This is a genomic window from Humibacter albus DSM 18994, from assembly GCF_000421825.1.
Classification (GTDB): Bacteria; Actinomycetota; Actinomycetes; order Actinomycetales; family Microbacteriaceae; genus Humibacter; species Humibacter albus.
This window is the reverse complement of record NZ_ATXT01000020.1, coordinates 1-114912: the sequence shown is the minus strand read 5'-3', so window position 1 is coordinate 114912 and position 114912 is coordinate 1. Positions and strand designations below refer to the sequence as shown.

Genomic DNA, 114912 nt, shown 5'->3' with positions numbered 1-114912 from the left:
ATGAGGGGGAAGGGCAGGAAGGCGATGCCCGAGCTCACGGTGATGAAGGTGCCCGCACCTCGTGCGAGCAGATGCGGCGTGAAGGCATCGATGACTCGGATCGTGCCGAGCAGATTGATGTCGATCGTCGTCTCGGCGGTCGCGAAGTGCGCGGGGTCGCGCAGATCCTCGACGAGCATGACGCCCGCCATGGTGACGACCGTGTCGAGGCCGGGATGTCGGTCGAGTACGGCATCGCGAGCGCGTGCGACGGAATCGGCATCGGTGACGTCGATCTCGACGACCTCGAGGCCGTCGATCGGGTCGGTGCGACGGCCGCCGACGATTACTGTGCTTCCGGCCGTGGCGAAGCGGCGGGCCAGCCCGAGACCGATGCCCGAGGTGGCGCCGATGATGAAGATGGTGCGGTTGCTGATATCCATGCCTCGACTGTGCGACTGGCGAGTCAAGCCAGCCAGAACCCCGCTTTTCCTGGGACTGGCGGGGCCAGCCTGAACACAGCGTCACAATCACGCTCATTCGAAACGCCCGGCACGTGCGGCCCTGTTACTGGAACAGGTTGTCAGCGCACGACGCGGATGTTGAACGGCTGCCCGTGCAGGCTCTGCATCATGGCGACGAAGAGCAGGAAGTAGTGCTCGGCGGCCCGGGCTGTGGCGATGCCGCCCAGGTCGATCAGCTGCGACCGCTCCCAACCGAGGTCCACGATGAGCGAGGCCACCAACGCTTTCGCGCCCGAATCTTCTCCAGAGAGGAACAGCGATGTCGGCTCGGCGAGCGAGGCCGGATCGACCGTGATGGTGCCGGGTAGCGTGTTCAGCGACTTGACGACCCGCGTGTCAGGAAGGGCAGCCTGCAACAGTTCTCCGAGACTCGCCTCCGGGTACAGCAGGTCGAACTCGGGGGTCACCGCGTTCCCGATGTCGAGCAGGACTCGACCGGCCAGCTCGCTTGCCAGCGGCCTGAGCACATCGAGGGAGAAGGCCGCTTGGAGCGCATTGACCACCAGGTCCGCATCGCGCAACGCCTCGGCCGTGGCGACGACGGGTGCCGATAGATCGGCATGCCTTTCGGGGTCGCGCGACCCGAACGTGACGGTGTCGCCGGCGGCGAGGAACCCACCGGCCAGCGTGGTGGCCATGTGGCCGGTGCCAAGAACTGCAATGTGCATGAGATGCTCCAGTCGGATTAGAATGTTGTTTGAACTCGAACTAGATTGACCGTACAACTAGTTCGAATTGGAATCAAGTCTTGGGGAGCCGTGTGACTGACGAGTTGGATGAGGACGAGCTCGGTGCGTACTTCGGCCTCATCGCGGCTGGCGACCTCCTCCAACGCGCTGTGGCTGCCCAGCTCGCCGAGCACGGCATGACGCCTCTGCAGTTCACGATTCTTGCCACGCTGCTCAACTCGAGCGCCGGCCTGCGAATGAGCGAGCTCGCAGACGTCCTCGTGCTTTCCCGGAGCGGCTTGACGTACCAGGTCACTCAGCTCGAGAAGGCCGGACTCGTGCGGCGTGCCGCGACGTCCGACGACGAGCGGGGTGTCCTCGCCATGCTCACGCCTATGGGTCGCGATCGCGCATTGGAAGCTTTCCCTGGCCACGTCGGGCTCGTCAGGGCGAAGTTCCTCGACCTCCTGCAGCCCAGCGAAATCGACACCATCCGAGAGGCTCTCGACCGGGTCGTGACCGCGTTGCGACGCTCGAAGGCTTGAATCGGCTCAGAAGCCGCAGCCGTGCTCGACTTCCGCGAAAGATGGCGAATTCCTACACCTAGCGCGGCTCACAAGCTATGCAGGGTGCTGGAGACCGAGAAGGACACGCCGGCCGAGCTCTGCCCGTGCAGAACCGGGAGTCGTGCGGATGATTGCGGCGAATTGCTCAGCCAATCGCTTCGTCGTCGTCGACTGAGCTTCCAGTGCGCTCGCGCAGACCATCCGCTGCTCCCTGCGCCATTTCGAGCGCTGGGCGGTACAGGAATGGAACCCAATACGTGCGCTCTGCGATCGCTCCGCCGGGCTCGAAGAAGCCGACGTCAACCAGACGTTTGATCCGCTCCGCTGTCTCAGCACGTGGCGTCTTCCATATCGCTTCGAGACTCTCTAGGTCCTGCTGAGTTCGTTGGCCTCGTAGCGCCTCTAGCCAGTCCTTCAGCCATGGGTACTCGGGACAGATCGTCGTCTGGAGTCGGATGCTCGAGACCTCAGGGTGCGCATCGCGGAATGATTGTGACTCAAAGAAGACATCGTCTGCGATCGCAGCTTGCCCGGTATCGAATCGACCCAATTGCCGATCACGAACCGTGGTGAAGAGGTGGATTAGCTCGCGGGGCGCTGCGACCTTCTTGCCGTCTGCCAAACCTTCCGCCACTGCTCCGTCTCGACGCAATAGCGAGACAAATGCTCAGACTCTTCTTCAGCGGTTCGGCCGCCGAGCTTGATGTCCTCGACGACTGAGCGTTTATCAAGTTTGGCCATGCGATCCAGATTAGAAGATTCATGGATGCGTCGGCGAAGGGCTGCCTGAGTTGGGTTGTTCCCCTCTCATAGACATGCTGTGACGCAGCCCAGCTGCCCATAGCGCATCGCGAAACCGGCCGCCCACGCTGACGGATCGGGTTGCGCATGAGGGTGGTGGGTTAGCTGACCGCCTGGTCCAATTCTTCGCGGAGTGCGGATACCCCTTCGAGGACTACTGGCAGTCCAAGGTGAGCGGTGTGTTCAGCCCGGACTTCGAGCCAGCGATCGCGGGGCATCCGATACCGGTTATGTAGAACAGGCACGCCCTCGCGATCTTTTTCCTCTGTGCCGTCGTCGTAGTAACCGATCTTGCGTGAGGCTGCGTTGGAGGCCGGGTTGTCCGCGAAAGCACCTGTCGTGGCTTCGGCCGCGCCGAGCCCTTCGAAAAGCAGCTGGAGTATGAGCATCCTCATTCGGGTGCCGATACCGTGGCCCTGGAATTCTCGGCCGAGCCACGAGCCGGTGCTGGCGCTTCGGCGGGTATGCCAATCTTTGGAGTTTGCCCCTTGCGACCCCACGACGACGCCGTCGGCGAGCACGGCGAAGTTGAGCCGGAACTCTCCTGGAGCGACCGCGAGCCTCGTGGCCCACTGATACGTCAGCACGCTACGCATGACTTGCTCGGCAGTCCCGCGGGTCCACGGCCTAGCGAACGGCATTCGTTCCGGGTCATGCACCCCGCGGGCGGCCAGGTGAGCGAGTTCGACGATCAATTCGTCATCCATCCAGCGCAAATCGACGTTTCCCGAACTCACGACGACCCCAGCTGCAGGCCACAACTCGACAAGCCCGTTCGATGTCTTCATGGCTCAAGGCTGGCAGACAGACCGGTACCTATGTGCACGACCCATAATGGCGCACCCGAACGAGAACGGGGCCATGACATCGAGCCGACTTCGACCTGATCGCCTCGACATCGAGACCGCGAAGTTCCGCGCTAAATGTCGAATCCGACATCCAACTTGGAACCTACAAAACGACTCCTACACCGGCGCCATGTCCGCAAACCGCGAGAAGTGGCCCTGGAAGGCGACGGTCACCGTGCGGGTCGGACCGTTCCTGTGCTTGGCGACGATCAGGTCGGCCTCGCCGGCACGGGGGTTGTCCTTGTCGTAGGCGGACTCGCGGTGCAGGAGGATGACGACGTCGGCATCCTGCTCGATCGAACCCGACTCGCGCAGATCCGACAGGGCGGGGAGCTTGTCGGAACGTTGCTCGGGCCCACGGTTCAACTGCGACAGCGCGACGACCGGAACCTGCAACTCCTTCGCGAGCAGCTTGAGCGCTCGCGAGAACTCGCTGACCTCCTGCTGGCGGCTCTCGACGCGCTTGCCGCTCGTCATCAGCTGCAGGTAGTCGATCACGACCATCTTGAGGCCGACGCGCTGCTTGAGCCGACGGCACTTGGCGCGGATCTCCACCAGTGTCATGTTCGGGCTGTCGTCGATGTAGAGCGGGGCATCGTTGATACGCCCGCGCGTGGCGGCGATGGTCGTCCAGTCGCGCTGATCGACCGTGCCCTTGCGCATGTTCTGCAGCGGAACGGATGCTTCGGCCGACAGCAGACGCATCGCGATCTCGCTGCGCCCCATCTCGAGCGAGAAGAAGATGGTCGGCAGATCGTGGTGGATGGCGGCCGAACGCGCGAAGTCGAGCGCGAGCGTCGACTTGCCGAGTGCGGGGCGCGCGGCCACGATGACCATCTGGCCCGGGTGCAGGCCATTGGTCAGCTCGTCCAGATCCGCGAACCCGGTCGGGACTCCGGTCATGCTGCCGTCTTTGTGCTTGGCAGCCTCGATCTCATCGATCGCGGCCGTGACGGCATCCGTGAGCGGAATGTAGTCCTCACTCTCGGTCGAGCCCGTCACCGAGTAGATCTCGGCCTGCGCCTCGTTGACGAGCTCGAGCACTTCGCCCTCGCCGGCGTAGCCCATCTGCGTGATGCGGGTGCCCGCCTGCACGAGGCGACGCAGCAACGCGCGCTCGGCGACGATCTCGGAGTAGTAGCCGGCGTTGGCCGCCGTCGGCACGAGGCTCGTGAGCGTGTGCAGGTACTCGGGGCCGCCGGCTCGGCTGAGATCGCCGGTCTTCGTCAGCTCGTCGGTGACCGCGATCACATCGGTCGGCTCGCCGCGCGAGTACAGCGACAGGATCGCCTCGTAGATGACCTCGTGCTTCGGAATGTAGAAGTCAGTGGAGCGCACCGTCTCGACGACGTCGGCGACGGCATCCTTGCTCAGAAGCATCCCGCCGAGGGCACTCTGCTCCGCGAGCAGGTCGTGCGGAGGGGTGCGCTCCGGCGATCGGCCTTCGGATGCGGGTCGGCCGTCAGCCAGACCCAGGTGAGCGATCGACACCCAGACCTCCTGATCCCCCTGCCGGCGCGGCCGGCGGTTGTGCTGTTGTTGTGGTGATGCTGCGCCGCGCCGAGCGCTCCCCGATCGCGTCATCGTCGCGGGCACGACGCGATCGCGGTGACGTTCGGCCGTGCCCCTCCACGGTCTCAGTCACCACTGACAAAGACCGCCTGCGACCCGCTGTTGTCACCGCTACCGGGAACGAACACTCACCCTAGGGAGTGGCCATCGCACGGCACAACTTGTCCTGTGGATAACTCTGTGCACAATCTGGGCGAAACGCCGAGGCCCGTGTGCACAAGGTGTGGGTACTTCTGGGGATAACCAGAATTCTTTCCCTCGGTTATCCGCTCTGACCAGCCATTAGAAGTTCCCACAGCTGTGTGTAAAAACTCGTTGGATGCCTGTGGTCGACGCCGTCCGCGACACTCCCGACATGTGGACAAAGCTTGCGCGAGAGCACTGCTCGGTGCTAGCGCAAACGGTGAACGCGAAGTGAACGGATGCCCTCCCGCGACACGCCGCTCAGGTCTCCGCAGACAGCCCCGCTTCACCGCCGGCGCGAGCGCGCACCCCGCGACAACGGGTCCGCCTCCCGTTCGCGCGCGACTCGATCCGACCGAGAAGCTGCGACGCCCGACGTTGCCGGCGGTCGTCGTGAAAACGGGCCGGCCTCGGCGTTGTCGCGAAAACAGCAAGGATCGCGGGTTTGCTGCGAGAACAGCAGAATTGCTGCTGTTCTCGGCGAATATTGCTGTCCCGGCGGCAGTTGGCCCCGACGCCGTACCGGAAACGCCACGGGCCGCACCCCCGAAGGGATGCGGCCCGGATACGGCGTGCGAGCGACTACTTCGCGGCGACCACCTGGAGGGTGATCGTGGCGTTGATGTCGTCGCGCAGCTTGATGGTCGCCTCGTGCGTGCCGACCGACTTGATCGGTGCGCCGATCTCGATCTTGCGCTTGTCGACGGAACCGATGCCGGCGGCCTCGACCGCCGCGGCGATGTCGGCCGTCTTCACGGAACCGAACAGACGGCCCTCGGCGCCGGCCTTGACCGACAGCTTGACCTTGTTGGCCTCGAGCTTCAGCTTGAGGTCCTGCGCCTCTTCGATGGTCGCGTGCTCGCGAGCGGCACGTGCGGACTTGATCTGCTCAACCTGCTTCTCGCCGCCGCGGGTCCACGCGATCGCGAAGCCCTGCGGAATGAGGAAGTTGCGGGCGTAGCCGTTCTTGACCTCGACGACGTCACCGGCCGAACCGAGGCCGGAGACCTCGTGCGTCAGAATGAGTTTCGACATGGGTGACTCCTAACGGCCCGAGCCCGCGTACGGCAGCAGAGCCATCTCGCGGGCGTTCTTGACGGCCTTCGCGATGAGACGCTGCTCCTGCACGGAGACACCGGTGATGCGGCGAGCGCGGATCTTGCCGCGCTCCGAGACGAACTTGCGCAGGGTGGCGACATCCTTGTAATCGATGACGCCCACGTGGACGGTCTTCGCCGGAGCGGCGTTCTTTCCGTCCTTGCCCTTGCGGATCGGCTTGCGGCGGTCGCCGCTCGACTTTCCAGCCATGGTTTTTCCTTAGAGGTAATCGGTGGGGGAGGAGGGCACATGGCCCGGCTCCGGACGCACCGGGAGAACTGTTCTTAGAACGGGGTCTCGTCGTTGTAGCTGCCCGGCGCGTTCCACACGTCGGCGCTGTTGGAGGAGGACCCGGTGGACGGCGCCCACTGGTCGTCGCTCGGCGCACCGCCGACGCGGCCGCCTCCCGAGGACTGCGCGCGCGTGACGGATGCGGTGGCGTAACGCAGCGACGGCCCGATCTCATCGATCTCGAGCTCGATCGAGGTGCGCTTCTCGCCCTCCTTCGTCTCGTACGAACGCTGCTTGAGCCGCCCGGAAGCGATGACCCTTGAGCCCTTGGTCAGCGAACCCGCCACGTGCTCGGCGAAGTCACGCCAGACGCTCGCGCGCAGGAACAGAGCTTCGCCATCTTTCCACTCGCCCGAGGCACGGTCGAACGTGCGGGGCGTGGATGCGATGGTGAAGTTGGCAACGGCCAGTCCGTTCTGCGTGTACCGCAGCTCCGGGTCGGCGGTGAGGTTGCCCACCACGGTGATGATGGTCTCGCCTGCCATCGGATTAGGCGCTCGCCTTGTCGGCCTTGCGGGCCGCCTTCTCGTCCGCGCGCTTCTGCGCGGCGGCGACCTGGGCGATGGCTTCCTCGGCACGCAGCACCTTCGTGCGCATGACTGCCTCGGAAAGGTTCAGCTGTCGGTCGAGCTCCTTCGTGGCATCCGAGTTCGCCGTGAAGTCGACGACGGCATAGATGCCTTCGCCCTTCTTGTTGATCTCGTAGGCCAGGCGACGCTTGCCCCACACGTCGACGTTGTCGATCGTGCCGCCATCCGTACGGATCACGTTGAGGAACTTGTCAAGGCTGGGAGCAACGGTGCGCTCATCGATCTCGGGATCGAGGATGACCATCAACTCGTACTGATGCATGACTAACCCACCTCCTCTGGACTAGAACGACTGCAGGATCTCTGCAGCAGGAGGGTATGTGCATCGTTGTCCACGCGCGAGCGGGCGCCCGCAGGGACAACCCTCCAAGAGTACCGGATGCCTTCCCCATCAGCGAATTCACTGCATTCGTTCCCGGTATGGGGCATCCGTCAGGTCGAGATCCGGCCGCGAAGCGCACGACGGGCCGCCGCGAAAACAGCAGGTCGTGCCGAGAACAGCAGAGAACTCGCTGTTCTCGGCGCGAGAGCGCGATCGTTGCTGTTTTCGCCGCCGCCCGTCCCACCGCGCGCTCCCGCTGCGCCCACCCGCCTCCGCTGCAGCCGCCCGCTCCCGCCACCGCCGCAGCCGCCCGCTCCCGCCACAGCTGCAGCCACCCGCTCCCGCCACGGCTGCAGCCACCCGCTCCCGCCACGGCCGGCCGCTCCCGCCGCCGCGGCCGCCTGCTCCCGACCCCAGGCCCGCCGCCGTCCTGGGAGGGCGCATGCGTCGATGGGACCGCCTCGCGGTGAGGTCCGTAGTCTGGTGACATGGACGGCACACCCCTGCGCATCGCGATGGTGGCGCTGCACACGTCGCCGTTCGCCGCCCCGGGATCGGGCGACGTGGGCGGCATGAACGTGCTCGTGCGCGCGACCGCGGAGCGAATGGCGGCAGAAGGCCACCACGTGGAGGTGACGACGCGCCGATTCTCTCCCGACCTGCCCGCCGTGAGCACCAGGCCGTCCGGGGTCGTGCTTCGGCTCATCGACGCCGGCCCTGCGCAGCTGCGACCGAAGGCCGAGCAGGAGGACTTCATCGCGGCATTCCGCGCCGGGCTGGATGCCGTCGGTCCCGTCGACCTCGTGCACTCCCATCACTGGCTGGCCGGCATGGCGGGGCTCTCGTTCGCCCGGGAGCGCTGCGTTCCGCACCTGCAGAGTTTCCACAGCATCGCCGCTGATCCGGCCACCGACCTCAGCCAGGGGGAGCGGCCGGAGTCTGCGGGAAGGCTGGCCGGCGAGGAATGGCTGGCACGGGCATCCGATGCCGTCATCGCAGTCAGCCACGCGGAGGAGCGGACCGTCGTCGAGCGTCTGCACGCCGATCCTTCCCTGGTGCACGTCGTGCTGCCCGGAGTGGATGCCACGCTCTTCCACCGCGCGTCGCGTACCGTCGATCCGCGCCCCTACGTGGTCACCGCCGCGCGCCTCGAGCCGCTCAAGGGCCTCGATCTCGCCATCGCGACGATCGCCGCCATGCCCGACGATCTGCGGCCGGATCTCGTCATCGCCGGCGGGCCGACCGACGGCTACGAATGGCACCTCGGCGAACTGCAGCGCCTCGCCGTCGACCTGGGCGTGGCGGACCGCGTGCGCTTCGCCGGGCCCCTTTCGCGCGAGGCACTGGCCGAGCTGTTCGCACACGCGTCGGCCGTGCTGGTGCCCTCGCATTCCGAGACATACGGGCTCGTCGCGCTGGAAGCCGCCGCGAGCGGCGTCCCCGTTCTCGCGGCCGACTCCGGAGGACTTCGCGAAGCCGTCAACGGCCGAGCAGCTGCGCTGATGCAGACACGCGACCCGCGAGCCTGGGCAGCGCGGCTGACGACGCTCCTGCAGGATCACGAGCACTGGCGCGCGCTGTCGGAGTCCGCCCTGCGACTGGCGCGCGAGCGCACCTGGGAACGATCGGCCAGGGAGACGGTGGCCGTCTATCGGCACCTGCTGCACCACGCCGACGACCACCACGCGGTTCCCGTCGGCGAACCGTGGCGGGACTGCGCGTGAGCCGTTCCGCCGGCGGTTCCCCGCTCGACGGCGACCCGTACCACAACGTGCGTTCCGTGCTCTTCGTGCACGCGCACCCCGACGACGAGACCCTCTCGACCGGGGCGCTGATCCTGATGCTGATCGCCGAGGGCGTTCGCGTCGACCTGCTCACCGCCACGCGCGGCGAGCGCGGCGAGGTCGTTCCCGCGCTCCGAGCGAAGGTGGGGAGCGACGCGAACGTGCTCACCGGCATCCGTCTCGATGAGCTCGATCGCGCCGTCGATGTGCTCGGCATCACCCGGTCTCACTACCTCGGCGAGCCGCCGGCGCGTGCAGCCGGGCTCGCGGCCCGCCGCTACACCGACTCCGGGATGCGCTGGGTCACCCCGAGCGTCGCCGGTCCCGTGGACGACGCCCCCGAGGATGCCCTCACCCGCGCCCCCGAGTCCGAGATCGTCGCCGACGTGCTCGCGTTCCTGCAGCACTGCGCGGCGCGGGATCCGGCCGGACCCGACCTCGTCGTGAGCTACGACGACCACGGCGGGTACGGGCATCCGGATCACCGCGCCATTCGCGCAGCCGCGCTCACCGCGAGCCGTCTCGCCGGCATCCCGTTCGTCGAGGTCGTGCCGGCGGGCACAGCTGGGGCTCTCACGATCGACGGTTCGACGCACCTGGCTCGCCTGAAGGATGCCCTCCACGCCCACGCCACGCAGCTCACGGTCGACGGCGATCACGTCGTTCACTCGGGGGGACAGCGCGAGCCGATCGTGACCGCGGTCGGCGTGCGCCGCATCAGCTGAGGCTGCAACAGCTGGCCGTGCCTCGGCATAACGTCGGCCGGACTGCCGTCCATGGCCCGCCGTCCATCGGCCTGCCGTCCATCGGCCATCGTGCACCGCACGAGCCGGGCGCTCGTAACCCGCGAGGCCGGTTACGCGATCAGTTGCCCTGCGCCGCCCACCACTCGCGCAGTCGCCGCTCGGCCTCGTCCGGGTCCTGCGGCCCGTCGTCCAGGCGCAGGTCGAGCAGGAACTTCATCGCCCGTCCGACGTCCGGCCCGGGTTTCAGGCCGAGGATGCGCATCACTGCGGTTCCGTCGAGGTCCGGACGCACGGCATCCAGCTCCTCCTGCTCCTTGAGCTGCGTGATGCGATCCTCGAGATCGTCGTACGCGAAGCCGAGCCGGTCGGCCTTGCGGCGGTTGCGCGTGGTCACGTCGGCGCGCGTGAGCTCGTGCAGCCGCTCGAGCTGGTCGCCGGCATCCCGCACGTACCGGCGCACGGCCGAGTCGGTCCAGGCGCCGTCGGCGTAACCGAAGAACCGCAGGTGCAGTTCGATGAGCCGGGTGACGGCATCCACGGTCTCGTTGTCGAACCGCAGCGCGCGCAACCGCTTACGTGCCAGCTTCGCCCCGACGACGTCGTGGTGGTGGAAGCTCACGGCACCGCCGGCCTCCAGCCGCCTTGTCGCCGGTTTGCCGATGTCGTGCAGCAGCGCGGCGAGGCGCAGAGGCACGTCGGGCTCCTCGCCGGGGTGCCGCTCCTTCTCATAGCCGATGGCCTGATCGACGACAGTGAGGGTGTGCCGGTAGACGTCTTTGTGGTGGTGGTGCTCATCGATCTCGAGCCGCAGCGCCGGCAGCTCGGGCAGGATGCGCTCGGCCAGTCCCGTCTCGACGAGCAGTTCCAGCCCGGCGCGGGGCTCGTCGCTCGACAGCAGCTTGACCAGCTCATCGCGCACGCGTTCGGCACTGACGATCTCGATGCGATCGGCCATCTCGCGCATCGCCGTCACGGTGTCGTCGCTCACCGCGAAGCCGAGCTGCGAGGCGAATCGTGCCGCGCGCAGCATGCGGAGCGGATCGTCGCCGAACGAGACCTCCGGGCTGATGGGCGTGCGCAGCACCTTCGCCAGCAGGTCGTCCACGCCGTTCGACGGGTCGACCAGCACCACCTGCGGCACGCGCAGCGCGAGCGCGTTCACGGTGAAGTCGCGCCGCACGAGGTCGCCCTCGAGTGTGTCGCCGAACACCACCTCGGGCTTGCGCGTCGCGCCGTCGTAGCTGTCGGCGCGGTACGTGGTGATCTCGACGGTGTCGTCGCCGATTCGTGCGCCCACGGTGCCGAACTGGCGGCCGATGTCCCACCAGGCATCCGCGAGCGGCTTCACGATCTCGATGGTGCGCTCCGGCCGCGCGTCGGTCGTGAAGTCGAGGTCGTGCACGCGCCGGCCGAGCAGCGCATCACGAACGGGACCGCCGACGAGCGCCAGCTCGTGTCCCGCCTCCGCGAAGGCCAGGGCAAGGCGCGACACGACGGGCGACTCCGCCGTTTCGCGCAGGCGCGCGAGGGACTCGGCGACGCTCTGCATAGTGCACGCCAGTCTACCGGCGCTGCGGGGAGGCATCCCTGTTCCCCTTGCGCATAACGGATGCGTGTGAGCACGCCGCACAGCGCCTCACGCCCCGTAATTCCCCGGCTGCCTCCCCGTACAATTGCGCTCATGCTCCCCGACGACCCCTGTGCTGCCGCATGCGGCTGATCCGGGGACGACGGGGAGCCAGCCGCAGCGCACTGCTGGCGGCGTGCGTCGCCGCACTGCTCGCGCTGGTGGGTGCGGCGCCCGCGCAGGCCGCGGCCCTGGGCGCTGCGGGGAGCGCGGCAGCAGGCTCCGCCGGGCCGGCATCAGGCTCCTCCGCCCTCGCGTCCGCGGCGCCGAGCGCACACGCGAATGCGGAGGTGAAGGCGGACTCCGACACCGTCTCCCTCTACGCCGGAGATGCGGGCACGACATCGCCCGGTGCGGCCGTGACCGTCACGGTGAGTCTCGGCAACGCCACCCCGACGCCGGTCGACACGGGGTCCGTCGACATCGCCATCACGACAGGCCCGCTCGCGACCCGTTCGGCCTTGGATGCCTGGACCTCGCCGAGCGGAGATCACCCGGCCACGCGCGTCATCGCCACCGATCTCACCCCGGCCGTGCCACCGGGCACGACCGAGCGCGTGGCGAGCGTCACCATCCCGGCGAAGACGGTTGGGCTCAGCGGAGGGTCCGCCGTCTACGGGCTGAAGGCCACCATCACCGAGGCGTCGGGCGCGGTGGGGACCGGATATTCCACGCTCGCATACACGGGTGACACCGTGCAGAACAAGGTTGGGCTCGCGGTCGCGATGCCGATCACGGTGCCGCCGACGGCTGCCGGGCTCATCTCGAGCGACGAGCTCGCCGCCTACACCGGCACGGACGGCCTGCTCACCCGCCAGCTCGCCCTCGCCGAGGAGCATCCGGCGATGGCGATCGGCATCGATCCGATGATCATCGCGTCGATCCGCGTGCTGGGAGATTCCGCGCCGCAGAGCGCACGCAGCTGGCTGCAAGACCTCGCCGATCTGACGAACGACTCGTTCCCGCTCCAATACGGCGACGCCGACGTGGCGACCGAGCTGCAGTCCGGCTTCACCTCGCTGCTCGCCCCGACCTCGTTCGCGTACGCACTCGATGAGAGGAACTTCTCGTCACCGCTGTCGGTCGGAGAGACTCCGTCGCCGACTCCGACGGCCACGACCAATCCGTTCGTGACGCCGACTCCCACCGCGACCGCGTCGTCGAAGCTCCCGACGCTCGAGTCCCTGTTGGCCTGGCCGTACACGTTCGCCGGCATCGCCTGGCCCGCCGATGACAGCCTGCGGGGCAGTGATGTGGAAGACCTGGTCGGCGCCGGATATCCGTCCACCATCGTGTACGGCTCTAACACGAACGCGTCGACGCTGGGCGTCACGCCGAACGCGCCGCTGTCGGTGAAAGGCGGCACGGCGCTGGTGGCCGACCAGGGCGTGAGCGACGCGCTGCGTCGCGTGGTCGGTGCGACGAACGCCGACGAAGAGAACGCGGCACTGGCATCCGTGTCGGCCCAGCTGGCCGAGATCGATGGTCAGAGCGACGGGAACACGATCATCCTGGCGGCGCTCGACCGTGACTGGCCGTCCGGCTCGTCGGAGGCCAACCGTGGTCTGACCAGCGTGTACAACCTCCCTTGGGCCCAGGTGTCCTCACTGCGCGACGCGCTCAACGCCCCGCACACCGACGGCCTCGCGCTCAAGGACGTCACGCAAGACGCCGACCGCACAGCCAACGTGAAGACCCTCACTGCTGATGCGGGCAGCATGGATGCCTTCGCCACCGTTCTCTCGGACCCCGCGCTGCTCACCGGCAACACGCGCAACCAGCTGCTGACGCTGCTCGGTGTCGGCTGGCTGCAGTCGGAGAACAACTGGCCCGCGGCGGTGTCGAGCTTCACTGCCAAGGCGCGGCAGACGACATCCTCGGTCAATATCGATCCGACAGGCAAGATCACCGTCGCGAGCGCGCAGAGTCTCATTCCGGTGACCGTGACGAACAGCTTCAGCATGCCGGTCAACGTGGTGCTGAGGGCGACCCCGTCCAACGGCCGTCTCGAAGTGGACTCGGACACGTCGAAGACCATCCCCGCCAAGGCCAGCGCCAAGGTGCTCGTGCCCGTGAAGGCCAAGCTCGGCAACGGAAGCGTGAAGCTCAGTCTGCAGCTCTACAGCCCCACCGGACTCAAGGTGGGAACGGGACAGACCGCGGCCGTCGAGGTGCATGCCGACTGGGAGGGCCTGGGCGCCCTCATCCTCGGCATCGCGGTCGTGCTGTTCTTCGGCTTCGGCCTGACCCGCAGCATCGTGCGGCGCATCAGGGGGAGGGGCAAGGATGCCTCGCCCTCCGATTCCGACGCGCCCGACGACATCGACACACCCGTCACCCGCGACGACCCTGACACAGCCGGCGCGCCCGACGCCGGCGACGACGGTGTCGCTTCCCCCGTGCCCGACACCAGCGACGACGGTGTCGCTTCCCCCGTGCCCGCTGAGCGGAGCGCGGAGCGCGGAGTCGAAGCGCCAGCACCTCCGGAGAGCCCGGCACACAGCGACGAGGGAGACCAGCGTGGCTAGTGTCGGTCGGGCGAGCGCGATGCTCGCCTCGGGCACGATGGTCTCCCGCGTGCTCGGATTCGTGCGCTCGTGGGTACTGATCCAGGCGATCGGCGTGGTCGCGATCGGCGCCAACGCCTACGGGACAGCAACGCAGGTGCCGAACAGCATCTACGCGATCATCGCCCAGGGCATCCTGAGCGCCATCCTCGTGCCGCAGATCGTGCGTGCCTCCGTGCACGCCGATGGCGGCAAGGGCTACATCAACAAGCTCGTCACGCTCGGCATGGTCATCTTCGCGACCGTCGCCCTCGTCGCCACGCTCCTGGCGCCGTACCTCGCTCAGTTGTTCGGCGCTCGCGGCGCGTATGCCGACCTCGTGACGGCGTTCGCCTATTGGTCGCTGCCACAGATCTTCTTCCTCGGCCTCTACACGTTGCTCGGCGAGGTGCTGAACGCTCGCAAGTCGTTCGGGCCGTTCACCTGGGCGCCCGTGTTCAACAACGTCGTCAGCATCTCGATGCTGGTCGTCTTCATCCTCACCTTCGGCACGGAGGTGCAGCATCCGCGCACTCACGCAGAGAGCTGGAGTCCTGCCATGGTCGCCGTGCTCGGTGGCGGAGCCACTCTCGGCATCGCCGTGCAGGCGGTCGTGCTGTTCTTCTTCTGGAGGAAGGTCGGCCTGAAGTTCCGCTTCGACTTCCGCTGGCGAGGCGTCGACCTGGGCACGGCGGGCAAGGCCGCCGGATGGACGTTCGCGATGCTCATCCTCACGCAGATCGCCGGGGTGATCGAGACGAACGTCGCGAACACGGTGGGCGACAGCGGGAACGTCGCGTCGGTCGCGGCGATGACCCAGTCCTGGCTCATCTTCATGCTGCCGCACTCGATCATCGCCGTCTCCATCGTGACGGCCTACTACACACGCATGGCCGAGCACGCGCATCGCGGCGACTTCACCTCGTTCCGTGCCGACTTCTCCACCGCCACCCGCACTATTTCTGTTCTGATCAGCTTTTTCTCTGCCGCGATCATCGTCGCGGCCTACCCCATCGCGACCGTGTTCACCCCCACCGCCTATAGCCAGATGGGCAACGTGCTGATCGGCTACGCGGCGGGCCTCATCCCGTTCTGCGTGCTCTTCGTCATCCAGCGCGCGTTCTACTCGCTGGGAGACACCCGCACCCCGTTCTTCTTCACGCTCGCGCAGGTCGTGGTCGTCGTCGCAGGCGTGCTGCTCTGCCTGCTGGTCGCCCCGGAGTTCCGCGCGATGTCCATCGCCTTCGCCGTCTCCGCCGGGGGCACCGTGCAGGCGATCATCGCCGCCGTGCTGTTGCGCCGTCGCATGCACGGGGTCGACGGGCGCCGCATCCTGAACGGACTCTGGCGCTACGTGCTCTCCGCCATCGTCGCTGGCGCGGCGGGCTTCGCTGTGCTCCTGCTCCTCGGCGGCACGAGCGGCGGTTTCGCGGTCGCGAACCGGCTGACCGCCGTCGTCGCGATCGCCGCGATCGGCGTCGTCATGCTGCTGATCTACTCCGGGATGCTGCGTCTTCTGCGCACCGAGGAGTTCGCGCTCGCCTGGTCGGCTCTGCGCAGCCGGATGCCTGTCCGTTCGCGTCACTGACGCCGCGTCACGCCGCTCGCCCCGCGGCACCTCGGTGCGGAATAGCATCCGCCTACACTGTGTTGCACAGGACAGCGAGCGAACCGGCATCGGGAACACGCCCGCAGGCGCCCGTCCAGAGTCGCGAGTCGGCTCGTCGGGTGCCGCAGAACGAGGAGTGCACGTGCGGCAGATCATCATCATCGGCTCGGGACCCGCGGGATACACCGCCGCCATCTATGCGGCGCGCGCGAACCTCGAGCCGCTCGTCATCGCGAGCTCGGTCGAGGCCGGCGGCGAGTTGATGAACACCACCGAGGTGGAGAACTACCCGGGTTTCCCCGACGGCATCATGGGGCCCGACCTGATGGCGAAGTTCCAGGTGCAGGCGGAGAAGTTCGGCGCCGAGGTGATCTACGACGATGTGGTTTCACTGGAACTCGCCGGCGAAGTCAAGAAGGTCACGCTGGGCAGCGGCGAGTCCTACGAGGCGAAGTCCGTCATCTTCGCGACCGGATCCGCCTATCGCAAACTCGGGCTCCCCGAGGAGGAGCGCCTCTCCGGGCACGGGTTGTCGTGGTGCGCCACGTGCGATGGCTTCTTCTTCCGTGAGAAGACCATCGCCGTGGTCGGAGGCGGTGACTCGGCGCTGGAGGAAGCGACGTTCCTCACCCGGTTCGCCTCCAAGGTGTATGTGATCCACCGGCGCGACGCACTGCGGGCATCCAAGATCATGCAGGACCGTGCGTTCGAGAACGACAAGATCGAGTTCATCTGGAACAGCGAAGTGGCGTCCATCAATGGTGACGCCGCTGTCGACGGTGTCACACTTCGCGACACCGTCACGGGGGAGCAGCGGGAGTTGCCTCTCGAGGGCCTGTTCGTCGCCATCGGAAACGACCCGCGCACGCACCTGGTGCACGGGCAGCTCGACCTCGCCGAAGCCGGCACGATCGCGGTCGATGGCCGCAGCTCCAAGACGAATGTCGCGGGCGTCTTCGCCGCCGGCGATGTGATCGACCCCACCTACCGTCAGGCCGTGACCGCCGCCGCCAGCGGAACGGTCGCCGCTCTGGATGCCGAGCACTACCTCGCCGCAGTGGAGCAGGCCGAGAGCGAGTCCCTCGCCCTCACCCACTGAGCCTCCGGGCGAGCCCGGAATCCGATCCGAAAGAAGGAGAACAATGTCCACCGCCAAGTCCGTCACCGACGCGACGTTCCAGCAGGATGTGCTCGAGTCCGACAAGACAGTCCTGGTCGACTTCTGGGCCGAGTGGTGCGGTCCGTGTCGCGCCGTCGCGCCGATCCTCGACCAGATCGCCGCTGAGCACGGCGACAAGCTCGAGATCGTCAAGCTGAACGTGGACGAGAACCCGCAGACCGCCGTGAAGTATCAGATCACGTCGATCCCGGCGCTCAAGGTCTACCGCGGCGGCGAGGTCGTGAAGACCGTCATCGGCGCCAAGCCGAAGCCCGCCCTCGAAGCCGACCTGGCCGCCTACATCCAGTAGGTCGGTCGCAGGCTCGCACGCCCGTCCGGCATACGCCGGGCGGGCGTTCTGCATTTCGCTGACCCTGCGCACTCCTCGAAAAGCCCACAGCGGGCATCCCATAACATGGAACACACTCCCAGAACGGAATGACACGTGATCGACTCCGGCAGCTCGCACAGCGCGGGCAACAATCTCGACCCCTGGTACTCGCACTATGCGCAGCGCACGAGCGGCCTGGCCGCCAGTGAGGTTCGAGCTCTGTTCGCCGTGGCCTCGAGGCCGGAAGTGGTCTCCCTCGCGGGCGGCATGCCCTACGTGTCCGCGCTCCCCGAAGACCTCGTCGTCGGGGCGATGGATCGCGTGATGCGCGAGCAGGGCCCGGTCGCGCTGCAGTACGGATCCGGTCAGGGGGTTCCCCTGCTCCGTGAGCAGATCACCGAGGTCATGGCGCTCGAGGGGATCAGCGCCAGCGCCGACGACGTCATCGTCACGACCGGCTCGCAGCACGGCCTCGAACTGTTCGCCAAGCTGTTCCTCGACCCCGGCGATCTCGTCCTCGCCGAAGGGCCGAGCTACGTGACGGCTCTCGTCATCTTCAAGTCCTATCAGGCCGAGGTCGACCACGTTCCGATGGACGAGCACGGGCTCATCCCGGATGCCCTCCGCGAGCACATCGCGAACGCTCGCGCCGTCGGCCGTCGCATCAAGTTCCTGTACACGATCCCCACCTTCCACAACCCCGCAGGCGTGACGCTCACGTGGGAGCGCCGACTGGAGATCCTCGAGATCTGCAAAGAGAACGGCATCCTGGTGCTGGAGGACAACCCGTACGGACTGCTCTATTTCGGCCAGAAGCCGCCGGCGGCCATGCGCTCGATCGACGAGGACGGGGTTGTCTACCTCGGGACCTTCTCCAAGACGCTGGCGCCCGGTTTGCGCGTCGGCTGGGCACTCGCCCCGCACGCCATTCGCGAGAAACTGATCCTCGCCAACGAGGCGGCGGTTCTCAGCCCCAGCTCGTTCACGCAGCTCGTAGTGTCGCAGTACCTGGCCGAAGCGGATTGGCGCGGCCAGATCGACACCTTCCGCGGCGTATACCGGGAGCGCAAAGAGGCGATGATCTCCGCCCTCGAAGAACATCTGCCGGAGTTGAGCTGGACCAACCCGAACGGCGGCTTCTACGTCTGGCTCAGCTTGCCTCAGACACTGGACTCGAAGGGGATGCTTCCCCGCGCCGTCACGGAACTCGTGGCGTACACGCCGGGCACCGCGTTCTACGCGAACGGCGACGGTGCCCAGAACATCCGCCTTTCGTTCTGTTATCCGACGCCCGAGTCGATCAGGATCGGCGTGCGTCGCCTGGCCAACGTGGTCAACGACGAACTCGATCTCCTCGACACGTTCGCCGGCACCGTTTCACTCCGCACCGATCGCGCGACGGCGAACACTTTCCCGCCCTCCGACCTTCGCTGAATACCGAAGAGAGCAGCATCATGACGGATTTCGAACGCTTGAATGTGCTCGTCCTCGCCGGCGGTATCTCTCACGAGCGGGATGTTTCGCTGCGATCGGGTAGACGTGTCGCCGACGGGCTGGCCGCGCACGGGCACCGTGTCACAGTGCGTGAACCCGACGGCAGTCTTCTCTCCGCGATACGGGAGATCGATCCGGATGTGGTGTGGCCGGCTCTGCACGGAGCCAGCGGTGAGAACGGAGCGCTTCGGGCGCTGCTCACCGCTGCCGGCGTGCCGTTCGTCGGTGCCGACGCGGAGTCGGCCCGACTCGCCTGGCTCAAGCCTGTGGCGAAGACGATTGCGGCCCGGGCGGGCGTCGCGACCCCGGCATCCGTGACCCTTCCCACGGAGACCTTCCGAGAGCTCGGCGCCGTCAGTGTTCTCGAAGGGCTCGGGGATGCCCTCACCACCCCGCTGGTCGTGAAGCCGGCGGAGGGCGGGTCGGCTCAGGGCGTCACGTTCGTCGACGACATCGCTGATCTGCCGCGTGCTCTCGTCAACGCCTACACCTACAACGACGTCGCGCTCATCGAGCGCCGGGTGACCGGAATCGAGGTCGCCGTCACCGTGCTCGACACGGGCGCTGGTCCGGTCGCGCTTCCCGCTGTGGAGATCGTGCCGCGTGACGGCGCCTACACCTTCGAGGCGCGGTACAACGCCGGCGAGACGAGCTTCTTCACCCCCGCTCGACTGACGGAGGCCGCCACGACGGCTGTGGCAGAAGCCGCCATCGCGGTCCACGAAGCTCTCGGGCTCCGCCACCTCTCGCGCGTTGACCTCATCGTCGACCCGGATGGCGTGCCCTGGTTTCTCGAGGCCAACGTTCTTCCGGGTCTGACCGAGACTTCGTTGGTCCCCTTGGCGATCGAAGCCGCCGGATTCGACCTCGGTGCCGTCTACGCGGGCCTCGCCGAGCAGGCTATCCGTGACGGTGTCTCACTTGTCGGGTGACCGATCCGGCACCATGTTTCACGTGAAACATCGCTGTGCCCCTTCCGGCACTATGTGAGACCCCCCGCACAGCAAGCAAGTTCTGCACGCCGCCCGTGGCTCTCTCTCCTCGGAGCATCGAAGGTCGCCATCCCTGTCTTCTGTTGTCGACGGGAACCCAGCCGGCGCCGGCCTGGAATCGGCACACTTCTCCACGGTGGCGCGGCCGACCGCGACTCCGGCGACCGCTCGGGCTCATGCCCTCAGGCGTTCACGGCTCCAGCCATTCCCACTTCGGAGATAGCGAAGCCGCAGATGGTCCCGATCCTCGCTCCCTTGCCAGAACTCGACGCTGTCCGGACGAATCCGCCACACGACCCAGTCGGGTGAGACGAGGTCGGGGTCGCGCTCGATGCGGGCTTTGGCCTCGCCCACCAAGCGACGGTGTTCCTCGTCGGATGCACTTTCTCCTCCCGCTGCGGACGCGAAGACCAGGGCGCGCGAGTCGGGATGCCGCGCCAAGAAGTCTCGAGCAGAGTCCTGCGGCGAGGCGGGGCGAGCAACGCCGCGCACCCGAACCGAGCGGGCCAGCGGCGACCAGTAGAACGTCAACGCGCATGCCGGATGAGCCGCCAGTTGCCGACCCTTCGCCGAGGTCGACATGGTCGCGATCTCGAACTCGCCGGACGCGGTGACGTTCTTGACGATCAGGACGCGCGCATCCGGCCGCCCGTGCGTGTCCACGGTCGACAGTGTCGCGGCATGCGGCTCCGCCACGCCACGCTCGATCGCTTCGTGCAACCAGTCGATGAAGAGCGCACGAGGATCCTCCGGTGCACGCTGCGGATCCCACGGCGGGGGATCGCCCACAATCGCGGGAAGTGAGCGCAGAAGATCGCGTAGGTCGGGCACGCTGTCGATCCTGGCACGTCACTCTCGATGATGCGACGCTCTCAACAATGCACCCCACTCGCGACGAACCACATGTTTCACGTGAAACATGTGTGTCAATGGCGTAGCGACCATCCTTCGCACCACAACGGGAAGGACGGACCCGCCGCGTCTAACGATCTCGCTTCGCTCGTTCAGCCGGAGAACGGATCTTCGCCGAGTTCCTCGAGAATCCGATTCAGGTCCTGCACCGACGCGAACTCGATGGTGATCTGTCCCTTTCGTGCGCCGAGCGCCACCTTCACACGAGTGTTCAGGCGGTCGCCCAGTCGCTCGGCGATGCCGTCGAGGTGTGCCTGCCGCTTTCCTGCCGCGGGACGAGGCTTCACGTCCTTGGGCTTCGCGCTGACGATCGCCTCGGCGGCGCGAACGGAAAGATCTTCGTTCACGATTTTGTCGGCGAACTTCTTCATCGCAGACTCATCACCGGCCGCCAGGATCGCCCTCGCGTGACCAGCACTCAAGACCCCGGCGGCCACGCGCTGCTGCACGGGGGAGGGGAGCTTGAGAAGCCGGATCGTGTTCGTGATCTGCGGACGTGATCGACCGATCCGGGTGGCGAGTTCGTCCTGCGTGATCCCGAAGTCCGCCAGGAGCTGCTGATAGGCCGATGCCTCTTCCAGCGGGTTCAGCTGGGAACGATGCAAGTTCTCGAGGAGCGCGTCGCGAAGCATGTCCTCGTCGGCCGTGTCCTTGATCACGGCCGGGATCGTCGACAGCCCGACCGCCTTCGTCGCACGAAGGCGCCGCTCGCCCATGATGAGCTCGTACTTGCCCGCCTGATCGACGATCGCCCGCACGACGACCGGCTGCAGCACACCGACCTCCCGGATGCTCGCTACCAGTTCGTCCATCGCCTCTTGATCGAACTCGGTGCGAGGCTGCTGCGCGTTGGGCACGATGTCGTCGGGGGAGAGGCTTGCCAACCGCGCTCCGGGAACCGCCACGAGCTGGTCGTCGCTCGTGGCGGCTCGAGTGCCACGATCCTCGCTGAAGAACACGTCGACGGGACGCTGGGTGTCCGAACCGGTGGTCGGGATCAGCGCGCCGATTCCGCGGCCCAAACCCGTGCGCTTCGCTGCCATGTTGCTCAAGTTCCTCGTCTGCCGCTCGCGCGACGTTGCTCAGTGGTGGTGAAACGGTCTCGGTCAGCGCGGAGCGCCGCGGCGCGCGATCTCGGCGGCCGCCTCGAGATATGACAGCGCACCAGGCGAGCTCATGTCATACCTGATCACGCTCTGCCCGTAGCTCGGCGCCTCTGAAATGCGAACGGATCGCGGGATGATCGTCTCAAGAACCTGCTTCGGAAAGTGATCGCGCACTTCATCGGCAACCTGATGCGCGAGGTTCGTGCGCGAATCGAACATCGTCAGAAGTATCGTCGAGACCTTCAGCTTCGGATTGAGGTGCTTCTCGATCAGCGCGATGTTCTTGAGCAACTGGCTCAGTCCTTCGAGCGCGTAGTACTCGCACTGAATCGGGATCAGAACCTCGGTCGCCGCGACGAACGCATTGATCGTCAACAGGCCGAGCGACGGCGGGCAGTCGATCAGTACGTAATCGATCCCTTCCGGAATCTCATCGAGGAAGACGCTCATCGCTCGCGCCAGTCTCTGTTCGCGGGCGACCATAGAAACCAGCTCGATTTCAGCGCCGGCGAGATCGATCGTCGCGGGTACGCAGAACAGATCCTTCTGGTCGGGGGAGGGCTGCACAACCTCGGCCATCTCCGTGTCATTGACGATCACGTCGTAGACGCTCGGCGTGCCCTCACGATGCTCAACTCCAAGAGCTGTGGATGCGTTCCCTTGTGGATCCAAGTCGATCACCAGCACCCGCGCGCCAGACCGGGCCAGCGCCGCGGCGAGGTTCACCACCGTCGTCGTCTTTCCGACGCCACCCTTCTGGTTCGAGACCGTGAAGATGCGTGTCCGCGAGGGCAGTGGGAGCGTCGTCTCCTCGATGGCCTGTCTCCGGCGGTTGATTTCAACGATCTCGCTCGCGAGGGGAGTGGACATATCCACGGGTGCAGGCACCTCCGCGCTTTCGTTCTAGGGATGTTTCACGTGAAACACGCACTTCTTACTGCCCGCGATCACGACACGACCACGGTCTCGATCACCGCGCTGGGGCTATCTCACTGTAGCCCGGATGACCCTCGTCACCTCGTCGACGGTCCCTGCTCCGAGGACTTCCACTCGAGCGTCAGTGATGTGGAAGCGACGCAGCTCCTTCGAGGCTGCGTCGACCTCGGCCTGAGCGTTCGCGCCCTTCATCAAGACCAGCTCACCGCCGTCTCTCACCAGGGGAGCCGTCAACGGAATCAGTTTGCGAAATGCGCTCACAGCACGCGCAGTGACCTGATCCAGGGGATCGGCCAGCTTCACTTCTTCCGCTCGCGCTCGAACAACCTCCACATTCGCCAGACCGAGCGCACCAGTCTGCTCCTGCAGCCACGCGATCCGGCGCTCCATCGGCTCGATCAAGACGAACCCGACGTCCGGCCGTGCGATCGCCAACACTATTCCGGGCAGTCCAGCACCACTTCCGACATCGCCCACGCGCGCACCGGCGGAGAGCAGCGGTGCAACGAGCACGCAGTTCACCACGTGCCTCGTCCACAGACGAGGAGGTTCGAGGGGTCCGATCAGACCCCGCTCTTCGCCCTCTCTCGCCAATGCCGATGCGAACGCGCGAGCGAGCTCGATGCGGTCGCCGAACAGTTCCGCGGCGACGGGTGGTTCAGTCTCAACGGAAACGGTCATGTTTCACGTGAAACTAGGCGCGAGTGATAACGGTGTGCCGATCGGAACCCTCACCGACGGAATGGGACGAGAAGCCGCGCTCGGACACGACGTCATGCACGATCTTGCGCTCGTATGATGACATCGCCGGAAGCGCCGCCTGGGTCGCACCCTCTTCCACCCGCTCGATGGCACGGTCGACCAATTGGGTCAGCTCCTGCTTCCGTGCGTCACGCGAGCCGCCGATGTCGAGAATCACGCGAGAGTACGAGCCGGTCTTCGACTGCACAGCCAGGCGCGACAACTCCTGAAGGGCAGTGACCGTGTCACCACGACTCAGCAGGCGGAGCGCCTGCGCGTCTTCGGCCGACACGGAGACATACGCCCGGCCATTCTGCACATCGATGTCGATGTCCCCATCGAGATCGCAGATATCGAGCAGTCCCTCGATGTAGTCGGCGGCGGCGTCACCCTCGGCTTCGAGCGAAGCCAGGCTCCCAGCCTCTTCGCCGGCCACGGAGGTCCGTTCCTCTGCCTGTGCTGATTCGTCGGTCATGCTCGTCATTTCTTTCCGCCGGACTTTTTGGCACGGGACTTGCTCATGGGCTGCTGGCGCTGGGTCGTCACGGGCTTGGCAGGCACCTCATCGACGATGAGCACCGGCGCACCTTCGGGAGTCTTCAGCTTGCCCTTCCTGGCGAGGCGCGCCTCACGAGCCTTCTCCGCATCGCTGCCCGGAGTCGGCATGTTCCTGATCACGACCCACTGCTGAGCCATCGTCCAGATGTTCGAGGTCAGCCAGTAGAACATCACGCCCAGCGGGAACGCAACACCAGAGAACAGGAACACGAACGGAAGTAAGTAGAGCAGCATGCGCTGCTGCTTGAACTGCGGACTCGCCTTCGTCTCCGGCGACATGTTCTTGGAGACGATCTGCAACTGCGTGGTGAACTGCGACGCCACCATGAGGATCACCATCGTCGCCGCGATCAACATCACCGACAGGCTGTAGTCCTTGCCTGCCACCATCAACGACCACTGGGATCCGAAGGATGCGTTCAGTGGTGCACCGAGCAGCTTCGCATCCTGGAACGACTTCAGCAGGTTCGCGCCGCTCAGCAGACCGACGCTGTCGTGCCCACCCTGCGCGTCGTTCAGCACGTGGAACAGGCTGAAGAACACAGGCATCTGCAGCAAGAGTGGAAGGCAGGAGCTCAGCGGGTTCGTGCCCGTGCGCTTATACAGCTCCATGGTCTCGCGCGACATCGCCTCACGGGAGAGCTGGTCCTTCTTACCCTTGTACTTGTCCTGGATCTTCTTCAGTTGCGGTGCAACCTCGAGCATGCGCCGCTGGTTCTTGATCTGGCGAACGAAGATCGGGATCAGCGCAGCACGGATCACGGCAGTCAGACCGACGATGGACAGCACCCAGGTCAGACCGCCGCTCGGATCGAGCCCGACGGTCGTCCACAGCCAGTGCCAGGCGATCAGCAGCAGCTGCACGAGCCACTCGATCGGCCAGAGGATCGTATAGAGGAAGTCCATCTGTTAGTCGGTCATCCTTTTGCATGGCCGCGTGCCACCACGAACCCGAACGGGGTGACGCTATAGCGGGGGGTCTTCTTGTGGGGGACATCGTCGACTCCGCCGGCAGCCCATGGATGACAGCGCGCGATGCGCGCGACTCCGAGAACCGTGCCGACGAGAACGCCGTGCTCTTGAATCGCACCCAGCGCGTAGGCCGAGCACGAGGGGTAATAGCGACACACGTCGCCGTACAGGGGTGAGATCACCGTGCGATAGGCGCGCAGAATCAGCACAGCAACATTCCTCGGTAGAAGAAGAACGGTCGTCATCACGGCATGCATCGGGCGCCCACTTTGTCGACGGCTCGGCGGATCTCACCTTGAAGGGTAGTCCACGGTGCCTGCGCGGACGCTGGCAGCGCACGCACCACGATGTCGTAACCGTCGCCCAGTTCCGGCAGCAGTTCGCGACAGATCGCCTTCATGCGGCGGCGCACCGTGTTGCGAACCACTGCACCACCGACTGCCTTACTCACGACGAAACCGAAACGAGCGGGCACCCCTTCGGATGCCCGCCTCACATAGGTGATCGTGTTCGGTGCGTGCACGCGCACTCCCTGACGGACCGTCAGTCGATAATCAGCACCGCTGACGATCCGGTTCGCCTTGGCGAGCACCGCACTGCGCTACTACGCGGAAAGTTCGGTGCGACCCTTGCGGCGACGGTTCGCGAGAATGGCGCGGCCGGCGCGCGTGCGCATACGAAGACGGAAGCCGTGCACCTTGGCGCGACGGCGGTTGTTCGGCTGGAACGTTCGCTTGCTCATCAGATTGGTCTCTCGATCGATCGGTTCTTCGTGAGGCGGACCCGATGGCACACAGTCGCCGTAGGCGCCCAGAAGGAAGAATTCCCGCGCTCGCACGGCGCGGTCAACCCGTTAACGGTACGGGGTCGCTCTCACAAGGTCAAACCGGCGCCCGGCGAATCGTTGATTATGACCCGCGACAGTACTAAGCCTGGAGAGGCACGCCGACGACCCGCGAGATCGTACGCACCCGATGATTTGAGCGCGCCCGTCCGATTCGTTAGCGTGACATGCGAAGTTATCCCCAGGTTGTGAATCGGCTGTTCTCGACACGGCGTCCTGACGCGGAGAATGGCCTGACGGCACGTGGGGATAACGGTGTGGATAAGAGCGGCCGAACCCGCTGTTTCGGCCGGACTGGTCCACGATGGGGTGGATCGGACTCGCCAGGGTTCGTGGGAAAGATCTAGGGGAACTATGGCTGACGGCGATCCGGCATTGACGACCGCATGGAGATCCGTTCTGTCGACGCTCGAGGTGGATGAGCGCGTCACCCCTCAGCTCTACGGGTTCCTCAGCCTGGTCGAGCCGAAGGGCATCATGGCCGGCACCTTCTATCTCGAGGTGCCGAATGAATTCACCAGGGGAATGATCGAGCAGCGCTGCCGAGTGCCGCTCCTGAGCTCCATCGGCCGACTCGACGACTCTTTGGCGGTCTCCAACTTCGCCATCGTCGTCAATCCGAACATCACGCACGAGTCACCCCAGCTCGAGCCCGAGCGAATCGAGTCGAGCTACATCGACACCCCTCCCACCGTGACGCAGCCCTCGGCGCCGGTCACCGAGATCAGCGCCGCGCCCCGGAACGCCGATACCCGACTCAACGCGAAGTACAGCTTCGACAACTTCGTCATCGGCCAGTCCAACCGGTTCGCCCATGCGGCGGCAGTCGCCGTGGCCGAGGCCCCCGCGAAGGCTTACAACCCCCTCTTCATCTACGGCGACTCCGGGCTGGGTAAGACTCACCTCCTGCACGCCATCGGTCACTACGCGATGAGCCTCTACCCGGGCATCCGGGTCCGCTATGTCAGCTCCGAAGAGTTCACGAACGACTTCATCAACTCCATCGCGAACAACCGTGGATCGTCGTTCCAGGCGCGCTACCGCAACATCGACATCCTCTTGATCGACGACATCCAGTTCCTGCAACGAGCCGTCGAGACGCAAGAGGCGTTCTTCCACACCTTCAACACACTGCACGACCACAACAAGCAGGTGGTCATCACCAGTGACCTGCCACCGAAGCACCTCACGGGTTTCGAGGATCGGATGCTCACCCGCTTCGAGTGGGGCCTGATCACGGATGTCCAGGCTCCCGACCTCGAGACCCGGATCGCCATCCTGCGCAAGAAGGCTCAGAGCGAGCGCATCCTCGTTCCCGACGACATCCTCGAGTTCATGGCGACCAAGGTGTCGAGCAACATCCGCGAGCTGGAGGGCACGCTCATCCGGGTCACCGCGTTCGCCAGTCTCAACAAGACCCCGGTCGACATGAGTCTCGTCCAGACCGTGCTCAAGGACCTGATAACACTCGATGACGACAACGTCGTGGCGCCGGCCGACATCATCACCGCCACTGCCGACTACTTCAAGCTGAGCGTCGACGATCTCTACGGCTCCTCGCGATCGCAGGCGATCGCCACGGCGCGGCAGATCGCGATGTATCTCTGCCGCGAGCTGACGAATCTCTCCCTGCCGAAGATCGGCCAGCTGTTCGGCAACCGCGATCACACCACGGTGATGTACGCGAACAAGAAGATCAGCGAACTCATGAAGGAACGCCGGTCGATCTACAACCAGGTCACCGAGCTCACCGCACGGATCAAGCAGACGCACCGCTGACGCTCGATCGTCTCCCGTCACGGCCCGACCCGCGACACTGCTCATCCGCGCATATTCACACTGTGGATAACTCTGGGGATAGTTAACGAATAACAGGCTCCGGCGTGTGAGCGGACAAGCCGCCGCTGTGAAATCCTTGTCATTCGGTGGCCGCGCCGGCGGCGTCTGAAACCCTCACCATCAACAGCTCGTCGACAAGTCACACGCTTGTAGTTCCCTAGAGCCGACTACCATCCACCGAGTTATCCACAGTTTCCACAGCGGTTAAGCCGGTTAAAACACCAAGATTTGTTAAGCGAGGCTGCCGACAACCTCAACGACTCGCCCGGGCCTTGGTTCCCTCGTTCGCACGTCAGCAGTCGGGGGCTAGCATGAATGGCGCACCAGCATCCATCGACGTTACGGAGAACTTCGTGAGGTTTCAGGCCAACCGCGATGTGCTGAGCGAAGCGGTTTCGTTCACCGTCAAACTGCTGCCTCAGCGCACCACCTTGCCGATCCTCAGCGGCATCCTGATCAGCACCACGGAATCCGGTATCTCCCTGTCCGCATTCGACTACGAGGTGTCGGCGCAGACCGAGATCGCGGCCGACGTCGAAGAACCGGGAACGGTGCTCGTGTCAGGACGTCTCCTTGCGGAGATCGCGTCCAAGCTGCCCAACGCCCCGGTGACGTTCAGCACCGACGAGAACCGCATCGGCGTCACGTGCGGAAGCGCCAGCTTCACGCTGCTGTCCATGCCCGTGGAGGAATACCCGACGTTGCCGCAGATCTCCGGCGACGCGGGTCTGGTTCCTGCGGAAGAGTTCTCCGAAGCCGTCGCTCAGGTGGCCGTGGCGGCCTCGCGCGATGATGTGACCCCTGTCATCACCGGTGTTCAGCTCGAGATCGCCGACAACAAGCTGAGCCTCGTCGCCACCGACCGCTATCGAGTGGCCGTTCGCGAGATCGATTGGGACGGCTCGCTCGGGCAGTCGGATCCCTCCACAGCGCTTGTTCCAGCGCGCACGCTCCAGGAGATCGGCAAGACCTTCGGTCATGGCAGCACCATCTCGGTGACGCTCGTCTCGAAGGACGACCGCGAACTGATCGCGTTCACGGCGGAGAAGAAGACTGTCACGTCGCTTCTGATCAAGGGCAACTTCCCGCCGGTCAAACGGCTCTTCCCCGACACTGTCGACAACTACGCCGTGATCAACACGGCAGACCTGATCGAGGCCACGCGACGCGTGTCCCTCGTGCTCGAGCGCGAAGCCGCGCTGCGATTCACCTTCAACTCCGACGGTCTGACCCTGGAGGCTATCGGGTCGGAGCAAGCACAGGCATCCGAGAGCATCGACGCTCTGCTCAGCGGAGAAGACACCGTCGTCTCGCTCAAACCCCAGTTCCTGCTCGACGGTCTCGGCGCCGTGCACTCGGAATTCGTGCGCATCTCGTTCACGAAGACCGACAACCCGAACAAGCCGGGCCCGGTGCTCATCACGAGCCAGACCAGCAAGGAGCAGGCGGGAAGCGACAGCTACCGCTACCTGCTGCAGCCGAATCTGCTGTTGCGCTGATCGGCGCGTTCGCGCTCGATTCGCGATTCACTGCACACGACGAAGGACTACTCATGCACATCGGTCTCATCGGCCTCGGCAAAATGGGCAACAACATGCGGGCGCGCCTCGAGCGCAAAGGCATCCAGGTCACCGGTTATGACACGAACCCGGACGTCTCCGACGTCGCCTCGATCGCGGATCTCGCCAAGGCTCTCCCCGCGCCGCGGACCGTCTGGTCCATGGTTCCGGCCGGCGCCATCACCGACTCGGTCGTCACGGAGCTCGCCGGAGTTCTGGAGGCCGGCGACCTCGTGATCGACGGCGGCAACTCGAAGTTCACCGAGGACTTCAAACATGCCGAACTCCTCGCGAAGACCGGCGTGGACTTCATGGATGCCGGCGTCTCGGGCGGTGTCTGGGGACTGGACAACGGCTACGGCCTCATGGTCGGCGGCAGTGCCGCCCAGGTCGAACGAGTGATGCCCGTCTTCGACGCGCTCCGGCCCGACGGCCCGCGCGACGAGGGATTCGTCCACGTCGGCGAGGTCGGCGCCGGTCACTACGCCAAGATGGTGCACAACGGCATCGAGTACGCGCTCATGCAGGCCTACGCCGAGGGCTATGAGCTCCTGGACACACGCAAGGACATCATCAAAGACGTCACCGGAACCTTCAAGGCGTGGCAGCGAGGAACCGTCGTGCGTTCCTGGCTTCTCGACCTTCTCGTGCGCGCTCTGGAGCAGGACCCCGAGTTCGAGCACATCGAGGGTTATGTGCAGGACTCGGGCGAGGGTCGGTGGACCGTCGAAGAGGGGCTGAACAACGCGGTTCCGATGCCGACGATCAGCGCGTCGATCTTCGCACGATTCGTCTCGCGTCAGGAGGACTCACCGGCCATGAAGGCGGTCGCCGCCCTGCGCAACCAGTTCGGCGGGCACGCCGTCAAGGCCGTCGACTGACAGTGGCAGCGTCGTCGCCTCGTCAGGGGCGACACGTGGGAGGCGGTCGATGAGGGTCACGCATCTGTCATTGACCGACTTCCGAAACTACGAGCACGCGGAAGTCGAGCTCGCGGCCGGGCCCAATCTCTTCGTCGGCAGCAATGGGCAGGGCAAGACCAACCTGGTCGAATCCCTGGTCTTCCTCTCCACAGGAAGCTCTCACCGCACGCCGCTCGATTCCGCGATGATCCGGCAGGATGAGCCCTCCGCCGTCGTGCGCGTGCGGCTCGAACATGATGGCCGGGCCGTGCTGCTGGAACTGCAGCTCAACCGTGGCTCGGCCAACAAGGCGTTGGTGAACCGCTCGCCGTCGCGTCCCCGAGAACTCGTGCGCTTCCTCTCCACGGTTCTGTTCGCTCCCGAAGACCTCGCCCTCGTGCGCGGCGAACCGGCAGTGCGCCGACGATTCCTCGACGTCGTGCTCGTGCAGCGCACCCCGCGACTGGCCGGCGTGCTCGCCGACTATGACCGGGTTCTCAAGCAGCGCAACACCCTGCTCAAGTCCGCGCGGGCATCCGGCGTGCGCGGTTCCGCGCTCTCTACGTTGGATGTCTGGGACGAGCGCCTCGTCACCCTCGGTTCCGAGATCGTCGACGAACGAGTCGCCCTCATCGACGACTTGGTCGGTCCCGTTCGGGATGCCTACCACGCAGTCGCCGGCGCCGATCACGGTCCGGGACTGGTCCCCTTGCTCTCGGTGGACGGGGCCGCCCCCGATGACGACGGGGAGGCATCCTCCGACGCCCCGGCGGCGATGAACGGAGAAAGCACACGGGATCGCTTCGCCGCGGCCGTTGCCGCGTTGCGTTCCCGTGAACTCGACCGCGGGGTGACCTTGGTCGGGCCGCATCGCGACGACGTGCGGTTCGAGCTGAACGGACTCCCTGCCAAGGGCTACGCCAGCCACGGGGAATCGTGGTCGTTCGCGCTCTCGCTGAGACTGGCATCCGCTCAGCTGTTGCGCGATCATTCCACGACAGGCGATCCGGTGCTGATCCTCGACGACGTGTTCGCGGAACTGGACCAGGCGAGACGGGCCAGGCTGGCGGCATCCGTGCACGATTTCGAACAGGTGCTCGTCACGTCGGCAGTGCTGGACGACGTGCCCGATGAGCTCCGTGCGCACACCGTGCACATTCGCGGCGGTCAGGTCGTCGATGAGTGAGGCGGCCGACTTCTATCGGCACTTGAAGGAGCTCTTCGGGTCCGACCCGTCGCGCGGGCGCCGGCGGGCCGAACGAACCGGCCGTAGCGAGCGCACCGGAAGCCAGCCGTTCGACCCGGGGAGGGAGCCGCGCGGGCTGGGCGGTCTGATCGATTCGCTCGCCCACGAGCTGGGCTGGAGTTCCCCGTTGGCGAAGTCGGAATTGATCGCCGCGTGGGGCGACGTCGTGGGAGAAGAGACGTCGAAGCACTCCGCGCCGGTCGGCATCGAGGGTGGAACTCTGACCGTGCAGTGCGACTCGACGAGCTGGGCGACACAGCTTCGGCTGATGCGCGGAGAGATGCTCGCGCACATCGAGCGGAGGTACCCCGACGCGGGTGTGGAGAACATCCGCTTCATAGGGCCGGACGTCCCCACTTGGAAACGCGGCCCCAGGTCGGTTCCAGGCCGCGGTCCACGCGACACCTACGGTTGAGCGGCCAAATCTGCCCAACCCTCGATTTTCATCGCCTCAGACGGCCGTTTCTCGCCCGATCACCAGGACCCACTTGGTAGAATGAGTGGTCACGAAAATCGTGTGGTCAGGAGCTCATAACGCAATGACGACAGAACCGAAGACGGCTGGAACCGATAGTGATTACGGCGCGAGCCAGATTCAGGTTCTCGAGGGTCTCGAGGCGGTCCGCAAGAGACCCGGAATGTACATCGGATCGACCGGTCCACGAGGCCTGCATCACCTCGTGACCGAGATCGTCGACAACGCAGTCGACGAGTATCTGGCGGGCTACGGATCGCACATCGACGTCACGCTCACGCAAGACGGTGCGGTCCGCGTGATCGACAACGCCCGCGGCATCCCGGTCGCCATCCACCAGCCCGAGGGCATCTCCACGGTCGAGCTCGTGCTCACCGTTCTGCACGCCGGCGGCAAGTTCGGCGGCGGTGCCTATGCGGTCTCAGGCGGATTACACGGTGTCGGCTCGTCGGTGGTGAACGCCTTGTCCACCCGTCTCGACGTCGAAGTGAAGAACCGCGGATACGTGTGGACGCAGACCTACCACAACGGCGTCCCGGATGCCCCGCTCGAGCGCGGCGCTGAAACCAGCGACACCGGAACCACCATCACGTTCTGGCCGAGCGCCGAGATCTTCGAGTCGACGGAGTTCGACTACGACACGTTGCGCACGCGGTTCCAGCAGTACGCCTTCCTCAACAAGGGGCTTTCGATCTCGCTGTGGGATCGGCGCGAGCGTGAAGCGCTGGACGAAGACGGCGAGGTCCTGCCGGAGCGCAACGACACCTTCCTCTATCAGCGAGGACTCGAGGACTACGTGGAGTACCTCAACTCCGCCAAGCGAGCCGACATCGTCAACGACGAGATCATCTCGTTCGAATCCGAGGACACCGAGCGCAAGATCGCACTCGAGGTCGCGATGCAGTGGACGACCGCATACACCGAGAGCGTGCACACCTATGCGAACACGATCAACACGCATGAGGGTGGAACCCATGAAGAAGGTTTCCGTGCTGCGCTGACGACGCTGGTCAACAAGTACGCGAGAGAGAAGGGCATCCTCAAAGAGAAGGATGACAATCTCTCCGGTGAGGACGTGCGCGAGGGTCTGACGGCCGTCATCTCCGTGAAGCTCGGTGAGCCGCAGTTCGAGGGCCAGACGAAGACGAAGCTCGGCAACACCGAGGCGAAGGCCTTCGTGCAGAAGGTCGTCGGTGATCAGCTGGGCGACTGGTTCGATCGGAATCCGAACCAGGCGAAGGAGATCATCCGCAAGGCCATCCAGGCGGCGACCGCGCGCTTCGCCGCGCGCAAGGCGCGCGACACCGCACGGCGTAAGGGTCTGCTCGAGGGCGGTGGGATGCCGGGCAAGCTGTCCGACTGCTCGAGCCGCAATCCCGACGAGAGCGAGATCTTCCTCGTGGAGGGCGATTCCGCCGGTGGTTCGGCCAAGCAAGGACGCAATCCGGCGACCCAGGCCATCCTTCCGCTGCGCGGCAAGATCCTGAACGTCGAGAAGGCGCGGCTCGATCGTGCGTTGGCGAACGCCGAGATCCAGGCGATGATCACCGCGTTCGGAACCGGCATCGGAGAAGATTTCAACGGTGAGAAGGCGCGGTACCACAAGATCGTGCTGATGGCCGATGCGGATGTCGACGGCCAGCACATCACGACCCTCCTGCTGACCCTGTTGTTCCGCTACATGAGGCCACTGATCGAGATGGGCTACGTCTATCTCGCCCAGCCACCGCTGTACCGGCTGAAGTGGTCGAACTCCGATCACCAATTCGTCTACTCGGACCGCGAGCGCGACGCGTTGCTCGCCGACGGGCTCGCAGCGGGCAAGAGGATTCCGAAAGACAACGGCATCCAGCGCTACAAGGGTCTCGGCGAGATGAGCTACCAGGAGTTGTGGGAGACCACGATGAACCCGGAGACGCGCACGCTGCTGCAGGTGACCATGGATGACGCGGCTGCGGCCGATGAGACGTTCGCGACGCTGATGGGTGAGGACGTCGAGTCGCGACGGCACTTCATCCAGAAGAACGCGAAGGATGTGCGGTTCCTCGACATCTGAGACCTGTCGCCCAGCAGTGGTGCCCGGGGATCGGACGATCGCCGCGGGCCATTGGACGGCGCCGGGCCGCAGAGCACGAGACGTACGAGAAGAAGAAGCAGAAGAGAAATAGATGGCAGACGAGACCGACGGCACTGAACAGACCGTTCCCGAGGGCGCCGAAGAGAACCTCGGCATCGTGCACGGAAAGATCGAGCCGGTCGAGCTTCAGCTCGAGATGCAGCGCAGCTACCTCGACTACGCGATGGCCGTCATCGTCGGACGAGCACTGCCCGAGGTGCGCGACGGCCTGAAGCCCGTGCACCGCCGCGTGATCTACGCGATGTACGACGGCGGGTACCGGCCGGATCGCGCGTTCTCGAAGTGCTCCCGTGTGGTCGGCGATGTGATGGGTCAGTTCCACCCGCACGGCGACACGGCGATCTACGACACGCTCGTGCGACTCGTCCAGCCGTGGAGCCTTCGATATCCGCTGGCACTCGGCCAGGGCAACTTCGGCTCTCCCGGCAATGACGGTGCTGCCGCGATGCGGTACACCGAGACGAAGATGGCGCCGCTCGCTCTCGAGATGGTGCGCGACATCGACGAAGACACCGTCGAATTCCAAGACAACTACGACGGGCGCACCCGCGAGCCGTCGATCCTGCCGAGCCGATTCCCGAACCTGCTGGTCAACGGGTCGGTGGGCATCGCGGTTGGTATGGCCACGAACATCCCTCCGCACAACATGCGCGAGGTCGCGGCCGGTGCATTGTGGGCACTCGAACACCCGGATGCCTCGCGAGAGGAGCTCCTCGACGCTCTGATGGAGCGCATCAAGGGACCGGACTTCCCGACGGGCGCGCAGATCCTCGGCGTGAAGGGGATCCACGACGCCTACCGCACGGGCCGGGGCTCGATCACCATGCGTTCGGTGGTCAACGTCGAGGAGATCCAGGGCCGCACGTGTCTGGTGGTCACGGAACTTCCCTATCAGGTGAACCCCGACAACCTCGCCATCAAGATCGCAGAGTTCGTCAAGGACGGGCGAATCGGCGGCATCGCCGACATCCGCGACGAGTCCAGTGGTCGCACCGGTCAGCGCCTCGTCATCGTTCTCAAGCGCGACGCGGTGGCGAAGGTCGTGCTGAACAACCTGTACAAGCACACGCAGCTGCAGGAGAACTTCGGCGCGAACATGCTCGCGATCGTCGATGGCGTTCCGCGCACGCTCCCGCTGGACGGGTTCGTCACGGCGTGGGTCGATCACCAGATCGACGTGATCGTGCGTCGTACCCAGTACCGGTTGCGCAAGGCGGAGGAAGACGCGCACATCCAGCGCGGTCTGGTCAAGGCGCTCGACGCGCTCGACGAGGTGATCGCGCTCATCCGGCGCTCGCCGAGCGCCGATGAGGCGCGCTCCGGACTGATGGAGCTGCTCGGCGTCGACCAGGTGCAGGCGGATGCCATCCTCTCCATGCAGCTGCGTCGCCTCGCGGCGCTCGAGCGGCAGAAGATCATCGACAACCTTGCTCGGCTCGAAGCCGAGATCGCGGACTACAAGGCGATCCTCGCCGATCCGACGCGTCAGCGGACGATCATCGCAGAAGAGCTGACCGAGATCGCCGACAAGTACGGCGACGAGCGACGCACGAACATCCTTTATGGGTTCGACGGCGACATGAGCGTCGAAGACCTCATCCCCGAGGAGGAGATGGTCGTCACCGTCACGCGCGGCGGCTACATCAAGCGCACCCGGAGCGACAATTACCGCTCTCAGCACCGCGGTGGCAAGGGCGTGAAGGGCGCGCAGCTGCGCGGCGAAGATGTCGTCGAGCACTTCTTCGTGACGACGACGCATCACTGGCTCCTGTTCTTCACGAACAAGGGCCGCGTCTATCGTGCCAAGGCCTACGAGGTGCCCGAGGCGGGACGCGATGCGAAGGGCCAGCACGTGGCGAACCTGCTGGCGATGCAGCCTGACGAGGACATCGCGGCGATCCTGGACATCCGCGACTATTCCGCTGCGAAGTACCTGGTGCTCGCCACTCGTGCGGGCCTCGTGAAGAAGACAGCTCTCGACGAGTACGACACCAACCGCACCGGCGGCATCATCGCGATCAAGCTGCGCGAAGAAGACGAGCTCATCTCGGCGCTCCTCGTCGAAGAGGACTCCGACATCTTCCTCGTCTCGCGCAAGGGCATGTCGCTGAGGTTCACCGCGACCGACGAGGCGATGCGGCCGATGGGTCGCTCGACGTCCGGCGTGATCGGCATGCACTTCCGTGACGACGACTCGCTGCTGGATGCCTCGGTCATTCACGCGGGCACCGTCGCTGCCGCAGGCTCCAGTGGTCAGCCAGACCCCAGCGAAGCTGCTCCGGATGCCAGCGAAGCCGTACCGGACGCCGACGACGAGAACTTCGTCTTCGTGGTCACCGAGGGCGGGTATGCGAAGCGCACCGCGGTCGACCAGTACCGGCGCCAGGGGCGCGGTGGTCTGGGCATCAAGGTGGCCAAGTTGAACGACGATCGTGGCGACCTCGCGGGCGCTCTGATCGTGGCATCCGACGACGAGGTTCTCGTGGTTCTTGCCAGCGGCAAGGTGGTACGCTCTGCCGTGGCCGAGGTGCCCGCGAAGGGTCGGGACACCATGGGTGTCGTGTTCGCTCGCTTCGCTGCAGATGACAAGATCATCGCCATTGCACGAAACACCGAGCGGAATCTGGACGCTCACGACGCCGAGCCGGGGGAGACTGAGACCGGCGAGGAGGCCGAGCAGCCCGGAAAGGACAACCTTCGTAGATGAGTAGTGTGGCGGATCGTTTGGCTCAGAAATCGTCTTCGCGCAAGCCCTCCGGCCGGGGCAAGAGCAAGCAGGTCAGGCTGCGGCTGGTCTACGTCGACTTCTGGTCTGCGGTGAAGCTGTCCTTCCTCGTCGGCCTGTGCTTGGCGATCATCTCGATCGTCGGCGCTTTCCTGATCTGGATGGTGCTGGACCAGACGGGCATCTTCGACAACCTGAACAGCCTGTTCAAGGACATCTCGGGAACCAGCGGGAGCGACCTCAAGTCGATCCTGAGCCTGGGTACCGTCATGGGCTTCTCCATTGTGGTCGCCGTGCTGAACCTGGTCGTCACGACGGCGCTCGGTGCGGTCTGCTCGCTGCTCTACAACCTCAGCGTGAAGATCACCGGCGGTCTCCTGGTGGGATTCACGAACAACTGATGGGGCCCCCGTCGGGTAGAGGCCCGCGCTGCGTGAGCGGCGCGTGGGATGCCGGTTGCGAAGGCGAGAGTGAAGCGAACGAGTTCGCTTCACAGAGCCGATGGAAGTTGTCGAATGGCCGAGCCATGAACACAACTGAAACCAGGCCCATCTCGATTCGCAAGATCACAGACGCTCCGGTAGGCTAGCGTTCGGCCCAATTGCGGGTCGACCTCAAGGGGATATAGCTCAGGCGGTTAGAGCGCTTCGCTGATAACGAAGAGGTCCGAGGTTCAAGTCCTCGTATCCCCACGGTTGAGATCCTTCATGCGGGAGATCACCAATGCAGTCGCGCGACGCGACGTACGCGCCTTCCGCACCACAGCGATTCGGCGGCGTGTACAGCGAATCGCGTAGCGACGCACGCCGGGCGTGGACCGGCGTGCAATAGGCACGGGGCCTTAGCTCAGTTGGTAGAGCGCCTGCTTTGCAAGCAGGAAGTCAGGAGTTCGATTCTCCTAGGCTCCACAATTCAGTGGTACGTGAGGTGCGTTGTTTCCGCACGGCGTAGCGACGCACGCCGGGCGGGGACCGCCGTGCTGACGAGCACTGTGCGGCTTTGGCCAGCGCCGACTACTGGAGCGTGAAGAGCCACGCGCCCACGACGCCGACGCTGGCGACGCCGTAGAGCAGGTACCAGATCACGAACGCGATCGCTGCGCAGGCCCCGACCAAGAAACCGAATGCAACACACACGCCGACGATGCCCAGAGCTGCACCGCCCGCGGCCGTGGTGGCCGGCTCGACTTCCACGGCTCGTGTGTCGAAGTCGAACAGCTCGCGCGCGTCATCGGTCACGCGACTGAGTCTATGGCGCGCGCCGGGGTTCATCCGTCGCAGATTCCCCTCATCTGCGAGTGTCAGGGTGAATACGTCACGACCGAGAGGAGACGTCGGTGTCCGTCGTCAAGATCAATGCCCTCCGCGTTCCGGAAGGAACCGGCACGGAACTGGAGGCACGTTTCGCTGCGCGCAAGCATTCCGTCGACTCGGAGCCCGGTTTCGAGGGCTTCCAGCTGCTGCGTCCGACGGGCGGTGAGTCGCGCTACTTCGTGATCACCACATGGGCGACGGAAGAAGACTTCCAGGCCTGGCGTGGCAAGCGCACTCCGCACGCTCCCGCGGGAGCAGGCAGTCCCACGCTGACGACGCAGTCGGAACTGCTCGAATTCGAGGTCGTCGATCTCGCGGACTGACGCCGATCTCGCGGGCTGACGCCGCCCCCCGACGCGGCGTCAGTCGGTAGGATCGCGCACCGGCTCCCCAGGTGCGGCGACATAGGGTGTCTGCATGGACATCCGCGTCGCCGCGTACGCCGTCATCGCCGACGGGGGGCGCGTGCTGCTCGCACACTGGAACGAGCACGGGCGGAGCGGATGGACGCTTCCGGGCGGGGGGCTCGAATCCGGTGAAGACCCGGCGGATGCGGCCGTGCGAGAGGTGTTCGAGGAGACCGGCTTCAACGCCGAACTCGACGAATTGATCGGCGTGAACTCACACATCATCCCCGCAGACCAGCGCGACTCGGGGCGCGGGGCACTCCAGGCGCTGCGCATCGTCTATCGAGCGCACATCACGGGCGGCGACCTGCGCAACGAACTCCACGGGTCGACTGACGAAGCGCGGTGGTTCTCGCTCAGTGAAATACCCTCGCTGCGCAAGGTCTCGCTGGTCGGCGTGGGGCTGCGCTATGCCGGTCTCCTGAAATAGCGCACAGCGTTCGTCTACTCAGACGACGGCGACTCGGGGAAGTCGTCTTCCGCGACCCACAGCTCGTCATCCGCACGGAACGTCTGCCACACGGCGTACGCCACACCGACGACGGCGACGGCCCCCAATGCGAGCGCGAAGTAGGTTCCGAAGCCCGGCCCGGACTTCTCGGGAACCTTCTTCGCGACTGCACCCTTCGCTGACTTGAGGCGCTTCACGGCCGCCTGCACGCGCGTGTCGTTTGCGACATCCGCGACGCTCAGAGCGGTGCCGAGCACCGTGCCTACGGCGGGAACGACGCTGTTCGAGATCACATCACCGGCAGCACGGGTGACGGGACGGAAGTACTGGTCGTAGCCCTCACGCAGACGTGGGGCGACCTCTTCTCTCGTGTACTGGGCCGCCTGTCGGCCGGCCTCCTGGGCGGCGGTGTTGGCCCGCCCCAGAACATCTTGCTGGGCCCCCCAGATTCCCAGGGCTTCAGCGCGAAGCCGGTTGAGTTCCTTCTGGCGCTTACGTGACAGACTCACGGTTCCTCCACCCGGTCGTACTTGCAGTCCCTCCATCTTGCCACCGAAAGCCTGGGCGGCCAGGGGTAGCGCAAATCCGCTATGCAAGAATTGAGCCCATGTCCAAGCACACCGCAGTGGCCACGCTGCACACCAACTACGGCGATATCGCCGTGAACCTGTACGGCAACCACGCACCCAAGACGGTGCGCAACTTCATCGGACTCGCCACCGGCGAGCAGGAGTGGACCGACCCGAAGACCGGCGACCAGCGTAACGACAGCCTGTACGACGGCGTCGTGTTCCATCGCATCATCCCCGGATTCATGATCCAGGGGGGCGACCCGCTCGGGCTCGGAACCGGCGGTCCCGGCTACCGTTTCGACGACGAGATCAACCCTGAACTCGACTTCACCCAGCCGTACATGCTTGCGATGGCGAACGCCGGCATCCAGGGCGGGCGCGGCACCAACGGCTCGCAGTTCTTCATCACGGTCGGCCCCACGACATGGCTGCAGGGCAAGCACACGATCTTCGGCGAGGTCGCGGACGACGATTCGCGTCGTATCGTCGACAAGCTGGCCGGTGTGCCGACGGATGCTCGTGACCGGCCGCTCGACGACGTCGTGATCGAGTCGATCACCGTCGACCAGGCATAGCAACGACGGGTCTCGTCAGAGCTCAGAGTGTCTTCATCGTCTACGCCCGGTGCGCCGGCCGCGCTCGCTTGCTACCGGCATCCGGATCGCTACACCTACGTGCGCTGCCAGCGCTGCGGCCGTGCCATCTGCGGTGAGTGCCAGACGCCAGCGCCGGTCGGGGTGATCTGCCCGGAGTGCATGCGGCAGCAGCGCGCCAACGCTCCGCGCACGAAGCCGGCGATCCTCACGCGGTTCACAGGACCCGGCAAGCCGGTGGTCACCTATGTGATCATCGCGGTCTGCGTCATCGTCTTCATCGCGCAGTGGATCACCGGCTTGGGCTCGGGTCCGGTGACGAGCAATCTGCTCTACGCCGGCATCTTCGGCTATCCCTCGGGCGAGGTCGTTCAGACTTCGTCGGGTGCCATTCTGGCGTCGTTCGAACCGTGGCGCATGATCACTGCCGCATTCGTGCATGCCAACCTGCTGCACATCGCGCTGAACATGTACACGCTGTGGATCTTCGGCATCGTGCTGGAACCCATGCTCGGCAGAGTTCGCTACGCCCTGCTGTTCGTGATCAGCGCCATCGCCGGCTCCGTGGGCGTCTACCTTCTGGACTCGCCCGCGCAGGGCGTCGTCGGCGCATCCGGAGCGATCTTCGGGATGATGGCGGCACTGCTCATCATCCAGCGTCACATCGGCGGTCCGATCCGACAGCTGCTGGTGCTCGTGGGCATCAACCTGGTGATCAGCTTCCTTCCGGGCTTCGGCATCGCATGGCAGGCGCATGTCGGTGGCCTCGTCGGCGGTGCGATCGTCGGCCTCATCTACATGCAGACGCGGCAGCGGTCTCGCCGACCGTTGCAGATCATCCTGATCGCGGCACTGGTGGTGGTTCTCGTGGTGGTCGGCAACTGGCACGCGATCATCGGTTGAGACGACGGTGGTTATCCACAACTTTGCCCCCAGAAGTTATCCACAGGGTTTTTCACAGGGGGATAATTACAGCCGTGTAATTGCTACGCCGGGATGCCATCGCTCGGGACCGCGGCTCGACCGTCAGCGAGAGCGGCGACCGCAGATCAGCGCCAGCGAGTCGTCATGAGGAAGCCGATGAAGGCGATCGCGAACCCGATCAGGATGTTCCACGCACCGACGCCCGGGATGGGGTACTGGCTGCCACTGACGTAGAACACCACGATCCAGAGCAGGCCGACGATCATGAAGCCGAGCATGACCGGAAGGAACCACACCGGGTTGGGGGCGTCGCCCCTGGACCGGACGTCTTCGGCCGGTCGAGTGGAGCGCTTGGTTCGGGTCTTGGAAGCCATAGTGAGGCCATTCTATCGGTAGCACCGGGGTGCACAGGGTGTCGTGCACCTTAGCGATCGCCGGGCTGTCGGCTCGCACAGGGCAGCGGCCGTTAGAATCCCGAATCGTGACCGACCACGAGCATCCGCCCGACGATCTCGGCCTCGACGATCTGTTCTCGTCCGAGGGAGCCGAGGATCTTCCGGGCAGCTCAGGTGGCGGCGGCCGCCGCCAGCGGGATGGAGGTCGGCGCCGAGGCAAGCCGAAGCGCAGGGTCTCGATCGTCGGAGTGTTCGGCGAACTCCTCGTCACAGCGGGCGTTCTCGTGCTGCTGTTCCTGGGCTGGCAGACATGGTGGCAGTCCGGCGTGCTCGCCGCTCAGCAGAACAGTGCGGCCGCCGAGCAGAGCCAGAAGTTCCTCGACCAGGCGAAGAACGAGCCGACGCCGACCCCGACCGCCGTGAAACAGCCGGACGGCACGACGAAGAAGGACTACGGCACGCCCCCCGTCATGTCCGCGCCCGGTGCGGCGCAGGCGTTCGCCGTGATCTATGTGCCGCGGTTCGGCGCCGACTGGAAGCGGACGATCCGTGAGACCGTCGACGTGGAGAGCGTTCTGAACAGCTACGACGCCGGCGTAGGCCACTACTCCGACACGGCGATGCCGGGCCAGGTGGGCAACTTCGCTATCGCCGCGCACGACACGGGGTATGGGAACACGTTCATCGACGTCTCGAAGCTGCGCGTCGGAGACGCCATCTACATCCAGACGAAGGACGGCTACTACACGTACCGCTTCCGGAACATGGAGTACATCCAGCCGAACGCCGTGCAGGTCCTCTATTCGGTACCGCAGGTGAAGGACGCCAAGGCGACCGATCGCTACATCACCCTCACGACGTGCAATCCGCCGTATCACGCTCAGGAGCGCATCGCCGCGTTCGGTGTGTTCGAGTCGTGGCAGCCCCTTTCCGCGGGCCCGCCGAAAGAGATCGCCTCGACCGTGGGAGGCAACTGATGTACGGCGCGCTCTGGCGGGTCCTGCCCGGACCGATCTGGCTCAAGATCATCATTCTGCTGGTGCTCATCGCGGTCGTGCTCTATTGCCTCGTGACGTGGGTCTTCCCCTGGATCGACGGGATGCTGCAGAGCAACGAGGAAGGAACCGTGTCGGTATGACCCACGTGCTCGTCGTCGACAATTACGACAGCTTCGTCTACACCCTGAACGGATATCTGCAGGAACTCGGTGCGCAGACGACCGTCGTGCGCAACGATGCGATCGCGGGAGAGGACATCCCCGATGCTCTCTCCGATTACGACGCGGTTCTGCTTTCGCCCGGTCCCGGCACGCCGGCGGATGCGGGCGTCTCGATCGGTGTCGTGAACACGGTGGTGAAGTCGGGAATGCCTCTGCTCGGCGTGTGCCTCGGACACCAGGCCATCGCGGAGGCGTTCGGTGCCACGGTGACGAACGCCGAAGAGCTGATGCACGGCAAGACGTCGATCGTCGAGCATGACGGTTCGGCGTTCTACGCCGGAGTCCGGCAGGGCTTCACCGCGACCAGGTACCACTCGCTGGCCGTCGTCGATGGCACGCTTCCGGATGACCTCATCGTCACCGCGCGCACGTCCGGTGGCGCGATCATGGGCGTGCGACACCGCACGGCGCCAATCTACGGTGTGCAGTTCCACCCCGAGTCGGTTCTTACCCAGGACGGCTATCGGATGCTCGGCAACTGGCTCGCCGTCGCCGGCCTTCCCGAGGCTCAAGAGCGGGCGCGGTCCCTCGACCCGCTGCTCGCTGCCGGCTGAAGCGCGGCGCCTGCGGCGTCTGCCGCATCCGTGAACACTGAGACATACGGATTCGGCCGACACATCGCTCGTGGAGGGCTGTTTCGGCCGAATCCGTATGTCTCACCGGGAACGTGCGCAGGCGGCGGGAAGCCAACCGCGGCTCGCCGGATTATCGGCGAGCAAGACTAACCAGTACAGTACGTGAACTTGATCGTCGAGCCCTGGGGTACGGGGCCTGGCGCTTGGTCCTGGTGGTTCACCGGTGCGCCGGTCTGCGTGGCGCATGAGGGATCGGGTTCGGGGTCGGGGATGAGGCCGAGCTTCGGATCTTGCAGGGTCGAGGTGGCCTGCTGCACGGACTCGCCCGTCAGGTCGGGCAGGGTCACCTGTCCGTTGGAAACGGTGAAGTTGATCGTATCGCCCTCGTGCGCCGTGGTGCCGGCCTTGGGATCGGTGGAGATGACGACGTTCGCGGCGACGGTGGCGGAGTCCACCTGTGTCATCTTGCCGAGCGCGAATCCCGCCGTGGTGAGCGCGCTCTTGGCTTCGTCGTAGGACTTGCCCGAGACATCCGGAACGTCGATGGCTTTGGCGCCGCTCGAGACGTAGACGGTGACGGTATCGCCCTTGCTCGCGATGACACCGGCCGCCGGGTTGGTTCCGATGACCTTGCCCTTGGGCACGCTGGTACTCGACTGCTGCGTGAAGTCGCCGGACAGCTTGACCTTGTCGAGCTGGTTGGTGGCCTCCTTCACGGTGAGCCCCGCCACGTGGGGAACCTTCGCGGCGTTGTCGGCGAGCTGTTCGGTGGGCTTCTGGTTGAAGGTCCACAGCAGCAGCGCTGCGATGATCACGGCGACGCTGAGCACGCCCGCCCAGATCCAGAGCACCGGCGGGCGGCTCTGAGTGCGCACGACCTGGTCGTCGTCGGCGAGCTGACGCAGCGCCGCCTCGGTGGGCGTGGGGCTCGTCACCGCGTCGCCGAAGAGTGCCGCGTCGAACGCGTCTCGCTTCTTCTGCACGGGGACCTTGCCGGATGCGGCGAGCTCGAGGTCGTCGCGGAACTCGGCCGCCGTCTGGTAGCGCTGGTACCGGTCTTTCGCGAGGGCGCGCAGCACGACCATGTCGAAGGCGGGAGACACCTGCGGGTTGACGCTCGACGGCTTGGCCGGCTGCTCGCTGACGTGCTGATAGGCGACCGCGACGGCGGTGTCGCCACGGAACGGCGGGCGTCCGGTGAGCATCTCGAAGAGCACGACGCCGGTGGAGTAGAGGTCGGTGCGGGCATCCACAGTCTCGCCCTTCGCCTGCTCCGGCGAGAAGTAGCTGGCGGTGCCGAGGATGGCCGTGGTCTGCGCGACGGTCGCCGACGAGTCGCTGATGGCTCGGGCGATGCCGAAGTCCATCACCTTCACCTGGCCGGCACGGGTGATCATGATGTTGCCCGGCTTGATGTCGCGGTGCACGACGCCGGCGCGGTGCGAATACTCCAGCGCGGTGAGGAGTCCGGAGGCGATGCGGGCGGCCTCAGGCGCATCGAGCGGACCGTTGCGCAGGATGTCGCGCAAGAGCACGCCGTCGACGTACTCCATGACGATGAAGGGGGCTTGCACCTCGTTGCCCCGGGCATCCCGCACCGTCTCCTCGCCCGCGTCGAAGACGCGCACGATGGTGGGATGCGCCATGCGCGCCGCCGCCTGCGCCTCCTGTCGGAAGCGGGTGCGGAACGCCGGGTCGGTGGCGAGGGAGGGCTTCAGCAGTTTGATGGCGACGGTGCGACCGAGCCGGATGTCGACACCCTTGTGCACGTCGGCCATGCCGCCGCGGCCGATGAGTTCGCCCACACGATATCGCCCCGCGAGCATGCGGGGTTCATCGGTGGCGGGGTACTCGACATCTGGCAACACTGCGATCAGTGTACTGGGGCGAAGTTGAGTGTTCGGTATGTCCCGCCGGAGCCGGTCGAAGACGACCTAATCGTTTCCGTTTCCGCTCCCGGTGCCGCCTCCGCTACCGGAGCCGTTGGCCGCTTTCGCGGTCACCGACAGCGGCGGAGACTGACCGGACTCGACCGACTGCCCGCAGAAGATGGTGTAGGTGACGCTGTGCGCACTCGTGTCGCCGAACGTGTACTGGGCCTGCGTGCCCGTGGTGGGCCCCTGGGGCTCGCCGTCGACGTAGAGCTGGCGTCCGGTGAGGCTCTGACCCGCCGGGCACTGCGCGGAGCCGAAGTTGAACGTGGCTGGCTGCCCGACGGTGGCCGATCCGCCCACGAGCGTCACCTTGTCGGTCGGGTCGGATGGCGGCGTGACCGTGTCGTAGATCGTCAGCGTGATCGTGCTGGAGAAGTCCACCGTGCCGGTCGGGTTGATGCCGTAGACCGTGCTCACCTTGTCTTGGCTCGGCGCGGCAGCGCCGACGTTCTTGGTGATGTGCGTGAACCCGAGCGTGTTCAGCGCGGCGACTGCCTGGTCATAGGTCTTGCCCATGTAGTCGTTCGCGTTGATCGTGGCCGACGTGACCTCGGTCTTCGTCGGTGTGGGTTTCGGCGTCTTGGTCTTCGTGTGCGTGATGGTGTTCGTCGGCGTCGTGGGCGCCGGATTGCTGTGGTTCTGCGTGAGGAGCGCGATGAGCGTGGCGATCAGGATGATGGCCAGCAGCGCGATGAGCGCGATGAGCGGCCACGTCCACGGGCTGCGCTTCTTCTTCTGCTTCTCGGCTTCTTCTTCTGGCTCTTCCGTCTCGGAAGCCGAGAGCACGGTCGTGGCCTCGGTCGCACCCGCGACCGCGCCTGCCGCGCCCGGAAGCAGAACCGTGTTGAAGCGCGAGGTGTCGGTGCCCTCTCCGAGCACAGCAGGAACCGCGGCTGCAGCGGCTTGGATGTCGCCGCGCCGCAGGGCGGTCGCGGCACGCGCCAGCTGAGCGGCCGATGCGGGTCGTTCGGCCGGGTTTTTGGCGATGCACGAGTACACCAGGTTGCGCACCGGCTCGCTCACGGTCACCGGAAGCGGCGGCGGCTGCTCGTTGATCTGCGCCATGGCGATGGCCACCTGCGATTCGCCCGTGAACGGGCGACGCCCAGCCAGGCACTCGTATGCGACGATGCCGAGCGAGTAGATGTCGGTCGTGGGGGAAGCGGGATGCCCCGACGCTTGTTCCGGAGACAGGTACTGCACGGTGCCCATCACCTGCCCGGTGGCGGTGAGCGGGACCTGGTCGGCGATGCGTGCGATGCCGAAGTCGGTGATCTTCACGCGACCGTCGGGCGTGATGAGCAGGTTGCCCGGCTTGATGTCGCGGTGCACGAGGCCGGCCGCATGCGCGGCGTGCAGCGCGGCCGCGGTCTGAGCGACGATGTCGAGCACCTTGTCGGTCGACAGGGTGTGCTCGCGCTCGAGGATGCTCGACAGCGCCTCACCGGGGACGAGTTCCATCACGAGGAATGCGCTGCCGTCTTCTTCGCCGTAGTCGAAGACGTTCGCGATGCCTTCATGGTTGACCAGAGCAGCATGCCGGGCCTCGGAGCGGAAGCGCTCGAGGAAAGTCGGATCACCGAGGTACTCGTCCTTGAGGATCTTGATGGCGACCTGGCGGCCGATGACGCGGTCGGTGGCCTGCCACACCTCGCCCATACCGCCGATGGCGATCCGCGACTGGAGTTCGTATCGTCCGCCGAACGTGAGCCCTGCCGTGGGTCTCATTTGCCAAGCACCGCCTCTAGTACCTTCTTCGCGATCGGAGCCGCGACGGAGTTTCCGTTCCCGCTCTGACCTAGCCCGCCACCGTCGTCGACCACGACCGCCACAGCGAACTGAGGATCGTTCGCAGGAGCGAATCCTGTGAACCACAACGTGTAAGGGTCGTCGCTGCCGTTCTGCGCGGTCCCGGTCTTACCGCCGACCTTGACCCCGTCTATTCTTGCATTGCTCGCGACGCCCTCTGAGACGTCCTTGACCATGGTGGCGGCGATGTCATCCGCCGTCTTCTCGCTGGTCGCGCGTCCGAACTGCGTCGCCTTGAACGACTCCCGCGCCTGGAGCTCGGGGGTCAGCACGGACTCCACGAGGTTCGGCTTCATCACGACACCTCCGTTGCTGATCGCCGCCGTGTTCATCGCCATCTGCAACGCCGTCGCCTTGTCGTCCTTCTGCCCGAAACCGCTCATCGCCAGGGACGCGAGGTCGTCGTACCCGGGGTACTCGCTCGCCGAGGTGCGCATCGGAACGGTCATGCTCTGGTTGAATCCGTACTTCTCGGCCTGGGCCTTGATGGTCGAGGAGCCGAGCTTCATCGCCAGCTCCGCGTACGGGATGTTGCAGGAGAGAATGAGGGCGGTCTGAAGCGAGACGGTGTTTCCGGTGCCGCAACTCGTGAACGAATCGTTGTAGATCTTCGTGCTCGTTCCCGGCAGCGTGAGGCTCGCGGGGTTCGGCATCTGCGAGTCCAGCGTGTAGTCGCCGCTCTCCAGGGCGGCGGACAGCACGACGGGCTTGAACGTCGACCCTGGGGGGTTCAGCTCGTTGATCGATTTGTTGACCAGCGGATTGCCGGCGGCGTTCAGCAACTGCTGGTACGTGGCATCCACTTGCTTGACGTTGTGCACCGCGAGCGTGTTCGGGTCGAAGTCGGGCTTGGACACCATGGCCAGGATGCGCCCGGTCTTCGGCTGCAGGAGAACGACGGCGCCCTTCTGGGTTCCGAGCGCTTCGTATGCCGCCTTCTGCGCGACCGGGTCGATGGTGAGCTCCACCGAGTTGCCCTGAGGATGCTTGCCCGTGACGAGGTTCTTGAGCTGATCGATGAAATCGTCGTTCGACGTTCCGCTCAGCTCACTGTTCATGGCGCCCTCGATGCCCGTCGGCGCTCCGCTGATCGGGAAGAAGCCGGTGACGGTGGAGTACAGCGGGCCCTGCGGATACTTGCGCTGGTAGTTGTAGGTGTCGTCGCTGGGCACCGACTCCGCGACCGCCTGACCGCCGACCAGGATGGAGCCGCGCTGCACCTGGTAACTGTCGTAGAGGGTTCGCGAATTGCGGGCATCCGCGTTCAGGCTGTCGGCGGCGCCGACCTGAAGGATGGACGTCGAGACGAACAGTGCGAGGAACATGCACAGCACGACGATGCCGACGCGACGGATCTCGCGGTTCACGCCTCGACCACCTTCCTCTGGTTGCGCACGGTGTCGGACAGCCTCAGGAGCAGCGCCGCGATGATCCAGTTCGCCACCAGGGAGGAACCGCCGGCGGCGAGGAATGGGGTGGTGAGGCCGGTGAGCGGGATGACGCGGGTGATTCCGCCGATGACGATGAAGACCTGCAGGGCCAGCGTGAAGGCGAGGCCGACGCTGAGGAGCTTGCCGAAGTCATCCTGGCTGGCGAAGCCGATGCGGAAGCCGCGCGAGACGAACAAGAGGTAGAGGCAGAGGATGGCGAAGAGGCCGATGAGGCCGAGCTCCTCGCCGAGACTGGCGATGATGTAGTCGCTCTCCGCGAGCGGTGTGACCGTCGGGTAACCCTGACCGAGACCCGTGCCCAGCAGTCCGCCGTGCGCGAGCCCGAAGATGCCCTGCACCAGCTGATAACTGCCGCCGCTGGCGTTGTAGACGTGGTCGCTGAACGGCTGGAGCCAGTTCTCGAACCGGCCGTGCACGTACGACAGCACGCGACTGGCGATGAGGGCGCCGCCGATGAAGAGCACGAGGCCGATCACGACCCACCCGATGCGCGCCGTGGCGACGTAGATCATCACGAGGAACAGACCGAAGTAGAGCAGGCCCGTTCCGAGATCGCGCTGGAACACGATCACGGCCATCGAGATGAACCAGAGCACGAGGATGGGGCCGAGGTCGCGCAGTCGGGGGAACCGCACGCCGAGGACCTTCGTTCCCACCATGGACAGGGAGTCGCGCGCCTGCACCAGATAGCCGGCGAAGAACACGGCGAGGGCGATCTTCGCGATCTCGCCGGGCTGGAAGCTGAACGGGCCGATGCCGATCCAGACACGTGCCCCGTTCACTTGGCGCCCGATCACGGGCAGCATCGGGAGGATCAGCAGGATAAGGGCGCCGAGGCCGAAAACGTAGGTGTAGCGCTGCAGCACACGGTGGTTGCGAATGATGATGATGACGGCGATCGCGCAGATGACCGCGATCGCGGTCCATGCGATCTGGCGCACGGCCGCGGATTCCCAGCCCGAGTCGCCGCGCGCGATGTCGATGCGGTAGATCTCTGCGATGCCGATGCCGTTGAGAACAGTGGCGATGGGGAGGATGAAGGGGTCGGCATCCTGCGCCACGTAACGCATCGCTACGTGCATCCCGACGACGAGCGCGGAGAGCCCGAGGCCGAGGTAGACCAGCGTGAAGTCGAGGTGGCCGATGGCACCGAGCTCGACGAGCATGATCGCGCCGGCGTTGATGGCGCACGCGAAGACGAGCAGGCCGAGTTCGAGGTTGCGCAGTTTCTTGGGCAGCCGGATGCGCCGCACCGGTGCCGTCTTCGGTCCTGTCGGTGCGGTGATGGACGACGTCGCGCTAGCCGGAACTGTCATCGGCCAGCTGCTTCACGATGCGCTTGGCGTCGTCGAGCGACGACGCGTTGATGGTGTCCTCGACCTGCTGGCGCTCGTAGGCGCTCAGTCCGTGCACGGAGACGTCGGTCTGTTTGTAGACGTGGGAGAGCGTGATCGGTCCCAGGTTCTGCTGCACGCCCTGGAAGATGGCGACGTTGCCCTGCGACTCACCCACGAAGTAACGGGACTGCGTCCACTCGTAACCGAGAACGGCGGCGAGCACGATGGCGATGAGCAGCAGGATGCCGCTGAGCAGCCAGGTGAGCTTGCGTCGCCGTGCGCGTCGCTGGTCTTCTTCGATCAGCTCGTCGAGGTAGTCGTCGGTCTGCGGCTCGAAGTGGGTCGGGCCGGTGGCCGGACGCGCCGGGTGAAGGCGGAGCGCGGGGAGCCGCAGTGCCCGCGTCGTGCTTGACGGCTCCCGTTCGAACTGCACGGGCATGGATGCGGAACCGACGGTCACCGGCTCGCGCGTGCCCTCCGCGTCGCGATCGATGTCGAGGATGACGACCGTCACGTTGTCGGGAGCGCCGGCGTCGAGGCTGGCGCGAACGAGCTTCTCGGCGGCCACCTGCGGAGAGGCGGTGGTCTCGAGCACGTTCGCGATGACATCCTGCTTGACGACACCGCTCAGACCGTCGGAGCAGATGAGCCAGCGGTCGCCCGGGAGCGTGTCGGTCGTCCACGTGTCGATCTCGGGTGACGAGTCGACATCGCCGAGCACGCGCATCAGAACGGAGCGGCGCGGATGCGTCAGCGCCTCCTCTTCGGTGATGCGGCCGGTATCGACCAGGCGCTGCACGAAGGTGTGGTCGGTCGTGACCTGCTTCAGCTCGCCTCCGCGCAGCAGGTAGATGCGCGAGTCACCGATGTGCGCCAGCGCGACCTTGCCGTCGACGCGGATGAGCGCGCTGACCGTGGTGCCCATGCCGGTGAGCTCCGGATGCTCGAACACCGTCTCGGCGAGCAGTCCGTTCGCCGCGAGCAGGGCGGACTGCAGTGCCATCTGCGCATCTTCGGCGGTCGGATAGGCGTGGTCGATCTCCTTGACCCGGTTCGTCGCGATCGCCGAAGCGACATCGCCCCCCGCGTGCCCGCCCATGCCGTCGGCAACCACGAATAGCGTCTCGCCTGCGTATCCCGAGTCCTGGTTGTTCGAGCGCACCTTTCCCACATGGGAGAGGGCTATGGCCCTGGTCGACGTCACCACGCGACTACCGCCGAAGCTCGAATGTCGTCGTGCCGATCTTGATCGGGGCTTCGAGCGGAACCTGGGTCGGAACGGTCACGCGCTTGCCGTCGAGGAAGGTGCCGTTGGTGGAGTCGAGGTCCTGGATCATCCACTCGTTGTTCCAGAGCATGAGGCGCGCGTGGTGGGTCGAGGTGTAGTCATCGCGGATGACGAGAGCGGAGTCGCCGGAACGCCCGATGGTGACGGGCTCGTTGCCGAGCTCGACCTCGGCGCCGCGGCGGGGACCCGAGGTGATGACCAGCTTGTGCGCAGTGAGAAGGGTGGCCATCGGCCGGTTCGGGAAGCTGCCGGTGGGACTCGTCGCCGCCGTGCCTCGCCCGGTCTTGGGGAGATCGATCTGTGTGCTGACCGGTCCCGTGATGGGCCGGGCGAGTCCGGCGAGCGGATGGTCCGGGGTCGCGATGGCGCCGGTGGTGACCACGCCCATGCCGGTCGTGACGGCAGGGGCGGCGGAGGCGGGACTCGCCGAGCCGGCGCGCGGGAACGGCGTGTCTGCGGCATCCGGATGCTGTTGCTTGCGCGCCCGCTGCCCGAACAGATCGCTGCGCAGCGCGTACACGATGGCGAACACGAACAGCCACAGCACCAGGAGGAAACCGATGCGCAGTACCAGCAGGGTGAGCGTGCTGACGGTCATCGGGCCCAGAATCCGTCCACGTTGTTCGCGCGGGTCGCGTCGGGCTCACGACGCGGTGAACGGCTCGAGCGCACAGAGGTCTGGGGGAGCACCCGGAAGACGATGCGCGTGCGGCCGATCGTGATCACCGAGTCGGGCTCGAGCACGGCCTTCTTCACGGGCTGTCCGTTGAGCTGGGAGCCGTTGGTGGAGCCGAGGTCGCGCACCTGGGCGTGCGAGCCGTCCCAGACGACCTCGATGTGCTTGCGCGAGGTACCGCTGTCGTCGACGGTGATGTCGGCCTCGTGGCCGCGGCCGATGACCGTGCGGGAGTGGGTGAGCGGGTATCGCTTGCCGCCGATGTCGAGCACCGGGACCCACGAGACGTCGCCCTTCACATTCTGCGACTCGACGTTCAGGATGCCCGTGCTCAGCGAGTCGTCGGGCTGCATCGTGATCGAGACACCGCCCGCGAACTGGAAGTGCTGCTTGCGCGCGTGCTGCTGCACGAAGTCGGTGAGCTCGTCGGTGAGCGCCGGCCCCATCGCCTTCATACGCTTGTAGTCGCCGGGTGCGAGGTGCAGCGTGAAGTCGTTCGGTGCGAGGATGCGGTCGCGTGTGACGACGGCGGCCTTCGTGTCGATCTCGCGGCGCAGGGCACTGGTCAATTCGACCGGCTGGAGGCCGGATCTGAAGGTCTTCGCGAAGGCGCCGTTGACGGCACGTTCGAGGCCCTTCTCGAAGTTGTCCAGAATGCCCACAGGTCTCCCGATCTGCCACCCTCGCTGCGACCCACCCATCGGCGGAACCTCTTACGACTATGTGCATGTTAGCCGGAGACGATGTGAAGGCACCGGGGCGCGGCGCGGGCGCGGCGTCGCGGATGCGCGCGATTCCATGTGCGACGGACGGCGCCCCGCGCATAATTCAGGACCGGGCCGGAAGGTCACCGGCTGGGGGCGGCGAGCCCCGCGACCTACTGCGGCCGTAGGGTGCGCCGGCATTCTTGCGGCCTGAGTTATGAACGCGTGGACGACCTTCCGGCAGAGCGGCGGAAGAAAGAAGGAGCGCTCGGGCCGACGCCGGAGAACGGCCGTGGAGTGCGCCCCGAGCGCTGAGCGGCCCAAATGGCATCGCGACTGTGCGCATGCTAATCTCGCTGGGTTGGCACGGTGACGTGCCGGCGGTGAGCGCGAGTGGCGGAATAGGCAGACGCGCACGGTTCAGGTCCGTGTGCCCGAGAGGGCGTGGGGGTTCAACTCCCCCCTCGCGCACCAATGAAGAGAGGACCGGTCCGAAAGGGCCGGTCCTCTCTTCATTGGTACGGGGTGGTGTCACCGCACCGGCGTCGCGTATCCACGGGCCGTATCCAGAGGAGGAGACGAATGACGCAGATCGGCGTACAGGCGATGATGCTGAAGAACGACTTCGCGAACAACGGGGTGTTCGCGACGCTGCAGGCGGTGCGCGAAATCGGTTATCGCGCGGTCGAGATCTCGCAGGTGCCCATGACGGCGGAGAACGTCGCAGAGCTCGGGCGAGCACGCGACGAACTGGGGATGAAGATCGGCGCTCTGTCGGCATCCCTCACCTCGGCTCCGGGTTCGCCGAACGAATCGCTGAGCGACGACTTCGACAAGATCGTGGCGGATGCCCGTGCGCTCGACTGCTCGATGCTCCGTATCGGGATGCTCCCGATGGATGCCATGCGCTCGCTCGACGCCGTGCTCGAGTTCTGCGATCGCAGCGACGAGATGGCGCTACGGCTCGCCGAGCGGGGCATCCGGCTCTACTACCACAACCATCACATCGAGTTCACGAAGTACGAGGGGAAGTTCCTGCTCGACATCATTGCGGAGCACGCCCCGCACATGGGCTTCGAGATCGACGTGCACTGGGTGCACCGCGGCGGCCTCGACCCCGTGAAGACACTGCGCAAGTACGCAGACCGGGTGGCGATGGTGCACCTGAAGGACTACCGCATCGGAAAGCTGTCGCAGGATGCCTTCGACAAGCTCGACGCAGGAGACTTCGCCGGCTTCATGGCCGCGTTCACCGGCGTCGTGCAGTTCGCCGAGGTGGGTGAGGGGAACCTCGACTTCGCCGAGATCGTGCCCGTCAGCCAGGAGATCGGCGCTGAGTACCTGCTCGTCGAGCAGGATGACCAATACGGTCGCACCCCGCTGGAGTGCCTGCGCACCTCGCACGACAACCTCGTGGCACTGGGATTCGGGGAGCTGTTCTAGGAGGCCTCGGACTCGGCGAGGTGATCTTCGCGACGCAGGGCTTGGCGAGTCTTTCCGGGGCGATCCGCGGCAGCTGCAACCGATTGCCACGCCGGCGGAAAGCGCATACCGTTGAGCCGTTGCCCTGGCGTCTCGAGGCCGCCCGATGTCGGCCGAGAACCGTGGCAACGCTCGAGACGTGACGAAGGAGACCGCGTGGCAACGCAGAACACCAGCTGGACACTCTCGGGGTTCGGTGACGAGATCGACCCCGACCCGCGCATCCAGATCGCCGTGCTGCAGGCGCTCGGCGCTCGCCATATCGAGGTGCGCAGCGCCTGGGGCGTGAACGTCGTCGACCTGAACGACGACCAACTGGCGGAGCTGGCCCGTCTCCTCAAGGGGAGCGGCATGGGCGTCTCGGCCGTGGCATCCCCGATCGGCAAAGTCGACGTCGCGCTTGAGCCCGAGCATGAGGTGAGCCGCCTGCGCAGGATCATCCGGGTGGCACAGGCCCTGGAGACCACGAACATCCGCATCTTCTCGTTCTTCCGGGGCGAAGGTGTTCCGGTCGAGAGCATCCGCGACGACGTGCTCGTGCGCATGCGTGCGCTGGCCACGGAGGCGGAGAAGGCCGGTGTGACGCTGCTGCACGAGAACGAGAAGGCCATCTACGGCGACGTGCCCTCGCGCGTGCTCGACGTCGTCGAGTCGGTCGGCTCGAGCGCCCTGCGACTGGCGTGGGACAACGCGAACTTCGTGCAGGTGGGCGTCAAGCCGTTCACCGACGGCTACGCGATGCTGCGCCCGTACCTCGACTATCTGCAGGTGAAGGATGCGGTCGCCGCGACCGGCACGGTCGTCCCGGTCGGCGAGGGAGACGGCGAGCTCCTGGAGACCGTGACGGCGCTGCGTGACGACGGCTACGAGGGCTTCGCGTCGCTCGAGCCGCACCTGGCGGAGGGCTTCGAGCTGGGCGGATTCTCGGGCCACGAGTCCTTCGGCGTGGCGGCCCGTGCGTTCGCCGACCTGCTGCGGCAGATCGGGGTGACCACCAAATGAGCGCCCCATTGCGCGTCGCCGTCGTGGGCTGCGGCGACGTGTCCAGCGTGCACTTCGACGCGATCGCGCACGATCCTCTCGCCGAGCTCGTCGCGGTGTGCGACACGGATGCCGGTCGTCGCGAAGCCGCATCGGCGCGATACTCCGTTCCCGGCTTCGCATCGATCAGCGAGCTGATCGACGCCGTGCACCCCGACGTCGTGCACATCTCGACTTCCCACGACCAGCACGCGGTGCTGGCCATCGCGGCGCTCGAAGCGGGCGTGAACGTCATTCTCGAGAAGCCGCTCGCGCACACCCGGGAAGCGGGGGATGCTCTCGTGGCCGCGGCGGAGGGATCCGGGGCGAAGATCGGCATCTGCTTCCAGAACCGTTACAACACACCGGTGCGGGCGGCGAAGGAACTGCTGGAGTCGGGCCGACTCGGGAAGGTGGTCGGGGCATCCGGCACCGTGATCTGGCATCGAACCCGCGAGTACTACGAGGATCGGCCGTGGCGCGGAACGTGGGCGAATGGCGGCGGTGGGCTGCTGATGAACCAGGCGATCCACACGCTCGACCTGCTGCAGTGGCTCCTCGGCGACGTGCAGAAGGTGACGGGCGGCGCGGCGACGCGCACGCTCGCCGGCGTGATCGAGGTGGAGGACACGGCCGACCTGGTGCTCGAGCACGCCGGCGGCGCGAGAAGCACGTTCTTCGCGACGCTGAGCAACGCGGTCAACGACCCGGTGACGATCGAGATCGCGGCCGAGCGCGGCACGCTGAGCCTGCGCGGAGACCTGGTGGCGACCTTCGCCGACGGCACCGTCGAGACCGTGACGGAAACGGTGACTGCCACGGGCGAGCGCGCCTACTGGGGCGCGTCGCACGCCCGGCTCATCCACGACTTCTACGAGTCGCTGTCGCGGCCCGAGCCGTTCTGGATCTCGCCACGAGAGGCGCGCAAGACGCTCGAGATCATCCAGAGCGTGTACGACCAGGCGTATCCGGGGCGTCACGTCGTGGCGTGACTTTCGCACCACCTGGAGACGAACGCACGCAGCCGATGCGGAGAAGGACGGAAGCGAACGACATGGCAGACAAGGTGAGACTCGGCATCATCGGCCTGGGCACTCAGGGCTCGACGTACGCGAAGATGATCGCGGACGGCATGGTCCCGAACATGGTGGTCGCGGCGATCGCCGACGTCGACCCCGCTGCTCGGCGGAAGGCCGCGGAGTTGTACCCCGACGCGCCGGTCTACGAGGATTACGTCGCGCTGCTCGAGGGCGGAGACGTGGATGCCGTGGTCACCACGGTGCCGCACTACCTGCATCCCGAGATGGGCATCGCGGCGCTGAGCCGGGGCATCCACGCCCTCGTAGAGAAGCCGGCCGGCGTCTACACGAAGCAGGTCAAGGAGCTCCTCTCGTTCGCGGCGGCCAAACCGGAGCTGACGTTCGCGATCATGTTCAACCAGCGGAACAATCCGTTGTACCGGCGGCTGAAGGAGATTCTGGACGCCGGCGAGATCGGCGCGATCCGGCGATCGAACTGGATCATCACCACCTGGTGGCGCCCGCAGGGCTACTACGAGCAGAGCGAGTGGCGTGCCACCTGGGGTGGCGAGGGCGGCGGTGTGCTCGTCAACCAGGCGCCGCACCAGCTGGATCTCTGGCAGTGGCTCTGTGGAGTGCCGAAGTCCGTGTACTCGAAGGTGGCATACGGGTTCCGCCGCGACATCGCCGTGGAAGACGAGGTGACCGCCGTGGTCGACTACGGAGGCGGTGCGACGGGTGTGCTCGTCACGGCGACGCATGACCTGGTCGGCACCGATCGGCTCGAGATCCTCGGGGATCGGGGGAAGATCGTCGTCGAGAACAGCAAGACCGCCACGGTGACTCGGCTGATCAAGCCGGAGCGCGAGCTGAGCGATGGCATGAGCATCGAGGATGTGCGGAGGCTTTTCCGGGGCCAGGCCAACACGGATGACATGTACGCGCAGGAGGTCATCGAGTTCGAGTCGGTGTGGGGGGAGCAGCACGCGGGCGTACTGCAGAACTTCGCGGCGAACATCCTCGACGGAACACCGCTGATCGCCCCGGGGGCCGACGGCATCAACGGGGTGCGGCTGGCGAACGCCATTCACCTCTCGAGCTGGACGGGACGTGAGGTCGGCCTCGACTTCGATGAGGACGAGTACCTGGCACTCCTGAACGAACGGATTCGCGCCGAGGGCGCGTTCGCCGAACGCTCGTAGTGTGGGGTGAGCGGATTGCAACTCGAGAGCGGGGCGTTCCAACTCGCACCCGGTGACGGGCACAGTGCGCTGCGCGCGGAGTGGAGAGAGCCTTGAGCGAGACCGGTGACGCGGTGCCGGGCGCGGCGACCGCGAGGCCGCACGGAGCTCGTCCGGCGCCCACGATCTACGACATCGCCCAGGTTGCGGGCGTGAACCCGTCGACGGTCTCCCGTGCGCTGAGCAAGCCCGGCCGGCTCAACGCGAAGACGGAGAAGCGCATTCAGGATGCCGCCAAGCAGCTGGGCTATCGCGCGAACCCGATGGCGCGCGCGTTGCCCACCGGACGCACGCACACGCTCGGGCTGATTCTGGCGGACATCACGAACCCGGTCTTCTTCGATGTGGTGCGCGGCGCGGAACGCGCTGCGGCGAACGCGGGCTACACACTCCTGGTCGCCGAGTCGCAGGAGTCGGGAGAGCGCGAGGCCGCGGCGACCGAGCGGGTGGCACCGTCTGTCGACGGCATCGTGCTCGGGGCGACGCGCCTGGGCGACGATCAGATCCGCGCGCTGGCTGAGACGAAGCCGGTGGTCGTGATCAACCGTGCGGTGAGCGGTGTCGACGACATCGTCCCCGACCTCGCGACCGGCATCGACGAGGCGCTCGACCATCTCGCGGAGCTGGGGCACACTGCCCTCGCCTATCTCTCCGGTCCGTCGCAATCATGGATGAGCCGCGCGAGATGGCAGCTGCTCATCGAGCGTGCTGCAGCGCGAGGTATGACGATCGTGGAGATCGGCCCGAGCTCGCCGACGATCGAAGGCGGGCGCGAGGTGTTCGCGCGAGTGGCGACATCCGGAGTCACTGCCGTGCTGGCCTACAACGACCTGATGGCGATCGGCGTGCTGCGCGCAGCGCGGGAGCAGAAGGTCGATGTGCCCCGCTCGTTGAGCGTCGTGGGGTTCGACGACATCTTCGGCTCGGACTTCACCTCTCCCGCCCTGACCACTGTGCGCTCGCCGCTGGACCTCGTGGGCGAGTTCGCCGTGCAGCGCGTGCTTGACCGGGTGGAAGCGCGAGAGGGGACGGCAGGCGAGGGCGGCGCAACCCTGTCGACCACTCTCGTGGTGCGGGACTCGACGGGGCCGACGGGCAAGTAGAGGCCGCCGGACGTAAGTGGCGCATCGGTCCACGCGAATGGCAACCGGTTGTCAAATGGAATACCATGCCGAAGACGAAGGAGTGATTCGTGAAGCTGCAACTCGATCCCGACCGGCTCTTCCCCGTGGACACCAGGGGGCGAGAGATCGCTCGCGAGCTGTACGAATCGGTTGCGGACGCGCCGATCATCTCGCCTCATGGGCATGTGGATCCCGGCATCCTCCTGCGTGACGAGCCGTTCGGCGACGCCGCCGAACTCTTCATCCGCTACGACCACTACGTGACGCGGGTGCTGCACTCGGTCGGAATCTCGCTGTCCGAACTCGGGTTGCCGACCTCGGACGGCGCGGATGCCGCCGCCGGGTCGCGCGACGTGTGGCGCACCTTCAGCGCGAACTGGCATCTCTACGCGGGCACCGCCTCCGGCTATTGGCTGCAGAGCACGTTCGCCGAGCAGTTCGGCCTGACCGAGCAACCCGACGCCGAGAACGCGGACCGGCTCTTCGAGGCCATCCAGGCGAAGCTGGACGATCGGGCCTTCCGGCCACGAGCACTTTTCGCCAGATTCGGCATCGAGGTGCTGGCCACCACGGATGACCCGATGTCGGATCTGCACGTGCACGACGCGCTTGCTGCGGATCCGACGTTCACCGGCCGTGTCGTTCCGACCTTTCGACCTGATGCCTACCTGAATCCGCTCGCCGACGGCTGGAAAGAACGCGTGGAGTCTCTGGCGTCCTGGAACGGCACGAACCCGGGCGGCTTCCGCGGCTACCTCGACGCCCTCGCCGGGCGGCGCCACTATTTCGTCGAGCACGGCGCGGTCTCCGCGGATCACGGCACCCCGCAACCGCTTGCCATCGACCTGGAGGAGGGCGAGGCATCCAGGCTGTTCGAACAAGCCTTGGCCGGGACGCTCGATGACGCGGGCGCCCGGGCTTTCAGCGCTCACATGCTTTTCCAGATGGCGCGCATGAGCGTGGACGACGGCCTCGTCATGACCGTGCACCCCGGCGTGTTCCGCAACCACCACACCGAGACTCTGCAGAGATACGGCGCCGACACGGGCCATGACCTCCCGGTGCGCACGCACTACGTGGAGCCGCTCCGACCCTTGCTCGAGCGCTTCGGCAACGCGCCGGGCTTTCACCTGGTGCTGTTCACCGTGGACGAGACATCGTTCTCGCGCGAGATCGCGCCGCTGGCAGGCTTCTACCCGAGCGTGTTCATCGGGGCACCATGGTGGTTTCTGGACGCGCCGGACGCCGTGCAGCGCTTCCGCGCCGCGTCGACGGAGACCGCTGGGTTCTACAAGGGCTCCGGCTTCGTCGACGACACGCGCGCGTTCATGTCCATCCCCGCGCGCCACGACATGTCACGCCGCCTGGATGCCGCCTACCTCGCCCGCCTCGTCGGCGAGGGCCGGATCGACCTCGAACGCGCGCAGAGCGTGATCGTCGACCTCGTCGTGAACCAGCCCAAGAAGGTCTTCAAGCTGTGAGCCCCGACACCACGGATACCCGAACGCCGGTGCCGCTGACACCACGCGCTTTCGAGGAGCGAACCGGTGCGCCGCTGCGGCGGCCGCCCGTGCGCATCGTCCACCTCGGCCTCGGAGCGTTCCATCGCTCGCACCAGGCCTGGTACACGGCTCACGCGAGCGATGCCGACGAGTGGGGGATCGCGGCGTTCACCGGTCGCAGCGCAGTCGCTGCGCGGGAACTCCAGCCACAAGGCGGCCTGTACACCCTGGTGCAGAGAGCCCCGGAAGGCGACGAGTTCGAAGTGCTCACCGCTCTCGTCGAGGCGGAGGACGGTGGCGATCTGGCGCGGTTCTGCGAAGTGATGGCGGCGGCGCCGACGGCGATCGTGACGCTCACTGTCACGGAACCCGCCTACCGGGTGCGGCCCGATCACACCGTGAACACCGACGATGCCGTCGTCGCGCACGACGTGAGCTGGCTGATCGAGGCGCTGCAGACATCCGACCCGCTGGCACGCGTGGGGGGACCGACGACCACCCTCGGCCGACTCCTGCTCGGGCTCGAGCTTCGTCATCGGGCCGGCCGCGGGCCGGTTGCGGTCGTGCCCTGCGACAACATGCCGCACAACGGCCCTCTGGTGCGCGATGGCCTGCTCTCGCTCGCGAGGCTCACCGGCGCGCGGAGCATCCGCTGGATCGCCGAGGAGGTGTCGTTCGTCTCGACCTCGGTCGATCGCATCACGCCGAAGACGACTGAGGAAGAGCTGCACGAGGTGGCCGCGGAGACGGGGTGGATCGACGCCGCGGCCGTGGTCTCCGAGCCGTTCCACGACTGGATCCTGAGCGGCGACTTTCCGGCCGGACGGCCGGCCTGGGAGACCGTCGGTGCCCGGTTCGTCGACGACATCGAACCCTTCGAGCGCCGCAAGCTGTGGCTGCTCAACGGAGCGCACTCCCTGCTCGCCTACGCCGGTGCACTCCGTGGCCACGTGACGGTCGCCGAGGCGATCGCGGATGCCACCTGCCTGGCCTGGGTGCAGCAGTTCTGGGATGAGGCGGTGCGGCACCTGCCCGCTGAGGGTCTCGACCTCGGCGACTACCGTGCCGCGCTGCTGGCGCGGTTCGGCAACGCGCGCATCGAGCACCGGCTTGCTCAGATCGGCATGGAAGGCACGACGAAGCTGCGCGTGCGCGTCGCGCCGATCGTGCTGGCGGAGCGCGCCGCGGGGCGCAGCGGTGAAGCGGGGATGCGCGTGCTCGGCTCGTGGATCGCGCTGCTGCGCCGTGGACCGCTGCCCGACGCGCAGCAGGATGCGGTGCGAGCCGCTCTCGGCATCCCTGACTCGACCGAATCGGTCGCGGCGCTGGTGGGCCTGGTCGATCCGCAACTCGCCGACGCGGCGGACGTCGTGGATCGGGTAGCCCGGATCGCCGCGGAATAGTGTCAAAGAAGAATCAACTCACGGAGAACCCATGAACATCGAGAAGGCCGAGGTGCTGGTCTCCAGCCCCGGACGCAACTTCGTGACGCTGCGCATCACGACCGACGACGGGCTGACGGGCCTCGGAGATGCGACGCTGAACGGCCGCGAGCTGGCCGTCGCGGCCTACCTCACGGAGCACGTCGTGCCGCTGCTGCTCGGTCGCGATGCGCACCGCATCGAGGACACCTGGCAGTACCTCTACCGTGGCGCGTACTGGCGTCGCGGCCCCGTGACGATGGCCGCGATCGCCGCCGTCGACACGGCGCTGTGGGACATCAAGGCCAAGGCCGCCGGCTTGCCGCTGTACCAGCTGCTGGGCGGCAAGAGCCGTGAGGGCCTGATGGTGTACGGGCACGCATCCGGGCTCGACATTCCCGAGCTGTTCGACTCGATTCGCGAGCACCTCGAGGAGGGCTACCGCGCGGTACGCGTGCAGACGGGCATCCCCGGGCTGCCATCGGTCTACGGAGTGGCGCACAGCAAGAACGCCGCGGCCGGTTCGGCCAGCGGCAGCGACGCGCGCTACGACTACGAGCCGGCTCGCCGCAATGCGATCCCGGTCGAGGAGAGCTGGGACACCCGGGCCTATCTGCGCCACGTGCCGGCCGTGTTCGAGGCCGTGCGCAACGAGTTCGGTCCCGAGCTGCCGCTGCTGCACGACGCGCACCACCGCCTGACGCCGATCCAGGCCGCCAAGCTCGGCAAGTCGCTGGAACCCTACGACCTCTTCTGGCTCGAGGATGTCACGCCCGCAGAGAACCAGGCCGCCCTGCGTCGCGTGCGTGAGCACACCACGACGCCGCTGGCCATCGGCGAGGTGTTCAACACGGTCTGGGACTATCGCGAGCTGTTCGAGGAGCAGCTGATCGACTACGTGCGCTCGCCCATCACGCACGCCGGCGGGATCACCGCGCTGCGTCGCATCCTGGACTACGCCGCTATCTACCAGATCAAGTCCGGCATGCACGGACCGACCGACGTCTCCCCCGTCGGGCTGGCGGCGGGCATCCATCTGGGCATCGCCATTCAGAACTTCGGCATGCAGGAGTACATGATGCACAGTCCCGCTACTCTCGAGGTGTTCCGCACCACGTTCAGTTTCGAGAACGGGATGCTCGCGCCGAGCGAGGCGCCCGGGCTCGGCATCGAGTACGACGACGAAGCCGCGGCCGGGTACGCGTATGCGTCGGCCTACCTTCCGGTGAACCGCCTGCTCGACGGTTCCATGCACGACTGGTAGTCCTGAGGGCGAGTCTCTGCCGCACGTGCCCGGATGCTCGGCGATCCTGAAGGCGGGCGACTCCGAGGAAGAGCGACCCTGAAGGCGGGCGGCTCTGAACGAGGAGGACGGCAATGGTGGACTGGGCGCTGGTGTTCGACCTGTTCGGAACGTTCTTCTTCGCCATCTCCGGTTCGCTGCTGGCCGCCCGGCGCGGATTCGACATCGTCGGGTCGCTGTTGCTCGGCTCGCTCACCGGGCTCGGCGGCGGGGTCATCCGCGATCTGGTCATCGGTGTGACGCCCACCGCTTTTGCGAAGCCGATCTACCTGGTGCCGCCGCTGGCAGCCATGGTGTTGGTGTTCGTGCTGGTCCGCGTCGTCGAGCGGTTCTCGCGCACCCTTCTGATTTTCGACGCCGGAGGGCTGGCGCTGTTCTGCACCACCGGCACGCTCACGGCACTGCACGCGGGGCTCAATCCCGTGGCGGCCGCGGCCCTCGGCGTCACGACCGCCATTGGCGGCGGTCTGATGCGCGACGTCGTGGCGAACCGGGTTCCGCAGCTCTTCAACCCGCATGACATCTACGCGCTGCCGGCCATGCTCGGCGCCGCGCTGATAGCGGTGCTCTGGCAGGTGCACTGGTACAGCGCGATCACGACTGTGATCGTGGCAGCGATCGTGTTCGCGCTGCGGGTGCTGTCGCTGCACTTCCGCTGGCACATCCCGCGCGCCGTGGCTGATCGCGGGTACGAACCGCCCGAACGAGCGTCATAGGGGCGTTCGATGGTTCGTGACTCTGCGTGGATGCGCCGCGGCGGGATCGGGTGTGGCAAGACGGCGGCCCGGGCCGCGCAGGTTCCGGACCACTCAAGTCCCGACCACTCAAGTCCGGAGCACGCTGGCCCGGGACCACGCAGGCGCCGGGCCGCTCAATGAGGAGAAGGAGGAATCCGATGACGGACACGGAACGGATCGTCGCGGACTACGAGGCGGTGCGCGGGGATCAGGAGGCCCTCTACCGGGATCTGCACGAGCATCCCGAACTGTCGCATCAGGAGACCCGTACCGCGGAAAAGGTGATCGACGGACTGAGAACATGGGGCTTCGACGTCGTCGACGGCGTCGGCGGAACCGGTGTGGTCGGAGTGCTGGCGAACGGCGCGGGACCGACCGTGCTGCTGCGCGCGGACATGGATGCCCTCCCCGTCGAGGAGGACACCGGCGTCCCCTACGCGAGCACACAGGTCGCGACCGATGCCGCGGGCGCGCGGGTGCCCGTCATGCACGCCTGCGGACATGACGTGCACGTGGCGAGCCTGATGGGCGCGGCGCGTCTGATGGCATCCCACACGGATCTCTGGCACGGCACCCTGCTCGCACTGTTCCAACCTGCCGAGGAGACCGGCGACGGTGCGCGCGGCATGGTGGATGACCACCTGTTCGACCGCGTCCCGCACCCGGACGTCGCGCTCGCGCAGCACGTGCTTCCGGGACCGACCGGTCACGTCGGTGTGCGCAACGGCGCCGTGCTGTCGACGGCGCAGAGCATGCGGGTGACGGTGTACGGACGCGGTGGGCACGGGTCGATGCCTCAGAACACGATCGACCCCGTCGTCCTCGCCGCGATGATCGTCGTACGGCTACAGGTGCTCGTCTCGCGCGAAACCGCACCGACCGACCCGGCGGTGCTCACCGTCGGGAGCCTGCGGGCGGGCACCAAGAGCAACATCATCCCCGATACCGCGGTGCTCGAACTGAACGTACGCGCGTACTCGGCGGAGACGATGGCCCGGCTGCTCGACGGCATCGAGCGGGTCGTGAGGGCGGAGTGCGAGGCGAGCGGATGCCCGCGCGAACCCGAGATCGAACGCTTCGGCGCGTTCCCGATCACCGAGAACGATTCCGAGACGACCGAGCGGATCGAGGAGGCCTTCCGGGACCTCTTCGGAGACTCGGTCGGGATCCTCGACCTGCAGACCGCGAGCGAGGACTTCAGCGACCTGCCGAACGCCCTCGGCATCCCGTATTCGTACTGGGGGCTCGGCGGCATCGACACGGCGACGTGGGACAAGGCGGTGGCGGCAGGGCGGGTGCTAGAGGACATCCCCGTGAACCACTCGCCGAAGTTCCTGCCGGTGATGCAGCCGACGCTGAAGACCGGCACGTCGGCCCTCGTCGCCGCGGCGATGTCGTATCTCGGCAAGGAGGCCTGAGGGCAAAGGCGGGCGGGACTCTCCACCTCCTCGGCGGGGCTCAGGGGTGCGCGATGACGATGCCCGCGCTGGAGCCGCGCGGAGCATCCATCGCCACCAGGACATCGATCGCGCCGCCGAGATCGGTCACCGAGCCGATCAGCGCGGCGGGGTCGAGCTTGTCATCGGCGATCAGGTCCAACATCGCGGGGTAGTCGCGGGCGCTCATGCCGTGCGACCCGGCGACGGTCAACTCCCACGCGATCACGCGCTCCCACGGCAGCGGTGCGTTCGCCGCGTCGCCGAGCATGAGGCCGATCTGCACGTGACGCCCTCGGCGACGCAGGCTGCGTATCGCGGATGCCGCGGTGCCGGCCGATCCGAGCGCGTCGACGGTCAGGTGCGCGCCGCCGCCCGTCGCTTCGACGACGCGCTGTTCGAGGGCTTCCGGCCGCCCGCTGCCCTGCGATCGCCCCGCATCGTCCGGCTCCGTGGTGCCCGCGCGCACCACATTCGAGGCGCCGAGCTCGCGCGCCCGCTCGAGCGCGGCATCCGACACGTCGACCGCGGTGACGCGGGCCCCGAGCGCGGAGGTGATCATCACGGCCGAGAGCCCCACGCCACCGCAGCCGAAAACGGCGACCTCCTCGCCGGGCAGCACACGGCCGTGCACGGTGACGGCGCGGAAGGCGGTGGCGAAGCGGCAGCCGAGCGCGGCAGCGGCGTCGAAGTCGACGGCATCCGGAAGGCGCACCAGGTTCGTGTCGGCAGCGGTGACGATCACGTACTCGGCGAACGACCCGTCACGCGTGAAGCCGGGCTGCGTCTGATCCGGGCACACCTGCGCGTCGCCGTGCCGGCACCACTCGCAGTGGCCGCAGCCGTTGACGAACGGGGCGGTGACCCGATCGCCGGGCTCGAACCTCATGACTCCGGGCCCGACGGCCTGCACCACGCCGGCGAACTCGTGGCCGGGCACCATCGGCAGCGGCACGGGATCGTGACCGCGCCACGCGTGCCAGTCGGAACGGCACACGCCCGTCGCCTCGACGCGGATCAGCGCCCCGTCCGGCGGGCAGTCGGGAATCGGCACCTCGGTCAGGCGTGGCCGCTCGTGCACCGCGGAGTACTGGACCGCACGCATCGTCTCCGTCACGCGACCATTCTTGTCGCGGGGAGCGTTCCGCGCTCCGCTCCCAGGACATCCGAGCCGATGGGCACACTCCGTACAACTGCCGCCGTGTACTGCAGAAGTGCTTCGTTCACTCCGTAGGCTCGAGATGGCCGGATGGCGGCCCTATGACAACGCGACGACACAACGGCGCAAGCAGAAGCCAGGAGATCGATGCACGACATCTTCAGCTCCACCGCGTTCATCGCGGCGACAGTAGCGACCGGGTTGCTCGCCGGCGTGTTCCAGCTCTACGCCTTTGCCGTGATGCCGGGGCTGCGCCGCGTGGACGACCGCACCTTCGTCGCCGCGTTCGGCGCGTTGGACCGAGCAATCGTGAATCCGTGGTTCCTGCTCGTCATCTTCTTCGGAGCGCCGGTGCTCTCCGCGCTCGCCCTCGCCGGCGCATGGGGCGAGAGCAGTGGCGCATGGGCGACCGGCGCGTTGGCCGGCACGGTGACTTCTGTCATCATCACGGTTGTCGTGCACCTCCCGGCTAACAACGCGCTCAAGGCCGCGGACGATTCCGTGATGGATGCCGGTGCGATACGCCGCCGATTCAGGGAAGCTCGCTGGGCCGCATGGAATCTTGTTCGCGCCGTCTTGAGTACCGCCAGTGCGGTCGGCCTCGGCATCGGCCTTGCAGTGAGCCAGTAGCTCCGCTCGCGCCCTGGGCTTGAGGGAAACGGCGGGGCGAGACGCCGGGCAGCGGTGTGAGCGCCGACCGGCCGCGGGAGGCGCCTCAGCGCTCCTTCAGGCGCTCGGCGAGGTAGGCATCCAGGCCCGCAAGCGGCACCCGCTCCTGGCCCATGGAGTCGCGATCGCGCACCGTCACCGCATTGTCGTCGAGCGAGTCGAAGTCGACGGTGACGCAGAACGGGGTGCCGATCTCGTCCTGGCGGCGGTAGCGGCGGCCGATGGCGCCGGAATCGTCGAACTCCACGTTGCGGTGCCGGCGCAGCTCGTCGGCGAGCGAGCGGGCCAGCGGCGACAAGCGCTCGTTGCGCGACAACGGCAGCACGGCCACCTTCACGGGAGCCAGGCGCGGGTCGAGCTTCAGCACGGTGCGGATGTCGGTGCCGCCCTTCGCGTTCGGCGCCTCCTCCTGGTGATACGCGTCGACCAGGAACGCCATCATCGATCGTGTCAGGCCGAACGAGGGCTCGATCACGTAGGGCACATAGCGCTCGCCGGATGCCTGGTCGAAGAAGGACAGATCCTTGCCGGATGCCGCGATGTGGTTCTTGAGGTCGAAGTCGGTGCGGTTCGCCACACCCATCAGCTCTCCCCAACCCTTGCCCGCGAAGCCGAACTCGTACTCCACGTCGATCGTGCGGTCGGAGTAGTGCGCGCGCTCGCCGTCGGGAACATCGAGCTTGCGCATGTTGCCCGGGTCGATCCCCAAGTCGACGAACCAGTTCCAGCACTCGTCCACCCAGTGGTCGAACGCCTCAGGGGCGTCGGCGGCGGGCACGAAGTACTCGATCTCCATCTGCTCGAACTCGCGGGTGCGGAAGATGAAGTTGCCCGGCGTGATCTCGTTGCGGAACGCCTTGCCGACCTGGCCGACGCCGAACGGCGGTTTCATGCGCGCCGCCTGCACCACATTGGCGAAGTTCACGAAGATGCCCTGGGCCGTCTCGGGGCGCAGGTAGTGCAGGCCGGACTCGTCGTCGACCACGCCGACGTGCGTCTTCATCAGACCGGAGAACGACCGGGGTTCGGTCCACTGCCCGCGCGTGCCGCAGTCGGGGCAGACGATCTCCGCGAGGCCGTCCTTCGGTGCACGGCCCTTCTTGGCCTCGAACGCCTCGATCAGGTGGTCCTCGCGGTGCCGGTGGTGGCAGTTCAGGCACTCCACGAGCGGGTCGGTGAACGTGGCGACGTGCCCAGACGCCTCCCAAACGCGTGTCGGAAGGATGACGGCCGAATCGAGCCCGACCATGTCACCGCGTCCGCGCACGAACGTCTGCCACCACTGCCGACGGATGTTCTCCTTGAGCTCGACGCCGAGGGGGCCGTAGTCCCAGGTGGAACGCGATCCGCCGTAGATCTCGCCCGACTGGAAGACGAACCCGCGGTGGCGGGCGAGGGCGATGACGGCGTCAAGCGCTTTCTGGTCGGGCATGGCATGCCTTTCGAGGATCAGGTGGAGGAAGTCGATGATCGGGCGGAGGGAAGCAGGCGCGGCAACCGCATTCCACCCGGGAAGTCGTCGGTCATCCCTAGTTTACTGGGGAGGAGAAGAGGGCCCGGATCGGAGCGAGATGGCACAGCAGGCGAAGCGACGCATCGTGATCGCGGGCGCGTCGGGAACGATCGGCTCGGCACTGGCGGCGCGGCTGGAGGCATCCGGGGACGAGGTCGTGCGCCTGGTGCGCAGGCCGGTGCGCGCGGAGGGCGAGGCGCGCTGGGAGCCTGCGGCGGGCATCCTCGATCCTGCTGTCGTGAGCGGTGCGGATGCCGTGGTGTGCCTTTCCGGGGCCTCAATCAGCCGTCTGCCCTGGACGCCTGCGTACAAGCAGACCGTGCTGCGGTCGCGCTGGGACGCGACCCAGACGATCGTGGGTGCCGTGCGTGCAGCACAGCGCACTCCCGGCGTGCTCGTGAACGCGTCGGCAGTCGGGTTCTACGGCGACCGCGGGAACGAAGATCTGACCGAAGACTCCGCGCACGGCGCCGGATTCCTGTCTGCTGTCGTGAAGGCGTGGGAGGAAGCGGCGGAACCGGCGTCGGAGGTTACCAGGCTCGTGCTGGTGCGCACCGGCATGGTCGTGGGCCCGGGAGGTGCGCTCGCGCCGCTGCGGCTACTGGTCCGGCTCGGGCTCGCCGGACCGATCGGCACGGGTCGCCAGTGGTGGCCGTGGATCAGTCTGCGTGACGAGGTGGCCGCCATCGACCACCTGATCGGGTCGACGCTGAGTGGTCCGGTGAACTTCGCCGGGCCCAATCCGGCAACGGCGGCGGGCTTCATGCGCGAGCTCGCCCGACAGCTGCGTCGACCGTACGGTTTTCCGACGCCGGCGTTCGCACTGCGCCTGGCGTTGCAGAACGCCGCCGACGAGCTCCTGCTCACCAGCCAGCGGATGCTCCCTGCCGCGCTCCTGAACGACGGCTTCCGCTTCCAGGACGAGCACGTCGGGGACGCGATCGCCGCGTCTGTCCCCCCGCCTAACTCGTGACGTCGGTATCTTCCCGGCGGGCCTCGATGGCATCCGCGACCCGTTCCGTCGCCAGCGCGATGCGACGGAGGTACGCCAGAACGCTGATGCCTGCGAGCACCACCAGCACGATTGCGATGAGAATCAGCAAGTCCATGCGGTAACGCTACCCGGCGCGAGTGGCGACAAAATTGCTACGACGAGGCCGTGGCGTGCGGCCTAACCCAGTCCCACGGTGGGGGCGAGCGTGGAGGCGTACGCGACCTGGGACGGACATCCATCGAGGATGCGCGCGATCGCATCGTGCTCGGCCGGCGTCACCCACAGGTGATACGCGGCCTTCACCGACACCTGGTGCGCGACGTAAGGACACCGGAACGGCTTGTTCGGCGGGAGCCAGGTGGCGGCATCCCCGTCGCTCTTGCGCTCGTTGGTCGGGCCGTCGACGGCGACGAGGTTCACGGGGTCGTTCGCGAGCGTCTCACGCTGCTGCTGCGTGAGCTGCTGCGCACCGGTGGCCCAGGCGTTCGACAGCGCCACCATGTGATCGATCTGCACGGCGAGAGATGTTCTGACGCCGCGTTGGAAATCGATGGTCTTGCCGGTGTACGGATCGTGCAGCACGCCGGTCTCCACCTGGCACGAGCCCTCCTTGGCGATGTCGGTGAGGTCTCGGGCGAGAACGTCGTCGCGGGTGTCGCAGTGGTTGTGGTCGACGTCTTTCCACGCCTCGCCGAAGTCGCCGACTCGGTCGTATCCGGTGTGCGGCGCGGGTCCCTTGACCGGAAGCGTCGCGAGCAGGGCGAGAGCCGTGCCTGCTGCGCCCGACGCGCTGCCGGCATCCGTCGACTCACCGCCTGATGTCGATTCGCTGGCCGACGGGGCGGGCGACTGAGACGAACTGGTGGCGACGCCGGAAGCGTCGGGCGATGCTGCGGTGGCGTCGAGAGAGCAGCCGACGAGCAGGATGCCCGTGGTCGCCAGGGCGAACACGGCACCGAGCCGGCGCCGGAGGAGGGATGCGGACATGCGGTTCTTTCGCTGCGGGGGCCGGTGCGTGGCCCGCTTCGACAGTATCGACGGGCGATGACATCGCTGTATCCCCAGAACGCAGGGCATCCGGGCAGAGCACGGCGCCCGCGGGGCTCACGTGCCGTCCGCTGGGCGCCGGCGCCTTGATCCGCCCGGAGGAACGCCGGGTCCGGGCGGGAAAACGTGGGCCAAAGCTACACCAGCCGCATGTGAACGTAAAGAAAGCTCGGCTTTCTCCCATGCAACAGGCTTGCCATCGTCACGGAGGAATAGACCGCGCGAACACAGGCCGGAGGGGGCGCCGCGGCACTTTGCCGTTCAGACCGTGAGGAGGACTTTCGTCGCCCGGCGCTCGTCCATCGCTCGGTAGCCTTCGGCGGCCTGATCGAGGGGCAGAACGAGGTCGAACACTCTGCCCGGCTCGATCGTGCGGTTCCAGATGAGCTGGATGAGCTCGGGCAAGTACTGCCGCACTGGCGCGGGTCCGCCGTGCAGGTGCACTCCGGTGTTGAACAGTTCGATGCCCGGGATCGCCACGTCGTGCGAGACGCCGACGAAGCCGGTGTGGCCGCCGGCGCGGGTGGCCCGGATGGCCTGCATCATCGACTCCTGGGTGCCGACGGCCTCGACGACGCTGTGCGCTCCCAGGCCTTCGGTGAGCTCCTTGATCTTCGCCACGCCGGCGTCGCCGCGCTCTTCGACGATGTCGGTCGCGCCGAATTCGCGCGCCAGCTTCTGCCGATCGGCGTGCCGTGACATGGCGATGATCCGCTCGGCCCCGAGCTGTTTCGCGGCGAGAATTGCGCACAGGCCGACGGCGCCGTCACCGACCACCGCCACCGTGGCGCCGGGGCCCGCGTGCGCGGCGACGGCGGCGAACCATCCCGTGCCCAGCACATCCGAGAGCGCCAGGAACGACGGGATCAAGTCGGGATCGGGCATTCCCGGTGTCGCGACCAAGGTCCCGTCGGCGAGTGGTACGCGCGCACGCTCGGCCTGTGTGCCGATCGTTCCCATGAGGACCCGATGCACGCAGTGCGACTGGTATCCGGCGCGGCAGATCTCGCAGGTGTTGTCGGATGCCCAGAACGAGCCGACGACGAAGTCGCCGACCTTCACGTTCTTCACCTCAGAGCCGATCTGCTCGACGACACCCACGTACTCGTGCCCCATCACCGCGTCGTGCACCTTGTCGGCGCCGCGGTACGGCCACAGATCCGACCCGCAGATGCACGTCGCTGACAGCCGGATGACGGCATCCGTCGGCTCGATGATCGTGGGATCTTCCCGTTCCTCCACCCGGACATCGCCGGGCGCGTGCATCACAACACCACGCATCAGGTGGCCTCCTTCGCTTCATGCTGCTTCCAGCAAACCCCCATCGCCCGCCGCACGGGAGTCCTTTGTCATGAGGTGTGCCGACAGTCACTGCGTAATAGCCTGACGGGCATGCCCACGCACATCCTCGCCATCGACCAGGGAACGACGAGTACGAGGGCCATCGTGTTCGATCACGCGGGCAGCGTCGTCGCGACAGGACAGCGCGAACACCGGCAGATTTTCCCCCGCGCAGGCTGGGTCGAGCACGACCCCATGGAGATCTGGCACAACACGCGCGAGGTGATCGGCGTGGCGCTGGGCAAAGCGAACATCACCCGACACGAAATCGCCGCGGTGGGCATCACGAACCAGCGCGAGACCGCAGTCGTGTGGGACAAGAACACGGGCAAGCCGGTCTACAACGCCATCGTGTGGCAGGACACGCGCACGCAGGACTTCGTCGACCGTCTGGCTGCCGACGGCGGCACCGATCGGTTCGCACAGGATGTCGGCCTTCCGTTGGCCACGTACTTCGCCGGGACCAAGATCGCCTGGATCCTCGAGAACGTCGACGGGGCGCGCGAGAAGGCAGAACGCGGCGACCTGCTGTTCGGCACCACCGACACCTGGGTGCTGTGGAACCTCACCGGCGGCAAGCACGACGGCGTGCACGCGACCGATGTGACGAACGCGTCGCGCACGCTGTTCATGGATCTGAAGACCCTCGACTGGCGCGACGACATCCTCGAGGAGTTCGGCGTGCCGCGCTCGATGCTGCCGCAGATCCGGTCGTCGAGCGAGGTGTACGGAACCGCGGAGTCGCACAGCCTGCTGCGCGAGACCCCGATCGCGGGCATCCTCGGTGACCAGCAGGCCGCCACCTTCGGGCAGGCCGCGTTCGGCGCCGGTGAATCGAAGAACACGTACGGAACGGGCAACTTCGTCATCGTCAACACCGGCGAAGAGATAGTGCACAGCGCGAACGGCCTCATCACGACGCTCGCCTACCGCCTCGGCGACGAGGCGCCGCGCTACGCGCTCGAAGGGTCGATCGCCGTCACGGGATCGCTCGTGCAGTGGCTGCGCGACAATCTGGGTCTCATCAGCGACGCGCGCGAGGTCGAGAAGCTGGCGGCATCCGTCGACGACAACGGCGGCGCGTATATCGTGCCTGCGTTTTCGGGACTGTTCGCGCCCTACTGGCGACCGGATGCCCGTGGTGCGATCGTCGGCCTCACCCGCTTCGTCAACAAGGCCCACCTCGCCCGCGCCGCCCTCGAGTCCACCGCGTATCAGACGTGCGATGTGCTCGAGGCGGTGGAACAGGACACCGGAACGCGGCTGGCGGAGCTCAGGGTCGACGGGGGGATGACGGCGAATGCGCTGCTCATGCAGTTCCAGGCGGATGTCCTGGGCATCCCGGTCGTGCGCCCGACCGTCACCGAGACCACGGCTCTGGGCGCCGCGTACGCGGCCGGCCTCGCCGTCGGCTTCTGGAAGGACCGCGACGAGCTCCGCGCGAACTGGCAGGAGGGCGCGCGGTGGGAGCCGACATCCGATCGTGACGACGTCGAGCGGCTGTACCGCACCTGGAAGAAGGCGGTCACGAGAACGTTCGACTGGGTCGAGGACTGACCGTCAGGACTCCTGTAACGATGGTGCTCGCGGCGACGGGCCGATACCGTGGCGGACAACAGCCGGAAGGAGACCGACATTTTCGGGAATTCATTGATGGGCGGGGTCGCCGTCACAGTGGCCATCATCTTCGAAGCGGCCATCGCAGCCCTGTTCATCTGGATCGGGTATCTGGTGATTCGCGCCGCTGTGCGGAGCGCGATGGACGACCATTACCGCAAGGTGCAGTGGTATCAGGAGACCGGGCTCTGGTACAGCGCACGACCGCCGAAGGGCTTGCCGGGCGCGTCCGAGCTCAGCAAGCGCGACCGCAAGGACTTACCCGAAGACGAGCGGCCCGAAGCATAGCGACCACCGTTTCGGATCGGGTCGAAGTCGCAGCCAGGACAGCCCTCGTTCACTCGGCGCACAAACACCGCGGGTATCATCGCCTCACCCCTCTCATGAAGAAGTGATCGCCCTGATACGAGTACTCAGCTACAACCTCCGCAAGAACCACGCGACGGGCGAGTTGCTCGATTTGGCCGCATCCACGGGCGTGGATGTGATGTGCCTGCAAGAGGCCGACACCACCGTGCTGCCGAATGAGGTGGGCACGTTGACGCTCGCGGACTCCACGAAGCGCAATCGCCTCGGCCTTGCCGTGTACTACCGCGAAGACCGCTTCAAGCTGCAGGGCACCGACACGTACGAGCTGAAGAAGTCACTGCATGATCGCGTGCTGGCGCCCGCGCACGAACGCCTGGTCGGAACGCTGCTCGAGGATGCCGCCACCGGTCGCCCGATCGTCGTCGCCTCGTTCCACGCCGCGCCGCTCACCGCGCTGAACTCTCTGCGGCGTACGCAGATCCACGCCGCGCACGCCGAACTGCTGCGGCTGGGCCACGGCGCTCCCACGCTCATGATCGGCGACTACAACTACCCGTTCTTCACGCACGCTCTCGGGGAGAAGGTGAAGGCATCCGGGTACGACATGTCGCTGAGCGACCGCAAGACGTACACGCGCTACAAGTTCTTCAAGGGGCACTTCGACTTCGTGACGTCGGCGGGTCTACACGTGCAGGGAGTGGAGACGCTGCCGCGCGGGGACTCCGATCACATGCCGATCGTCGTTTCAGCCGAGTACGGAGCGGCCACGGCCGAGGGATAGACCCGCTGAGCGCGGGCCAGGCGACAGACTGCCGGGCGACTCACGTGCCGACCGAGGCATGGTCGGTCGAACAGCCGCGGTGATGAGCGATCCGGCGGCGTAGCCGGGGCATAGGCCGCTGGTTACGATTAACGGGTGACCGCCCTCGTCGAACTCTCCACCGCTGAACTGCGCTCGCTGCACGAGCAGTTGACCGCGGACTACGACGCGCTCGTGAAGCGCGGACTGCACCTCGACATCACGCGCGGAAAGCCGTCGGCCGCGCAGCTGGATCTCTCGAACGAGTTGCTCGAGCTGCCCGGCGAGCACGACTACCGCGACGCCGCGGGCACGGACCTGCGCAACTACGGAAACACGCAGGGAATCACCGAGCTGCGCGCCCTCTTCTCCGACGTGCTGCGCGTTCCCGTGCCGCAGCTTCTGGCGCTCGGCAACTCGAGTCTCACCGTCATGCACGACATCGTCGCCCAGGCGATGCTGCACGGGCTGCCCGAGAGCGAGCGGCCGTGGTCGCGCGAAGAGACCGTCTCGTTCCTCTGCCCCGTTCCCGGGTACGACCGGCATTTCGCGGTGACCGAGCACCTGGGCATCCGCATGATCCCGGTGCCGATGACGGATGCCGGCCCCGACGTCGCCGAGGTCGAGCGCCTGCTCGCCGAAGACCCCACCATTCGCGGCATGTGGTGTGTTCCGGTGCATTCGAACCCGACCGGCGCGATCTACAGCGAGGAGGTCGCGAGGGCTCTCGTGTCGCTGCCGGCGGCATCCGATTTCCGCATCTTCTGGGACAACGCGTACGTGGTGCATCACCTGACGGACGACGTGCCCGAGCCGATCGACATACTGTCTTTGGCGGCCGAGGCGGGGAACCCGAATCGTGTTCTTGTGTTCGCCTCGACGTCGAAGATCACGTATCCGGGCGCGGGTGTCGCATTCTTCGGCTCCTCGCCCGAGAACGTGTCGTGGTTCCTCAGCCACTCCGCCGTGCAGTCCATCGGGCCGGACAAGATCAACCAGCTGCGGCACGTGCGGTTCTTGAAGGACGCGCAAGGCGTCGCCGACCACATGCTGAAGCATCGCGAGATCATCGCTCCGAAGTTCGCCGAGGTCGAGGAGGTGCTGCGCCGTCGGCTCGCGCCGTACGAGGCCGCTACGTGGACCTCTCCGTCCGGCGGGTACTTCGTGAGCCTCGACGTGCACGATGGATGCGCCGCGCGAGCGGTCGCGCTCGCCGCGCAGGCGGGCATCGCCGTCACCCCCGCGGGATCGACGTATCCGTACCACCGCGACCCGCGCGACGCGAACATCCGCATCGCCCCGACGATGCCTCCGCTCTCCGAGCTCGTGGAGGCGATGGAAGGGCTGTGCACCGCGGTGCTGCTCGCCGAGGTCGAGCGCCTGGTGGGCGTCGCCGACTGAGGCCCCTGTTCGACGAGGGGCCCGGCGGAGAAGACGTCCCGGTCCCGCCTGGTTCCTCCTGTCGGGTTCGGTCCGGTTTCGTCCTGTCCGGTTTCGTCCTGTCCGGTTTCGTCCCGGTCCCGGGCCTCGCCGTCCGTCCCTCTACCACCTGTGGCGACACTATTTCAGGTCATTTCGACCCAGGACGCAGATACATCGATGTGACTCGAAATGACCTGAATTAGTGTCCGGGAGGCCCCGGCAGCGGCGCGGGCGGGAGGGGCGCGGTGTCGACGCGTGCGGTCGTGTCCGGCGCAGCGACCCGCGCGGTCGTCTCCGGCGCTGCGACGCGTGCGGTCGTCTCCGGTGCCGCGACCCGCGTGGTCGTGTCCGGCGCTGCGACCCGCGCGGTCGTGTCCGCTGCCGCGACCTGCGCGGGGGCGTCCGGGGCCGCTTTCGGACGGCCGGGCAGCGCCAGCGCGAGCAGGGTGGCCAGAGCGGCGAACGCGATCGCCCACCAGAACGCGAGGTCGTAGGCGGTCGCCGCGCCGGAGGTGCCCTGCGCGGCGTGCGTCGTGAGACCGGACTGCAGAATGACGGCGAGCACGGCCGTGCCGAACGAACCGCCGAGCTGCTGGGCGGTGCGGGTGATGATGCTCGAGTGCGGAATGTCGGGGCGCTCCAGTCCCTGGAACGACGCCACCATCAGCGGCATCACGATGGCACCCAGCCCGAAGCCGCGCACCAGCAGCACGGCCATCAGGAACCACTCGTTGGTGGTCGCGGTGCTGAACGCGAACGGGATCGTGGCGAGGCCGACGATCGCGAAGCCGGCGACACCGACCCAGCGAGCGCCGATCGAGTCGGAGAGCCGGCCGGCGAGTGTGCGGCTGAGCAGCGTGCCGATGCCCTGCGGAATGAGGAACAGACCGGCGGCGAGCACATCCATCCCGCGCAGCTGCTGCAGGTAAAGGGGGAGCAGCAGCATGATGCCGTACGCGGCAATGCCGCTGAGGAACAGCAGCGCGGATGCCGACCACACCGATCGATGCCGAAGCAGTCGCAGATCGACCAGCGCCCGATCCCCGCGCCGCAGGGCCCAGGCGACGAACGCCGCCAGAAGCACCGCGCCGACCGTTATCGGCAGCCAGGCGTCCGTTGCGGCGAAGCCGTCGGTGCCCGCGGAGTTCGACAGGCCGAGCAGCAGCGCCACGAGCGACGGCAGGAGCAGAACCATGCCAACGATGTCAAGACGCGGCCGGGCCGCCGGGCGGACGTCCCGCGGCAGCAGGCGCCAGGCGAGGAACAGGCCGACGACGCAGAACGGTACGTTGACCCAGAAGATCCACCGCCAGTCGAGCCAGTTCAAGATGATGCCGCCCACGGCGGGACCGAGGATCGGACCCAGCATGGCCGGAAGACCGACCGTCGCCGCGATGCGCCCGAGGTTCTTGCCGCCGGCCGCCTGCATGAGGAGCGTCTGCATCAGCGGCAGCATGATGCCGCCGCCGACACCCTGCAGCACGCGGAACGCGATGAGCGATTCGGCATTCCAGGCGAGGCTGCTGAGGATCGATCCCAGCAGGAAGAGCGAGAGGGCGAACATCCAGGCGCGTTTGCCGCCGAAGCGCTGCTGGATCCATGCGCTGAGCGGCACGGTGGCGGCGAGGGCCAGCACGTAACCGGTGGTCACCCACTGGATCGTGGAGACCGAGACGTGCAGGTCTTTCGAGAGCGTGTGCAGGGCGACGCTCATGATCGTGGTGTCGAAGACGACGGCGAGAACGCCGACGATCAAGGCGCCGGCGACGCGATTCACGGAGGGGCTCGCGGCGGCCTGGTCGCCCGAGGCACCCGCTGCGGGGCTGGTGCCGGCCGCCGGGGATGCGGCATCGTCGCGGCGCGACGTGTTGGTCTGGGGGCGTTTCGCGCTCATGGTGACCTTTCATTTAGATACAATCGTGTATCTAAATGGACACGCTACGCCGATTGGATAAGATACACAAGTGGATCTTGAAGCGGATGGCCCATCCACTCGCCGACGCGGGCCGGAGCTCGAGGCTGCGCTGCTCGACGCGGCGTGGGACGAACTGACAGAGAAGGGCTACAGCGGTCTGACGTTCGATGCGGTCGCCGAACGCGCGCACACGAGCCGCCCCGTGATCTACCGGAGATGGTCCGAGCGCGAGTCCCTCGTGCTGGCGGCGATCCGGCATCACTACGACGCCGAGCCGATCGACATTCCCGACACCGGATCCCTGCGCGGCGACCTTTACGCGCTGCTGCGTCTGGCGAGCGATCGCCGGGCCGATATGGCCGTGATGATCAGCGCGCAGCTCGCCGGTCTGTTCAGCGAGACGGGCATGTCACTGGGAACGGCGAGGGAGCGCCTGCTCGGCCAGGGGACGATATGGGACACCGTCATCCTCACGCGCGCGCAAGAACGCGGCGAGATCGACCTTGATGCCGTGCCCGCGCGGGTGCAGAGCCTTCCGTTCGACCTGATGCGGCACGAGCTGCTGATGACGCACGAGCCGGTCTCCGACGAGTTCATCGCCACCGTCGTCGACGAGATGTTCCTGCCGCTGGTGGCGCATCACATGGACTACGGGAACGGCGTCGTTCCGCCAGACTGATCGGGTGCCCCGATCCGCGACACTGAACCGGCCGCTGGCGCTGCTCGCCGCCGTCGGCATGTCGATGGAGAACCTCGACGGCACGATCATCCAGACCGCCGCACCCGCCATGGCCCACGACTTCGGCGTGCGCGCCGTCGACCTGAACCTCGCGATGACGGCATACCTGCTCACGGTGGCCGTGTGTGTTCCGGTCAGCGGATGGCTCGCGGACCGGTTCGGGGAACGTCGCGTGTTCGCGACCGCCATCGCCGTCTTCACCGTGGCATCCGTGCTCTGCGCCGTCTCCGTCAGCCTCCCGGAACTCAGCGCGGCTCGTGTGCTGCAGGGCGTCGGCGGCGCGATGATGGTGCCGGTCGGTCGACTCGCCGTGCTGCGCGGGCTCGACCGGCGCGACCTGTTGGATGCCATGGCCTACCTCACCTGGCCCGCTCTCGTCGCGCCTGTGATCGCGCCGGCGCTGGGTGGCATCCTCACCGACACGGTCGGTTGGCCGTGGGTGTTCCTCATCAACATCCCGTTCGGGATCGTTGCATTCGTCGCGACCTGGTGGATCGTGCCCGACAACCGTGGCGCACAGCGGCGCCGGCTCGACTGGTCGGGATTCGCCTTCGCCGGTGTCGCGCTCGCCGCACTCGTGCTCGGCATGGAAGAGATCGGGGCGACGCCGACGAACTGGTGGTGGGCCTGCTCCTACCTCGTGGTGGCGGCGGCAGCCGGCGCAGCGGGAGTGGCGTGGATGCGGCGAGCCAGGCATCCGCTGCTCGACTTCTCCGCGCTGCGGATCGATACATTCCGCGTGGGGAATGTAGGTGGAGGGGTGTACCGGCTCATCATCAGCGCGGCGCCGTTCCTCTTCACGCTGCTCTTCCAGGTGGGTTTCGGATGGAGTGCGGCGCAGGCCGGGCTTCTCGTCGGTGCCGTGTTCGTCGGCAACATCGCGATCAAGCCGCTGACGACGCCGCTGATCCGACGTTTCGGATTCCGCGGCGTGATCGTCGGCAGCAACCTGCTGGGGGCGGTGGTCTTCGTGGCCTGCATGTTCATCGATCCGGCGACCCCGCTCTGGGCCATTCTGGTGCTGCTCTTCTTCAGCGGCGTCTTCCGGTCCATCGGGTTCAGCGGCTACAACTCGATGCAGTTCGCCGACGTGCCGGCCGAGCGCATGACCTCCGCCAACACTCTGGCCTCCACGATGCAGCAGGTCGCGGTCGGGCTCGGCATCGCCGTCGCGGCGCTGATCGTGCGGTTCACCACCGCGCTTGCGGGCGCGCTCGGACCGGTGGATGTCTGGCTCGGCTATCGCTGGGCGCTCGCCGTGGTCGCGTTGCTGCTGATGTTCCCGCTCGTGGAGGCCGCGCTCCTGCCGAAGCACGCCGGGGAGCACGCGACGCGTCGGTAGCCGTCAACGGAAGTCCCGACCGCCGGGCCGTCGCGCAGGTCCGACAGTTCCGAAGGACGTGCCGATATGCGAACGCAGATGGAGTTCGAGTCGCCATCTGTCCTCCGGAACGGTCTGCGGGCACGGCCCTCGGGGATGGTCTGCGGGGGCGGATCCGGGGGACGGCTCTCGGGGATGGCCTGCGGGGAACGGCTCTCGGGGAACGGTTCTCGGGGACGGTCCCCGGAAGCGGCCCACGGGAACGGTCGGCCAGAATGGATCGGTGCCCGATCGCATCCTCACCGTGTCCGACGTCTCGTTCGTGCGCCAGGGGCGCGCCATCCTCTCGGCGATCTCGCTCGAAGTCGACCGCGGCCAGCACTGGGCTCTGATCGGGGCGAACGGCGCAGGCAAGTCGACGCTGCTCAGCCTGCTCGGAGCGGTGCAGCATCCGACGACCGGGAGCGTCGACGTTCTCGGCAACCGCCTCGGTCGCGTCGACCTGCGCGAGCTGCGCTCGATCATCGGTCATGTGAATCCGCGGCACGAGGTGCGCTCGCCGCTGACGGTGCGCGAGGTCGTCGCCACCGGGGTGACCGGTACCCAGGAACTCATGATGCGGTGGGCGCCCTCCGAGGCCGAGAGCGCCCGTATCGACGAGCTGATCGAGCTCATGGGCATGACGGATCGGCGGGAAGCCCGCTGGCAGACGCTCTCGCAGGGTGAGCGCGGCCGCGCGCTCATCGCCCGCGCGCTGATGCCCGACCCGGGGCTGCTGCTGCTCGACGAACCGACCACCGGGCTGGACATCGCGGCACGGGAGCACCTCCTCGACCGGGTGGACGAGCTGAGAGCGCGGCATCCGGATCTTGCCAGCGTGCTGGTCACCCACCACCTCGAAGAGCTTCCGGCGTCGACCACGCACGCGATGCTGCTGCGCGACGGCCGGGTGCTCGCGCAGGGCGACGCGGATGCCGTGCTCACCGGGCCGCTCGTCAGTGATGCGCTCGACTACCCGCTCTCGATTCTGCGGGTCGAAGGTCGCTGGAGTGTGCGCACGGACAAAGCCGCGACTCTCCGCTGAGCGCACCACGAAGTGGGGACGGCTCCGCTGTGAGGCTCCGCGAAGTGGGGACGGCTCCGCTGTGAGGCTCCACGAGCGGCGACAGCTCCGCTGTGAGGCTCCACGAGCGGCGACAGCTCCGCTGTGAGGCTCCGCGAGTGGGGACGACTCCGCTGTCGCAAACTGCGGGTCGGATGCGGCGGCGGGAGGGAGCGGCGTTACGAAGCGTCGTCGACGGGCGCGCTGCGCCGGGCCGGATCGTGGCCCTCCATGGTGTGCGCGACAGGGATCACGATGACGGGCCGTGCCTGGTTGTGCGCGAGACTCACCGCGATTGAACCGGCCAGGAACTCCTCGAGACTGGCCCGGAATCCGGGCTTGCGCGTGCCCACCGCGATGGCGCGCGCATCGCGCTCCTCCGCGAGCCGGGCCAATTCGATGGCAGGGTCACCGGCGCGGGCGAGGAAGGCGGCCTCGGCGTGCGGCACGAGATCGCGCACCCGCTGTGCGAGGTCCGGATCGAACGTCTCCTCCTGCGCGTCGGGCACATCGGGGTCGAGCGGCATCGACAGCACGGACCCGTCGGGCAGCGTGCTGATCGAATATCGCAGGGGCTCCACCGTGACGAACAACAGCGGCGAGCCGAGATCGGCGGCGAGCGAGGCCGCCTCGGTGATCACCGCGTCGGGGACGTCGGCGACGACTCCTACGACGAGAGGACGAACGGATGCCGCACCCGCGGCCTGCGAACCTGCTGCCTCGGTCATGTTGGCACTATACCGACGCCTCTGGCGGCGGACCGAGGGCTTGCGGGCGCGTCAGCCGAGCAGCAGAGTACGCAGTTGATCGGCCGAGTGCACGACGGCCATGGCGCCGACCGCCTCGACCGGCGAGCCGTAGCCCCATTCGACGAGAACGGTGGGGACGCCGTTGGCCTCGGCGCCGAGCACGTCGTGGCCGCGGTCGCCCACCATCACGAGGTGGGACGTGTCGATGTCACGGGCATCCAACTGCTCGACCACCGAGCGGATGACGTCGGCTTTGGTGTCGATGTGCTGGGACTCGTCCGAGCCGCCGATGACCGTGAAGTACGGAAGCAGGCCGAAGTGGTCGATGATGCGCCTCGCGCGTTGCACGGGCTTGCTCGTGGCCAGCGCGACGGGCACGCCGGCCTCGTTCAGGGCGCGCAGCAGGCCGACCATGCCGGGGAACACGGCATTGCCGTTCACGTCGGTGTAATCGGCGCGGGCGCGGTAGGCGACAAGCGCCTCTGCGGATTCGTCGGGGTCGAGGCCGAGCGAGCGGAGCGTCTCATGCAGAGGCGGGCCGACGTGCACGGTGAGGTCGTCGGGGCTGGGCACGGGGCGGCCGATGTCAGCGAGGGCGCCCGCAAGAGATGCAGTGATGCCCGGGGCGGAGTCGGTCAGCGTGCCGTCGAGATCGAACAGCACTCCAGACCACGTTGTCGTGGTCCGAGTGGGCTGTTCGCTCATGATCGAAGTCGGGAAAGTCATGGCCCGGGTATATTACGACCTTTTTGCGAGAGCCGCCTCGACGTGCTCGCGAGCGACCACCTGCGCGTGCGTTCCGGGGTTGAACTGCACAGCGATGAAATCGGCGGTGCCGATGAGTTCGAGCGCCTCGCGAGCGGGGATGATCACCGACTGCACGAGCGATCCCTCGACCTCCAGCTCGTCATTGGTCTTGCCCACGGCGGTCTGGAGTTCGCGAATGGAGGTAAAGAGCGGAAGCACCGGGCGGCCGTCGGTGGAGGCAATGGTGCGCACGCGGGTGCCGGTCTCGGGGCTCGAGCCGGTGACATCCACCACGAGTCCGCCCTTCATGGATGCCGTCAGCAGCTCCTCGAGGCCCTCCAGGCTCGGTGTCGCGGCGAGCGACTCCAGAGCGCGACGCACCGCCGTGTTCTCGTAGCTCTTGGGAAAGGGAGGTCGTGGTTTCACCTGCTCCACGCTACCCGGCACCGATGTCCCATTCCCCGGCCCCCCGGGTGGCCGACTCCGGTTGACTGCTCCCCGGGTGGCCGACTCCGGTCGACGGTTCCCAGGGGGACCGACGCATTGCACCGACCGAATGTCGCATCGAATCCTGCCCCCTTCAGATCTGACCGACAAGACCGACATCTGCGCGATAGGAACAACAGCTGAGCGACAGAACCGACATCTGAAGAACAAGGCGCCGAACGAATATCCGACGAATGCCTCTACCGCCTGCGATGATGAGAATGCGTCCGAGTTCTCCCCGTCGAATAGCGCGGCGATTGCCACGAGACATCGCAATTACGTAGGGTTATCGCATGGCGAAGAAAACCACTGTGATTCTGGTCGACGATATCGAGGACGTCGAAATCGAGAACGGAAACGGCGAGACCGTCTTTTTCGCGCTCGACGGCATCTCCTATGAGATCGACCTGAACGACAAGAATGCGAAGGCTTTGCGCGACGCGCTGAAGCCGTTCGTCGATGCGGGCCGTCGCACGGCACGCAGCACTCGCGGCGTGGCATCCGCACGCGCCTCCCGCTCCTCGAAGGAAGATCTCGGCGCGGTCCGCGAATGGCTGCGTTCGCACGGCCACACAGTGTCGGATCGCGGTCGTATTCCGGCCTCGCTCATGGACGAATACCGCGCCAACTCCTAGGCCGTATTGCCATACTCGCGCTGCGCCGCGGTGTACGTCATCGACCTGCCGAGCACATCCTCGCCCGCCCGCGAGCCCAACAACACGACCTAGAAGAGTCGGCTGAGTGAGTCGTCGATTCCTCGCATCTCGTCGTAATCCAGAACAACACAGCGGATGCCGCGATCTTCTGCGAGCGTGCGGGCCTGCGGTTTGATCTCCTGTGCGGCGAACACGCCTGCCACAGGCGCGAGAAGCGGGTCCCGGTTCATCAATTCCAGATAGCGCGTCAACTGCTCGACGCCGTCGATGTCGCCGCGACGCTTGAGTTCAACGGCGACGGAATGCCCGTCCGAATCGCGCGCCAGAATATCGACCGGCCCGATCGCGGTCATGTATTCACGACGCACCAGAGTGTGTCCTTCGCCGAGCCGATGGATCTGCTCCGCCAGCAGCTTCTGCAGGTGTGCTTCGACGCCATCCTTCTGCAGGCCGGGATCGACACCGAGTTCGTGCTGGGAGTCGTGCAGCACCTCGTGCACGCTCACGATGAGGCGGTCGGAAGTCTTGGTGTGGGTGACGGTCCAGATCTGCTGAGCGCCGGCATCCGTCTGCGCTTCGTCGGGCTCGGAAACGGTGAGTGTGCAGGGCGGGCTCATCCAGTTCAGCGGCTTGTACGAACCGCCGTCGGAGTGCACCAGCACGCTGCCGTCCGCCTTGAGCACGAGAAGGCGCGTCGCCAGGGGGAGATGGGCGCTCAATCGCCCCGCGTAGTCCACTGAGCACCGAGCCACAACCAACCGCACCCGTTGAGGGTAACGGATGCCGGCGACGTGCGCGGGACGTCCGGTCTCCGACACTATTTCAGGCTATTTCGCCTCATGTCCATATATCTGCGTGCTGAGCCGAAATAGCCTGAATCAGTGCGCGGATGGCTGGTGGGCGGCATCGCTCGTGGGCGCGCATGGCCGGGCGCGCACGGCTGGTGGGCGGCGTGGCTGGTGGGCGCGCATGGCTGGTGGGCGGCGTGGCTGGCGGGCGCGCACGGCTGGTGGGCGGCGTGGATGTCGGGCGCCGGTCAGGCGAGGTCGCGTTCGGGTGCTGGGGTGGTCGCTCTGTCGGCGTGCTGCTGCTGTCGCAGAGCCGGGGCGCAGAAGAAGGCGGCGACGAGTAGGACGAGGATGACGAACAGGGCGTTCAGGATGCCGATCTGCTGGCCGAGGAAGCCGATGATCGGCGGGCCGGCCAGGAACGCGACGTAGCCGATCATCGCGACGGCCGACACCCGGGCGGTGGCGTTCCTCTCGTCGTCGGCCGCGGCCGACATGCCGAGCGGGAATCCCAGCGAGGCTCCGAGGCCCCAGAGCACGACGCCGACGACGTAGGCCCAGGGCGCGGGGACCAGGATGAACATGAGCAGGCCGATCACGCCCAGTCCGGCCGTGACACGGATCGACCAGACGCGTCCGATGCGGTCGACGGCGGGGCCGCCGACGACACGGCCGACGGTCATCGCGGCGACGAACACGTCGAGCACGAGCGCTCCGCCCGCGTTCGTCAGGCCGTGGCCGTCCACCGATGCCAGCGCGATCCAGTCGTTGGCGGAGCCCTCGGCGAACGCCATGCCGAGCATGACGATGCCGATCAGAACGAGGCGCAGGTCGGCCCACACCGTGAGCTGCGACTTCACCGTCTCGGTGAACGAGCGCCGGCGCGCGGGGGCGGCGACGGACGGATCGTCGAAGGCGTCGAGAGCGCGCTGGTCGGCATCCACGACGTCTTGCGTGTTCGGCACGAATCGCACCGCGGCGACTCCGGCGACGATCGTGACCACCGTCATGCCGAGGAAGTGCCAGAAGATCGAGATGCCCAGGGCGGCGGCCGCGGCCCCGATGCCGGCGCCGACGACCGTGCCGATGCTGAAGCAGGCGTGCATGAAGGGCATGATCGTGCGGCCGATGCGCCGCTCGACGGCTGCCGCCGAGACGTTCATCATCACGTCGATGGCGCCATTGCCGAGACCGAGCAGCGCCAGGCCGATGATGACGATCGGGAGTGAGACCAGCACGGTGGTGCCCACACCGATGACGGCGACCCCGATCGCGGCCGTGCACAGCACGAGCGTCATGCCGACCTTCGTGCCGAATCGTGCCTGAATGCTCGGTGCGACGACGAGGCCGATGATGGCGCCGATCGAGACGCCGAGCAGGATCAGGCCGACGACATCCGTCGAGAGGTGCAGGGAGTCGCGCACGCCCGGTACGCGCGAGACCCACGTCGAGAGGTACAGGCCGCTCACGATGAAGATGACGAAGAGCGCGTTGCGCCAGGCGCGCAGCTCCGGTGCGATGCGGACTCGGGGGGATGCGGTGTCGGTGCGTGCCATGCTCGTTCGATCTTTGGGCGCTGCGGCCGGGTTGGAGAAGAAGGGGTTGTTGGGGAGGAGTGCCTCGGCCGACCGCTGGGATCAGAATCGGCCGGCCGAGGCCGTGGGTGCGGATGGTGCGCAGCGCACACCCCCGAGCACACTGCGCAGACGCGGTATCCGCTGCCCACCGGAGGATGAGTATGGGGGATCCGACTCGGTGTCGAATCGATTCGAGTGCGTCTTTCGCCTAAGCTAGCGAATCGGACGCACCCCGTCAAGACGGGTGCGGCCAGGCCGACGCCCGGCACGGCCACCGCATTGTTCGCCGGAACAGTGTCCATGCATCTCGGCGGAGACGTTCGCGCGCTCGCCGCACGAAGGGAGTCGGATGCCCGATCACGATTCCAGCCGCCCGACGCTCGCCGACGTCGCAGCCAGAGCCGGGGTTTCCGCCTCGACCGCCTCGCTCGCCTTCAGCGGCTCGGGCCCCGTCGCGGATGCGACGAAGGAACGGGTGCTCGCCGCCGCCCGTGAGCTTCACTACGCGGGACCGGACCCGAGAGCGCGATCGCTGCGTCGAGGCCGCTCCGGCATCATCGGCGTGGTCATCGAGGAACGCGTGCGGGAGGCGTTCCGCGACCCGATCCAGATCGCGACCATGGACGGACTGTCGCAGGAGATCGGCCGCATCGATGCGGCACTGCTCATCCTCGCGGCGGCGGCGCCCGCTCCGCAGCTCGCCGGCGTGAAGGCCATGCCTCCGCAGCCGGCGCCTCCGGTCACCGTCGAGGACGCGCCCATCGACGCTGCGGTGCTGATGGGATGCTCGCCACGACTCGCCGACAGCATCTCCGCGTTGCGAGACCGGGGGATTCCGGTCGTGGCGATCGAGGGGCTGCCGGCGGAGGGCATCCTCATCATCGAGCAGGACAACCACGATGCCACCGTGCGCGGCGCCCGGCACCTGCAGGAGCTCGGACACGAGCGCGTCGCGATCATCACGCTGCCGCTCGACGCGGCGCATCACCGTGGTCTGATCCCGGATGACCTCATCGCGATCAGCTCGTCTGCGACCGCGCTGCAGCGTCTCGAGGGCGCGCGGGCCGTGTTCCCGGATGCTCCGGCGTACGCCGCCGCCGGAAGCTACGTCGACGAGGGCCTGCGCGTGGCCCGCGAGATCCTCTCCGTTGCGGCCGACGAACGGCCGACGGCGATCATCGCCCAGAGCGATCTGCTGGCGGCTGGCGTGATCCGCGCGGCGGAGGAGCTGGGCATCCGCGTTCCCGACGAGCTCAGCGTGATCGGCTTCGACGGCGTGCGCGTCGACGGCCTTGGGCCGTACGTGCTCACCACCCTGGAGCAGCCCGCGTACGAGAAGGGACGTGCGGCGGGGCGCGCCATCGTGCGGATGCTCGAGGGTCGCGAAACCGAGACCGTCTCGTTCACCTCGGTGCTGCGGGTGGGCAACACGACGGCGGCGCGGGCGTAGGGCGCGAAGTCGGCGCGGGCGCGGAGCGGCGCGTGGAGGCGGTCAGGCGCGCACGGCGCCCACGACCATCCATCGGGAACCGCGGGCGCGCAGACCCAGGGTGAGAGCACGGGCGCCGAGGTAGCCGAGCGCGAACGCCAGTGTGAGCCAGGCGAGTGCCGCGGAGCCGCCGAAGACGACGGCCGCCCAGGCGCACGGCACGAACACGGCGAGGTTCGCGAAGCCCGTGAGTGCGAGGTAGCGGGCATCTCCCGCACCGATCAGCACGCCGTCGAGCACGAACACGTAGCCGCCCAGCGGCGTCGTCACTCCGAGGATTGCGAGCGGAATCGGCAGCAGCGCGAGCACCGATGGGTCGCTCGTGAACACCCACCCGAACACGGGACTCAGCGCGATCAGCAGCGCGCCGATCACCGCTCCACCGCCCACACCCCACCAGAGGCAGCGGCGCAGCACGGCGCGCACGGCTTCCGTGTCACCGGTGCCCAGCGAGTGGCCGATGAGGGCCTGCGCGGCGATGGCGAGAGCATCCAGAGCGAGAGCGACCGCGTTGTAGACCGACATGGTGACCTGCCAGGTGGCGAGGGCATCCGAGGAGATGTCGGTGGCCAGAAACACCGCGAGCACGATCGCGGCGCGCAGGCTGGCCGTGCGCAGGAACAGCCACCAGCCCGCGCCGCTGAGCCCGAGCACGCCGGCCGCACGCGGACGCAAGACCGCGCCTGCGCGACGCGCGTGACGCACCGCGACGACGATGTAGACCGCTGCCATGCCCCACTGCGCGATCACGGTGCCCGTCGCGGATCCCTCCACGCCGAGACCTGCGCCGTAGATGAACAGGGCGTTGAGCGCGATGTTGGCCGCGAACCCGCCGGATGCCACAGAGAGCGGCGTGCGCGTGTCCTGCAGTCCGCGCAAGAGTCCGGATGCCGCGTACACGATGAGCATTGCGGGAAGACCGGCCATCGAGATGGCGAGGTAGACGGATGCCTGCACCGCGACATCCCGCTGCGCACCGAACGCGGCCACCAGGTACGGCGCGGCGAACACGCCGATCACCGCCAGCACCACGCCGATGCCGGCGGCCAGCCACATGCCGTCGACGCCGGCTTCGAGTGCTTCGCGGCGATGGCCGGCGCCGAGGCGTCGCGCGACAGCCGGTGTCGTGCCATAGGCGAGGAACACCATGAGGCCGACGATCGTCTGCAGCACGGCGCCGGCGATGCCGAGGGCGGCGAGCGGGATCGCCCCGAGATGGCCGACGAGGGCGGAGTCCGCCAGTAGGAAGAGCGGCTCGGCCACGAGCGCGCCGAACGCGGGGACCGCGAGACGCATGATCTCGCGGTCGGTGCTGCGCATGCTCCGACTGTATCGGCGGCGGCCGGTACCGCCTTGGCCGGGAACCGAGACAGGGGAAGGGGCCGCTGCCGGGTGGCGGCGTGTTCGAATTAGAAACATTCACAAAATTGTGAAACAAGCGTACTGTCGGTCGCATGACAACAGTGATCGACATCCGCGGCCTGCAGAAGCGGTTCGGCCGCGTGCAGGCGCTCGACGGCCTCGACCTCGAGGTGGGCGAGGGAGAGGTGCACGGCTTTCTCGGGCCGAACGGCGCGGGCAAGACGACGACCATCCGGGTTCTGCTCGGCCTGATCCGGGCATCCGGTGGCACTGCCGAAGTCTTCGGCCGGTCGCCATGGGGCAAGGCGGCAGCGCTGCACGAACGCATCGCGTACGTGCCGGGCGACGTGGCACTCTGGCCGAACCTGTCGGGCGGCGAGATCATCGACCTTCTCGCGCGGCTGCGCGGCGCCGACACCGGGACCGGGGACTACAAGGCGCGTCGCGCCCGCCTCGTGGACGCCTTCCAGTTCGATCCGCGCAAGAAGGCGGGCACCTATTCCAAGGGCAACCGGCAGAAGGTTTCGCTGATCGCGGCGTTCGCGGTACCCGCGTCGCTCTACATCCTCGATGAGCCCACAAGCGGCCTCGACCCGGTGATGGAGGCGGTGTTCTCCGAGGAGGTGTCGACTATCGCGAAGAACGACGGTTCGAGCATCCTGCTCTCCAGCCACATCCTCTCCGAGGTGGAGGCGCTCTGCGATCGCGTCACGATCATCCGGGCGGGCAGAGCCGTGGAATCGGGCACTCTCGCCGACCTGCGGCATCTCACGCGCACCGAGGTCTCGTTCGTCTCCGACGGAATCGACGAAGCGTCGGTGCGGGCGTTGGCAGGCGTGCACGACGTGGCTGTGGCATCCGATCGCTACCACTTCACGGTCGACAGCGCGGATGTCTCGGCCCTGCTCCCCGGGCTCGGTGCGTTGAGTGTGCAGTCGCTGACGATCACGCCGCCGTCGCTGGAGGAGCTGTTCCTGCGGCACTACGGCGATGAGATCACGGCCGCGAACGACGATCTCGAGCCGGTGGCGCGATGAGCGCCGCCGCCGTGCTACTGCGGTTCCGCCTCCGCCGAGACTGGGTGATCCTTCCTGTCTGGCTGGTGGTGATGGCGTTCAGCGTGCTCTTCGTGGCGGCCGCGCTGGCCTCGACCTACAACACGGAGACGCTGCGCACCGCCGTGGTGCGGCTGGCCGCCGTGAACCCGACGCTGCTGGCGCTGCGCGGCGATCCGGACGGCACGTCGCCCGGCAACTTCTTCATGGTGGAGATCGGCTCCTACCTCGGACTGCTCGTCGCCTTCATGAACACGTTCCTCGCGGTTCGGCACACTCGCGCCGACGAGCAGGCCGGCCGCACAGAGCTGCTCTTGACGACCCGGGCCGATCGCGGCGCTCTCACGATCGCGACCCTCTCGCTGGCGGTGATCGCGAACGTCGGAGTCGGACTGTTCGGAGCCCTTGCGGCGATCGCGGCGGGCTATGAGGCCTACGGCTCCCTGGTGCTCGGCTGGGAGCTGGCGACGACCGGACTCGCGTTCTTCGCCGTGGGGCTGCTGTTCGCGCAGATCTTCTCCACATCCCGTGCCGCGAACGCCTGGGGTGTGGCCGCGATCGGCGCGTTCTGGGTGATCGAGGCGGCGGGATCGGCCACCGGGACGGCGTCGGCCGACGGCCTGCACGTCACGCCCGGACCGGCGATCTGGTTCAGCCCGATCGGGTGGGGTCTGCGCACGCTTCCGTACGTCGAGAACCTCTGGTGGCCCGGCCTGCTGAGCCTGGCGCTCGCCGTGGCGCTGGCGGCCGTGGCCGTCGTGCTGCAGCGTTCACGCGACACCGGCGCCGGACTGGTGGCGGCCCGTCCGGGTCGTGCGAGCGCCTCGTCGGCGTTGCGGGGAACGTTCTCGCTCTCCTGGCGGCTGCAGCGGGCATCCATCATCGGCTGGGGCATCGGCGCGGTGCTCGGCGCGGCGGCGATCGGCGCGCTGGGCAAGACGCTGAACGACAGCATCTCGAAGAATCCCGACGTGTCGAAGGCGATCGGTGAGATGGGCACCGGCGGCGGCACCGTGTTCGAGGTCTTCATCGGCGTCATGATCGCGCTGATCGGGCTCGTCGTCGCGGGCGCAGCGATCCAGACGGCGATGCGGATGCGCCAGGAGGAGGCATCCTCGACCGCGGAGATCGTGCTGGCCACGGCCGCTTCCCGGCTGCGCTGGTACGTGTCGTACGTGGTGCTCGCACTCGTGGCATCCGCGGTACTGCTGGCGCTGTCGGGACTCGTGGCCGGCGCCTCGCTGATGAACGTCGACGCCGAACTGCTCGGGCAGACGTTCGCGCTGTCGATGGCGCAGCTGCCCGCGGTGGCGGTGTACATGGCGGTGACGGCGTTGGCGTTCGCCGTCGTGCCGCGGGCCACGATCGCCGTCGGGTGGATCGCGTTCGGCGTCGGCATCGTGCTCGGCGAGTTCGGCAGCCTGCTCAACCTGCCCGACTGGGTGCGGCAGATCACGCCCACCGCGCACACGCCTGTGCCGCCGCTGTCGCACGCGGACTTCAGCGGAACCTGGTGGCTCAGCCTCATCGCCGTCGCGCTGCTGGTGATCGCGGGTGCGGCCTTCCGTCGCCGGGACATCGTGTCGAGAGGATGACCGAGAGGAGTTCGACGCCCGGCGCTCGAGGCGGCGGGGCAGCGGGACAACCGGCAGAATCGACAGGGGAGGTGCCGTGGCACGCAACGAGCAGCAGGTACGGGAGTATGTCGAGCGCGCGGCCGCCATACTCGCCGCAGCAGGGTTCCCGCGCATGCCCGCGCGTGTGCTCATGACGCTGACCGCTGCCGAGGAGAGCCAGACTGCCGCCGACCTCGCCGAGAGCCTGGAGGCGAGCCCCGCCGCCATCTCGGGCGCCGTACGTTATCTGCAGACGCTGGCGATGATCCACCGCGTCTCGCGGCCGGGCAGCCGGAGGGATGTCTACGAGCTGCCCGCGAACTCCTGGTACACCGCGACTCTGGCCGAGTCCCGCGTGTACGACGCGATGATCGGGCTCTCGGAGGACGCCGTGGACGCCGCGGGCGGTTCGCAGTCGGATGCCGGCGCTCGCCTCACCGAGCTCGCCGACTTCTTCCGCTTCGTGCGCAAGCGCATGCCCGAGATGCTCGCCGAGTGGGCGCAGCAGCGCGGCGTCTGAGCGTCCCTGGTGCCCCGGCGCTGCCCGGCGCTGCTGCGGGGCCGCTTCTTCGTCGAGCCACCCGTTTATCGTCGAGCCACCCCTTTGTCTGCGCGAATAGGCGGGTGGCTCGGCGACAATGGGGTGGCTCGATGAGAGTGGGGCCCGGCGACGCGGGGTGGCTCGGCGCATCCGGAGCGGCGAAGTGGCAGGGCAGCCACGGGCGCAGACGCCCAGCCTGAGCACGGCCGCCGCGCCCTAGGCTGGTGGCCATGACTGAGACGGCACCGACTCTCTCCTCCGGCATCGTCCTCGATGAGCTGGATGCAGGCATCCGACCTCAAGACGACCTGTTCCGGCACGTGAACGGCAAGTGGATCGCGCGCACCGACATCCCCGCCGACAAGGCGCGCTGGGGCTCGTTCATGATCCTCGCCGAGGAGTCGGAGAAGGCCGTGCGCGAGATCATCGACGGTGCGCAACACGCGGAGGAGGGCACGGAGGCCCGCAAGTTCGGCGATCTCTTCGCCAGCTTCATGGACACGGAGCGCATCGAGAAGCTCGGCGTCACGCCCGTCGAGTCGAGACTCGCGCTCGCCGAGAACGTTGACTCCGTCGACAGCCTTCTCACCACGATCGGACGGCTCGAGAAGAGCGGACTCAGCGGCTTCTATCAGCTGTTCGTCGACAACGACCCGGGCGACCCGGAGAGGTACCTCGTGTTCTTCGAGCAGTCCGGCATCTCGCTGCCCGACGAGAGCTACTACCGCGAGGAGCGGTTCACGCCCGTGCGCGCCGCGTTCATCGCGCACGTACAGCGCATGTTCGAGCTGGCCGGCGTTCAGGATGCCCCGCGCCGCGCCCAGAACGTGTTCGACCTCGAGACCGAGATCGCGAAGCAGCACTGGGACAACGTCGCCAGCCGCGACAGCGAGAAGACCTACAACCTCTACGACTGGACGGATGCCGCATCCCTCGCCCCCGGCGTCGACCTCACGGTGTGGCGTGATGCGCTGGGCGCACCGCACGGAGCGTTCGACGAACTCGTGCTACGCCAGCCGAGCTTCACCACGGGTCTCGCTTCACTGTTCGTGCCCGAGCGCCTGACGCAGTGGCGCGACTGGCTGAGCTGGAAGGTGCTGCACGACGCCGCGCCCTATCTCAGCGGCGACTTCGTGAACGAGAACTTCGACTTCTACGCTCGCACGCTCACCGGGACCCCGCAGATCCGCGAGCGGTGGAAGCGTGGCGTCTCGCTCGTCGAGGGTGCGATGGGCGAGGCCGTGGGGCGCGTGTACGTGCAGGAGCACTTCCCGCCGGAGTCCAAACGGCGCATGGACATATTGGTCGGCAACCTCATCGAGGCGTATCGCCGGTCGATCCGCACGCTGGACTGGATGGGCGAGGGCACCCGCGACCGCGCACTCGACAAGCTCGAGAAGTTCACGCCGAAGATCGGCTACCCGGTGAAGTGGCGCGACTACTCGAGCCTGCTCATCGACCCGACCGATCTGATCGGCAACGTGCGTCGATCGGCCGAATTCGAGTTCCACCGGGAGCTCGGCAAGATCGGCAAGCCGATCGACCGCGACGAGTGGTTCATGACGCCGCAGACGATCAACGCGTACTACAACCCCGGTTTCAACGAGATCGTGTTCCCGGCCGCCATCCTGCAGTTCCCGTTCTTCGATCCGGATCGGGACGACGCCGCCAACTATGGCGCGATCGGCGCCGTGATCGGCCACGAGATCGGGCACGGCTTCGATGACCAGGGCTCCAAATTCGACGGCGACGGCCGCCTCGCCGACTGGTGGACGGGCGCCGACCGCAAGGCGTTCGAGAAGCGCACGCACGCGCTCATCGCGCAGTACGACGCTCTCGCACCGGCGCAGGTGCCGGAGCATCATGTGAACGGCGCGCTCACCATCGGCGAGAACATCGGCGACCTCGGCGGCCTCGGCATCGCGTGGCAGGCCTACCAGGTGTCACTCCAGGGCGAAGAGCCGCCGGTCATCGACGGCCTCACCGGCGCCGAGCGATTCTTCCTCTCCTGGGCGCAGGCGTGGCAGCAGAAGGGCCGCGACGAGGAGGTCATCCGCCTGCTCGCGATCGATCCGCACTCGCCGAACGAGTTCCGCTGCAACCAGATCGTGCGCAACATCGACGCCTACTACGACACGTTCGGCGTGCAGCCGACGGATGCCGCGTGGCTGACTCCTACGGATCGCGTGCGCATCTGGTGATCGTCGGGCCGCACCCGTCAGGTACATAGCTCGGACGTGGTTTGATGGAAACATGTCCCGGGTGCCGTGAGGGGGCGACGACACCCCTTCCTGTCCAGCAGCGTCGACGAGGAATGACCTGACCGTGAGCGTCCCCGTTCAAGGCTCCGAGCGCCGAGCGCGGCACACGGGTGTGCGCCGCGGCAAGCATCGCGGACACGAGCCGGGCGAAAGCTTCAGCCGCGGGTTCGCCGCGCTCGGCGAGCTCGCGCTCGCGGGAGTGCAGGTGTCGGCGCGAGCGGTGGACCTCGCGACCGGTGCCGTGCTCTTCTCGGTGGACGACCACGTCGTCATGCCCACGGCATCCATCGGCAAGGTGCTGCTGCTCATCGAGGTGGCGGCCCGCCTCGAGTCACATGCCACGAGCCCCCTGAGCCTCGTCGACCGCCTGCAGACGGATGCCGTCGGTGACGCCGGCGTCTGGCAACACCTCGCCGTGCCCTCCCTTCCGCTCGCCGATCTGGCGGCGCTCGTCGGAGCGACGAGCGACAACCTGGCCACGAACGTGCTCGTGCGTCGCATCGGGCTGGACTCGGTGAGTGCGCGCACGGTGGAACTCGGCCTCAAGCACACGGCGATGCTCGACTTGGTACGCGACCACCGCGGGCCCGATGACGCGCCACAGCTCTCGGTCGGCAGCGCCAAGGAGCTCACCTGGCTGTTCTCCGCCCTCGCGCGCGGCGAGATCGTCGACGCTGGCACGAGCAAGCGCGTGGTCGGCTGGCTCTCGCTCGGGCACGACATGTCGATGGTGGCCGGCGCGTTCGGGCTCGATCCGCTGGCGCACCGCGGCCCCGATCATGGCCTCCTGCTCGTCCACAAGACCGGAACGGATGCCGGAATCCGGGCCGAGGTCGGTGTCTTGCGCGGTCCGCGTGCCGGCGTGGCGTATGCGGTGTCGACCTCGTTCGACGACACCGATCTGTCTGCACGCCTCGGCGTGCTGGACGGCATGCGCGCGGTAGGGCGCGACCTGCTCGAATACGTGCACTGAGGCATTCCGGCTGCCCTGCGCGATCGACGATGGGACGGCGTTGCTCCGCTCACGGATGGGTGCACTCACCCCGCGGCGGGCGGGATGCTCGAGAGATACTCGTCCTCGGCCGCGTAGTCGAACCAGGCGTCCGCACCATAGCGACTGACCAAGCGGGGGAAGAGCTTGCGCCACGACAGCTGCCGGCGCTCGGCTCCGTCGACCACCTCGGTGAGCCACGCGATCGCATCGCGCACCGACTCGTGGTAGCGGGCCGGCGGCTCGAAGCCGAGCTCGTCGCGGGCGCGCCGTGTGCTCAGCACCAGCGGATACGGTGTCGACCACGGCGTGCTGCCCACCCCGTGCGCCGGTGCTCCCGGCGCACGAACGATGTGCGGATGATGGCCCAGCGCATCGAACACGGCGTTCGCGATCTCGGTGACGTTCACGTCGTCGTCGGCCACATTGAGAACGCGCCTGCCGGGCGTCTGGGCGCACAGCCTGGCGAGCTCGGCGATCGCCGCGGTCGAGGTGGGGCTGAACCGGCTCTGCCCCTCATACGCGAGCACGACGCTCTCTCGTCGGTCGCGCACGCGCTTCACGAAGTACCACTCGCGCAACGCCTCGCTGAACGGTCCGTGGATCGCGCCGGCGCGCAGGATGCTCACGGGCAGGTCGTCCGTGTCGAGCAGACGCCGCTCGAGCTGCGCCTTCAGAACCCCGTAGGTCGGTGCCCCCTCGGTGACGGTGGGCTGCGACTCGTCGATCGGGTCGGGGAAGCGCGGGAAGGCATCCGCATCGACGGCGGTGTCGAGGTTGCGGCCCTCGGCGTCTCGATAGACCGAGCCTGTGGAGATGACAACGAGCGAACCGATGCGGCCGGCGAGGCGCGCGAGCTGATCGGCGTGCTTCGGGTCGTAGGCGACGGCATCCAGAACCAGGTCGTGGCCGTCGGCGAGAGCGAGGAGCGATGCCGTGTCGTCGCGGTCGAGGCGCACAGTCGTCACGTCGAGCTCGACGAGGGAGGTGTCTCCGGGATGCGCGCCGCGGTGGCCGATGAGCACGGACCAACCGCGTTCCGCCAGATGGCGCGCGGCGGCGACACCGATCTGGCCGGTGCCGCCGATGATGAAGGCCGTCTTGCCGTCGCCCGTCATGCGTCCACCGTATGCCGGGTGTGCCGCGGCGGTGTGCCGCGGCGGCGAGGGTGCGCCGTTCGGCTACTGAGCGGGCGCCACCGGCGAGACGACGGTGAGCAGGTGCACGCTGTCGCTCTGGCACGTCGTGTAGTTCGAGGCCTTCACGAACACCGACTTGGTGGAGTGCGGCGGGTACACCCGGAATCCGTCGGCCGCCAGCGGCTGGCATTCGTCGGAGCCGTAATTGCCGGCCTGGGCGACCCTGAGGTTCGCCACGACGACGGCGCCCGGCTGCAACGTGTTCTGCACGATGGGCTTCGAGTCATCCCAGTCCGCGGCAGCGCCCAGTTGTGTGCCGTTGCCCTTTCCCACGAACGAGACGCCCGGGAAGCCGTGCAGCTCGCACGCGCTCGATGAGGTGTTCGTGAACTGGATCGGAACGTAGCTGCTCCCGGCCGTGCCGCTCGGCGTGCCGAGCGTGACCGAGAGCTGGTCGACCGTGCAGGTCGTGGCCGTCGTGGCTGTGGAGGTGGGCGTTGGCGTCGGCGTCGTGGTCTTGGTCGGTGTCACCGTCGGGGTCGGGCTCGCGCTGGGGCCGCCGGTGCTCCCCCGAGCGAAGGCGAGCACCCCGACCACGATGGCCAGTGCCACGACGACGACCGCGAGCACGATGATGGCGATCGTGCGTCCTCGGATGCCGCGCCGCGGCCCCTGCGGACCGCCGCCGTCTCCGCCACCTGAGTCTCCGGCGTCGCCGAGCGGCTCAGGAAACCCCAACTGTTCGCTCATTCATCCATCGTGCAACGGAAAGGCGCGACGAGCCGGGCGAATCGCCCTGCCCGGCGTCACTCGGCGTTCGGCGCGCGGAACTCTCGCTCGAGCAGTCCGAAGATGGCCACGTCGTGCCAGTCTCCGTCCACGTGATCGCGCTCGCGCAACGTCGCCTCGCGGGTCATGCCGAGAATGTCGCACAGCCGAGCGGATGCCTCGTTCGCGGCATCCAATTCGGCATAGACCCGGTGCGCCCCCAGCTCGTCGAACGCCACTGCGAGCAGTGCCTTGGCGGCCTCGGTCGCGAAACCGCGCCCGTGCACCGCCGGGTGGAACACCCAGCCGATCTCGACCTGCGCGTCGCGGTCGCTCTTCACAGACAGGCTGATGTCGCCGATCACGCGGTGGTCGGTCGAGCCGTCGGTGGCGCACAGCTCGACGGCGAAGATGAGCCCGTCGCCGTTGCGCGTGAGGCGCTCGAGCGCGATGCGTTTCTCGAGGTTCTCGGCGGGTTCTTCGTGGTCGTGGGCTTCCCAGCGCAGGTAGCGCACGACGTCGGAACGTTTCTGGTAGTTCTCGCTCCGGTGCTCGAGGTCGGCCCTGGTGAGGGGACGAAGACGCAGGTGCTCGGTCGCGAGCTCACGCGTCTCGAAGGGGAGCGCCAGCAGTCCGGCACGGGTCGCGGTGGTCTCGGATGTCATGATCTTCCGCCTTTTCGTCATCCTGCGACGGCGGGTGCCTGGGTGCACCACGTCGTGCGCGCGGCAGCGCGGGCTGCCGGCTTCGGCATCAGGAGAAATCCGATCAGGATGCCTTGTCTTCGTCTGCAACGATACGCAGAGAAAGCCGCGCTTCCGAATCGAGCCCGTGGGGGTCGACATCCGGGAGTTCGAGGCCGAAGACGGCGTTCACGCCGGCGATGAACGTGTCGGCATCGCCGTCGCGGGCGAGCTCTCGGGCGCGTGACGATGGGCCGTGCAGCAGCACGCCGACCAGGTGACGCAGCGCAGCCTCGGCGCGCCGGTCGGTGTCGCCGTGCCGTCGCGCGCGCTCGATCTCGGCGTCGAGCAGGCCGAACACGTGGGTGCGCAGTGCGACGAGCGCGGGCTCGGCCGCCATCTCGTCGCCCTTCGTGGCGAACTCGGATGCGGCGTCGCTGACGATGGAGCGAGCACGATCGGTGGCGGTGAAGTCCTCGAGGGGAGCGTGCAGCTTGATCAGCTCGAGATCGAGCACCTCGGTTCCGCTGACCCAGGCGACGTCGCGGTCCACGTTGCGGGGCAGACCGAGGTCGACGATGAGCCGGTGCACGACGGCATCCGCACGGGAGCTCGCCTCTTCGACCAGTGTGCGGTCCAGCAGCACGGTGGGCGCCACACTGCAGGTGACGACCAGGTCGGATGTCGCGACCGCCTCGACGAGCCCGTCGCGATCCACCGCCTCGATGTCGTGCTTGACGGCGAAGGTCTCGGCCCGACCGGTGCGCGACCACACGCGCACGTTCTGCGCGCCGCGGTCGCGGAGCGCCTTGAGGCTCGCCGCGGCGTAGTTGCCCGTGCCGACGAGCAGGATGCGGGCGCTCGCCCAGTCCGCGATGCGGCTGTCGGCGAGTTCCAGCGCGAGGCGCACGATCGAGCGGCCGGCGGAGCCGACCTTCGTGCCGTTCTTCACCTCGCGCGAGACGCGGGACGCGGTCTGGAACAGGCGCTCGAGCTCGCGCGTCACGCTGCCCTGCTCGCGTGCCTTCTCGAGCGAGCGGCGCACCTGGCCGGCGATCTCGCCCTCGCCGACGACGAGCGATTCGAGACCGCTCGCCACGGAGAAGAGGTGGTCAGCGACCAAGCGGTCGTGCACCACAGCGGTGGATGCCTCGAGTTCCGCCGTGGGGACGCCCGTGGCGTCGCTGAGCGTGGCCAGCGCGAGGGGAGCGGCATCGGAGGCTGCGGCATCCGTCACGTCGAGGTAGGTCTCGAAGCGGTTGCAGGTGGCGAGGACGACGGCGCCCGCGAAGGCATCGGTGCGCGCTCGCAGTGCCGCGTCCACGTCGCCCGCGCGCCGCTCGAGCCGCTCGAGGAGTTCGAAATCGGCCGTGCGATGGCTCGCGGTGAAGCAGAGAAGCACGCATTCGATGGTACGCCGCCGAAACTGTGCGTTCGTCCGGGCCGTGGGGCCGCAGGGGCTGGGTGGCCGGCGAACGCGGGTGCGGGCATCCAGGCGGCGATGGGAGAATCGAGTGCGTGACCTCACCCGAACCGGCCGTGACCACCCCGTCGACGCGCGCTGCCGCCGAGTCCCAGCGAGGTGAGGCTGCGCAGGGGCTGGCGCCGGAGCATCCGCTCGTCGCCGGTCGCACCTCTCGCTCGCGCCTGATCACGGCCTACTCCGGGCGCCGGCCCGATGTGCTTCCCGTGTGGTTCATGCGGCAGGCGGGACGATCGCTGCCCGAATACCGCGAACTGCGCGTCGGCACGAACATGCTGGATGCCTGCCTCGACCCCGCGCTCGCCAGCGAGATCACGCTGCAACCGGTGCGGAGGCATCACGTGGATGCCGCGATCTTCTTCAGCGACATCGTCGTGCCCCTCAAGCTCGCCGGCGTCGACATCGACATCGTGCCCGGCAAGGGTCCGGTGCTGGGCACACCCGTGCGCACGGCAGCCGACGTCGCCGCCCTGCCGACGCTCGACATGGATGCCCTCGCGCCCGTCTCGGAGGGTGTGCGCCAGACCATCGCGGGCCTGGCCGGGCTCGAGCCGCAGGCGGCTGCTCCCGTGGAAAGCGCGTCGGCGGACAGCGCCGTCGGCGACGTGCCCCTCATCGGATTCGCCGGAGCCCCGTTCACGCTCGCCGCGTACCTCGTGGAGGGCGGGCCGTCGAAGGACCACATCCGAGCGCGCACGCTGATGCACGCCGACCCGGATGCCTGGCACGCGCTGATGACCTGGGCCGCCGACATCACGGGGAGCTTCCTGCGCGCGCAGGTGCTCGCGGGCGCGAGTGCGGCGCAGCTGTTCGACTCGTGGGCAGGGGCGCTCTCGCTGGACGATTACACGCGTCACGTGGCACCGGCATCCGCTCGGGCGCTCTCGCACGTTCGCGACCTCACCTATCCGGACCCGGAGCGCGCCGCGGACCCCGTGTCGGCGACGCCCGTGCAGCGCAACGTCCCGATCGTGCACTTCGGGGTGGGCACCGGTGAGCTGCTGCGCGCGATGCACGACATCGGCACCGACGTGATCGGCGTGGACTACCGCGTTCCGCTTGACGAGGCGAGTCGCCGGTTGGGCAACATCGTGCCGCTGCAGGGCAACATCGATCCGGCGTTCCTCGGAGCACCGTGGCCGATCGTGGAGGCGCACGTGCGCGAGGTGGTCGAGCGGGGACGCAATGCCCCATCGCACGTGGTCAACCTCGGGCACGGTGTTCCGCCCGAGACCGATCCGAGCGTGCTCACCCGCATCGTGGAGCTCGTGCACGGGCTGGGCTCGTGAGCGGGTCGGCGTTCGAACGCGCCATCACCGATGATCCGACGCGCGTCGTCGTGGTCGGCGGCGGCGCCGCCGGACTCGTCGCGGCTCGCGAGATCGCCCGGCCCGGTTTCGAGGTGACAGTGCTCGAGGCACGGCGGCAGCTCGGCGGCAGCGTGGCACGGCACGAACTGGCGGGCATCGTGCTGGATGCCGGCGCCGAGAGCTTCGCCACGCGTGGCGGCCATGTGGCCGCGCTGATCGAGGATCTCGGCCTGGCCGACGATGTGGTCACGCCGCTCGCCGCGGGCGCCTGGCTGCAGCTGCCGGACCGCGCGGTGCCGACGCCGAAGGCGGGGATTCTGGGGATCCCGAGCGTTCCGTTGGCCAAGGACGTGATCGCGGCCATCGGCTGGCGCGGGGCCCTGCGCGCCTACTGCGACCGCCTCATGCCGGTGCTCAAGATCGGCGAGGAACGCAACCTGGGCCGGCTCGTGCGCCGTCGCATGGGCCAGGCGGTGCTCGACAACCTGGTGGCGCCCGTGACGACCGGCGTCTACTCCGCTTCGCCCTACGATCTCGACGTGGCCGTGGCCGCCCCCGGCCTCAACCCGGCGCTCACGCGCACGGGCTCGCTCTCCGGCGGCGTCGCCGAACTGCGCGAGTCGGCGAAGGCGGGCTCCGCGGTCGGAGGCATCGTCGGGGGCATGGCGCGGCTCGTCGATGCGCTGGCGAAAGATGCCGTCGCTCGCGGCGCGACGCTCCGCACCGGCGTCGAGGTGGTCGGCCTGCGGTCCGCCGACGAGGTGGCCCCGGGCGAAGTGGACCCGGGCGAGGTGGACCCGGACGAGGAGTTCTCTCTCGACGCCGAGACGGCGGGCGGCGTCGACTTTCCGCCGGAATCCGATGCGATCGCGGAGGCCGTGGACGAGGCGTTCGCCGAGACGGGCGGGGACCCGGCGCCGGGAAGAGCCACGTTCGCCGGAGCGTCTGCGCGGGGCGTGGACGAAACGCGTGCGCCCGCGGCGCCGGAACGGCCGGCGCGCTGGCGCGTGCGCCTGTCGAGCGGCGAGACGCTCGACGCCGACGCCGTGCTCGTGGCGACACCGTCTCAGGCGGCTCTGCGGTTGCTGGGTCGGGCATCCACGTCGCTGGCGCACCTGGAGCACCTGGCGTGGCCGCAGGCATCCACTGTGCAGATCGTCACGCTCGTGATCGACGACGCCCGTCTCGATGCCGCACCGCGCGGCACCGGGATGCTCGTGGCCGAGACGGTGCCGCAGAGCACGGTCGCAGCGAAGGCGATGACCCACGTCACCGCGAAGTGGCCCTGGGTGAAAGAGGAACTGCCGCCCGGACGTCACGTCGTCCGCCTGTCGTACGGCCGTGCCGGAAAGCCCAGCCCGCTCGAGGGAATGGATGCCGACGGCATACGTTCGCAGGCCATCGCCGACGCGTCAACCCTCTTGAGTATTCCGATTGCGGAATCTAGTGTCGTCGCATCGGACGTGGTGCGCTTCACGAACGCGCTTCCGATCGCCGCAGAGGGAGAGCGGGAGCGCATCCGGACCGCACGCGACGCGATCGACGAAGTGGACGGACTCGAGGTGACCGGCTCATGGCTCTCTGGAACCGGACTCGCTTCGGTGGTGCCGGATGCCCGCCGCGCAGCCGAGCGCATCCGCGCACTACGCTGGAAGACGCTGACCGACAAAGACTGAACACGGCAGGGGCGGGGGCACCATGAAAGGCAAAGTTCTCTTCGTGGTCGGACTGGGCGTCGGGTATGTGCTCGGCACTCGGGCTGGACGCAAGCGATACGAGCAGATCAAGGCCGCGGCGTCACGAGTGTGGGACTCGCCCATGGTGCAGAGACAGGTGCACACCGTGCAGGACTACGCGGCGGACCGCATCGGCGACCTCGGAACGCTGGTCACCGACGGCGTGAAACGCGCGGTCACCGGCAACGGCCGATCGTCGCGCGCGAACGACGCAGATCGGTCGGATGAGTCGTCATCGGTCACGGGATCGACGGGCAGGGGATTCGCGAAGGCGGTCAAGGGATCGGGTTCGGCCGCCGCCGCGTCGAAGTCGTCGACCGCCGAATCCTCCGGGGCGAAATCGAACGGTTCCGGATCCGGCTCCCAGAGCTCGAGCACCTCACGGCCGAAGTCGGGCCGGTCCCGCTCGACGTCCGGCGGTTCCGGAACGGGCGGGCAGGCATCCTGATGTCTGACGGAACGCGTTCCACATCGGGCGCGGGCCGCGGCGCCGCGTCGTCCGAGTCGCGTGGTCGCGCCGAGCGCGACAAGCGCTCGCTGATCCAGCTGCTGCGCGACCTTCCGGGTCTCGTGGTGACGCTGCTCAAGGCAGAGCTCGCACAGCTGAAAGCGGAGCTGATCCGCAAGGCGATCAATGCCGGAATCGGCATCGGCCTTTTCGTGGTCGCCGCAGCACTGCTGTTCTTCATGCTCGGGGTGCTGGTCGCGGCCGCGGTGCTCGGCATCGCCGTCGCGCTGCCGGGCTGGTTGGCCGCGCTCATCGTCGCGGGCGGCCTGCTCGTGCTGGCGCTCCTCTTCGCGCTCGTCGGCGTTCGCGTGCTCAAGAAGGGCATGCCGCCGGCGCCGACAGAGACCATCGAGAGTGTGAAGCAGGACGTGAACGCGGTGAAGGGGATGGGCGACTATGACCGCTGAGCAAAGCGGCATCCCGTCGAACGAATCGCGCGGGGTGCGTCAGGACGCCGAGAAGGCCGCCGCACAGAAGCCGACAGGTGACCCCATCGCGGACGTGGTGGCGGCGCGCGCGGAACTCGCCGCCACGCTGGATGCCCTCCAAGACAAGCTGAACATCCCCCGGCGCATCCGCACCGCGGCGCACGAGAACCCTGGCGGACTGGCCGCGGTGGGTTCGGGCGTCGCGGCGGCGCTGGCGGGAGCGGTCTGGCTCACGGTGCGGATGCTGCGCGGCAAGTAGCAGGCCGAGCGCCCGGAGTCGCGAAGCAGGCATGGGGCCGCCGTTCATGGAGCGACCCAGATGCGTTGAGCCTCCGGGCGCCGTCGAACCCTTCAGATGTCGTCGGGCCACCCGGATGCCGTCGGGCCACCCTCGCAATCACGTGAATTGAGGGGTGGCCCGACAACTAAGGGGTGGCTGGCATCGGGGGCGCCTGCGAGCCGCTGAGACGAATCCGGGTCTACGCCGCTCGGCGGGCGCGCTGCTTCCAGGCGAGGATCAGGGCCTCGAGCTGCCCGTTCGGCAGGTCGCGCGGGTGGTGGGCCAGTTCGTCGGCGAAGCGCTGCTGGTCGTCATAGGGCAGGTTCTCCGCCCACGGGAATGCGGAGAGCATCTTCGCGCGGGCATCGAGAATCGGTCGCGCCTTCGCACGGCTCGGACGCTTGCGGCGAGGCGTCGTTGTCGCAGAGGACTGCTCCGCGACACGGCTGGAGTTCTTCAACGATTCAGACATTTGCATATACCAACACCGATGCTCCCCGATTTATTCGCGCATCCCGCCCGTTCCTTCGTATTTGTTCAGAATGCGTCGAAACGAACCCGAATCACAGGGGTTGACCCCGCCGGAGCCCTCGCTTTTGCCCGAATGCGCCACACGGGGGAGACTGGATGCCATGACTCACCCGGCGGCCGCCGACACGGCATCCGTTTCCCCCACCCACTCCGCTTCACCCGAGACAGCCGCTCACGAGGGCTCGGCCGGCGACCAGCCCGAAGGCTTCACGCTCTGGGCGGTGCTGCGCCGCGACCCGCAGCGACCGCTCGATCTCGCGGAGTCCGGCCTCGGCCAGGCCGTCGCCGAGCTCGAGCAGACGGTCGCCGAGATCGAGTCGAGCGACGTGACGATCCGGGGCATCTACGACACCTCAGGCCTCAAGGCGAACGCCGATCTGATGTTCTGGCTGCACGGCCCGGTGGCCGAGCACCTGCAGCGCGCATTGCGCGCCCTGCGCCGCACGACCCTGCTGCGTGATCTGCTTCCCACCTGGAACGCCATGGGGGTGCACCGCGCCGCAGAGTTCAACCGAGCGCACGTCCCCGCGTTCCTGCAGGGGATCGAGGCGAAGCAGTGGCTCACCGTCTATCCGTTCGTGCGCAGTTACGAGTGGTATCTTCTCCCCGACGCCGAGCGGAGCCGCATGCTCGCCGAGCACGGGCGCAAGGGTGCGGAATACCGTTCGGTGCTGGCCAACACCGTCTCCGCGTTCGCGCTGGGCGACTATGAGTGGCTACTGCCGATGGAGTCAGATCAGCTCGTCGATCTCGTCGACATGATGCGGCATCTCCGCAGCGCTGACGCCCGTCGTCACGTGCGCGAGGAGGTGCCCTTCTTCACGGGTCGACGCATCCCCGTGACAGACATCCCCGAGGTCTTGCAATGACGACATACGACGCAGTGCTGCTTTCCAGCTTCGGCGGCCCGGAAGGTCAGGACGACGTCATCCCGTTCCTGCGCAACGTGACGCGCGGACGGGGCATCCCGGATGAGCGGCTCGAAGAGGTCGCCCACCACTATCGCGTGCACGGCGGCGTGAGCCCGATCAACGAGCAGAACCGCGCTCTCAAGGCGGCGCTCGAAGCGGAGATCGCGCGTCGTGGCATCCGGCTCCCGGTGTACTGGGGCAACCGCAACTGGCACCCGTACTTCGCGGATGCCGTGCGTGCGGCACACGCGAACGGTCACGACCGCCTGCTCGCGCTCGTCACCAGCGCCTACACCTCGTACTCCGGGGTGGGTCAGTACCGCGAGGACTTCGAGAAGGCCCTCGCGGACACGAGCCTGAGCGACGTCATGTCGATCGACCGCATCCGCGAGTACTTCGACCACCCCGGCTTCGTGACGCCCCTCGTCGAAGGCGTCGAGGCGGCCGTCGCCGAACTCACCTCGGACTCGTCCGCAGGGGCGGCGGATGCCGTCACGCGCGACGACATCCACGTGCTGTTCGTCACGCACTCCATTCCGGCGGCGGCGGCCGAGGCCTCCGGACCGCAGTTCGGAACCGGCGGCGCCTACGTGGCGCAGCACTGCGTCGTGGCGCACGCGGTCTCGGAGGCAGCGGCAGCGGGCATCCCGTGGTCGCTCGTCTACCAGTCGCGCTCCGGCGACCCGCGCACGCCGTGGCTCGAGCCCGACATCAACGAGGCCATCGCCGACCTGGCCGCTGCCGGCGAGGTCAAGGCCGTAATCATCGTGCCGCTCGGGTTCGTCAGCGACCACATGGAGGTCGTCTGGGATCTTGACAACGAAGCCCTCACCACCTCTGCCGAGAACGGCCTGCGGGCTGTGCGCGTGCCGACTCCGGGCACGCATCCCGCTTTCGTCGCCGGGCTCGTCGACCTGATCGAGGAGCGTCTGAACGACGTGCCGGACGACCGGCGCCCGCACGCGACCGAACTCGGCCCCTGGCCCGATCACGAGACGGTCGGAACGCGAGCGGAGAAGGTCGTCGCCCGATGACGGCCGTGCGGGTCGGCACGCGTTCGAGCGCGCTCGCGCTCGCCCAGACGCGTCAGGTCGCGGACTCGCTGGCGAAGGCATCCGGCCTCGAGGTCGAGCTCGTGCCCATCACGACGCACGGGGACACGACCACGGAATCGCTGGCGCAGCTCGGCGGCACCGGCGTGTTCACGGGCGCGCTGCGCGATGCGCTGCTGCGCGGCGAGATCGACGTGGCCGTGCACTCGCTCAAAGACTTGCCGACGGCACCGCACCCCGACATCGCGCTCGCGGCGGTGCCCAAGCGAGCGGATGCCCGTGACGTGCTCTGCGCGCGCGACGGCCTCACGCTCGACACGCTTCCCGCCGGCTCCCGGGTGGGCACCGGGTCGCCGCGGCGGGTGGCGCAGCTGAAGGCGCTGCGCCCGGATCTCGAGGTGGTCGACATCCGCGGCAACATCGACACCCGGCTCGGCCGCGTGTTCGGCGATGCAGACGTCGACCGTCGGCTCGATGCGATCATCCTCGCCGCTGCCGGTCTCGGCCGACTCGGGCGCGGGGATGCCGCCACGCAGTATCTGGAGCTCGGCGACTGGCTCACCGCTCCCGGGCAGGGCGCGCTCGCGTTGGAGACCCGGCGCAAGAAGGACACTTCCGCCGACGGCCGTGCGCTCGCCCAGGGCCTCGCCGCGATCAACCACGTGACCACGCGGGGTACGGTCGCCGCGGAGCGCGCCGTTCTCGCGGGCCTCGAGGCAGGCTGCGCCGCGCCGCTCGGCACCACCGCGCTGGTCGAGGACGGTCTGCTGTTCCTCACCGCCACCGTCTACAAACCCGACGGCACGCAACGCCTCACGTCGTCGCATGCCGCCAGCCTCGAGGGCACCGGCCAGTCCGCGCTGCTGGAAGCGGCCGAGGATGTCTCCCAGCGCGTCGTCGATGAACTCCTCGCCGGCGGCGCTGCCACGCTCGCCCCGCTGGGGGGAGTCTGATGGTCACCGGCCCCATTCCCACGCAAGGTCCGAAACCGCTCGCCGGATGGCGAGTGCTCGTCCCGCGCGGCGGGCCGTGGGGCGACTCGGTCGCCGCCGACGTACGCGCGTACGGCGGCGTCCCGGTGGTGGCGCCGATGATCAACTTCGCCCCGACCTCCGATGAGGCATCCCTCGTCACGGCGCTGAACGCGCTCGCCGCAGGCGGATTCGACTGGCTCACGGTGACCAGCGCGACGACCGTGGACGTGCTGTCGGCGCACCAGGCGAGCATCCCGCCGACCACGCGCATCGCCGCCGTCGGCGAGAGCACCGCCGCGGCGCTGCTCGCGGCCGGGTATCGCGCCGACTTCGTGCCGTCGGACGACAACTCCGCGGCAGGCATGCTCGACGCGTGGCCCGCGATCACGCAGGGCATCGTGCCGCTGCGCGTGCTCACCCTGCGCAGCGAGATCGCGAAGCCCACACTGACCGACGGCCTGACCGCGCTGGGGCACGACGTGCGCTCGGTCGTCGCGTACCGCACCGTGGGAATTCCAGTTCCGGAGAAGGTCGTGGTCGACGTGGCATCCGGGCGTATCAACGCGATCCTGTTGACGTCGGGCAGCGTTGCCGAGCAGGTGCGGCAGCAGCTCGGCCCGGTGCCGGCGCAGACGCTCGTGGCTGCGATCGGTCCGCGCACCGCGCGTGACGCACGCGACGACGGCCTGCGCGTCGACGTGGTCGCGGCCGGGCGCACCGCCGAGTCGCTGGTGCAGACGGTCGCGGAGCTCGCGGCGCGCCGCGCCGGCGCCTGACCGCGCGGCGCGGGGAGAGGCCTACTCGGCCGGGCGCACGGCATCCTTCGGCAGTTTGCGCACACGAGTGCGCCGTCGGCGGCGGGCCGGAATCATCGAGCGCATCTCCTCGAGCCTGCCGAAGCAGAGCAGGCGGTCGCCGGCTTCCAGTTCCGTGTTGCCGCGCGGGTTCGGGATGACCGCGGTGCCGCGGTGCAGGGTGAGCACGGTGATGTCGCGCTCGTCGAGCCCGGAGTCGCGCAGACGCTTGCCCACGAGGTCGGCGTCGGCGCCCACGGCCAGCTCGGCCACGCCGTAGCCGGTGGAGACGCTGAGGCGCTGCCGCACGTCGATCTCGGGGAACGCGACCTGGTTGTCGATGTAGTCCACGACGGCGCCGGCGATGTCGAGGCCGGTGGCGGTCTCGATGCCCTGCAGGCCCGGCGAGGAGTTGACCTCCATGACCAGCGGCCCCTCGTTGCCTTCCAGCATGTCCACACCGGCCACGCGCAGGCCCATGATCTGGGCCGAGCGCACGGCTGCCTGTTCGAACTCGGGCGACAGCTCGACGCGTTCCACCGAGCCGCCGCGGTGCACGTTCGAGCGGAACTCGTCGCCGCTCGCCGTGCGGCGCATGGCACCGACCACCCGATCGCCGACGACCAGGGCGCGGATGTCCCGTCCCCGGCTCTCGGAGATGAACGACTGCACCAGCACGTTCTGCTTCGTGGAGTGCAGTGTCTCGATGATGGCCTCCGCGATCTTCGCCTCGGGTGCCAGGATGACGCCGATGCCCTGCGTGCCCTCCAGCAGCTTGATCACCACCGGCGCTCCGCCCACTGACTCGATGGCGGTGCGCACGTCGGCGCGGCTGTGTACGAAAGCCGTGGCGGGCATCCCGATGTTGTGCCGGGAGAGGATCTGCGTCGCGCGCAGCTTGTCACGCGAGTTCGTGATGCCGTTCGCGGTGTTCGGGGTATAGACATCCATCTGCTCGAACTGTCGGACGACTGCGGTGCCGAAGTACGTGATCGAGTTGCCGATGCGCGGCAGGATCGCGTCGTAGTCCGACAGGAGCCTTCCGCGGTACTGCAGGTCGGGGCCGTCGCCCGAAAGGTCTATCGAGAACCGCAGGGTGTCGAGCACCTTGACGCGGTGTCCGCGGTCGGCGGCGGCGGTGCGCAGGCGTTGCGTGGAGTACGACTGCGGGGCCCGGGAGAGAATGGCCAGTTTCACCGAACGGCTCCTGGAAAGATGGGGGAATGGGGCGAGATGGTGAACCGGCTGAAACGACGACTCACCGGGCGAGCGCGGCGCGGGACGACGCGGCGACAGTACATTCAAGCACCGTCGCAGCAGGCTCGAACACCGTCGCGGGCTGGCGGGAATGGGTCACCCTGCCGCGCATCGGCGTGCCCTGGGTGAAGGCCAAGCTTGACACCGGCGCCCGCAGCTCGGCGTTGCACGCGTTCGACATCCAGGAGCTCGACGGGGGCGCGCGAGTGCGCTTCAAGGTGCGTCCGTGGCAGAACTCGAATCTCGATGCGGTCGACGTCGAACTGCCGGTGCACGACCGCAGGATGGTGCGCAGCTCGTCGGGACACGCGCAGCGCCGCTACGTCGTGCTGCTGGAGCTCGAGCTGTTCGGGCGTACCGTGCAGGCGGAGACGACGCTGACGAACCGGGATCGGATGGGCTTCAGGATGCTCGTCGGTCGGCAGGCGCTGCGCCAGGGCGGGTTCCTCGTCGACCCGGGCCGGTCGTTCGTGGCCGGCCGCGCGCCGAAGCCGGTGCGTCGCCGCAACCGCGGGCGCGCGTGAGGCTGTCGTCCGGTCAGCTGGCGGCCGCCTGCTGCTCATCGTAGGAGCGCGGATGCCACGTGCTCAGCAACACCGCGTGCACGATAGCCAGGCCGGTCGCGATGGCGACCATGGTCATCCACTGCCATGAGGCATCCGGTCCCGAACCGCCGACGAACACGACGCCGAGCACGGTGGTCGCCGCGATCGCTCCCACGTAGCGCGCGGTCTGGAAGATGCCGGCGGCGACACCGGCATCCTTGCGCGCGGCGGAGGCGTAGAGCGCCTGGCTCATCGCGATGCTCACGATGCAGTACGGCGCGCCCAGCGCGGCCGTGACGAGCAGCATGGCCACCGGGTTCACGGTGGTCGCGGCGACCGCGAGCAGACCCGCGCCGACGATGAGCCCGAGCCCTCCGACGATGAGGGTGAAGCGAAGGCCTCGGGTGTCGATCCAGCGGGCGCCGAGCGGGGTCAGCCCGATCGTCACCGCCGCCAGCGGGAACATCAGCAGCCCAGTGATGCCGGCGTCGTAGCCGCCGTGTTCCTGCAGTAGCTGCGGCAACCCGAAGAACGCGGTGTAGTACACGAGGTTGAACACGGCGAAGCACAGGTACACCATCATCAGCGACCGGTTCTTGCCGAGCAGTCGAAGGTCGATGAACGGAACGGATGCCGTCAGCTCACGCCACACGAATCCGGCCCCGGCCGCGATCGCGACGGCGAGCAGCCACCACACCGGCGCCGCCTGCAGGCCGAGCACGAAGACCAGCAGGGCCACGAGCATCCCGATGAAGAGCGCGATGCCGGGGATGTCGGAATGAGCGACCAGCGTACGGAACCGCTGGCGGCGGCGTTCGGCGTCCGCGGGCGCGAGCATCCGGGTGCCGATGAGCGCGATCGCCGCGAGTGGCACGTTGACGGCGAAGATCGCCGGCCAGCCGATGGTGAGCACGAGCACTCCGCCGAGCACGGGCCCGATGGCGGCGCCCGCGGTGTTGGCGATCTGGATGCGCGCCAGCAGTCGTGCGCTCGACATGCCCGACTGCGCGCTCAGCGGGTGGATCATCGCCACCGCCGACGGGAACGCGGTGGCAGTGCCGATCGCGAGGCCGACCCGGCCCAGGCAGACGAGCCCGAACGACGGGGCGAACGGTGTGAGCACGCAGACCACCATCACGATCGCCATGCCCACCACGAACAGTCGCCGCGGCCCGAATCGATCGCCGAGCCGTCCCATCAGCGGCTGGCCCGCGGCCGAGGCGAGGTAGAACGCGGTGATGACCCAGGTGGCCTCGGCGATGCCGAGCGTGAAGGTCTTCTGCAGGTCGACGAGAGCGACCGCGATCATCGAGGAGTTCAGCGGGTTGAGCACCGTGCCGAGACAGAGGGCCGCGACGGCGAGGCCGGTGCGCGGGGGACGTGCTCGGGATGCTTCGGTGCCGGTCACCTCGTTCACCGCCCCGTTCTCCGCACCCCACGATCGTATGTCGCCGCCCGCGGCGCCCGGCTCCAGTGCGGCACCCGCCCACCGTGTCGTAGAGCCCCCGTGTTGCTGGGCCGTCCCCTTGTCGTCGGGCCACCCGCTTGTCGTCGGGCCACCCGCCTATTGGCGTGATTCAAGGGGTGGCTCGGCAACAATATGCGGGCTCGATCTGGAAGAGGGCCCCCGGCGCACGCACAGCCCTCGCCCGTAGGGTTGAGGGGTGAACGACGTGCTGCATCCGACTGTTCGCCCCCGACGCCTCCGCTCCACCCCCGCACTCCGACGCCTCATGGCGGAAACGCGGCTGCACCCCGCGGAGCTGATCCTGCCGATGTTCGTGCGTGAGGGCATCCGCGAACCCAGGCCGATCGAGTCGATGCCCGGCGTCGTGCAGCACACGCTCGACAGCCTGAAGGCGGGCGCGGCGGAGGCGGCGGAAGCCGGCATCGGCGGCGTCATGCTGTTCGGCGTGCCCGAGCGACGGGATGCCATCGGCTCCGGCGCCACCGATCCCGACGGCATCCTCAATGCGGGCACCCGTGCCGTGGCGGCCGAAGTGGGCGACGCGCTCGTGGTGCAGACCGACCTGTGCCTCGACGAGTTCACCGATCACGGGCATTGCGGAGTGTTGGATGCCCGTGGTCGCGTCGACAACGACGCCACGCTCCTGCGCTACCGCGACATGGCGCTCGCCCAGGCGGAAGCCGGATCGCAGATCCTCGGCCTCAGCGGCATGATGGACGGCCAGGTCGCGGCGGTGCGGGATGCGCTCGACACGGAGGGTCTCGTCGACACGGCGATACTCGCATACGCCGCGAAGTATGCATCCAGCTTCTACGGTCCGTTCCGCGAGGCCGTCGACTCCCAGCTGCAGGGCGATCGCCGCAGCTATCAGCAGGACCCGGCAAACCGACGCGAGGGTCTGCGGGAGGCGACGCTCGACCTCGAAGAGGGGGCGGACATCCTCATGGTCAAGCCGGCGATGTCGTACCTCGACGTGCTCGCCGACGTGGCCGCTGTGAGTGATATTCCCGTGTGGGCATATCAGATCAGTGGGGAGTACGCGATGATCGAGGCCGCCGCCGCGAACGGGTGGATCGACCGCGACCGTGCCGTGCTCGAGTCACTGACGAGCATTCGGCGCGCGGGCGCCGACGCCGTGCTGACGTACTGGGCTGTGGAGGTGGCCGGGTGGTTGAAGTGACGAACGACTCCGCATTCGATCGGGCCAAGCGCGTCATTCCTGGCGGTGTGAACTCGCCGGTGCGCGCCTTCCGCTCGGTGGGCGGAACGCCACGGTTCCTGGTGTCGGCGCACGGCCCGTACGTCACCGACGTCGAGGGTCGCGAGTACGTCGACCTCGTCGCATCGTGGGGGCCGGCGATCCTCGGCCACGGGCATCCCGAGGTCGTCGCCGCCGTGCAGGATGCCGCCTCCCGCGGCCTGAGCTTCGGCGCCTCGACTCCCGCGGAGACCGAGCTCGCCCAACTGGTCATCGACCGTCTTTCCGTCACGCCCGGCTCGCATCACCTCAACGGCCGGTCGCTCGTGACGACGCGTCTCGTCGACGAGCTTCGCCTGGTCTCCACGGGCACCGAGGCCACCATGACGGCGATCCGCCTCGCCCGCGGCGCCACCGGCCGCGACCTGGTCGTGAAGTTCTCCGGCCTCTACCACGGGCACTCCGACGGCCTGCTCGCCGATGCCGGAAGCGGTCTCGCGACGCTCGCACTTCCGGCCTCGGCCGGCGTTCCCGCCGAGATCGCGGCGCAGACCGTCGTCGTCCCGTACAACGACCGGGAGGCGGTGCGCGCCGTCTTCGCCGAGCACGGCGACCGCATCGCGGCGATCATCACCGAGGCAGCTCCGGCCAACATGGGCGTCGTCACGCCACGGCCCGGATTCAACGCGTTCCTCGCCGATACCGCGCACGACCACGGAGCGTTGCTCATCCTCGATGAGGTGCTCACGGGTTTCCGCGTCGGCCCCGCCGGCTGGTGGGGAGAATCGGCCTTCGCCGTCCGCGAGGAGGACGACGGCAGCCGCGCGCTGGTCTCCCCGACGTACGTGCCCGACCTCGTCACATTCGGCAAGGTCATCGGCGGTGGCATGCCGCTGGCCGCCCTCGGCGGACGGCGCGAGCTCATGGAGCTGCTCGCGCCGGTGGGGCCGGTGTATCAGGCGGGCACGCTGTCCGGAAACCCCGTTGCCGTCGCCGCAGGCCTGGCCACGCTCCACCTCGCCGATGCGGATGTCTACGCCCGCCTCAACACCGTCGCCACGACGATCTCGGAGGCCGTCGACGACGCACTCGACGCCGCCGGCGTCGCCCACCACCTCTCGCACGCTGGCAGCCTGTTCAGCATCCAGTTCCGCGAGACACCGGCGTACGACTATGCCGGCGTGCAAGCCCAGGACGCGTTCCGCTACGGACCCTTCTTCCACGCGATGCTCGATGCAGGGGTCTCGCTGCCGCCGAGCGTGTTCGAGGCGTGGTTCGTCACGGCCGCGCACGACGACTCCGCCGTGAACCGCGTGCTGGATGCCCTTCCCGCCGCCGCGCGCGCCGCCGCTTCTGCGCGTCCCGCCTGAGTACCGCCGCTTCCGCGCGTCCCGCCTGCGCGCTGCCGCGCGCGACTCCCTCGTGCACAATTCAGGCCGCCGACGTGCCTGTCGTACCCCATGGCGTCCCGGTACCCCGGGAATCCGAGGGCGTGCGGCCTCCGAGAGGGGTCCCGCCGGATCGCCGTGGTCAAGTCCCGTGATGTGGTGTTACTGCTGTTGTTTCCTGTGGGTGGGTGATGGTTAGGCGGTGAGGAGCAGTTCGGGGTGGGCGGGCTCGGTGGTCTCGTGGAGGACGTGGATCAGTGCTCGCATTGAGGTCTCGGAGAAGTAGCGGCGTTCCCCGTATTGCCATTCCTCGTGCTGCTCTTGGAGGACGGCTCCGATAAGACGGGTGACGGAGTCGCGGTCGGGGAAGATCTGGACCACGTCGGCGCGACGTTTGATCTCCCTGTTCAGGCGCTCGATCGGGTTGTTCGACCAGACCTTCTGCCAGTGCTCACGGGGCAACGTCGCGAACGCGGTCAGGTCTGGCTCGGCGTTCTCGAGCATGGCCGCGATCTCGGGGAACGAGCCGCGGAGGCTGTCGGCGACTTGGTGGTACTGGGCCGTCACCGCTTCGCGGGTGGTCTGCGCGAAGATCGTCGAGATCAGCGCGTTGACGGGCTTTGACCGTGCCGAGCCGAGCCGCTGGGTCACGTTCCGCGCGAAATGCACCCGGCATCTCTGCCAGCTCGATCCGGGCAGGATCGCCTTGACCGCGGCCTTGAGGCCGGCGTGCGCGTCGGAAGTGACCAGGGCGACGCCGAGCGGGTCGGCGTTGGTGGGAACCTTCAACCCCCGGTCACGCAGGCCGCGGAGGAACTCGGTCCAGAAGTCGGTGGTCTCCGCGTCGCCCAGTGCCATGCCAAGGATCTCCCGCCGACCTTCGCCGGAGACGCCGGTGGCCACGACGAGGGCCTGGGAGACGACGCGGCCGCGGTGGCGCACGTCGAGGTAGGTGGCGTCCAGGAACAGATACGGGAACCAGGTGTGGTCGATCCGGCGGTGCAGGAACTCCTGAACCGCCTCGTCGATCTCGGAGCAGATCCGCGAGACCGTGGACCGGCTGATGCCGGTGTCGTTGCCCAGAGCCCGGACCAGCTGCTCGACCTTGCGGGTGGAGACACCGTCGATCCACGCTTGGCAGATCACCGCGTAGAGGGCCTTATCGACCCGCCGGCGCGGCGACAGCAGCGACGGGAAGAACGACCCCTCCCGCAACTTCGGGATCTGAAGGTCGACTTCGCCGGCCGGGGTCGCGAGGGTCTTCGGCCTGGTGCCGTTGCGGCGCGTTGTCCGCTCCGGGGTGCGCTCGTGCGGGGCGGCTCCGATCCGTGCGGTCGCTTCCGCGTTGATCAGGTCCTGCAGGCCGGCCTGCAGCATCCGCCGGAACACGTCCGAGTGGGCCAGGTCGGGATCGGCGAGGACTTCGCCGATCAGGGTCGTCAAGGCAGACTGGTTATCGGTCATCGTGGGATCTCGCTTTGCTTCTTGCCGGAAACAACTGGTCATCCCACGATGGCCCTCCTACGTCAACGACGACGAGAACCCCGCGGGAAGTGACACCACGCTACGAGACGCACCC

General features: G+C 67.4%; 111 protein-coding genes and 3 tRNA genes (1 of these 114 only partly in view). 65 read left to right on the top strand and 49 right to left on the bottom strand.

What is annotated here, in order from left to right; all coding sequences use genetic code 11:
- Both H623_RS0116885 and H623_RS0116880 read right to left on the bottom strand, forming a co-directional pair.
- Nucleotides 1-422: the 5' portion of an SDR family oxidoreductase gene (locus tag H623_RS0116885; protein ID WP_022902108.1), read on the bottom strand. Its footprint begins 334 nt before the window's first position; only the first 422 of its 756 coding nucleotides appear in the window; it begins with the start codon at nt 420-422; its stop codon lies off the left edge, out of view.
- Between the two features lie 140 nt (nt 423-562).
- Nucleotides 563-1171: an NADPH-dependent F420 reductase gene (locus H623_RS0116880; RefSeq protein WP_022902107.1), complete on the bottom strand. Its 609-nt coding sequence runs from the start codon at nt 1169-1171 to the stop codon at nt 563-565.
- A gap of 92 nt (nt 1172-1263) precedes the next feature.
- Between H623_RS0116880 and H623_RS0116875 the strand changes: the two genes are divergently transcribed.
- The gene (locus H623_RS0116875) at nt 1264-1716 is read left to right on the top strand and encodes a MarR family winged helix-turn-helix transcriptional regulator (protein WP_022902106.1); all 453 of its coding nucleotides are present in this window, start codon (nt 1264-1266) and stop codon (nt 1714-1716) included.
- A 166-nt stretch (nt 1717-1882) separates the two neighbouring features.
- Here the strand turns inward: H623_RS0116875 and H623_RS0116870 are convergent, their stop codons facing one another.
- From H623_RS0116870 to rpsF, 7 genes are all read right to left on the bottom strand, one after another.
- A complete protein-coding gene (locus H623_RS0116870; RefSeq protein WP_022902105.1) occupies nt 1883-2371 on the bottom strand; it encodes a hypothetical protein in 489 nt (162 codons plus the stop codon).
- A gap of 268 nt (nt 2372-2639) precedes the next feature.
- The gene (locus tag H623_RS0116865) at nt 2640-3326 is read right to left on the bottom strand and encodes a GNAT family N-acetyltransferase (protein ID WP_022902104.1); all 687 of its coding nucleotides are present in this window, start codon (nt 3324-3326) and stop codon (nt 2640-2642) included.
- A gap of 177 nt (nt 3327-3503) precedes the next feature.
- Nucleotides 3504-4877 carry a replicative DNA helicase gene (gene dnaB, locus H623_RS0116860; protein WP_022902103.1) on the bottom strand — a complete coding sequence of 458 codons (1374 nt, stop codon included), beginning with the start codon at nt 4875-4877 and terminating at the stop codon, nt 3504-3506.
- Between the two features lie 846 nt (nt 4878-5723).
- Nucleotides 5724-6176, bottom strand: a complete 453-nt coding sequence (rplI, locus tag H623_RS0116855) for a 50S ribosomal protein L9 (protein ID WP_022902102.1) — start codon at nt 6174-6176, stop codon at nt 5724-5726.
- A 9-nt stretch (nt 6177-6185) separates the two neighbouring features.
- Nucleotides 6186-6449: a 30S ribosomal protein S18 gene (rpsR, locus tag H623_RS0116850; RefSeq protein WP_022902101.1), complete on the bottom strand. Its 264-nt coding sequence runs from the start codon at nt 6447-6449 to the stop codon at nt 6186-6188.
- 74 nt (nt 6450-6523) lie between these two features.
- Nucleotides 6524-7015 carry a single-stranded DNA-binding protein gene (locus tag H623_RS0116845; protein WP_022902100.1) on the bottom strand — a complete coding sequence of 164 codons (492 nt, stop codon included), beginning with the start codon at nt 7013-7015 and terminating at the stop codon, nt 6524-6526.
- 4 nt (nt 7016-7019) lie between these two features.
- Nucleotides 7020-7382, bottom strand: coding sequence for a 30S ribosomal protein S6 (rpsF, locus tag H623_RS0116840; protein WP_022902099.1), 363 nt, complete (start codon nt 7380-7382; stop codon nt 7020-7022).
- A 548-nt stretch (nt 7383-7930) separates the two neighbouring features.
- Between rpsF and H623_RS20670 the strand changes: the two genes are divergently transcribed.
- Both H623_RS20670 and H623_RS0116830 read left to right on the top strand, forming a co-directional pair.
- Entirely contained in the window at nt 7931-9166 is a 1236-nt protein-coding gene (locus tag H623_RS20670) for a glycosyltransferase (protein WP_022902098.1), read from the top strand.
- Nucleotides 9163-9951, top strand: a complete 789-nt coding sequence (locus H623_RS0116830) for a PIG-L family deacetylase (RefSeq protein WP_245559018.1) — start codon at nt 9163-9165, stop codon at nt 9949-9951. Before H623_RS20670 ends, H623_RS0116830 begins: the two co-directional genes overlap by 4 nt.
- 139 nt (nt 9952-10090) lie before the next feature.
- Here the strand turns inward: H623_RS0116830 and H623_RS0116825 are convergent, their stop codons facing one another.
- Nucleotides 10091-11521 (bottom strand): CCA tRNA nucleotidyltransferase, encoded by a 1431-nt coding sequence (locus H623_RS0116825; RefSeq protein WP_022902096.1) that lies wholly within the window; start codon nt 11519-11521, stop codon nt 10091-10093.
- Between the two features lie 161 nt (nt 11522-11682).
- Here H623_RS0116825 and H623_RS20665 point away from each other — a divergent pair, with 161 nt between their 5' ends.
- The 6 genes from H623_RS20665 (at nt 11683) to H623_RS0116795 (ending at nt 19670) form a co-directional block, all read left to right on the top strand.
- Nucleotides 11683-14127, top strand: coding sequence for a DUF6049 family protein (locus H623_RS20665; RefSeq protein WP_022902095.1), 2445 nt, complete (start codon nt 11683-11685; stop codon nt 14125-14127).
- Nucleotides 14120-15733 carry a murein biosynthesis integral membrane protein MurJ gene (murJ, locus tag H623_RS0116815; RefSeq protein ID WP_022902094.1) on the top strand — a complete coding sequence of 538 codons (1614 nt, stop codon included), beginning with the start codon at nt 14120-14122 and terminating at the stop codon, nt 15731-15733. Before H623_RS20665 ends, murJ begins: the two co-directional genes overlap by 8 nt.
- A gap of 163 nt (nt 15734-15896) precedes the next feature.
- Nucleotides 15897-16853: a thioredoxin-disulfide reductase gene (trxB, locus tag H623_RS0116810; protein WP_026940495.1), complete on the top strand. Its 957-nt coding sequence runs from the start codon at nt 15897-15899 to the stop codon at nt 16851-16853.
- A gap of 43 nt (nt 16854-16896) precedes the next feature.
- Nucleotides 16897-17223 (top strand): thioredoxin, encoded by a 327-nt coding sequence (trxA, locus tag H623_RS0116805; RefSeq protein ID WP_022902092.1) that lies wholly within the window; start codon nt 16897-16899, stop codon nt 17221-17223.
- A 135-nt stretch (nt 17224-17358) separates the two neighbouring features.
- Nucleotides 17359-18678: an aminotransferase-like domain-containing protein gene (locus H623_RS0116800; RefSeq protein WP_022902091.1), complete on the top strand. Its 1320-nt coding sequence runs from the start codon at nt 17359-17361 to the stop codon at nt 18676-18678.
- A gap of 20 nt (nt 18679-18698) precedes the next feature.
- The gene (locus H623_RS0116795; RefSeq protein WP_022902090.1) at nt 18699-19670 is read left to right on the top strand and encodes a D-alanine--D-alanine ligase family protein; all 972 of its coding nucleotides are present in this window, start codon (nt 18699-18701) and stop codon (nt 19668-19670) included.
- Between the two features lie 234 nt (nt 19671-19904).
- Here H623_RS0116795 and H623_RS0116790 read toward each other — a convergent pair whose 3' ends face one another.
- From H623_RS0116790 to rpmH, 9 genes are all read right to left on the bottom strand, one after another.
- Nucleotides 19905-20561: a pyridoxine/pyridoxamine 5'-phosphate oxidase gene (locus H623_RS0116790; protein ID WP_022902089.1), complete on the bottom strand. Its 657-nt coding sequence runs from the start codon at nt 20559-20561 to the stop codon at nt 19905-19907.
- Between the two features lie 173 nt (nt 20562-20734).
- Nucleotides 20735-21685, bottom strand: a complete 951-nt coding sequence (locus H623_RS0116785; RefSeq protein WP_022902088.1) for a ParB/RepB/Spo0J family partition protein — start codon at nt 21683-21685, stop codon at nt 20735-20737.
- Nucleotides 21686-21748: 63 nt separating this feature from the next.
- Nucleotides 21749-22618, bottom strand: a complete 870-nt coding sequence (locus tag H623_RS0116780) for a ParA family protein (protein WP_022902087.1) — start codon at nt 22616-22618, stop codon at nt 21749-21751.
- A gap of 114 nt (nt 22619-22732) precedes the next feature.
- Nucleotides 22733-23365 (bottom strand): 16S rRNA (guanine(527)-N(7))-methyltransferase RsmG, encoded by a 633-nt coding sequence (rsmG, locus tag H623_RS0116775; RefSeq protein WP_022902086.1) that lies wholly within the window; start codon nt 23363-23365, stop codon nt 22733-22735.
- A 13-nt stretch (nt 23366-23378) separates the two neighbouring features.
- Entirely contained in the window at nt 23379-23909 is a 531-nt protein-coding gene (locus H623_RS0116770; protein WP_022902085.1) for a Jag family protein, read from the bottom strand.
- Nucleotides 23906-24889, bottom strand: coding sequence for a membrane protein insertase YidC (gene yidC / locus H623_RS0116765; RefSeq protein ID WP_022902084.1), 984 nt, complete (start codon nt 24887-24889; stop codon nt 23906-23908). Before yidC ends, H623_RS0116770 begins: the two co-directional genes overlap by 4 nt.
- 11 nt (nt 24890-24900) lie before the next feature.
- The gene (gene yidD / locus H623_RS0116760; protein WP_026940493.1) at nt 24901-25212 is read right to left on the bottom strand and encodes a membrane protein insertion efficiency factor YidD; all 312 of its coding nucleotides are present in this window, start codon (nt 25210-25212) and stop codon (nt 24901-24903) included.
- Entirely contained in the window at nt 25200-25547 is a 348-nt protein-coding gene (gene rnpA, locus H623_RS0116755; RefSeq protein ID WP_022902082.1) for a ribonuclease P protein component, read from the bottom strand. The genes yidD and rnpA overlap by 13 nt, the downstream gene beginning before the upstream one ends.
- Before the next feature lie 12 nt (nt 25548-25559).
- Nucleotides 25560-25697 carry a 50S ribosomal protein L34 gene (rpmH, locus tag H623_RS0116750; protein WP_026940492.1) on the bottom strand — a complete coding sequence of 46 codons (138 nt, stop codon included), beginning with the start codon at nt 25695-25697 and terminating at the stop codon, nt 25560-25562.
- 456 nt (nt 25698-26153) lie between these two features.
- On the opposite strand from rpmH, the gene dnaA reads away from it, so the two are divergent.
- The 10 genes from dnaA (at nt 26154) to H623_RS0116700 (ending at nt 37590) form a co-directional block, all read left to right on the top strand.
- On the top strand, nt 26154-27578 hold the full coding sequence (gene dnaA, locus H623_RS0116745; RefSeq protein WP_022902080.1) for a chromosomal replication initiator protein DnaA: 1425 nt from the start codon (nt 26154-26156) through the stop codon (nt 27576-27578).
- Between the two features lie 413 nt (nt 27579-27991).
- Nucleotides 27992-29137 (top strand): DNA polymerase III subunit beta, encoded by a 1146-nt coding sequence (gene dnaN / locus H623_RS0116740; RefSeq protein WP_026940491.1) that lies wholly within the window; start codon nt 27992-27994, stop codon nt 29135-29137.
- 53 nt (nt 29138-29190) lie between these two features.
- Nucleotides 29191-30078: a phosphogluconate dehydrogenase (NAD(+)-dependent, decarboxylating) gene (gene gnd / locus H623_RS0116735; RefSeq protein ID WP_022902078.1), complete on the top strand. Its 888-nt coding sequence runs from the start codon at nt 29191-29193 to the stop codon at nt 30076-30078.
- 49 nt (nt 30079-30127) lie between these two features.
- On the top strand, nt 30128-31285 hold the full coding sequence (gene recF, locus H623_RS0116730) for a DNA replication/repair protein RecF (RefSeq protein ID WP_022902077.1): 1158 nt from the start codon (nt 30128-30130) through the stop codon (nt 31283-31285).
- The gene (locus H623_RS0116725; protein ID WP_022902076.1) at nt 31278-31760 is read left to right on the top strand and encodes a DciA family protein; all 483 of its coding nucleotides are present in this window, start codon (nt 31278-31280) and stop codon (nt 31758-31760) included. Before recF ends, H623_RS0116725 begins: the two co-directional genes overlap by 8 nt.
- A 124-nt stretch (nt 31761-31884) precedes the next feature.
- Complete coding sequence (gyrB, locus tag H623_RS0116720; protein ID WP_022902075.1) at nt 31885-33876, top strand: DNA topoisomerase (ATP-hydrolyzing) subunit B; 1992 nt, start codon at nt 31885-31887, stop codon at nt 33874-33876.
- A 112-nt stretch (nt 33877-33988) separates the two neighbouring features.
- Nucleotides 33989-36664, top strand: a complete 2676-nt coding sequence (gyrA, locus tag H623_RS20660; protein WP_022902074.1) for a DNA gyrase subunit A — start codon at nt 33989-33991, stop codon at nt 36662-36664.
- Entirely contained in the window at nt 36661-37083 is a 423-nt protein-coding gene (locus tag H623_RS0116710) for a DUF3566 domain-containing protein (RefSeq protein WP_022902073.1), read from the top strand. The genes gyrA and H623_RS0116710 overlap by 4 nt, the downstream gene beginning before the upstream one ends.
- Nucleotides 37084-37300: 217 nt before the next feature.
- A tRNA-Ile gene (locus H623_RS0116705) sits at nt 37301-37374 on the top strand.
- 143 nt (nt 37375-37517) lie between these two features.
- Nucleotides 37518-37590, top strand: a tRNA-Ala gene (locus H623_RS0116700).
- Between the two features lie 105 nt (nt 37591-37695).
- On the opposite strand, the gene H623_RS0116695 is transcribed toward H623_RS0116700, so the two are convergent.
- Nucleotides 37696-37920 (bottom strand): hypothetical protein, encoded by a 225-nt coding sequence (locus tag H623_RS0116695; protein WP_022902072.1) that lies wholly within the window; start codon nt 37918-37920, stop codon nt 37696-37698.
- Between the two features lie 98 nt (nt 37921-38018).
- Between H623_RS0116695 and H623_RS0116690 the strand changes: the two genes are divergently transcribed.
- Together H623_RS0116690 and H623_RS0116685 are read left to right on the top strand one after the other, a co-directional pair.
- Nucleotides 38019-38318: an antibiotic biosynthesis monooxygenase family protein gene (locus H623_RS0116690; RefSeq protein ID WP_022902071.1), complete on the top strand. Its 300-nt coding sequence runs from the start codon at nt 38019-38021 to the stop codon at nt 38316-38318.
- A gap of 94 nt (nt 38319-38412) precedes the next feature.
- Nucleotides 38413-38832 carry an NUDIX hydrolase gene (locus H623_RS0116685; protein ID WP_022902070.1) on the top strand — a complete coding sequence of 140 codons (420 nt, stop codon included), beginning with the start codon at nt 38413-38415 and terminating at the stop codon, nt 38830-38832.
- A 14-nt stretch (nt 38833-38846) separates the two neighbouring features.
- Here H623_RS0116685 and H623_RS0116680 read toward each other — a convergent pair whose 3' ends face one another.
- Complete coding sequence (locus H623_RS0116680) at nt 38847-39362, bottom strand: hypothetical protein (protein WP_022902069.1); 516 nt, start codon at nt 39360-39362, stop codon at nt 38847-38849.
- A 98-nt stretch (nt 39363-39460) separates the two neighbouring features.
- On the opposite strand from H623_RS0116680, the gene H623_RS0116675 reads away from it, so the two are divergent.
- A complete protein-coding gene (locus H623_RS0116675; RefSeq protein WP_022902068.1) occupies nt 39461-40000 on the top strand; it encodes a peptidylprolyl isomerase in 540 nt (179 codons plus the stop codon).
- 27 nt (nt 40001-40027) lie between these two features.
- Nucleotides 40028-40921, top strand: coding sequence for a rhomboid family intramembrane serine protease (locus H623_RS0116670; RefSeq protein WP_022902067.1), 894 nt, complete (start codon nt 40028-40030; stop codon nt 40919-40921).
- A 146-nt stretch (nt 40922-41067) separates the two neighbouring features.
- Here the strand turns inward: H623_RS0116670 and H623_RS0116665 are convergent, their stop codons facing one another.
- Entirely contained in the window at nt 41068-41316 is a 249-nt protein-coding gene (locus H623_RS0116665) for a cell division protein CrgA (protein WP_022902066.1), read from the bottom strand.
- Nucleotides 41317-41423: 107 nt separating this feature from the next.
- On the opposite strand from H623_RS0116665, the gene H623_RS0116660 reads away from it, so the two are divergent.
- The 3 genes from H623_RS0116660 to H623_RS0116650 are packed head-to-tail and all read left to right on the top strand — an operon-like array spanning nt 41424 to nt 43110.
- Nucleotides 41424-42314 (top strand): class E sortase, encoded by an 891-nt coding sequence (locus tag H623_RS0116660; protein WP_022902065.1) that lies wholly within the window; start codon nt 41424-41426, stop codon nt 42312-42314.
- The gene (locus tag H623_RS22000; RefSeq protein ID WP_022902064.1) at nt 42314-42475 is read left to right on the top strand and encodes a hypothetical protein; all 162 of its coding nucleotides are present in this window, start codon (nt 42314-42316) and stop codon (nt 42473-42475) included. Before H623_RS0116660 ends, H623_RS22000 begins: the two co-directional genes overlap by 1 nt.
- Complete coding sequence (locus H623_RS0116650; protein ID WP_022902063.1) at nt 42472-43110, top strand: anthranilate synthase component II; 639 nt, start codon at nt 42472-42474, stop codon at nt 43108-43110. Before H623_RS22000 ends, H623_RS0116650 begins: the two co-directional genes overlap by 4 nt.
- A gap of 167 nt (nt 43111-43277) precedes the next feature.
- Here the strand turns inward: H623_RS0116650 and pknB are convergent, their stop codons facing one another.
- The 7 genes from pknB to H623_RS0116615 all read right to left on the bottom strand — a co-directional run bounded on the left by pknB (nt 43278) and on the right by H623_RS0116615 (nt 52288).
- The gene (gene pknB, locus H623_RS0116645; protein ID WP_022902062.1) at nt 43278-44999 is read right to left on the bottom strand and encodes a Stk1 family PASTA domain-containing Ser/Thr kinase; all 1722 of its coding nucleotides are present in this window, start codon (nt 44997-44999) and stop codon (nt 43278-43280) included.
- Between the two features lie 66 nt (nt 45000-45065).
- Nucleotides 45066-46793 carry a serine/threonine-protein kinase gene (locus H623_RS20650; RefSeq protein ID WP_022902061.1) on the bottom strand — a complete coding sequence of 576 codons (1728 nt, stop codon included), beginning with the start codon at nt 46791-46793 and terminating at the stop codon, nt 45066-45068.
- Entirely contained in the window at nt 46790-48241 is a 1452-nt protein-coding gene (locus H623_RS0116635; RefSeq protein WP_022902060.1) for a peptidoglycan D,D-transpeptidase FtsI family protein, read from the bottom strand. The genes H623_RS20650 and H623_RS0116635 overlap by 4 nt, the downstream gene beginning before the upstream one ends.
- Entirely contained in the window at nt 48238-49641 is a 1404-nt protein-coding gene (locus tag H623_RS0116630; RefSeq protein WP_022902059.1) for an FtsW/RodA/SpoVE family cell cycle protein, read from the bottom strand. Before H623_RS0116630 ends, H623_RS0116635 begins: the two co-directional genes overlap by 4 nt.
- A complete protein-coding gene (locus tag H623_RS0116625) occupies nt 49625-50869 on the bottom strand; it encodes a PP2C family protein-serine/threonine phosphatase (RefSeq protein ID WP_022902058.1) in 1245 nt (414 codons plus the stop codon). Before H623_RS0116625 ends, H623_RS0116630 begins: the two co-directional genes overlap by 17 nt.
- 4 nt (nt 50870-50873) lie before the next feature.
- On the bottom strand, nt 50874-51548 hold the full coding sequence (locus tag H623_RS0116620; RefSeq protein WP_022902057.1) for an FHA domain-containing protein FhaB/FipA: 675 nt from the start codon (nt 51546-51548) through the stop codon (nt 50874-50876).
- On the bottom strand, nt 51545-52288 hold the full coding sequence (locus H623_RS0116615) for an FHA domain-containing protein (RefSeq protein WP_022902056.1): 744 nt from the start codon (nt 52286-52288) through the stop codon (nt 51545-51547). Before H623_RS0116615 ends, H623_RS0116620 begins: the two co-directional genes overlap by 4 nt.
- Nucleotides 52289-52717: 429 nt before the next feature.
- Here H623_RS0116615 and H623_RS0116610 point away from each other — a divergent pair.
- From H623_RS0116610 to H623_RS0116560, 11 genes are all read left to right on the top strand, one after another.
- Nucleotides 52718-52804, top strand: a tRNA-Leu gene (locus tag H623_RS0116610).
- 108 nt (nt 52805-52912) lie between these two features.
- On the top strand, nt 52913-53773 hold the full coding sequence (locus tag H623_RS0116605) for a sugar phosphate isomerase/epimerase family protein (RefSeq protein WP_022902055.1): 861 nt from the start codon (nt 52913-52915) through the stop codon (nt 53771-53773).
- Between the two features lie 195 nt (nt 53774-53968).
- A complete protein-coding gene (locus H623_RS0116600) occupies nt 53969-54814 on the top strand; it encodes a sugar phosphate isomerase/epimerase family protein (RefSeq protein WP_022902054.1) in 846 nt (281 codons plus the stop codon).
- Nucleotides 54811-55824 carry a Gfo/Idh/MocA family protein gene (locus H623_RS0116595; RefSeq protein WP_026940487.1) on the top strand — a complete coding sequence of 338 codons (1014 nt, stop codon included), beginning with the start codon at nt 54811-54813 and terminating at the stop codon, nt 55822-55824. Before H623_RS0116600 ends, H623_RS0116595 begins: the two co-directional genes overlap by 4 nt.
- A 62-nt stretch (nt 55825-55886) precedes the next feature.
- Complete coding sequence (locus H623_RS0116590; RefSeq protein WP_022902052.1) at nt 55887-57053, top strand: Gfo/Idh/MocA family protein; 1167 nt, start codon at nt 55887-55889, stop codon at nt 57051-57053.
- 92 nt (nt 57054-57145) lie between these two features.
- Nucleotides 57146-58195 carry a LacI family DNA-binding transcriptional regulator gene (locus tag H623_RS0116585; RefSeq protein WP_022902051.1) on the top strand — a complete coding sequence of 350 codons (1050 nt, stop codon included), beginning with the start codon at nt 57146-57148 and terminating at the stop codon, nt 58193-58195.
- Between the two features lie 89 nt (nt 58196-58284).
- Nucleotides 58285-59697, top strand: a complete 1413-nt coding sequence (uxaC, locus tag H623_RS0116580) for a glucuronate isomerase (RefSeq protein WP_022902050.1) — start codon at nt 58285-58287, stop codon at nt 59695-59697.
- Nucleotides 59694-61121 (top strand): mannitol dehydrogenase family protein, encoded by a 1428-nt coding sequence (locus H623_RS0116575; protein ID WP_245559017.1) that lies wholly within the window; start codon nt 59694-59696, stop codon nt 61119-61121. The genes uxaC and H623_RS0116575 overlap by 4 nt, the downstream gene beginning before the upstream one ends.
- A gap of 31 nt (nt 61122-61152) precedes the next feature.
- Complete coding sequence (manD, locus tag H623_RS0116570; protein WP_022902048.1) at nt 61153-62403, top strand: D-mannonate dehydratase ManD; 1251 nt, start codon at nt 61153-61155, stop codon at nt 62401-62403.
- 113 nt (nt 62404-62516) lie between these two features.
- On the top strand, nt 62517-63158 hold the full coding sequence (locus H623_RS0116565) for a trimeric intracellular cation channel family protein (RefSeq protein WP_022902047.1): 642 nt from the start codon (nt 62517-62519) through the stop codon (nt 63156-63158).
- Nucleotides 63159-63337: 179 nt separating this feature from the next.
- Entirely contained in the window at nt 63338-64597 is a 1260-nt protein-coding gene (locus tag H623_RS0116560; RefSeq protein ID WP_022902046.1) for an amidohydrolase, read from the top strand.
- Between the two features lie 40 nt (nt 64598-64637).
- On the opposite strand, the gene H623_RS0116555 is transcribed toward H623_RS0116560, so the two are convergent.
- Nucleotides 64638-65720 carry a zinc-dependent alcohol dehydrogenase family protein gene (locus H623_RS0116555; RefSeq protein ID WP_026940484.1) on the bottom strand — a complete coding sequence of 361 codons (1083 nt, stop codon included), beginning with the start codon at nt 65718-65720 and terminating at the stop codon, nt 64638-64640.
- Between the two features lie 201 nt (nt 65721-65921).
- Between H623_RS0116555 and H623_RS0116550 the strand changes: the two genes are divergently transcribed.
- Nucleotides 65922-66404: an anthrone oxygenase family protein gene (locus H623_RS0116550; RefSeq protein ID WP_022902044.1), complete on the top strand. Its 483-nt coding sequence runs from the start codon at nt 65922-65924 to the stop codon at nt 66402-66404.
- An 85-nt stretch (nt 66405-66489) separates the two neighbouring features.
- Here the strand turns inward: H623_RS0116550 and H623_RS0116545 are convergent, their stop codons facing one another.
- Nucleotides 66490-67875, bottom strand: a complete 1386-nt coding sequence (locus H623_RS0116545; protein WP_022902043.1) for a glycine--tRNA ligase — start codon at nt 67873-67875, stop codon at nt 66490-66492.
- A gap of 139 nt (nt 67876-68014) precedes the next feature.
- Here H623_RS0116545 and H623_RS0116540 point away from each other — a divergent pair, with 139 nt between their 5' ends.
- Nucleotides 68015-68929: a TIGR01777 family oxidoreductase gene (locus tag H623_RS0116540; RefSeq protein WP_022902042.1), complete on the top strand. Its 915-nt coding sequence runs from the start codon at nt 68015-68017 to the stop codon at nt 68927-68929.
- Here the strand turns inward: H623_RS0116540 and H623_RS21865 are convergent.
- From H623_RS21865 to H623_RS0116525, 3 genes are all read right to left on the bottom strand, one after another.
- Entirely contained in the window at nt 68919-69065 is a 147-nt protein-coding gene (locus H623_RS21865; protein ID WP_022902041.1) for a hypothetical protein, read from the bottom strand. The genes H623_RS0116540 and H623_RS21865 overlap by 11 nt on opposite strands.
- A gap of 62 nt (nt 69066-69127) precedes the next feature.
- Nucleotides 69128-69937 (bottom strand): HNH endonuclease family protein, encoded by an 810-nt coding sequence (locus tag H623_RS20645; protein ID WP_022902040.1) that lies wholly within the window; start codon nt 69935-69937, stop codon nt 69128-69130.
- Between the two features lie 321 nt (nt 69938-70258).
- Nucleotides 70259-71278, bottom strand: coding sequence for a zinc-dependent alcohol dehydrogenase family protein (locus H623_RS0116525; RefSeq protein ID WP_026940483.1), 1020 nt, complete (start codon nt 71276-71278; stop codon nt 70259-70261).
- Between the two features lie 111 nt (nt 71279-71389).
- On the opposite strand from H623_RS0116525, the gene glpK reads away from it, so the two are divergent.
- The 4 genes from glpK (at nt 71390) to H623_RS0116505 (ending at nt 75464) form a co-directional block, all read left to right on the top strand.
- A complete protein-coding gene (glpK, locus tag H623_RS0116520; RefSeq protein ID WP_022902038.1) occupies nt 71390-72895 on the top strand; it encodes a glycerol kinase GlpK in 1506 nt (501 codons plus the stop codon).
- Nucleotides 72896-72991: 96 nt separating this feature from the next.
- Nucleotides 72992-73243: a hypothetical protein gene (locus tag H623_RS0116515; RefSeq protein ID WP_026940482.1), complete on the top strand. Its 252-nt coding sequence runs from the start codon at nt 72992-72994 to the stop codon at nt 73241-73243.
- Between the two features lie 112 nt (nt 73244-73355).
- The gene (locus H623_RS0116510) at nt 73356-74045 is read left to right on the top strand and encodes an endonuclease/exonuclease/phosphatase family protein (protein ID WP_245559019.1); all 690 of its coding nucleotides are present in this window, start codon (nt 73356-73358) and stop codon (nt 74043-74045) included.
- A gap of 135 nt (nt 74046-74180) precedes the next feature.
- Nucleotides 74181-75464 carry an aspartate aminotransferase type Ic gene (locus H623_RS0116505; RefSeq protein ID WP_022902035.1) on the top strand — a complete coding sequence of 428 codons (1284 nt, stop codon included), beginning with the start codon at nt 74181-74183 and terminating at the stop codon, nt 75462-75464.
- Nucleotides 75465-75684: 220 nt separating this feature from the next.
- On the opposite strand, the gene H623_RS20640 is transcribed toward H623_RS0116505, so the two are convergent.
- Nucleotides 75685-77379: an MDR family MFS transporter gene (locus H623_RS20640; RefSeq protein WP_022902034.1), complete on the bottom strand. Its 1695-nt coding sequence runs from the start codon at nt 77377-77379 to the stop codon at nt 75685-75687.
- 70 nt (nt 77380-77449) lie between these two features.
- Between H623_RS20640 and H623_RS0116495 the strand changes: the two genes are divergently transcribed.
- The 3 genes from H623_RS0116495 to H623_RS0116485 all read left to right on the top strand — a co-directional run bounded on the left by H623_RS0116495 (nt 77450) and on the right by H623_RS0116485 (nt 80544).
- Nucleotides 77450-78079 carry a TetR/AcrR family transcriptional regulator gene (locus H623_RS0116495; RefSeq protein ID WP_022902033.1) on the top strand — a complete coding sequence of 210 codons (630 nt, stop codon included), beginning with the start codon at nt 77450-77452 and terminating at the stop codon, nt 78077-78079.
- Nucleotides 78080-78083: 4 nt separating this feature from the next.
- Nucleotides 78084-79481 (top strand): MFS transporter, encoded by a 1398-nt coding sequence (locus H623_RS0116490; RefSeq protein WP_022902032.1) that lies wholly within the window; start codon nt 78084-78086, stop codon nt 79479-79481.
- 262 nt (nt 79482-79743) lie between these two features.
- The gene (locus H623_RS0116485; RefSeq protein ID WP_022902031.1) at nt 79744-80544 is read left to right on the top strand and encodes an ABC transporter ATP-binding protein; all 801 of its coding nucleotides are present in this window, start codon (nt 79744-79746) and stop codon (nt 80542-80544) included.
- 197 nt (nt 80545-80741) lie between these two features.
- Here the strand turns inward: H623_RS0116485 and H623_RS20635 are convergent, their stop codons facing one another.
- Genes H623_RS20635 through H623_RS0116470 form a run of 3 tightly spaced genes read right to left on the bottom strand, consistent with a single transcriptional unit; the run spans nt 80742 to nt 82484 of the window.
- Nucleotides 80742-81290 carry a universal stress protein gene (locus tag H623_RS20635; RefSeq protein ID WP_022902030.1) on the bottom strand — a complete coding sequence of 183 codons (549 nt, stop codon included), beginning with the start codon at nt 81288-81290 and terminating at the stop codon, nt 80742-80744.
- Between the two features lie 51 nt (nt 81291-81341).
- Nucleotides 81342-82016: an HAD hydrolase-like protein gene (locus H623_RS0116475; RefSeq protein ID WP_026940480.1), complete on the bottom strand. Its 675-nt coding sequence runs from the start codon at nt 82014-82016 to the stop codon at nt 81342-81344.
- 33 nt (nt 82017-82049) lie between these two features.
- The gene (locus H623_RS0116470; RefSeq protein WP_026940479.1) at nt 82050-82484 is read right to left on the bottom strand and encodes an SseB family protein; all 435 of its coding nucleotides are present in this window, start codon (nt 82482-82484) and stop codon (nt 82050-82052) included.
- A gap of 353 nt (nt 82485-82837) precedes the next feature.
- Here H623_RS0116470 and H623_RS0116465 point away from each other — a divergent pair, with 353 nt between their 5' ends.
- Nucleotides 82838-83179, top strand: a complete 342-nt coding sequence (locus H623_RS0116465) for a histone-like nucleoid-structuring protein Lsr2 (RefSeq protein WP_022902027.1) — start codon at nt 82838-82840, stop codon at nt 83177-83179.
- A gap of 89 nt (nt 83180-83268) precedes the next feature.
- Here H623_RS0116465 and nucS read toward each other — a convergent pair whose 3' ends face one another.
- Both nucS and H623_RS20630 read right to left on the bottom strand, forming a co-directional pair.
- Nucleotides 83269-83964, bottom strand: coding sequence for an endonuclease NucS (nucS, locus tag H623_RS0116455; RefSeq protein WP_026940478.1), 696 nt, complete (start codon nt 83962-83964; stop codon nt 83269-83271).
- 272 nt (nt 83965-84236) lie between these two features.
- Nucleotides 84237-85544, bottom strand: a complete 1308-nt coding sequence (locus tag H623_RS20630) for an MFS transporter (protein ID WP_022902024.1) — start codon at nt 85542-85544, stop codon at nt 84237-84239.
- Between the two features lie 370 nt (nt 85545-85914).
- Between H623_RS20630 and H623_RS0116445 the strand changes: the two genes are divergently transcribed.
- A complete protein-coding gene (locus H623_RS0116445) occupies nt 85915-87015 on the top strand; it encodes a LacI family DNA-binding transcriptional regulator (RefSeq protein ID WP_022902023.1) in 1101 nt (366 codons plus the stop codon).
- Nucleotides 87016-87057: 42 nt separating this feature from the next.
- Here H623_RS0116445 and H623_RS20625 read toward each other — a convergent pair whose 3' ends face one another.
- The gene (locus H623_RS20625; RefSeq protein ID WP_022902022.1) at nt 87058-88374 is read right to left on the bottom strand and encodes an MATE family efflux transporter; all 1317 of its coding nucleotides are present in this window, start codon (nt 88372-88374) and stop codon (nt 87058-87060) included.
- 134 nt (nt 88375-88508) lie between these two features.
- Here H623_RS20625 and H623_RS0116435 point away from each other — a divergent pair, with 134 nt between their 5' ends.
- The 5 genes from H623_RS0116435 to H623_RS0116415 all read left to right on the top strand — a co-directional run bounded on the left by H623_RS0116435 (nt 88509) and on the right by H623_RS0116415 (nt 94862).
- Nucleotides 88509-89453: an ABC transporter ATP-binding protein gene (locus H623_RS0116435; protein WP_211218020.1), complete on the top strand. Its 945-nt coding sequence runs from the start codon at nt 88509-88511 to the stop codon at nt 89451-89453.
- Nucleotides 89450-91066: an ABC transporter permease gene (locus H623_RS20620; RefSeq protein WP_022902020.1), complete on the top strand. Its 1617-nt coding sequence runs from the start codon at nt 89450-89452 to the stop codon at nt 91064-91066. Before H623_RS0116435 ends, H623_RS20620 begins: the two co-directional genes overlap by 4 nt.
- A 76-nt stretch (nt 91067-91142) precedes the next feature.
- On the top strand, nt 91143-91607 hold the full coding sequence (locus tag H623_RS0116425) for a GbsR/MarR family transcriptional regulator (RefSeq protein WP_022902019.1): 465 nt from the start codon (nt 91143-91145) through the stop codon (nt 91605-91607).
- A 251-nt stretch (nt 91608-91858) separates the two neighbouring features.
- Nucleotides 91859-93829 (top strand): M13 family metallopeptidase, encoded by a 1971-nt coding sequence (locus H623_RS0116420; RefSeq protein ID WP_022902018.1) that lies wholly within the window; start codon nt 91859-91861, stop codon nt 93827-93829.
- Between the two features lie 124 nt (nt 93830-93953).
- Entirely contained in the window at nt 93954-94862 is a 909-nt protein-coding gene (locus H623_RS0116415; protein WP_022902017.1) for a serine hydrolase, read from the top strand.
- 65 nt (nt 94863-94927) lie between these two features.
- On the opposite strand, the gene H623_RS0116410 is transcribed toward H623_RS0116415, so the two are convergent.
- From H623_RS0116410 to H623_RS0116395, 4 genes are all read right to left on the bottom strand, one after another.
- Nucleotides 94928-95998 carry an NAD-dependent epimerase/dehydratase family protein gene (locus tag H623_RS0116410; RefSeq protein WP_022902016.1) on the bottom strand — a complete coding sequence of 357 codons (1071 nt, stop codon included), beginning with the start codon at nt 95996-95998 and terminating at the stop codon, nt 94928-94930.
- Between the two features lie 63 nt (nt 95999-96061).
- Nucleotides 96062-96769: a DUF4232 domain-containing protein gene (locus H623_RS0116405; RefSeq protein ID WP_022902015.1), complete on the bottom strand. Its 708-nt coding sequence runs from the start codon at nt 96767-96769 to the stop codon at nt 96062-96064.
- A gap of 56 nt (nt 96770-96825) precedes the next feature.
- Nucleotides 96826-97452, bottom strand: a complete 627-nt coding sequence (locus H623_RS0116400; protein ID WP_022902014.1) for a GNAT family N-acetyltransferase — start codon at nt 97450-97452, stop codon at nt 96826-96828.
- Between the two features lie 103 nt (nt 97453-97555).
- Nucleotides 97556-98872 carry a glutamyl-tRNA reductase gene (locus H623_RS0116395; RefSeq protein WP_022902013.1) on the bottom strand — a complete coding sequence of 439 codons (1317 nt, stop codon included), beginning with the start codon at nt 98870-98872 and terminating at the stop codon, nt 97556-97558.
- Between the two features lie 137 nt (nt 98873-99009).
- On the opposite strand from H623_RS0116395, the gene hemE reads away from it, so the two are divergent.
- Genes hemE through H623_RS20605 form a run of 5 tightly spaced genes read left to right on the top strand, consistent with a single transcriptional unit; the run spans nt 99010 to nt 103194 of the window.
- Nucleotides 99010-100242: a uroporphyrinogen decarboxylase gene (gene hemE / locus H623_RS0116390; protein WP_051143307.1), complete on the top strand. Its 1233-nt coding sequence runs from the start codon at nt 99010-99012 to the stop codon at nt 100240-100242.
- A complete protein-coding gene (locus H623_RS20615) occupies nt 100239-101939 on the top strand; it encodes a protoporphyrinogen/coproporphyrinogen oxidase (protein WP_022902011.1) in 1701 nt (566 codons plus the stop codon). The genes hemE and H623_RS20615 overlap by 4 nt, the downstream gene beginning before the upstream one ends.
- A 22-nt stretch (nt 101940-101961) precedes the next feature.
- Nucleotides 101962-102447, top strand: coding sequence for a hypothetical protein (locus tag H623_RS22250; RefSeq protein WP_022902010.1), 486 nt, complete (start codon nt 101962-101964; stop codon nt 102445-102447).
- Nucleotides 102447-102914 carry a phage holin family protein gene (locus H623_RS0116375; protein WP_022902009.1) on the top strand — a complete coding sequence of 156 codons (468 nt, stop codon included), beginning with the start codon at nt 102447-102449 and terminating at the stop codon, nt 102912-102914. The genes H623_RS22250 and H623_RS0116375 overlap by 1 nt, the downstream gene beginning before the upstream one ends.
- A complete protein-coding gene (locus H623_RS20605) occupies nt 102904-103194 on the top strand; it encodes a DUF3618 domain-containing protein (RefSeq protein ID WP_022902008.1) in 291 nt (96 codons plus the stop codon). The genes H623_RS0116375 and H623_RS20605 overlap by 11 nt, the downstream gene beginning before the upstream one ends.
- 220 nt (nt 103195-103414) lie before the next feature.
- On the opposite strand, the gene H623_RS0116365 is transcribed toward H623_RS20605, so the two are convergent.
- Nucleotides 103415-103687, bottom strand: coding sequence for a hypothetical protein (locus H623_RS0116365; RefSeq protein ID WP_022902007.1), 273 nt, complete (start codon nt 103685-103687; stop codon nt 103415-103417).
- A gap of 160 nt (nt 103688-103847) precedes the next feature.
- Between H623_RS0116365 and hemQ the strand changes: the two genes are divergently transcribed.
- Genes hemQ through H623_RS0116345 form a run of 4 tightly spaced genes read left to right on the top strand, consistent with a single transcriptional unit; the run spans nt 103848 to nt 107459 of the window.
- Entirely contained in the window at nt 103848-104615 is a 768-nt protein-coding gene (gene hemQ, locus H623_RS0116360) for a hydrogen peroxide-dependent heme synthase (protein ID WP_022902006.1), read from the top strand.
- The gene (locus H623_RS20600) at nt 104612-105691 is read left to right on the top strand and encodes a ferrochelatase (RefSeq protein WP_022902005.1); all 1080 of its coding nucleotides are present in this window, start codon (nt 104612-104614) and stop codon (nt 105689-105691) included. The genes hemQ and H623_RS20600 overlap by 4 nt, the downstream gene beginning before the upstream one ends.
- Nucleotides 105688-106662 (top strand): hydroxymethylbilane synthase, encoded by a 975-nt coding sequence (hemC, locus tag H623_RS0116350; protein WP_022902004.1) that lies wholly within the window; start codon nt 105688-105690, stop codon nt 106660-106662. Before H623_RS20600 ends, hemC begins: the two co-directional genes overlap by 4 nt.
- A complete protein-coding gene (locus tag H623_RS0116345) occupies nt 106662-107459 on the top strand; it encodes a uroporphyrinogen-III synthase (RefSeq protein WP_022902003.1) in 798 nt (265 codons plus the stop codon). Before hemC ends, H623_RS0116345 begins: the two co-directional genes overlap by 1 nt.
- A gap of 21 nt (nt 107460-107480) precedes the next feature.
- On the opposite strand, the gene rimK is transcribed toward H623_RS0116345, so the two are convergent.
- A complete protein-coding gene (rimK, locus tag H623_RS0116340; RefSeq protein WP_022902002.1) occupies nt 107481-108674 on the bottom strand; it encodes a 30S ribosomal protein S6--L-glutamate ligase in 1194 nt (397 codons plus the stop codon).
- Between the two features lie 26 nt (nt 108675-108700).
- Here rimK and H623_RS20595 point away from each other — a divergent pair, with 26 nt between their 5' ends.
- On the top strand, nt 108701-109258 hold the full coding sequence (locus tag H623_RS20595; protein WP_022902001.1) for an ATP-dependent zinc protease family protein: 558 nt from the start codon (nt 108701-108703) through the stop codon (nt 109256-109258).
- Between the two features lie 13 nt (nt 109259-109271).
- Here the strand turns inward: H623_RS20595 and H623_RS20590 are convergent, their stop codons facing one another.
- The gene (locus H623_RS20590) at nt 109272-110696 is read right to left on the bottom strand and encodes an MFS transporter (protein WP_022902000.1); all 1425 of its coding nucleotides are present in this window, start codon (nt 110694-110696) and stop codon (nt 109272-109274) included.
- Between the two features lie 316 nt (nt 110697-111012).
- Here H623_RS20590 and hemB point away from each other — a divergent pair, with 316 nt between their 5' ends.
- Both hemB and hemL read left to right on the top strand, forming a co-directional pair.
- Nucleotides 111013-111927, top strand: a complete 915-nt coding sequence (gene hemB / locus H623_RS0116325; protein WP_051143301.1) for a porphobilinogen synthase — start codon at nt 111013-111015, stop codon at nt 111925-111927.
- Nucleotides 111915-113315, top strand: coding sequence for a glutamate-1-semialdehyde 2,1-aminomutase (gene hemL / locus H623_RS0116320; RefSeq protein ID WP_084486123.1), 1401 nt, complete (start codon nt 111915-111917; stop codon nt 113313-113315). The genes hemB and hemL overlap by 13 nt, the downstream gene beginning before the upstream one ends.
- Before the next feature lie 213 nt (nt 113316-113528).
- On the opposite strand, the gene H623_RS0116315 is transcribed toward hemL, so the two are convergent.
- Nucleotides 113529-114797 carry an IS256 family transposase gene (locus H623_RS0116315; protein WP_022899078.1) on the bottom strand — a complete coding sequence of 423 codons (1269 nt, stop codon included), beginning with the start codon at nt 114795-114797 and terminating at the stop codon, nt 113529-113531.
- Nucleotides 114798-114912 lie beyond the last annotated feature (115 nt).

Excerpts from the sequence above, each read along its gene's own strand:
- H623_RS0116880 (WP_022902107.1), bottom strand. The coding sequence starts at position 1,171 with ATGCACATTGCAGTTCTTGGCACCGGCCACATGGCCACCACGCTGGCC.
- H623_RS0116865 (WP_022902104.1), bottom strand. The coding sequence starts at position 3,326 with ATGAAGACATCGAACGGGCTTGTCGAGTTGTGGCCTGCAGCTGGGGTC.
- rplI (WP_022902102.1), bottom strand. The coding sequence starts at position 6,176 with ATGTCGAAACTCATTCTGACGCACGAGGTCTCCGGCCTCGGTTCGGCC.
- rpsR (WP_022902101.1), bottom strand. The coding sequence starts at position 6,449 with ATGGCTGGAAAGTCGAGCGGCGACCGCCGCAAGCCGATCCGCAAGGGC.
- H623_RS0116845 (WP_022902100.1), bottom strand. The coding sequence starts at position 7,015 with ATGGCAGGCGAGACCATCATCACCGTGGTGGGCAACCTCACCGCCGAC.
- rpsF (WP_022902099.1), bottom strand. The coding sequence starts at position 7,382 with ATGCATCAGTACGAGTTGATGGTCATCCTCGATCCCGAGATCGATGAG.
- H623_RS20670 (WP_022902098.1), top strand. The coding sequence starts at position 7,931 with ATGGACGGCACACCCCTGCGCATCGCGATGGTGGCGCTGCACACGTCG.
- H623_RS0116825 (WP_022902096.1), bottom strand. The coding sequence starts at position 11,521 with ATGCAGAGCGTCGCCGAGTCCCTCGCGCGCCTGCGCGAAACGGCGGAG.
- H623_RS20665 (WP_022902095.1), top strand. The coding sequence starts at position 11,683 with ATGCGGCTGATCCGGGGACGACGGGGAGCCAGCCGCAGCGCACTGCTG.
- trxA (WP_022902092.1), top strand. The coding sequence starts at position 16,897 with ATGTCCACCGCCAAGTCCGTCACCGACGCGACGTTCCAGCAGGATGTG.
- H623_RS0116795 (WP_022902090.1), top strand. The coding sequence starts at position 18,699 with ATGACGGATTTCGAACGCTTGAATGTGCTCGTCCTCGCCGGCGGTATC.
- H623_RS0116785 (WP_022902088.1), bottom strand. The coding sequence starts at position 21,685 with ATGGCAGCGAAGCGCACGGGTTTGGGCCGCGGAATCGGCGCGCTGATC.
- H623_RS0116780 (WP_022902087.1), bottom strand. The coding sequence starts at position 22,618 with ATGTCCACTCCCCTCGCGAGCGAGATCGTTGAAATCAACCGCCGGAGA.
- rsmG (WP_022902086.1), bottom strand. The coding sequence starts at position 23,365 with ATGACCGTTTCCGTTGAGACTGAACCACCCGTCGCCGCGGAACTGTTC.
- H623_RS0116770 (WP_022902085.1), bottom strand. The coding sequence starts at position 23,909 with ATGACGAGCATGACCGACGAATCAGCACAGGCAGAGGAACGGACCTCC.
- yidC (WP_022902084.1), bottom strand. The coding sequence starts at position 24,889 with ATGGACTTCCTCTATACGATCCTCTGGCCGATCGAGTGGCTCGTGCAG.
- yidD (WP_026940493.1), bottom strand. The coding sequence starts at position 25,212 with ATGCATGCCGTGATGACGACCGTTCTTCTTCTACCGAGGAATGTTGCT.
- rpmH (WP_026940492.1), bottom strand. The coding sequence starts at position 25,697 with ATGAGCAAGCGAACGTTCCAGCCGAACAACCGCCGTCGCGCCAAGGTG.
- dnaA (WP_022902080.1), top strand. The coding sequence starts at position 26,154 with ATGGCTGACGGCGATCCGGCATTGACGACCGCATGGAGATCCGTTCTG.
- gnd (WP_022902078.1), top strand. The coding sequence starts at position 29,191 with ATGCACATCGGTCTCATCGGCCTCGGCAAAATGGGCAACAACATGCGG.
- recF (WP_022902077.1), top strand. The coding sequence starts at position 30,128 with ATGAGGGTCACGCATCTGTCATTGACCGACTTCCGAAACTACGAGCAC.
- H623_RS0116725 (WP_022902076.1), top strand. The coding sequence starts at position 31,278 with ATGAGTGAGGCGGCCGACTTCTATCGGCACTTGAAGGAGCTCTTCGGG.
- gyrB (WP_022902075.1), top strand. The coding sequence starts at position 31,885 with ATGACGACAGAACCGAAGACGGCTGGAACCGATAGTGATTACGGCGCG.
- gyrA (WP_022902074.1), top strand. The coding sequence starts at position 33,989 with ATGGCAGACGAGACCGACGGCACTGAACAGACCGTTCCCGAGGGCGCC.
- H623_RS0116710 (WP_022902073.1), top strand. The coding sequence starts at position 36,661 with ATGAGTAGTGTGGCGGATCGTTTGGCTCAGAAATCGTCTTCGCGCAAG.
- H623_RS0116685 (WP_022902070.1), top strand. The coding sequence starts at position 38,413 with ATGGACATCCGCGTCGCCGCGTACGCCGTCATCGCCGACGGGGGGCGC.
- H623_RS0116675 (WP_022902068.1), top strand. The coding sequence starts at position 39,461 with ATGTCCAAGCACACCGCAGTGGCCACGCTGCACACCAACTACGGCGAT.
- H623_RS0116665 (WP_022902066.1), bottom strand. The coding sequence starts at position 41,316 with ATGGCTTCCAAGACCCGAACCAAGCGCTCCACTCGACCGGCCGAAGAC.
- H623_RS22000 (WP_022902064.1), top strand. The coding sequence starts at position 42,314 with ATGTACGGCGCGCTCTGGCGGGTCCTGCCCGGACCGATCTGGCTCAAG.
- H623_RS0116650 (WP_022902063.1), top strand. The coding sequence starts at position 42,472 with ATGACCCACGTGCTCGTCGTCGACAATTACGACAGCTTCGTCTACACC.
- H623_RS20650 (WP_022902061.1), bottom strand. The coding sequence starts at position 46,793 with ATGAGACCCACGGCAGGGCTCACGTTCGGCGGACGATACGAACTCCAG.
- H623_RS0116630 (WP_022902059.1), bottom strand. The coding sequence starts at position 49,641 with ATGACAGTTCCGGCTAGCGCGACGTCGTCCATCACCGCACCGACAGGA.
- H623_RS0116620 (WP_022902057.1), bottom strand. The coding sequence starts at position 51,548 with ATGACCGTCAGCACGCTCACCCTGCTGGTACTGCGCATCGGTTTCCTC.
- H623_RS0116605 (WP_022902055.1), top strand. The coding sequence starts at position 52,913 with ATGACGCAGATCGGCGTACAGGCGATGATGCTGAAGAACGACTTCGCG.
- H623_RS0116595 (WP_026940487.1), top strand. The coding sequence starts at position 54,811 with ATGAGCGCCCCATTGCGCGTCGCCGTCGTGGGCTGCGGCGACGTGTCC.
- H623_RS0116590 (WP_022902052.1), top strand. The coding sequence starts at position 55,887 with ATGGCAGACAAGGTGAGACTCGGCATCATCGGCCTGGGCACTCAGGGC.
- manD (WP_022902048.1), top strand. The coding sequence starts at position 61,153 with ATGAACATCGAGAAGGCCGAGGTGCTGGTCTCCAGCCCCGGACGCAAC.
- H623_RS0116565 (WP_022902047.1), top strand. The coding sequence starts at position 62,517 with ATGGTGGACTGGGCGCTGGTGTTCGACCTGTTCGGAACGTTCTTCTTC.
- H623_RS0116560 (WP_022902046.1), top strand. The coding sequence starts at position 63,338 with ATGACGGACACGGAACGGATCGTCGCGGACTACGAGGCGGTGCGCGGG.
- H623_RS0116555 (WP_026940484.1), bottom strand. The coding sequence starts at position 65,720 with ATGCGTGCGGTCCAGTACTCCGCGGTGCACGAGCGGCCACGCCTGACC.
- H623_RS0116550 (WP_022902044.1), top strand. The coding sequence starts at position 65,922 with ATGCACGACATCTTCAGCTCCACCGCGTTCATCGCGGCGACAGTAGCG.
- H623_RS0116545 (WP_022902043.1), bottom strand. The coding sequence starts at position 67,875 with ATGCCCGACCAGAAAGCGCTTGACGCCGTCATCGCCCTCGCCCGCCAC.
- H623_RS0116540 (WP_022902042.1), top strand. The coding sequence starts at position 68,015 with ATGGCACAGCAGGCGAAGCGACGCATCGTGATCGCGGGCGCGTCGGGA.
- H623_RS21865 (WP_022902041.1), bottom strand. The coding sequence starts at position 69,065 with ATGGACTTGCTGATTCTCATCGCAATCGTGCTGGTGGTGCTCGCAGGC.
- H623_RS20645 (WP_022902040.1), bottom strand. The coding sequence starts at position 69,937 with ATGTCCGCATCCCTCCTCCGGCGCCGGCTCGGTGCCGTGTTCGCCCTG.
- H623_RS0116525 (WP_026940483.1), bottom strand. The coding sequence starts at position 71,278 with ATGCGTGGTGTTGTGATGCACGCGCCCGGCGATGTCCGGGTGGAGGAA.
- glpK (WP_022902038.1), top strand. The coding sequence starts at position 71,390 with ATGCCCACGCACATCCTCGCCATCGACCAGGGAACGACGAGTACGAGG.
- H623_RS0116515 (WP_026940482.1), top strand. The coding sequence starts at position 72,992 with ATGGGCGGGGTCGCCGTCACAGTGGCCATCATCTTCGAAGCGGCCATC.
- H623_RS20640 (WP_022902034.1), bottom strand. The coding sequence starts at position 77,379 with ATGAGCGCGAAACGCCCCCAGACCAACACGTCGCGCCGCGACGATGCC.
- H623_RS20635 (WP_022902030.1), bottom strand. The coding sequence starts at position 81,290 with ATGACCGAGGCAGCAGGTTCGCAGGCCGCGGGTGCGGCATCCGTTCGT.
- H623_RS0116475 (WP_026940480.1), bottom strand. The coding sequence starts at position 82,016 with ATGAGCGAACAGCCCACTCGGACCACGACAACGTGGTCTGGAGTGCTG.
- H623_RS0116465 (WP_022902027.1), top strand. The coding sequence starts at position 82,838 with ATGGCGAAGAAAACCACTGTGATTCTGGTCGACGATATCGAGGACGTC.
- H623_RS20630 (WP_022902024.1), bottom strand. The coding sequence starts at position 85,544 with ATGGCACGCACCGACACCGCATCCCCCCGAGTCCGCATCGCACCGGAG.
- H623_RS0116445 (WP_022902023.1), top strand. The coding sequence starts at position 85,915 with ATGCCCGATCACGATTCCAGCCGCCCGACGCTCGCCGACGTCGCAGCC.
- H623_RS20625 (WP_022902022.1), bottom strand. The coding sequence starts at position 88,374 with ATGCGCAGCACCGACCGCGAGATCATGCGTCTCGCGGTCCCCGCGTTC.
- H623_RS0116435 (WP_211218020.1), top strand. The coding sequence starts at position 88,509 with ATGACAACAGTGATCGACATCCGCGGCCTGCAGAAGCGGTTCGGCCGC.
- H623_RS20620 (WP_022902020.1), top strand. The coding sequence starts at position 89,450 with ATGAGCGCCGCCGCCGTGCTACTGCGGTTCCGCCTCCGCCGAGACTGG.
- H623_RS0116420 (WP_022902018.1), top strand. The coding sequence starts at position 91,859 with ATGACTGAGACGGCACCGACTCTCTCCTCCGGCATCGTCCTCGATGAG.
- H623_RS0116410 (WP_022902016.1), bottom strand. The coding sequence starts at position 95,998 with ATGACGGGCGACGGCAAGACGGCCTTCATCATCGGCGGCACCGGCCAG.
- H623_RS0116405 (WP_022902015.1), bottom strand. The coding sequence starts at position 96,769 with ATGAGCGAACAGTTGGGGTTTCCTGAGCCGCTCGGCGACGCCGGAGAC.
- H623_RS0116400 (WP_022902014.1), bottom strand. The coding sequence starts at position 97,452 with ATGACATCCGAGACCACCGCGACCCGTGCCGGACTGCTGGCGCTCCCC.
- H623_RS22250 (WP_022902010.1), top strand. The coding sequence starts at position 101,962 with ATGAAAGGCAAAGTTCTCTTCGTGGTCGGACTGGGCGTCGGGTATGTG.
- H623_RS0116375 (WP_022902009.1), top strand. The coding sequence starts at position 102,447 with ATGTCTGACGGAACGCGTTCCACATCGGGCGCGGGCCGCGGCGCCGCG.
- H623_RS20605 (WP_022902008.1), top strand. The coding sequence starts at position 102,904 with ATGACCGCTGAGCAAAGCGGCATCCCGTCGAACGAATCGCGCGGGGTG.
- H623_RS0116365 (WP_022902007.1), bottom strand. The coding sequence starts at position 103,687 with ATGTCTGAATCGTTGAAGAACTCCAGCCGTGTCGCGGAGCAGTCCTCT.
- hemQ (WP_022902006.1), top strand. The coding sequence starts at position 103,848 with ATGACTCACCCGGCGGCCGCCGACACGGCATCCGTTTCCCCCACCCAC.
- H623_RS20600 (WP_022902005.1), top strand. The coding sequence starts at position 104,612 with ATGACGACATACGACGCAGTGCTGCTTTCCAGCTTCGGCGGCCCGGAA.
- hemC (WP_022902004.1), top strand. The coding sequence starts at position 105,688 with ATGACGGCCGTGCGGGTCGGCACGCGTTCGAGCGCGCTCGCGCTCGCC.
- H623_RS0116345 (WP_022902003.1), top strand. The coding sequence starts at position 106,662 with ATGGTCACCGGCCCCATTCCCACGCAAGGTCCGAAACCGCTCGCCGGA.
- H623_RS20595 (WP_022902001.1), top strand. The coding sequence starts at position 108,701 with ATGGGGCGAGATGGTGAACCGGCTGAAACGACGACTCACCGGGCGAGC.
- hemB (WP_051143301.1), top strand. The coding sequence starts at position 111,013 with ATGGCGGAAACGCGGCTGCACCCCGCGGAGCTGATCCTGCCGATGTTC.
- H623_RS0116315 (WP_022899078.1), bottom strand. The coding sequence starts at position 114,797 with ATGACCGATAACCAGTCTGCCTTGACGACCCTGATCGGCGAAGTCCTC.